This is a genomic window from Promicromonospora umidemergens (genome assembly GCF_024171995.1).
In the GTDB taxonomy this organism is placed as follows: Bacteria; Actinomycetota; Actinomycetes; order Actinomycetales; family Cellulomonadaceae; genus Promicromonospora; species Promicromonospora umidemergens.
Genome location: NZ_JAMTCT010000019.1, coordinates 1 through 115,343, shown reverse-complemented (window position 1 = coordinate 115,343; position 115,343 = coordinate 1). Strand labels below are relative to the sequence as shown.

94 protein-coding genes and 1 tRNA gene (1 of these 95 running past the window's edge) are annotated in these 115,343 nt (G+C 71.3%); 73 read left to right on the top strand and 22 right to left on the bottom strand.

From position 1 onward, the window contains the following. From APR04_RS23695 to APR04_RS31140, 15 genes are all read left to right on the top strand, one after another. Positions 1–738, top strand: partial view of a type IV toxin-antitoxin system AbiEi family antitoxin domain-containing protein gene (locus tag APR04_RS23695; RefSeq protein ID WP_253875085.1) — the 3' portion only. It extends 213 nt beyond the left edge of the window; the window shows 738 of its 951 coding nt (coding positions 214–951); its start codon lies off the left edge, out of view; the stop codon is at positions 736–738. A 338-nt stretch (positions 739–1,076) separates the two neighbouring features. Next, positions 1,077–1,463, top strand: a complete 387-nt coding sequence (hisI, locus tag APR04_RS23690; protein ID WP_253875083.1) for a phosphoribosyl-AMP cyclohydrolase — start codon at positions 1,077–1,079, stop codon at positions 1,461–1,463. Further along, positions 1,460–3,064, top strand: coding sequence for an anthranilate synthase component I (locus APR04_RS23685; protein WP_308292389.1), 1,605 nt, complete (start codon positions 1,460–1,462; stop codon positions 3,062–3,064). Before hisI ends, APR04_RS23685 begins: the two co-directional genes overlap by 4 nt. Further along, a complete protein-coding gene (locus APR04_RS23680) occupies positions 3,061–3,726 on the top strand; it encodes a Trp biosynthesis-associated membrane protein (protein ID WP_253875081.1) in 666 nt (221 codons plus the stop codon). The genes APR04_RS23685 and APR04_RS23680 overlap by 4 nt, the downstream gene beginning before the upstream one ends. Positions 3,727–3,786: 60 nt before the next feature. After that, positions 3,787–4,047, top strand: a complete 261-nt coding sequence (locus APR04_RS23675) for an HGxxPAAW family protein (RefSeq protein ID WP_253875079.1) — start codon at positions 3,787–3,789, stop codon at positions 4,045–4,047. A 4-nt stretch (positions 4,048–4,051) separates the two neighbouring features. Next, positions 4,052–4,345 (top strand): DUF4190 domain-containing protein, encoded by a 294-nt coding sequence (locus tag APR04_RS23670; protein WP_253875077.1) that lies wholly within the window; start codon positions 4,052–4,054, stop codon positions 4,343–4,345. Continuing rightward, positions 4,329–4,808 (top strand): DUF2752 domain-containing protein, encoded by a 480-nt coding sequence (locus tag APR04_RS23665; protein ID WP_253875075.1) that lies wholly within the window; start codon positions 4,329–4,331, stop codon positions 4,806–4,808. The genes APR04_RS23670 and APR04_RS23665 overlap by 17 nt, the downstream gene beginning before the upstream one ends. A 188-nt stretch (positions 4,809–4,996) precedes the next feature. Then, positions 4,997–5,812: an indole-3-glycerol phosphate synthase TrpC gene (gene trpC / locus APR04_RS23660; RefSeq protein ID WP_253875074.1), complete on the top strand. Its 816-nt coding sequence runs from the start codon at positions 4,997–4,999 to the stop codon at positions 5,810–5,812. 11 nt (positions 5,813–5,823) lie between these two features. Then, the gene (gene trpB, locus APR04_RS23655; RefSeq protein WP_253875072.1) at positions 5,824–7,119 is read left to right on the top strand and encodes a tryptophan synthase subunit beta; all 1,296 of its coding nucleotides are present in this window, start codon (positions 5,824–5,826) and stop codon (positions 7,117–7,119) included. Continuing rightward, positions 7,116–8,021: a tryptophan synthase subunit alpha gene (gene trpA / locus APR04_RS23650; protein ID WP_253875070.1), complete on the top strand. Its 906-nt coding sequence runs from the start codon at positions 7,116–7,118 to the stop codon at positions 8,019–8,021. The genes trpB and trpA overlap by 4 nt, the downstream gene beginning before the upstream one ends. Then, positions 8,018–9,094, top strand: a complete 1,077-nt coding sequence (gene lgt, locus APR04_RS23645) for a prolipoprotein diacylglyceryl transferase (RefSeq protein WP_372496166.1) — start codon at positions 8,018–8,020, stop codon at positions 9,092–9,094. The genes trpA and lgt (APR04_RS23645) overlap by 4 nt, the downstream gene beginning before the upstream one ends. 160 nt (positions 9,095–9,254) lie before the next feature. Further along, the gene (gene gltB, locus APR04_RS23640; RefSeq protein ID WP_253875068.1) at positions 9,255–13,793 is read left to right on the top strand and encodes a glutamate synthase large subunit; all 4,539 of its coding nucleotides are present in this window, start codon (positions 9,255–9,257) and stop codon (positions 13,791–13,793) included. After that, positions 13,786–15,276: a glutamate synthase subunit beta gene (locus tag APR04_RS23635; protein ID WP_253875066.1), complete on the top strand. Its 1,491-nt coding sequence runs from the start codon at positions 13,786–13,788 to the stop codon at positions 15,274–15,276. The genes gltB and APR04_RS23635 overlap by 8 nt, the downstream gene beginning before the upstream one ends. A 70-nt stretch (positions 15,277–15,346) precedes the next feature. Then, the gene (gene pyk, locus APR04_RS23630; protein ID WP_253875064.1) at positions 15,347–16,783 is read left to right on the top strand and encodes a pyruvate kinase; all 1,437 of its coding nucleotides are present in this window, start codon (positions 15,347–15,349) and stop codon (positions 16,781–16,783) included. A 130-nt stretch (positions 16,784–16,913) separates the two neighbouring features. After that, complete coding sequence (locus APR04_RS31140; RefSeq protein WP_253875062.1) at positions 16,914–18,593, top strand: RyR domain-containing protein; 1,680 nt, start codon at positions 16,914–16,916, stop codon at positions 18,591–18,593. Positions 18,594–18,602: 9 nt separating this feature from the next. Here the strand turns inward: APR04_RS31140 and APR04_RS23620 are convergent. Then, positions 18,603–18,686 (bottom strand) — tRNA-Leu (locus tag APR04_RS23620). An 82-nt stretch (positions 18,687–18,768) separates the two neighbouring features. On the opposite strand from APR04_RS23620, the gene APR04_RS23615 reads away from it, so the two are divergent. Beyond that, the gene (locus tag APR04_RS23615; protein ID WP_372496165.1) at positions 18,769–19,431 is read left to right on the top strand and encodes an ANTAR domain-containing response regulator; all 663 of its coding nucleotides are present in this window, start codon (positions 18,769–18,771) and stop codon (positions 19,429–19,431) included. A 125-nt stretch (positions 19,432–19,556) separates the two neighbouring features. After that, the gene (locus APR04_RS23610) at positions 19,557–20,207 is read left to right on the top strand and encodes a GNAT family N-acetyltransferase (protein ID WP_253875060.1); all 651 of its coding nucleotides are present in this window, start codon (positions 19,557–19,559) and stop codon (positions 20,205–20,207) included. 28 nt (positions 20,208–20,235) lie between these two features. Here APR04_RS23610 and APR04_RS23605 read toward each other — a convergent pair whose 3' ends face one another. After that, a complete protein-coding gene (locus tag APR04_RS23605) occupies positions 20,236–20,619 on the bottom strand; it encodes a PaaI family thioesterase (RefSeq protein WP_253875113.1) in 384 nt (127 codons plus the stop codon). A gap of 64 nt (positions 20,620–20,683) precedes the next feature. Between APR04_RS23605 and polA the strand changes: the two genes are divergently transcribed. The 3 genes from polA to APR04_RS23590 are packed head-to-tail and all read left to right on the top strand — an operon-like array spanning position 20,684 to position 24,053. Continuing rightward, positions 20,684–23,413 (top strand): DNA polymerase I, encoded by a 2,730-nt coding sequence (polA, locus tag APR04_RS23600; protein WP_301312904.1) that lies wholly within the window; start codon positions 20,684–20,686, stop codon positions 23,411–23,413. A gap of 47 nt (positions 23,414–23,460) precedes the next feature. Then, positions 23,461–23,688 (top strand): DUF433 domain-containing protein, encoded by a 228-nt coding sequence (locus APR04_RS23595; RefSeq protein ID WP_301312903.1) that lies wholly within the window; start codon positions 23,461–23,463, stop codon positions 23,686–23,688. Between the two features lie 5 nt (positions 23,689–23,693). Beyond that, entirely contained in the window at positions 23,694–24,053 is a 360-nt protein-coding gene (locus tag APR04_RS23590) for a DUF5615 family PIN-like protein (RefSeq protein WP_253875056.1), read from the top strand. Between the two features lies 1 nt (position 24,054). Here APR04_RS23590 and APR04_RS23585 read toward each other — a convergent pair whose 3' ends face one another. Then, positions 24,055–24,855: a class I SAM-dependent methyltransferase gene (locus APR04_RS23585; RefSeq protein WP_253875054.1), complete on the bottom strand. Its 801-nt coding sequence runs from the start codon at positions 24,853–24,855 to the stop codon at positions 24,055–24,057. A 226-nt stretch (positions 24,856–25,081) separates the two neighbouring features. Here APR04_RS23585 and APR04_RS23580 point away from each other — a divergent pair, with 226 nt between their 5' ends. The 6 genes from APR04_RS23580 (at position 25,082) to APR04_RS23555 (ending at position 35,242) form a co-directional block, all read left to right on the top strand. After that, positions 25,082–26,740, top strand: coding sequence for an ABC transporter substrate-binding protein (locus APR04_RS23580; RefSeq protein ID WP_253875052.1), 1,659 nt, complete (start codon positions 25,082–25,084; stop codon positions 26,738–26,740). A 162-nt stretch (positions 26,741–26,902) separates the two neighbouring features. Beyond that, positions 26,903–27,910 carry an ABC transporter permease gene (locus tag APR04_RS23575; protein WP_253875050.1) on the top strand — a complete coding sequence of 336 codons (1,008 nt, stop codon included), beginning with the start codon at positions 26,903–26,905 and terminating at the stop codon, positions 27,908–27,910. After that, positions 27,907–28,869 carry an ABC transporter permease gene (locus APR04_RS23570; protein WP_372496164.1) on the top strand — a complete coding sequence of 321 codons (963 nt, stop codon included), beginning with the start codon at positions 27,907–27,909 and terminating at the stop codon, positions 28,867–28,869. The genes APR04_RS23575 and APR04_RS23570 overlap by 4 nt, the downstream gene beginning before the upstream one ends. Continuing rightward, on the top strand, positions 28,866–30,611 hold the full coding sequence (locus tag APR04_RS23565) for a dipeptide ABC transporter ATP-binding protein (RefSeq protein WP_253875048.1): 1,746 nt from the start codon (positions 28,866–28,868) through the stop codon (positions 30,609–30,611). The genes APR04_RS23570 and APR04_RS23565 overlap by 4 nt, the downstream gene beginning before the upstream one ends. Before the next feature lie 217 nt (positions 30,612–30,828). Continuing rightward, the gene (gene rpsA / locus APR04_RS23560) at positions 30,829–32,316 is read left to right on the top strand and encodes a 30S ribosomal protein S1 (RefSeq protein WP_253875046.1); all 1,488 of its coding nucleotides are present in this window, start codon (positions 30,829–30,831) and stop codon (positions 32,314–32,316) included. Between the two features lie 190 nt (positions 32,317–32,506). Beyond that, complete coding sequence (locus tag APR04_RS23555; protein WP_253875044.1) at positions 32,507–35,242, top strand: tetratricopeptide repeat protein; 2,736 nt, start codon at positions 32,507–32,509, stop codon at positions 35,240–35,242. 130 nt (positions 35,243–35,372) lie between these two features. On the opposite strand, the gene APR04_RS23550 is transcribed toward APR04_RS23555, so the two are convergent. After that, positions 35,373–37,262, bottom strand: coding sequence for an ABC transporter ATP-binding protein (locus tag APR04_RS23550; protein ID WP_253875107.1), 1,890 nt, complete (start codon positions 37,260–37,262; stop codon positions 35,373–35,375). Positions 37,263–37,495: 233 nt separating this feature from the next. On the opposite strand from APR04_RS23550, the gene APR04_RS23545 reads away from it, so the two are divergent. After that, a complete protein-coding gene (locus APR04_RS23545; RefSeq protein ID WP_253875042.1) occupies positions 37,496–38,728 on the top strand; it encodes a cytochrome P450 family protein in 1,233 nt (410 codons plus the stop codon). Positions 38,729–38,749: 21 nt separating this feature from the next. On the opposite strand, the gene APR04_RS23540 is transcribed toward APR04_RS23545, so the two are convergent. Further along, positions 38,750–39,802, bottom strand: a complete 1,053-nt coding sequence (locus tag APR04_RS23540) for a helix-turn-helix domain-containing protein (RefSeq protein WP_253875040.1) — start codon at positions 39,800–39,802, stop codon at positions 38,750–38,752. Positions 39,803–39,957: 155 nt separating this feature from the next. Here APR04_RS23540 and coaE point away from each other — a divergent pair, with 155 nt between their 5' ends. The 5 genes from coaE (at position 39,958) to APR04_RS23515 (ending at position 46,219) form a co-directional block, all read left to right on the top strand. Further along, positions 39,958–40,587, top strand: a complete 630-nt coding sequence (coaE, locus tag APR04_RS23535; protein ID WP_253875038.1) for a dephospho-CoA kinase — start codon at positions 39,958–39,960, stop codon at positions 40,585–40,587. A gap of 44 nt (positions 40,588–40,631) precedes the next feature. Continuing rightward, positions 40,632–41,318, top strand: coding sequence for a pyroglutamyl-peptidase I (locus APR04_RS23530; protein WP_253875036.1), 687 nt, complete (start codon positions 40,632–40,634; stop codon positions 41,316–41,318). 122 nt (positions 41,319–41,440) lie between these two features. Then, positions 41,441–42,814 (top strand): FAD-dependent oxidoreductase, encoded by a 1,374-nt coding sequence (locus tag APR04_RS23525; protein WP_253875034.1) that lies wholly within the window; start codon positions 41,441–41,443, stop codon positions 42,812–42,814. Between the two features lie 49 nt (positions 42,815–42,863). Beyond that, positions 42,864–44,981 (top strand): excinuclease ABC subunit UvrB, encoded by a 2,118-nt coding sequence (uvrB, locus tag APR04_RS23520; RefSeq protein WP_253875032.1) that lies wholly within the window; start codon positions 42,864–42,866, stop codon positions 44,979–44,981. 236 nt (positions 44,982–45,217) lie between these two features. Then, on the top strand, positions 45,218–46,219 hold the full coding sequence (locus tag APR04_RS23515) for a TerC family protein (RefSeq protein ID WP_253875030.1): 1,002 nt from the start codon (positions 45,218–45,220) through the stop codon (positions 46,217–46,219). Positions 46,220–46,361: 142 nt separating this feature from the next. Here the strand turns inward: APR04_RS23515 and APR04_RS23510 are convergent, their stop codons facing one another. Together APR04_RS23510 and APR04_RS23505 are read right to left on the bottom strand one after the other, a co-directional pair. Next, a complete protein-coding gene (locus APR04_RS23510; protein ID WP_253875028.1) occupies positions 46,362–47,228 on the bottom strand; it encodes a hypothetical protein in 867 nt (288 codons plus the stop codon). A 139-nt stretch (positions 47,229–47,367) separates the two neighbouring features. Further along, the gene (locus APR04_RS23505; RefSeq protein ID WP_253875026.1) at positions 47,368–47,649 is read right to left on the bottom strand and encodes a YciI family protein; all 282 of its coding nucleotides are present in this window, start codon (positions 47,647–47,649) and stop codon (positions 47,368–47,370) included. A 78-nt stretch (positions 47,650–47,727) separates the two neighbouring features. On the opposite strand from APR04_RS23505, the gene sthA reads away from it, so the two are divergent. Further along, on the top strand, positions 47,728–49,146 hold the full coding sequence (gene sthA / locus APR04_RS23500) for a Si-specific NAD(P)(+) transhydrogenase (protein ID WP_253875024.1): 1,419 nt from the start codon (positions 47,728–47,730) through the stop codon (positions 49,144–49,146). 84 nt (positions 49,147–49,230) lie between these two features. Here the strand turns inward: sthA and APR04_RS23495 are convergent, their stop codons facing one another. Beyond that, positions 49,231–49,467, bottom strand: a complete 237-nt coding sequence (locus APR04_RS23495; protein ID WP_253875022.1) for a hypothetical protein — start codon at positions 49,465–49,467, stop codon at positions 49,231–49,233. Positions 49,468–49,752: 285 nt separating this feature from the next. Here APR04_RS23495 and APR04_RS23490 point away from each other — a divergent pair, with 285 nt between their 5' ends. From APR04_RS23490 to APR04_RS23420, 15 genes are all read left to right on the top strand, one after another. Next, on the top strand, positions 49,753–52,533 hold the full coding sequence (locus tag APR04_RS23490) for a tetratricopeptide repeat protein (protein WP_253875020.1): 2,781 nt from the start codon (positions 49,753–49,755) through the stop codon (positions 52,531–52,533). Between the two features lie 83 nt (positions 52,534–52,616). Then, positions 52,617–55,562 carry an excinuclease ABC subunit UvrA gene (gene uvrA, locus APR04_RS23485; RefSeq protein ID WP_253875018.1) on the top strand — a complete coding sequence of 982 codons (2,946 nt, stop codon included), beginning with the start codon at positions 52,617–52,619 and terminating at the stop codon, positions 55,560–55,562. 135 nt (positions 55,563–55,697) lie between these two features. Next, positions 55,698–56,804: an acyltransferase family protein gene (locus APR04_RS23480; protein ID WP_253875016.1), complete on the top strand. Its 1,107-nt coding sequence runs from the start codon at positions 55,698–55,700 to the stop codon at positions 56,802–56,804. Positions 56,805–56,851: 47 nt separating this feature from the next. Then, positions 56,852–58,207 carry a sensor histidine kinase gene (locus APR04_RS31135; RefSeq protein ID WP_253875014.1) on the top strand — a complete coding sequence of 452 codons (1,356 nt, stop codon included), beginning with the start codon at positions 56,852–56,854 and terminating at the stop codon, positions 58,205–58,207. Continuing rightward, positions 58,204–58,881, top strand: a complete 678-nt coding sequence (locus APR04_RS23470) for a response regulator (RefSeq protein ID WP_253875011.1) — start codon at positions 58,204–58,206, stop codon at positions 58,879–58,881. The genes APR04_RS31135 and APR04_RS23470 overlap by 4 nt, the downstream gene beginning before the upstream one ends. 43 nt (positions 58,882–58,924) lie before the next feature. After that, positions 58,925–59,410: an OsmC family protein gene (locus APR04_RS23465; protein WP_253875009.1), complete on the top strand. Its 486-nt coding sequence runs from the start codon at positions 58,925–58,927 to the stop codon at positions 59,408–59,410. A 58-nt stretch (positions 59,411–59,468) separates the two neighbouring features. Then, positions 59,469–61,415 carry an excinuclease ABC subunit UvrC gene (gene uvrC / locus APR04_RS23460; protein WP_253875007.1) on the top strand — a complete coding sequence of 649 codons (1,947 nt, stop codon included), beginning with the start codon at positions 59,469–59,471 and terminating at the stop codon, positions 61,413–61,415. Between the two features lie 19 nt (positions 61,416–61,434). After that, a complete protein-coding gene (gene rapZ, locus APR04_RS23455) occupies positions 61,435–62,373 on the top strand; it encodes an RNase adapter RapZ (RefSeq protein WP_253875005.1) in 939 nt (312 codons plus the stop codon). After that, positions 62,370–63,380: a gluconeogenesis factor YvcK family protein gene (locus tag APR04_RS23450; protein ID WP_253875003.1), complete on the top strand. Its 1,011-nt coding sequence runs from the start codon at positions 62,370–62,372 to the stop codon at positions 63,378–63,380. The genes rapZ and APR04_RS23450 overlap by 4 nt, the downstream gene beginning before the upstream one ends. Before the next feature lie 178 nt (positions 63,381–63,558). After that, positions 63,559–64,539, top strand: coding sequence for a DNA-binding protein WhiA (gene whiA, locus APR04_RS23445; protein ID WP_253875000.1), 981 nt, complete (start codon positions 63,559–63,561; stop codon positions 64,537–64,539). A gap of 314 nt (positions 64,540–64,853) precedes the next feature. Beyond that, complete coding sequence (gene gap, locus APR04_RS23440; RefSeq protein ID WP_253874998.1) at positions 64,854–65,858, top strand: type I glyceraldehyde-3-phosphate dehydrogenase; 1,005 nt, start codon at positions 64,854–64,856, stop codon at positions 65,856–65,858. A 129-nt stretch (positions 65,859–65,987) separates the two neighbouring features. Further along, complete coding sequence (locus APR04_RS23435) at positions 65,988–67,199, top strand: phosphoglycerate kinase (protein ID WP_253874996.1); 1,212 nt, start codon at positions 65,988–65,990, stop codon at positions 67,197–67,199. A 120-nt stretch (positions 67,200–67,319) separates the two neighbouring features. Continuing rightward, positions 67,320–68,090, top strand: coding sequence for a triose-phosphate isomerase (gene tpiA, locus APR04_RS23430; protein WP_253875099.1), 771 nt, complete (start codon positions 67,320–67,322; stop codon positions 68,088–68,090). 280 nt (positions 68,091–68,370) lie between these two features. After that, positions 68,371–68,613, top strand: coding sequence for a preprotein translocase subunit SecG (secG, locus tag APR04_RS23425; protein WP_253874994.1), 243 nt, complete (start codon positions 68,371–68,373; stop codon positions 68,611–68,613). Between the two features lie 54 nt (positions 68,614–68,667). Then, positions 68,668–69,030 (top strand): RNA polymerase-binding protein RbpA, encoded by a 363-nt coding sequence (locus APR04_RS23420; protein ID WP_253874992.1) that lies wholly within the window; start codon positions 68,668–68,670, stop codon positions 69,028–69,030. A gap of 88 nt (positions 69,031–69,118) precedes the next feature. Here the strand turns inward: APR04_RS23420 and pgl are convergent, their stop codons facing one another. The 5 genes from pgl to tkt all read right to left on the bottom strand — a co-directional run bounded on the left by pgl (position 69,119) and on the right by tkt (position 75,825). Continuing rightward, positions 69,119–69,916, bottom strand: coding sequence for a 6-phosphogluconolactonase (gene pgl, locus APR04_RS23415; protein ID WP_253874990.1), 798 nt, complete (start codon positions 69,914–69,916; stop codon positions 69,119–69,121). Beyond that, complete coding sequence (gene opcA, locus APR04_RS23410) at positions 69,916–70,845, bottom strand: glucose-6-phosphate dehydrogenase assembly protein OpcA (protein ID WP_253874980.1); 930 nt, start codon at positions 70,843–70,845, stop codon at positions 69,916–69,918. Before opcA ends, pgl begins: the two co-directional genes overlap by 1 nt. A 99-nt stretch (positions 70,846–70,944) precedes the next feature. Continuing rightward, a complete protein-coding gene (gene zwf / locus APR04_RS23405; protein ID WP_253874977.1) occupies positions 70,945–72,507 on the bottom strand; it encodes a glucose-6-phosphate dehydrogenase in 1,563 nt (520 codons plus the stop codon). After that, positions 72,504–73,679 (bottom strand): transaldolase, encoded by a 1,176-nt coding sequence (gene tal, locus APR04_RS23400; protein ID WP_253874975.1) that lies wholly within the window; start codon positions 73,677–73,679, stop codon positions 72,504–72,506. The genes zwf and tal overlap by 4 nt, the downstream gene beginning before the upstream one ends. 40 nt (positions 73,680–73,719) lie before the next feature. Further along, the gene (gene tkt / locus APR04_RS23395) at positions 73,720–75,825 is read right to left on the bottom strand and encodes a transketolase (RefSeq protein WP_253874967.1); all 2,106 of its coding nucleotides are present in this window, start codon (positions 75,823–75,825) and stop codon (positions 73,720–73,722) included. Between the two features lie 314 nt (positions 75,826–76,139). Between tkt and APR04_RS23390 the strand changes: the two genes are divergently transcribed. The 11 genes from APR04_RS23390 to APR04_RS23340 all read left to right on the top strand — a co-directional run bounded on the left by APR04_RS23390 (position 76,140) and on the right by APR04_RS23340 (position 88,146). Then, a complete protein-coding gene (locus tag APR04_RS23390; protein ID WP_372496163.1) occupies positions 76,140–77,120 on the top strand; it encodes a heme o synthase in 981 nt (326 codons plus the stop codon). A 188-nt stretch (positions 77,121–77,308) separates the two neighbouring features. Next, the gene (locus tag APR04_RS23385; protein WP_253875095.1) at positions 77,309–78,160 is read left to right on the top strand and encodes an HpcH/HpaI aldolase/citrate lyase family protein; all 852 of its coding nucleotides are present in this window, start codon (positions 77,309–77,311) and stop codon (positions 78,158–78,160) included. Positions 78,161–78,282: 122 nt separating this feature from the next. Beyond that, positions 78,283–79,260: a site-specific tyrosine recombinase XerD gene (gene xerD / locus APR04_RS23380; RefSeq protein ID WP_372496162.1), complete on the top strand. Its 978-nt coding sequence runs from the start codon at positions 78,283–78,285 to the stop codon at positions 79,258–79,260. Between the two features lie 174 nt (positions 79,261–79,434). Continuing rightward, positions 79,435–80,331, top strand: coding sequence for a ParA family protein (locus APR04_RS23375; protein ID WP_253875091.1), 897 nt, complete (start codon positions 79,435–79,437; stop codon positions 80,329–80,331). Next, on the top strand, positions 80,315–81,406 hold the full coding sequence (locus tag APR04_RS23370) for a segregation and condensation protein A (RefSeq protein WP_372496161.1): 1,092 nt from the start codon (positions 80,315–80,317) through the stop codon (positions 81,404–81,406). The genes APR04_RS23375 and APR04_RS23370 overlap by 17 nt, the downstream gene beginning before the upstream one ends. Beyond that, positions 81,403–82,062 carry an SMC-Scp complex subunit ScpB gene (gene scpB, locus APR04_RS23365; RefSeq protein WP_253874965.1) on the top strand — a complete coding sequence of 220 codons (660 nt, stop codon included), beginning with the start codon at positions 81,403–81,405 and terminating at the stop codon, positions 82,060–82,062. Before APR04_RS23370 ends, scpB begins: the two co-directional genes overlap by 4 nt. Before the next feature lie 86 nt (positions 82,063–82,148). Next, the gene (locus APR04_RS23360) at positions 82,149–83,066 is read left to right on the top strand and encodes a pseudouridine synthase (RefSeq protein WP_253874963.1); all 918 of its coding nucleotides are present in this window, start codon (positions 82,149–82,151) and stop codon (positions 83,064–83,066) included. A gap of 86 nt (positions 83,067–83,152) precedes the next feature. Beyond that, positions 83,153–83,878: a (d)CMP kinase gene (gene cmk / locus APR04_RS23355; protein ID WP_253874961.1), complete on the top strand. Its 726-nt coding sequence runs from the start codon at positions 83,153–83,155 to the stop codon at positions 83,876–83,878. A 119-nt stretch (positions 83,879–83,997) separates the two neighbouring features. Then, positions 83,998–85,539: a ribosome biogenesis GTPase Der gene (gene der / locus APR04_RS23350; protein WP_253874959.1), complete on the top strand. Its 1,542-nt coding sequence runs from the start codon at positions 83,998–84,000 to the stop codon at positions 85,537–85,539. A 131-nt stretch (positions 85,540–85,670) separates the two neighbouring features. After that, on the top strand, positions 85,671–86,774 hold the full coding sequence (lgt, locus tag APR04_RS23345) for a prolipoprotein diacylglyceryl transferase (RefSeq protein ID WP_253874957.1): 1,104 nt from the start codon (positions 85,671–85,673) through the stop codon (positions 86,772–86,774). 121 nt (positions 86,775–86,895) lie between these two features. Beyond that, on the top strand, positions 86,896–88,146 hold the full coding sequence (locus tag APR04_RS23340; protein WP_253874955.1) for an MFS transporter: 1,251 nt from the start codon (positions 86,896–86,898) through the stop codon (positions 88,144–88,146). A gap of 89 nt (positions 88,147–88,235) precedes the next feature. Here APR04_RS23340 and APR04_RS23335 read toward each other — a convergent pair whose 3' ends face one another. From APR04_RS23335 to APR04_RS23320, 4 genes are all read right to left on the bottom strand, one after another. Further along, on the bottom strand, positions 88,236–90,842 hold the full coding sequence (locus APR04_RS23335; RefSeq protein ID WP_253874953.1) for an FtsX-like permease family protein: 2,607 nt from the start codon (positions 90,840–90,842) through the stop codon (positions 88,236–88,238). Next, on the bottom strand, positions 90,842–91,636 hold the full coding sequence (locus APR04_RS23330) for an ABC transporter ATP-binding protein (protein WP_253874951.1): 795 nt from the start codon (positions 91,634–91,636) through the stop codon (positions 90,842–90,844). Before APR04_RS23330 ends, APR04_RS23335 begins: the two co-directional genes overlap by 1 nt. A gap of 118 nt (positions 91,637–91,754) precedes the next feature. Beyond that, positions 91,755–92,984 carry a TerC family protein gene (locus tag APR04_RS23325; protein WP_253874949.1) on the bottom strand — a complete coding sequence of 410 codons (1,230 nt, stop codon included), beginning with the start codon at positions 92,982–92,984 and terminating at the stop codon, positions 91,755–91,757. A gap of 40 nt (positions 92,985–93,024) precedes the next feature. Next, positions 93,025–94,212 carry an ROK family protein gene (locus APR04_RS23320; protein WP_253874947.1) on the bottom strand — a complete coding sequence of 396 codons (1,188 nt, stop codon included), beginning with the start codon at positions 94,210–94,212 and terminating at the stop codon, positions 93,025–93,027. 136 nt (positions 94,213–94,348) lie between these two features. Between APR04_RS23320 and APR04_RS23315 the strand changes: the two genes are divergently transcribed. The 7 genes from APR04_RS23315 (at position 94,349) to APR04_RS23285 (ending at position 105,546) form a co-directional block, all read left to right on the top strand. Further along, positions 94,349–95,869, top strand: coding sequence for a sugar ABC transporter ATP-binding protein (locus APR04_RS23315; RefSeq protein ID WP_253874946.1), 1,521 nt, complete (start codon positions 94,349–94,351; stop codon positions 95,867–95,869). Beyond that, complete coding sequence (locus APR04_RS23310) at positions 95,866–96,939, top strand: ABC transporter permease (RefSeq protein WP_253874944.1); 1,074 nt, start codon at positions 95,866–95,868, stop codon at positions 96,937–96,939. Before APR04_RS23315 ends, APR04_RS23310 begins: the two co-directional genes overlap by 4 nt. After that, complete coding sequence (locus tag APR04_RS23305) at positions 96,936–97,937, top strand: ABC transporter permease (RefSeq protein ID WP_253874942.1); 1,002 nt, start codon at positions 96,936–96,938, stop codon at positions 97,935–97,937. The genes APR04_RS23310 and APR04_RS23305 overlap by 4 nt, the downstream gene beginning before the upstream one ends. Before the next feature lie 55 nt (positions 97,938–97,992). Further along, positions 97,993–99,222: a substrate-binding domain-containing protein gene (locus tag APR04_RS23300; protein ID WP_372496160.1), complete on the top strand. Its 1,230-nt coding sequence runs from the start codon at positions 97,993–97,995 to the stop codon at positions 99,220–99,222. Positions 99,223–99,243: 21 nt separating this feature from the next. Further along, positions 99,244–100,128, top strand: a complete 885-nt coding sequence (locus APR04_RS23295) for a sugar phosphate isomerase/epimerase family protein (protein WP_253874938.1) — start codon at positions 99,244–99,246, stop codon at positions 100,126–100,128. A gap of 143 nt (positions 100,129–100,271) precedes the next feature. Further along, positions 100,272–104,618 carry a ThuA domain-containing protein gene (locus APR04_RS23290; protein ID WP_253874937.1) on the top strand — a complete coding sequence of 1,449 codons (4,347 nt, stop codon included), beginning with the start codon at positions 100,272–100,274 and terminating at the stop codon, positions 104,616–104,618. Positions 104,619–104,883: 265 nt separating this feature from the next. After that, the gene (locus APR04_RS23285; RefSeq protein WP_253874935.1) at positions 104,884–105,546 is read left to right on the top strand and encodes a hypothetical protein; all 663 of its coding nucleotides are present in this window, start codon (positions 104,884–104,886) and stop codon (positions 105,544–105,546) included. 11 nt (positions 105,547–105,557) lie between these two features. Here the strand turns inward: APR04_RS23285 and APR04_RS23280 are convergent, their stop codons facing one another. Next, on the bottom strand, positions 105,558–106,547 hold the full coding sequence (locus APR04_RS23280; protein WP_253874933.1) for an ArsR/SmtB family transcription factor: 990 nt from the start codon (positions 106,545–106,547) through the stop codon (positions 105,558–105,560). Positions 106,548–106,629: 82 nt separating this feature from the next. Between APR04_RS23280 and APR04_RS23275 the strand changes: the two genes are divergently transcribed. Next, positions 106,630–106,983, top strand: a complete 354-nt coding sequence (locus APR04_RS23275; RefSeq protein ID WP_253874931.1) for a cupin domain-containing protein — start codon at positions 106,630–106,632, stop codon at positions 106,981–106,983. Between the two features lie 68 nt (positions 106,984–107,051). Further along, positions 107,052–107,426 (top strand): YciI family protein, encoded by a 375-nt coding sequence (locus APR04_RS23270; protein ID WP_253874929.1) that lies wholly within the window; start codon positions 107,052–107,054, stop codon positions 107,424–107,426. A 13-nt stretch (positions 107,427–107,439) separates the two neighbouring features. Here the strand turns inward: APR04_RS23270 and APR04_RS23265 are convergent, their stop codons facing one another. The 4 genes from APR04_RS23265 to APR04_RS23250 all read right to left on the bottom strand — a co-directional run bounded on the left by APR04_RS23265 (position 107,440) and on the right by APR04_RS23250 (position 109,840). Continuing rightward, entirely contained in the window at positions 107,440–107,859 is a 420-nt protein-coding gene (locus APR04_RS23265; protein ID WP_253874927.1) for an LIC_13387 family protein, read from the bottom strand. Between the two features lie 7 nt (positions 107,860–107,866). Next, positions 107,867–108,502: a DUF2867 domain-containing protein gene (locus APR04_RS23260; protein ID WP_253874925.1), complete on the bottom strand. Its 636-nt coding sequence runs from the start codon at positions 108,500–108,502 to the stop codon at positions 107,867–107,869. A gap of 6 nt (positions 108,503–108,508) precedes the next feature. Further along, positions 108,509–109,150 carry a TetR/AcrR family transcriptional regulator gene (locus tag APR04_RS23255; RefSeq protein ID WP_253874923.1) on the bottom strand — a complete coding sequence of 214 codons (642 nt, stop codon included), beginning with the start codon at positions 109,148–109,150 and terminating at the stop codon, positions 108,509–108,511. A gap of 183 nt (positions 109,151–109,333) precedes the next feature. After that, positions 109,334–109,840 carry an Lrp/AsnC family transcriptional regulator gene (locus APR04_RS23250; protein WP_253874921.1) on the bottom strand — a complete coding sequence of 169 codons (507 nt, stop codon included), beginning with the start codon at positions 109,838–109,840 and terminating at the stop codon, positions 109,334–109,336. Positions 109,841–109,929: 89 nt separating this feature from the next. On the opposite strand from APR04_RS23250, the gene pdhA reads away from it, so the two are divergent. The 5 genes from pdhA to APR04_RS23225 form a co-directional block, all read left to right on the top strand. Then, positions 109,930–111,060, top strand: coding sequence for a pyruvate dehydrogenase (acetyl-transferring) E1 component subunit alpha (gene pdhA / locus APR04_RS23245; RefSeq protein WP_253874919.1), 1,131 nt, complete (start codon positions 109,930–109,932; stop codon positions 111,058–111,060). Continuing rightward, positions 111,060–112,064, top strand: coding sequence for an alpha-ketoacid dehydrogenase subunit beta (locus APR04_RS23240; protein WP_253874917.1), 1,005 nt, complete (start codon positions 111,060–111,062; stop codon positions 112,062–112,064). Before pdhA ends, APR04_RS23240 begins: the two co-directional genes overlap by 1 nt. Continuing rightward, a complete protein-coding gene (locus APR04_RS23235; RefSeq protein WP_253874915.1) occupies positions 112,061–113,443 on the top strand; it encodes a dihydrolipoamide acetyltransferase family protein in 1,383 nt (460 codons plus the stop codon). The genes APR04_RS23240 and APR04_RS23235 overlap by 4 nt, the downstream gene beginning before the upstream one ends. Before the next feature lie 180 nt (positions 113,444–113,623). Then, entirely contained in the window at positions 113,624–114,778 is a 1,155-nt protein-coding gene (locus APR04_RS23230; RefSeq protein WP_253874913.1) for an MFS transporter, read from the top strand. Positions 114,779–114,940: 162 nt separating this feature from the next. Next, the coding region (locus APR04_RS23225; protein WP_253874911.1) for a hypothetical protein at positions 114,941–115,343 on the top strand (403 nt) is incomplete at its 3' end.

The following is a 115,343-nucleotide window of genomic DNA, read 5'->3' as shown; positions in this document are numbered from 1 at the left end:
CGGGCCGCCTTTGCGGCGAAGCTCGCGCTCGGACCGGATTCGGTGGTGGTCGGTGCGTGCGCGCTGGCGATCCATGGTGTCTGGGGCCTCCCGATCGCGCTCGAGCCGCAGGCAGCCCTCCCCGGCGGGCGCCGCGCATACTCGCGTGACGGGATCCATGCACGGATGTTCGACGCCGGAATGACGGTCACCGAGGTCGACGGGATCATGGTGGCCACCGTGGACTGGGCGCTGGTCCAGGCAGTGCCCGAGATGGGTCGGTACCAGGCCGTAGCGGTGATGGACCATGTTCTGAACAGAGGGCTCATGACCCGCGACGAGCTGGACGAGGTGCATGACCGGGCTCGCGGGCGGCGAGGTATCGCCACGCGGCACGGCTTCTTCGGCGAGGTGGACGCGAGGGCGGAGTCCCCGCCAGAGTCCGAGGCCCGGCTCGACTGCTTCGACAACGGCGTACCGCCGGACGTGCTGCAGGTGCCGGTCCGCGATCTGTCCGGTGTCGTGCGCCGAGGCGATCTGGGATGGAAATTCAAGGACGGACGGCTCCTGATCGCGGAGATCGACAGCGACGAGCACCACACCATGGCGCAGCTCGCAGCTGATGCTGAACGGCACAACGACATCACTGCTGTCTCGGCGGTCGTCCTGCACTTCCGGAAACAGGCGGTCAGCACGCCCGGCACGGTATCCAGCAAGGTCCGCGCGACGCTCGACACGTACAACAGCGGGTTCCGCTGATCGACCCGCGACGACGAGCGCCGAACCGCAAGCTGGCCGTCTGCAACCGAATCTCCCGGTGCCGAACCGCAAGCTGCCCGTCGATCTTCGTGCCGAACCGAAGGCTGGACGTCCTGCGAGGCCTCGATCGACGTGCAGCTTTCGGTTCGACGCCGCATAGACGCGCAACTTGCGGTTCGGCGCCGGGCTGGACGCGCAACTTGCGGTTCGGCACCAGCCAGGTCGAGCAGACGCGGTAGCCGGGTTCGGGTTCGGGTGAGAGTCCGGATCCGGTAGCTGACACGCGCCGGCGGCGGACATCACACCGCCGTCGGCCCGCGACGTGGCAGGATTCTCAGGTGCCCGAAGTTCTTGACCCCACGATCTCTGCCCGACTCAAGCGGGACGACGCCGGCCTGGTGGCCGCCGTCGTGCAGCAGCACGACACGGGCGAGGTGCTCATGGTCGGCTGGATGGACGACGAGGCCCTGCGCCGCACGCTCACGGAAGGGCGCGTGACCTTCTGGTCCCGCAGCCGCGAGGAGTACTGGCGCAAGGGCGACACGTCCGGGCACGCCCAGTACGTCAAGGCCGTGAGCATCGACTGCGACGGCGACGCGCTGCTCGTCCAGGTGGACCAGGTGGGCGCAGCGTGCCACACCGGCACGCGCACGTGCTTCGACGCCGGGGGCGACCTGGGCGCCGTGGTCGGAGAACGTAACCAGCGATCCGAGGAGTACCGGTGACCCAGCTCGAAACCCAGCTCGACCCCCACGAGGCCCGCACGGCGACCGCACCCGCCGACCTGCCCTGGGGTCGCACCTGGCCGAGCCTCGAGGAGTTCCGGGAGATGGCGACGGACCGGCGTGTGGTCCCGGTGGTCCGTCCCCTCCTCGCCGACGACGCCACGCCCGTCGGCCTCTACCGGACCCTCGCCCGGAGCAAGCCCGGCAGCTTCATCCTGGAGTCGGCGGAGTCCGACGGCGTCTGGGCGCGCTGGTCGTTCGTCGGCGTCACGTCCCGCGCGACCCTGACCAGCGACAAGGGGAAGGCCGTCTGGACGGGTGACGTGCCGGTGGGCATCCCGACCGAGGGTGACGTCGTCGAGGTGCTGGAGGCGGCCCTGGTCGCGCTGCGCACACCCGGCGTGGCGAACCTGCCGCCGCTGACCGGCGGCCTGGCGGGGGTGCTGGGCTGGGACATCGTGCGGCACTGGGAGCCGACGCTCCCGTCGACCGCCCCCGACGAGGTGGGTGCGCCCGAGCTCGCGCTGTGCCTCGCCACCGACCTCGCCGTGGTGGACCACCGGGAGGGGACCGTGTGGCTGGTCGCCAACGCGATCAACGCCGACGCCACCGACGAGCGCGTCGACGAGGCCTACGCGGACGCCGTCGCCCGGCTCGACGCCATGGAGGCGCGGCTCGCCGCCGGCGGGGCGCGCGTCACGTCCGTGGTCGTCGACGGTCCGGAGCCGCAGCTCGAGTTCCGGTCCACCCAGGACGAGTTCGAGGACGCCGTGCTCGCGGGCAAGGAGGCCATCCGCGACGGCGAGGTGTTCCAGGTGGTGCTGTCCCAGCGCCTGGACCTCGACTGCCCGGCCGACCCGCTGGACGTCTACCGCGCGCTGCGCACGATCAACCCCAGCCCGTACATGTACTACTTCCACCTGGCCAAGCCCGACGGCGCCGAGTTCGCGGTCGTGGGCTCCAGCCCGGAGACCCTCGTGAAGGTGGACGACGGTCACGTCACCACCTACCCGATCGCCGGTTCCCGGCCGCGTGGTGCACAGCCGGAGGAGGACGCCGAGCTGGGCGAGGAGCTGCTGGCCGACCCCAAGGAGCGGGCCGAGCACATCATGCTCGTCGACCTGTCCCGCAACGACATGGTGAAGGTGTGCGAGCCCACCAGCGTCGAGGTGGTCGAGTTCATGAAGGTGCGCCGGTTCAGCCACATCATGCACATGTGCTCGACGGTGGTGGGCCGGCTCCGTGCCGGCCGCAGCGCCCTGGACGCGCTGCGCGCGACCTTCCCAGCCGGGACGCTCTCCGGCGCCCCGAAGCCGCGCGCTATCGCCCTGATCGACGAGCTCGAGCCGGCCTCCCGCGGCATCTACGGCGGGGTGTGCGGGTATTTCGACTTCGGCGGCAACATGGACATGGCCATCGCCATCCGCACCGCCTACATCGCCGACGGACGCGCCAGCGTGCAGGCGGGCGGGGGCATCGTCGCCGACTCGGTGCCCGCCCTGGAGTACGCGGAGTCGCGCAACAAGGCCGCGGCGGCGGTGCGGGCGATCCAGCTCGCGTCGCGCCTGACGCCGTTGCGGCCCGCCGGGAGCGGCAAGTGACCCGCGCCCGCACCGTCCTCGCGCTGCTCGTCCTCGGCGCGCTCACGTTCGGTACCGGTTCGCCCACCTGGGTGACCACCACGGTGGCCACGGCGCTGGAGTCCGAGGTGGCGGTCGCCGCAGCGGGCACCTCGGCCGCGCCGGGCGTCGGGGCCGGGGCGCTCGTGCTCCTGGCCGCCGGTATCGCGTGCGCGCTCACCGGACGCGTGGCCCGGTACGTCGCCCTCGTGGTCGCGGCGGCCGCCGGGGTGCTCGTGGTGGCGAGCACGCTCGTCGTCGTCGGCGACCCGACGCCCGCCGCCACCGCCGCCGCGTCCGAGGCGAGCGGCGTCACGGAGCTCACCTCGCCCGTGACCCTGACCCTGTGGCCGTGGGCCGCTCTCGCCACGGGCGTGCTCGCCGTGGTCGTGGCGGTCTGGGGCGCGACAGCGGCCAAGGGCTGGGCGGCGACGTCCGGCCGGCACGAGCGCGCGGCCGCGGCCGCCGGCGCTCCCACCGCCGGCTCGCCCGCCGGCGCCGCCCCCGGGACGCCCGCCGCCCCCGGCACGTCCGGCACGTCCGGCACGCCCGACGGCGGTCCCTCCGCCGACCCGGACGACGAGATCGACCCGCACGACGCCTGGGACGCGCTGTCCCGTGGCGACGACCCCACGGGCCGCTGACCTGACCCGGAGCGGTTAGGCTGAGCGCGTACCGCACGACACGAAAGGCACCCACCTGCGATGACCGACAACAAGCCCGAGATCGCCTACCTCCCGCCGGGCGTCCCGCCGACCAACCACGGCCACACGGTCGCCGCGTGGGTCACGATGGTCGGGATCACGCTGGGCGTGCTCGTCTGCGCGTGGGGCGTGCTGGTGGCCCAGTCCTGGTCCTCCTGGCTGGTCCTGTTCGTGCTCGGCTTCGTGGTGATCGGCGCCTCCCTGATCGTCGGCCTCGTGCTGCGCAACCTCGGCATGGGCCAGAAGAGCGTCGGACGATAAGGCGATGACCGCCCTCGCGATGGCCGCGCCGCCCGCAGCCGCGTACCCCAGGAACAACCTGGGGGCGTGGTCGCTCGTGCTGGGCATCGCGTCGGTGGTGCTGGCGCTGGGAGTCCTCACCGGGGTCCCCGCCATCATCGTCGGCAACAAGGGCCGTAGGGCCGTGCGGGCCGGCGAGGCCGACAACGAGCGCATGGCGCTGACCGGCGTCGTGCTCGGCTGGACCTCCCTCGTGATCTTCGCCCTGGTGATCGGGCTCATCGTCGCGCGGTTCCTGGCCGGTGGACCCGGTTCCTGAGGCGGCGGCCCGGCCGGCCGGCCCCCACGCGGGGGAACCGGCCGCCGAGGCCGTGCCGGACACCGGTAGGCCCGCTCTCCGCGCGCCGCTGCTGGCGGGCGCCGCGGTCGGGGCGGCCACGCTGCTGCTCGCGGTGCGCGACCCGCATGCACGCGGCTCCTACGGGTTCTGCCCGCTGCTGGAGCTGACCGGCCTGGCCTGCCCGCTGTGCGGGGGGCTGCGCGCCACGCACGACCTGGCGCATCTCGACCTGGCAGGTGCCTGGTCGGCGAACGCGCTGTGGACGGTGACCGCCCCCGTGGTGGTGGTCCTGTGGCTGGCGTGGCTCGTCTCCGCCGCTCGCGGCCGGCCCGTCAAGGGCCTGACCAGCACCGCCGGGTGGGTCACCCTCGGCGTCGCGCTGGCGTTCTTCGTCGCACGCAACCTGCCCGGGCTGCAGCCGTACCTGACTCCGTGGACCTGACCAGGTGATCTCCAGGGAGTCCTCGGACGACTCCCGGCCCGGGATCTGACGGAACGTCGTCTCACGCTCCGGGAGTGGTCAGGACCACACCGACGATCCGCCTACGATGGCCATGGGGCGATCGCCCCGCAGCAAACGTACGAGGCGTATGACGAGGGCAGAGCAAAGGCCACGGGGAGGCTCATTACATGTCGGTCCTGGAGGACATCGTCGCGGGAGTTCGTGAGGACCTCGTGGAGCGGGAGGCACGTGTGTCTCTCGACGCGCTCAAGGAGCGCGCCACCGCGGTGCCCGGGGCCCTCGAGTGCCTCGGTCGCCTCAAGCAGGCGGACGCCGTCTCGGTGATCGCCGAGGTGAAGCGCTCGAGCCCGAGCAAGGGCTCGCTCGCGCAGATCGACGACCCGGCGGCGCTCGCCGCCGAGTACGAGACCGGCGGCGCGTCCGCTATCTCCGTGCTCACCGAGCAGCGCCGGTTCAACGGCTCCCTCGCGGACCTGGACGCCGTGCGCGGCCGGGTGGACGTCCCGGTGCTCCGCAAGGACTTCATCGTGACGCCGTACCAGGTGTGGGAGGCCCGTGCGCACGGGGCCGACCTGGTGCTGATCATCGTCGCCGCCCTGGAGCAGACCGTGCTCGAGTCGCTCATCGAGCGCGTGCACTCGCTCGGCATGACCGCCCTGGTCGAGGCGCACAACCTCGAAGAGGTCCGCCGCGCCGTCGGTGCAGGCGCCCGCGTGATCGGCGTCAACCACCGCAACCTGAAGACCCTCGAGCTGGACCGCGGCCTGTTCCGCAGCCTCGCCGAGTACATCCCGGACGACGTGATCAAGATCGCGGAGTCCGGCATCCGTGGCCCGCACGACGTGATGGAGATGGCCCGCGCCGGCGCCGACGGCGTCCTGGTGGGCGAGGCTCTGGTGACCGACGGCGCACCGCGCTCGTCGGTGGCCGACCTCGTAGCGGCCGGCTCGCACCCGTCGCTGCGGTCCGTCCGTCCGGCTTGAAGGGATCCGAGGTGACTGACGTTAAGCTGTCCGACGTCTCCGGCCCGTACTTCGGCCAGTACGGCGGGCGTTTCGTCCCCGAGGCGCTCATCGCCGCGCTCGAGGAGCTCGAGGCCGAGTTCCGCAAGGCGGCCGACGACCCGGAGTTCGTGGCCGAGCTGCAGCGCCTGCACAGGGAGTACACGGGCCGCCCCAGCCCGCTGACCGAGGTGCAGCGGTTCGCAGAGCATGCCGGAGGCACGGCGGGCGCGGTCCGAGTCTTCCTCAAGCGCGAAGACCTGAACCACACCGGCTCGCACAAGATCAACAACGTGCTGGGGCAGGCCCTGCTGGTCAAGCGCATGGGCAAGAAGCGCCTCATCGCGGAGACCGGGGCCGGCCAGCACGGCGTCGCCACCGCCACCGCCGCCGCCCTGATGGATCTCGAGTGCGTGATCTACATGGGCGAGGAGGACACCCGGCGCCAGGCGCTCAACGTGGCCCGGATGCGCCTGCTCGGCGCCGAGGTCGTGCCGGTGAAGATCGGTTCGCGCACCCTCAAGGACGCGATCAACGAGGCGCTGCGCGACTGGGTCGCCAACGTCGAGTCCACGCACTACCTGCTGGGCACCGTCACGGGCCCGCACCCGTTCCCCGAGATGGTGCGTCAGTTCCACCGCATCATCGGTGAGGAGGCGCGGGAGCAGATCCTGGACCGGGCCGGCCGCCTGCCCGACGTCGTCGCGGCGTGCGTGGGTGGTGGGTCCAACGCGCTCGGAATCTTCAACGCGTTCCTCGACGACAAGGGCGTCGACCTGTGCGGCTTCGAGGCCGGCGGCGAGGGCATCGACTCGGGCAAGCACGCGGCCCGGTTCAGCGGCGGCGCGCTGGGCGTGCTGCACGGCGCACGCTCCTACCTGCTGCAGGACGACGACGGGCAGACCCTGCCCAGCCACTCGGTGTCGGCGGGCCTGGACTACCCGAGCGTCGGCCCCGCCCACGCCTGGCTGCACGACCTGGGGCGCGCCACCTACGAGCCGGTGACCGACGTCGAGGCCATGGAGGCGTTCCACCTGCTGTGCCGCACCGAGGGCATCATCCCGGCCATCGAGTCGGCGCACGCCCTCGCGGGCGCGCTGCGGATCGGCAAGACCGCGGCTGCGGAAGGCCGTACCGGGCCCGACGGCGAGCCGCTCCTGATCCTCGTGAACCTCTCCGGGCGCGGCGACAAGGACGTGGCGACGGCAGCCCGCTGGTTCGGGCTGCTCGACGGCGCCGCGGGCGGCGTCGCGGCAGAAGAGCTCGAGCGGCAGGAGGGCCGGGGATGAGCGCTGTGACAGAGCCGGCTACGGAGTCGCGCACGAGCGACCTCATCGACCGGCTGCGCGAGCAGGAGAGCCGGCCCGCCCTGGTGGGTTACCTGCCGGTGGGCTTCCCGACGGTGGACCGGTCGATCGAGGCGATCAAGACCCTGATCGACCACGGCGTGGACATCGTCGAGCTCGGCATCCCGTACACCGATCCCGTGCTCGACGGTCCGGTGGTCCAGCAGGCCGCGCAGGCGGCGCTGGACGCGGGCGTTCGCGTGCGGGACGTGTTTCGTGTGCTGCGCGAGGTGTCCGACTACGCCCCGCACGTTCCCGTGCTGGTCATGACCTACTGGAACCCGGTGCTCAAGTACGGTGCCGATGCGTTCGCACGGGACCTGGCCGCCGCAGGAGGCGCCGGGCTCATCACGCCCGACCTCATCCCGGACGAGGGCCCCGACTGGATCGCCGCGAGCACGGCGTACGGCCTGGACCGCGTCTTCCTCGTGGCCCCGAGCTCGACTCCGGAGCGGCTCCGGCGCACGGTAGACGCGACGCGCGGGTTCGTCTACGCGGCGTCGCTCATGGGCGTGACCGGGGTGCGGGCCGAGGTGGGCTCGCGCGCCGAGCAGCTCGTGGCCGACACGCGCGCCGCCGGCGCGGTCAACGTCTGCGTGGGCCTCGGCGTCTCCACCGGTGCGCAGGTCAAGGAGATCGGCCGCTTCGCTGACGGCGTCATCGTCGGGTCCGCGCTGGTCCGGCCGCTCCTGTCGGACGGTGCGCTCGGCGACGCCGAGTGGGCCGACCGTCTCACGAAGCTGGCCGAGGTGACGGAGGACCTCGCCGCCGGGGTACGGTCGGCGCGCACCACCGCGCCCGACGCACCTGCCGGCGCGACCGCCGTTCCCGGAGAGGCCCCGTGACGCTGCTGACCGTGCTGCCGGCAACTCTGCCCATCGAGTTGACCGCTGTGCTGCCGGCTGTTCTTGCCACCGAGATACCCAGTCCCTCCGAGCACACCTGGTATCTCGGGATCGTCCCGTTGCGGGCCTATGCCCTGGCGATCCTCGCCGGCATCGCGATCGCCGTCTGGATGACCGCCAGGCGGTGGAAGGCTCGCGGCGGCAAACCGGACGACGTCCTCGACATCGTGTTCTGGGCGGTGCCGTTCGGCCTCCTCGGCGGCCGGGTCTATCACGTGCTCTCCTCGCCCGACCGCTACTTCGGCGAGAACTTCTCGGGCGGGGGCGACCCGATCAAGGCGCTCTACATCTGGGAGGGCGGCCTCGGCATCTGGGGCGCTGTGGCGCTCGGCGCCGTCGGGGCGTGGATCGGCTGCCGGCAGAAGGGCGTCAGGCTCTCGTCCTTCGCCGACGCCGCCGCGCCCGGCCTCCTGGTCGCGCAGGCCGTAGGGCGCCTTGGCAACTGGTTCAACCAGGAGCTGTACGGACGACCCACCGAGCTGCCCTGGGGCCTGTACATCGACGCGGAGTACCTCGTGTCGAACCCCGCGACGGGCGTGGCGTACCCCGAGGGCACGCTGTTCCACCCGACGTTCCTGTACGAGCTCCTGTGGTGCCTGGCGATGGCCGGAGCCCTCCTCTTCCTCGACCGCCGGTTCAAGTTGGGTCATGGGCGGGTATTCTGGGCGTACGTTCTGCTCTACACTCTCGGACGGGTCTGGATCGAGATGCTTCGCATCGACGATGCAGAGCTGGTGCTGGGGCTCCGTCTCAACGTCTGGACCTCGGTCCTCCTGGGCCTCGCGGCCATGGTGATCTCGACAGTGCTGGCTCGGAGGTTCCCCACCAGGGAAGAGTCGGTACGGCTGCGGCCAGCGGGGGATGATCCGTCGGCCGGACCTGAGGCCGACCCGAAGCCTGACCCAGAGCCGGACCCAGCGGGTGAAGAGACCGGCGAGGCAGCGGCCGAGCCGGAGGAACAGAAGAACGCAGCAGTGGAGGAGTCCGACGCGGACACCTCCACGCGCACCTGAGGGGCACGACCGCCGGGACCACCGGACGACGAGCCCCCTGACCGACCGGGCCGCCGTCGTCCCGGACCATCGCAAGGAACTGCGCCCGGCCATGGCCGGGTGCCTGTGAGGACCCATGACCAAGCCGTTGCCGACACAAAGGGTTGGGTTGCCCGCGCCGATGACTGGTGCCGGCCTGTACGACCCGGCAGCCGAGCATGACGCGTGCGGCGTCGCCTTCGTGGCGACGCTCCGCGGCACGCCCGGACGCGACATCGTCGATGCCGGGCTGACCGCCCTGCTGAACCTCGACCACCGCGGTGCGGTGGGGGCGGAGGAGGACAGCGGCGACGGCGCCGGGATCCTCACCCAGATCCCCGACGCGTTCATCCGTGACGTGGTGGGCGTCGACCTGCCGCCCGCGGGGATGTACGCGATCGGTACGGCCTTCCTGCCGGCCGACGACGCCGAGCGCGAAGCCATGGTGCGCCGCGTCGAGGCGCTGGCCGCCGAGGAGAAGCTCGACGTGCTGGCGTGGCGCGACGTCCCGGTGGATGCCGGGATCGTTGGCCCGACGGCGCGCGCCTCCATGCCGGTGTTCCGGCAGATCGTCGTGGCCGACCCGTCGCGGGGGCTGTCCGGGATCGACCTGGACCGGCGGACCTACCGCCTGCGCAAGCGTGCCGAGATCGAGGTAGGCCTGTACTTCGCCTCGCTCAGCTCCCGGACCCTGACGTACAAGGGCATGCTGACCACCGCGCAGCTCGAGCCGTTCTTCCCGGACCTGTCCGACCCGCGGTACGCCACGGAGCTGGCCCTGGTCCACTCGCGGTTCTCCACCAACACGTTCCCGTCGTGGCCCCTGGCCCAGCCGTTCCGGCTGCTGGCCCACAACGGTGAGATCAACACGGTGCGCGGCAACCGCAACTGGGTGGCGGCGCGCGAGGGCACCATGGAGTCCGAGGTGCTCGGCGACCTGAAGGCCCTGCAGCCGGTGTGCTCGCCCGGCGCGAGCGACTCGGCGAGCTTCGACGAGGTGCTCGAGCTGCTGCACCTGAGCGGCCGGTCCCTCCCGCACTCCGTGCTGATGATGGTGCCGGAGGCCTGGGAGAACAACACGAGCATGGACTCGGCGCTGCGGTCGTTCTACGAGTACAACGCCAACCTCATCGAGCCGTGGGACGGCCCTGCCTCCCTCACGTTCACCGACGGCACCCTGATCGGGGCCGTGCTGGACCGCAACGGCCTGCGTCCCGGTCGCTGGTGGGTCACCGAGGAGGGGCTCGTGGTGCTGGCCTCCGAGGCCGGCGTGCTCGACATCGACCCCGCGACGGTGGTTCGCAAGGGCCGCCTCGAGCCCGGCAAGATGTTCCTCGTGGACACCGGCTCCGGCCGGATCGTCGACGACGAGGAGATCAAGTCCGGCCTCGCCGCGCAGCACCCGTACGGCGACTGGATCCGCGAGCACTCCGTCCACCTCGAGGAGCTGCCCGACCGCGAGCACGTCGCGCACAGCCCGGCGTCGGTCCGGCGGCGCCAGCGCGCCTTCGGGTACACCGAGGAAGAGCTCAAGATCATCCTGACGCCGATGGCGACCACCGGCGGCGAACCGCTCGGCGCCATGGGCTCCGACACGCCCGTCGCGGTCCTCTCGCAGCGTCCGCGGCTCCTGTTCGACTACTTCACGCAGATGTTCGCGCAGGTCACCAACCCGCCGCTGGACGCGATCCGCGAGGAGCTGGTCACCGCCATCGGCAGCGCGATCGGGCCGGAGCCCAACCTGCTCGCCGACCTGCCGGAGCACGCCCGCAAGCTCGTGCTCGGCTTCCCGGTGCTGGACAACGACCAGCTCGCCAAGATCGTGCACGTCGAGCGCGACCGGGAGCTGGAAGGCGTCTTCCACGCCGAGACGATCCAGGGCCTCTACGAGGTCTCGGGCGGCGGCGGTGCTCTGCTGGCGCGGCTCGAGGCGATCTTCGCCGACGTCGACCGGTACGTGGAGGAGGGTGCGAGCTTCCTCGTGCTGTCCGACCGCGACGCCAACTCCGAGCTGGCCCCGATCCCGTCGCTGCTCCTGACCAGCGCCGTGCACCACCACCTGGTGCGCAAGCACACCCGCAACCGGGTGTCGCTGGTGGTCGAAGCCGGCGACGTGCGCGAGGTGCACCATGTCGCGCTGCTCATCGGCTACGGCGCGGCCGCCGTGAACCCGTACCTCGCGATGGAGACGGTCGAGGACCTCGCCCGCCGCGGGTACCTGGAGGTCACTCCCGAGAAGGCCGTCGCCAACCTCATCAAGGGGCTCGGCAAGGGCGTGCTCAAGGTCATGTCCAAGATGGGCATCTCCACGATCATGTCGTACCGCGGCGCCCAGATCTTCGAGGCCGTCGGTCTGGCCCACGACCTGGTCGAGGACTACTTCACGGGCACCACCTCGCGACTCGGCGGCATCGGGCTGGACGTCATCGCGGCCGAGGTCGCGGCGCGGCACGCCGAGGCGTACCCGCCGTCCGGCAACATGAAGCCGGGCGAGCGGCTCACCACGGGCGGCGAGTACCAGTGGCGGCGCGACGGGGAGGACCACCTGTTCGACCCCGAGACGGTGTTCCGCCTGCAGCACGCCACCCGGTCCGGCCGGATGGACATCTTCCGGCAGTACACCCGGCGCGTGGACGAGCAGTCGAACCGCCTCATGACGCTGCGCGGCCTGCTGCGCTTCAACCCCGACCGCGAGCCGGTGCCGATCGACGAGGTCCAGTCGATCAGCGACATCGTCACGCTGTTCAACACGGGCGCCATGTCCTACGGGTCCATCTCGGCCGAGGCGCACGAGACCCTCGCGATCGCGATGAACCGTCTCGGCGGCCGGTCCAACACGGGCGAGGGCGGCGAGGACCCGGAGCGGCTCTACGACGACGAACGGCGCTCACGCGTCAAGCAGATCGCCTCGGGCCGGTTCGGCGTGACGTCGGAGTACCTGACGAACGCCACCGACATCCAGATCAAGCTCGCCCAGGGCGCCAAGCCCGGCGAGGGCGGGCAGCTGCCCGGGTCCAAGGTCTACCCGTGGGTGGCGCGCACCCGGCACTCGACGCCTGGCGTCGGGCTCATCTCGCCGCCGCCGCACCACGACATCTACTCGATCGAAGACCTGGCCCAGCTGATCCACGACGCGAAGAACGCCAACCCGGCCGCGCGTGTCCACGTGAAGCTGGTCAGCGAGTTCGGCGTCGGCACGGTGGCGACCGGTGTGTCCAAGGCGCACGCCGACGTCGTCCTGATCTCGGGGCACGACGGCGGGACCGGCGCCTCGCCCCTCACGTCGCTCAAGCACGCGGGCACGCCCTGGGAGATCGGCCTGGCCGAGACCCAGCAGACGCTCGTGCTCAACGACCTGCGCGACCGCATCGTCGTGCAGGTGGACGGCCAGATGAAGACCGGGCGCGACGTGATCGTCGCAGCGCTGCTCGGGGCCGAGGAGTTCGGCTTCGCGACGGCGCCCATGGTCGTGTCGGGCTGCATCATGATGCGGGTGTGTCACCTCGACACGTGCCCGGTCGGCGTCGCCACGCAGAACCCCGAGCTGCGCAGCCGGTTCACCGGCAAGCCGGAGTTCGTCGTGAACTTCTTCGAGTTCATCGCCCAGGAGGTGCGTGAGCACCTCGCGGCGCTCGGCTTCCGCAGCCTCGAGGAGGCGGTGGGCCAGGTGCAGGTGCTCGACACCCGCAAGGCCGTCGACCACTGGAAGGCGCAGGGCCTCGACCTGACCCCGGTGCTGGCCAAGCCGCAGCTCAAGGAGGGCTCCTCGCTGCGGCACACGACGCTGCAGGACCACGGCCTCGCCAGGGCGCTGGACAACCAGCTCATCACGGCGGCGGCCCCGGCCCTCGAACGCGGTGAGGCGGTGCGCATCGAGCTGCCGATCCGGAACGTGAACCGCACGGTCGGCACGATGCTCGGCCACGAGGTCACCAAGCGGTACCGCGGCGCCGGCCTGCCCGACGACACGATCGACGTGACCCTGACCGGGTCGGCGGGCCAGTCGCTCGGCGCGTTCCTGCCCCGTGGCATCACCCTGCGCCTGTTCGGCGACGCCAACGACTACGTCGGCAAGGGCCTGTCGGGCGGCCGCATCGTGGTCCGCCCGGACAAGGCATCGGTGCTCGACGGCGCGAACGTCATCGGCGGCAACGTCATCGGCTACGGCGCCACCTCCGGCGAGGTCTACCTGCGCGGTCGGGTGGGGGAGCGGTTCGGCGTGCGCAACTCCGGCGCCACCCTCGTCGCGGAGGGCGTCGGCGACCACGCCTGCGAGTACATGACGGGTGGCACGGTGCTGGTGCTCGGCCCCACCGGCCGCAACGTCGGTGCGGGCATGTCCGGCGGCACCGCGTACTTCCTGGACCTGCGGGTCTCGCGGGTCAACCAGGCGGCGCTCGAGGCGGGCGAGCTCAGCCTCGAGCCGCTGGACGACGCCGACTGGGAGACCGTGCGCGGGCTGCTGGAGCGGCACCGCGCCGAGACCGGATCGACGGTGGCGGCAGAGCTGCTCGACGACCCCGTGCTCGCGCGTGGCCGGTTCAGCCGCATGCTGCCGCCCGGCTGGGCGCGCGTGCGCCTGGCACTCAGCGAGGCGGAGGCCGCAGGCGCCGACGTCTCGGGCAAGACCCAGTGGGACCCGTCCGTCTGGGACCAGATCATGGAGGTGGCACGTGGCTGACCCCAGAGGGTTTCTCAAGATCCGGGAGCGGGAGCTCCCGCCGAACCGGCCCGTCGAGGTGCGGCTGCGTGACTGGAAGGACACCCACGCGCACCGCGCGGAGGGACAGGCCTTCCTCAAGGAGCAGGCCGGCCGCTGCATGGACTGCGGCGTGCCGTTCTGTCACCAGGGCTGCCCGCTGGGCAACCTGATCCCGGACTGGAACGACCTGGTCTGGCGTGGCCAGTGGGCCGACGCGATCGACCGCCTGCACGCGACCAACAACTTCCCGGAGTTCACGGGCCGCGTGTGCCCGGCGCCGTGCGAGTCGTCCTGCGTGCTGAGCATCAACCAGCCGGCGGTGACCATCAAGAACGTCGAGGTCTCGATCATCGACGAGGCGTTCGCCCGCGGGCTGGTCACGCCGCACGTGCCGGAGCGGCTCACGGGCTCGACTGTCGCCGTCGTCGGCTCCGGCCCCGCCGGGCTGGCCGCGGCGCAGCAGCTGACCCGCGCCGGGCACACCGTCGTCGTGTACGAGCGGGACGACGCCGTCGGCGGCCTCCTGCGCTACGGCATCCCGGACTTCAAGCTCGAGAAGCTGCACATCGACCGCCGTCTGGCGCAGATGGAGGCCGAGGGCACGCGCTTCCGTGCGGGCACCACGATCGGCAAGGACATGAGCTGGGACGCCCTGCGCCGCCGGTTCGACGCCGTCGTGGTCGCCACCGGTGCGACCGTGCCGCGCGACCTGCCCCTGCCCGGCCGGGACCTGCCCGGCATCCACTTCGCCATGGACTACCTGACGCCCGTCAACCACGCGGTGCGCGCCGGTACCCCGGACGTCCTCCCCGAGGGCGCGCCGACGGCTGCCGGCAAGCACGTCGTCATCATCGGCGGCGGCGACACCGGTTCCGACTGCCTCGGCACCGCGCTGCGCCAGGGTGCCGCGAGCGTCACCACGCTCGCGATCGGCAAGATGCCGCCGACCGAGCGCCCGGCGAACCAGCCGTGGCCGACCGACCCGATCCTGTTCGAGGTCTCGACCTCGCACGAGGAGGGCGGCGAGCGCACCTACCTGGCGTCCACGGTGGAGTTCCTGGCCAGCTCCGAGCCCGGGGCCGAGGGCAACGTCCGCGCCCTCAAGGTCGCGGAGACCCAGTACCTGCCCGACGGACGTCGCGCCGCCACGCCCGGGACGGAGCGCGAGATCCCCGCCGACCTCGTGCTCGTCGCCATGGGCTTCACCGGCCCGGAGACCGGTGTGCTCGAGGAGCAGACCGGTATCGAGATCACCGAGCGTGGCCTCGTCGCCCGCGGCGACGACTACGCTGCAAGCCTGCCCGGTGTTTTTGTGGCCGGCGACGCCGGCCGCGGGCAGTCCCTCATCGTGTGGGCCATCGCGGAGGGCCGTGCTGCGGCCGCCGCGGCTGATACCTACCTGCAGGGCAGCACCGAGCTGCCTGCCCCGGTGCGTCCGCGCACGCTCGCTCTGCGGTCGTGACCGGAGAACCCGCCCGGGAGTTGTTCACCCCCACAGGGCGCTGCGGCGCCCACCTGCCTAGGCTGGAGACATGCGCAGAGCCAAGATCGTGTGCACCATCGGACCCGCTACGGAGACGCCGGAGAAGCTCCGGGAACTCGTAGACGCCGGCATGAACGTGGCGCGGATCAACCGCAGCCACGGTGAGCAGGAGGCGCACGCGGCGGTCTACCGTCACGTGCGTGAGGCCGCGAAGGCGGCCGGGAAGTCGGTCGCCGTACTCGTCGACCTGCAGGGCCCCAAGATCCGGCTCGGCCGGTTTGCCGGGGACGAGAAGCATTTCCTCAACAAGGGCGACACGTTCACCATCACCACCGAGGACGTCCTCGGTAGCCGGGAGCTCGTGTCGACCACCCACAAGGGCCTGAACCAGGACGCCAAGGTGGGCGACCCGCTGCTGATCGACGACGGCAAGGTGCGCGTGCGCGTCACCGCCGTCGAGGGCCCGCGGGTCATCACCGAGGTCGAGGTCCCGGGCCCCGTCTCGAACAACAAGGGCATCAACCTGCCCGGCGTCGCGGTCTCCGTGCCGGCCTTGTCCGACAAGGACGAGTCCGACCTGCGCTGGGCGCTCAAGCTCGGTACCGACTTCATCGCGCTGTCGTTCGTGCGGTCCGCCAAGGACTACGAGGACGTCCGCCGCGTGATGGAGGAGGAGGGCCGTACGGTCCCCGTCATCGCCAAGATCGAGAAGCCGCAGGCCGTGGACAACCTCGCCGAGATCATCGCGGCGTTCGACGGTGTCATGGTGGCGCGCGGTGACCTCGCGGTCGAGATGCCGCTGGAGCAGGTGCCGCTCGTGCAGAAGCGCATCGTCGAGATGGCGCGGCGCAACGCCAAGCCGGTCATCGTCGCCACGCAGGTGCTCGAGTCCATGACGACGTCGCCGACGCCGACCCGCGCCGAGGCGTCGGACTGCGCCAACGCGGTGCTCGACGGCGCCGACGCCGTGATGCTGTCCGGTGAGACCTCGGTGGGCGACTACCCGATCGTCACGGTCGAGACCATGGCCCGGATCATCGAGGCCACGGAGCAGGCCGGCCGGGAGCGCATCGCGCCGCTCGGTTCCACGCCGCACACGCGTGGTGGCGCCATCACGCGCGCCGCCGCCGAGATCGGCGAGACGCTCGGGGTGAAGTACCTCGTGACGTTCACGCAGTCCGGTGACTCCGCGCGCCGGATGTCCCGCCTGCGCTCGTCCATCCCGCTGCTCGCCTTCACCCCGGAGCAGCACGTCGCCAACACCCTCGCGCTCACCTGGGGTACCTCCGAGTACCTGGTGCCGAAGGTGGAGAACGTCGACGCGATGGTCGACCAGGTCGACCGGACGCTGCAGGACCAGGGCCTCGCAGAGAAGGGCGACCTGGTCGTCGTGGTCTCGGGTGCTCCGGTCGGCGTGCCCGGCACGACGAACTCGATCCTGGTGCACCGCATCGGCTCGCACGTCGACGGCTACAGCACGGCCTGACGACGGTCGGCCGGTCGGTGCCGGTCGGACCGGACAGGCCCGGACACCCTTCACGGGGGTCCGGGCCTTTTCGTGTCCGTGGAAGTGCCAGCGTCCGCCAGCTGGGGGAGATGTCGCTATTGTTCCGGGCGTGACCCGCACCTCCTTCCCCTGGTCCCGGCTCGGCTTCTCCGCCCTCGTCGTGGTCTCGCTCGGCCTCGGCTGGTGGGGCCTCGCGCTCGACACCAGCCACTTGCCCGGTCGCACCTGGTACGACGTCGTCTACCACGACCTCCAGCTCTTCGTGATGGGCGCCGACCCGGCCAGCGGTGGCGGGCCGCTCTCCTGGCAGCTCCAGGTGGCCCGGTTCCTCGCGCCGGCCACTGCCGTCTACGCCCTGTTCGAGGCAGCGCGCGCCCTGTTCACGGGAGAGATCCGCCGGTTCAGGGACCGGCGTGCGCGCGGCCACGCGATAGTCGTGGGGCAGACCGACGCCGCGGACACCGTCACCGCCGCCCTGGAGGCCGCAGGTCACCGGGTGCTGCGCACCGCGGACGCAGCCGGCCTGGGTGCTGCGGGTCTCACCGGCGCGACCGTCCTGTACGCGTGCGGCGACGACACGGAGGAAGCCACCGCCAACGTGCTGACCGTGGCCGAGGCGGAGAACGCCGTCCGCCGCTCCGGCAGGGGACCCGAGCGGCTGTACGCCCACGTGAGCGACCCCGAGCTCGGCGTAGCGCTCCAGGCGCGCCACCTGAGCTGTGCAGAACCAGGCGTCGACTTCTTCACGCTCGATGTCATCGCCGCGCAGGCGCTCGCCGTGCGCGAGGTCCGGCGCATGGTCGACGGCCCGGGTGGCCCGGCCGCGCGGACCCGCGTGGCGGTGGTCGGTTCGGGCGAGTTCGCCAAGGCCCTCGTCGTGGGGCTGGCCCGCGAGTGGGAGCTCGCGGGCGACGGGGCCCGCCTGACGGTCGACCTGATCGCGGACGACGCCGAGGCGGTCACCGGGGCGCTGCGCGCCCGGTGGTCGCCCGTGGCGGAGAAGATCGAGCTGCGCGCGGCGGCGGCGCTCGGCGCCGGCGTCCCCGGCGTGCCAGACGTCGTCTACGTCTGCCATGCCTCCGACGGCACGTCCCTGCGCGTGGCCCTCACGGCCACGAAGCTGTGGCACGGCGGCCCGGGGTCGCTGGTGCTCCTGCTTGACGGCCTGGCGGGGCTCTCGAGCGCCTTCGGCACGGAGGCGTCCCGGGTGCTCGACAACCTGGACGGACGGCTGCGCACCGTGACCATGCGGGACCTGCTCGCTGACGTCGAGCGCGAGGAGGCCCGCGCGCACGCCGACATGTACGAGCGGATCGCGCGGTCCGTGCACCACGTCTACCTGCGCAACCAGCTCGAGCGCGGGGTCGCTTGGGGCGAGGTCCCCGCCATGGTGCGCTGGGAGGACCTCCCCGAGGACCTGCGAGCGTCCAACCGCGGGTGGGTCGTCGGCCTGCCCGAGCGCCTGGCGCGGATGGGCGCGACGATCGCGCCGCGCGACGGGGCCGCTGAGGTCGTGTTCGAGGGCGTCGAGCTGGACAGGCTCGCCGAGGCGGAGCACGAGCTGTGGGAGTCGGTGCGCGTGGCGCAGGGCTGGCGCAGCGGCCCGGTGCGGGACGACGCCGCCCGCGTGCACCCGATGATCGGCATGCCGTGGTCAGAGCTGCCCGAGGTGAACCGGGAGAAGGACCGGGACGTGGTGCGGCTCCTGCCCGAGATCCTCGCGGAGTTCGGGCTGGAGGTCGTGCGGTACGAGGAGGGACGGGTCCTGGAGGCCCTCGTCGACGCCTGAGCTGCTGTGTGCCGGGTGTGGGACTTGAACCCACACGCCCTCGCGGGCAGCGCTTTTTGAGAGCGCCGCGTCTGCCTGTTCCGCCAACCCGGCCTGCCGGGACCTGAAGTGTGTCCCGGCGGACATCGAACCATACCCTGGTCCAGGCCCCAAGCCCGGGTGTGCGCGACGTAGGATGTACTCCGTGACCGACGAGAACACCGAGAAGCTTTCCCTGGACCTGCCCCCGATGATCGACGCCGAGCCGGAGGCAGCTCCCGCCAACCCGTCCCGCCGTGCTGTCGTGGCCGAGGACGAGGCCCTCATCCGCATGGACGTCGTGGAGACCCTGCGCGAGGCAGGGTTCGACGTGGTGGGTGAGGCCGGCGACGGCGAGACTGCTGTGAACCTGGCGATCGAGCTGAAGCCCGACGTCGTCGTGATGGACGTCAAGATGCCCGAGCTGGACGGGATCTCCGCCGCCGAGCGCATCGGCAAGGCCCACGCGGCCCCTGTGGTGTTGCTCACGGCGTTCTCGCAGACGGAGCTCGTCGAGCGTGCCCGCGACGCGGGTGCCATGGCGTACGTGGTGAAGCCCTTCACCCCGGCCGACCTGCTGCCCGCCGTGGAGATCGCGATCTCGCGCTACTCGCAGATCGGCGCGCTGGAGGCCGAGGTCGCTGACCTCACCGAACGCTTCGAGACCCGCAAGCGCGTCGACCGTGCCAAGGGCCTCCTGATGACCAAGATGGGCCTGTCGGAGCCGGAGTCGTTCCGCTGGATCCAGAAGACGTCGATGGACCGTCGCCTCACCATGCGCGAGGTCGCGGACGCCGTCATCGAGCAGGTCGGCTCCTGACCCTGGCAGACGTCTGGAGCGGGTGAAATCTCGCTTCGCAGGTTCTCTGTCGGCAGGGTGAGGACTAGTCTCGGCGCTCAGTCGGGCTTGACGCCCGAAACTTCAGATCCCGGAAGGAGATGAGCGTGCTCGAGATACGCCCCGCCCGCGAGGACGACCTGCCGGCCGTCGCCGCACTGGCCGTCGAGGCCCGAGACGACTCGCCGACCGGGGCCCAGCTCGGGGCCCAGGACGCCGGCCGGCTGCTGGAGCACCTCAGCGTGCTGCTCGCGGCCGGAGGGCACGTGCTGGTCGCTGAGCACAACGGGCAGGTCGTCGGCGTCATCCTTGGCCGGGTCGTGGCGGCCTACCTCTTCGCGCACCGCGCGAGCCTGTATCTCGACATGCTGTTCGTCGCGCCCCGAGCGCGCCGCCACGGTGTCGGGCACGCGCTGCTCCGCGCGGCAGCCGATCTCGCGGCCGAGCACGAGTGCGACGACATCTACTCCGCGCCGGTCCCCGGCAACCGTGGAGTGCAGCGGTTCCTCGCCCGGCTCGGCTTCGCCCCGGCGGCAGGGCACCGTGTGGTGTCCGTCGCAGCGCTCCAGCGCCGCCTCGCGACAGATGCCGCAGCGCGTGACGGCGCGCACCACAGCCGTCGGTCTGCGCGCGGAGGCCTCGAGGATCTCATCGCCCGCCGCCGCCGGGCCCGGTCCGTCATGGAGTCCGGGCCCATCGACATGCGCCCGGTGGGCGGCGGCGCGCCGTCTCGCCGCCGCCCGGCGAAGGCCAGCTGAGCCCGCACCCTCGGTTCAGGCGAGCGGTTCAGGAGAGGATGAGGCAGGTCAGGCGTGCGGTGCACACCCGCTTGCCCGCGTCGTCGGTGATGACTATCTCGTACGACGCCGTCGTACGGCCCAGGTGGATCGCCGTCGCCGTACCTGTGACATAGCCCTCGCGGGCTCCGCGGTGGTGGGTGGCGCTCACCTCGATGCCGACGGTCTTCTTGTCCGGTCCCGCGTGCGCCTGCGCGGCGAGCGAGCCGAGCGTCTCGGCGAGCACCACCGACGCACCGCCGTGCAGCAGGCCCGCCGGCTGGGTGTTCCCCTTCACCGGGATGCGCCCGACCGCGCGGTCCGGCGCGAGCTCCAGCAGCTCCATCTCCATCCGCTCGAACAGCGTGCCCGTCGTGCCGGCGCCGCCGTACATCGTCTTCCAGTCGACGGCGGGCTCTGGGGGCGTCGCGGAAGCGCTCGTGTCAGTCATGCGGGCTATGTTGTCAGGCGTGACCTCCACCGTGCCAAGCCGTACTCCGGGCAAGCCTGCGTCAGGCCGCCCCCGTCTCCTGCTGATCGATGGCCACTCCATGGCCTATCGGGCGTTCTACGCGCTGCCCGACACCCTCGCGACCAGCTCAGGACAGATCACCAACGCCGTCTACGGCTTCACGTCGATGCTGACGAACCTGCTCCGGGACGAGCAGCCCACGCACCTGGGCGTGGCGTTCGACGCGGGCCGCGTCACCTTCCGCACCGAGCGGTTCCCCGAGTACAAGGGCACACGGGCCGCTACGCCGGACGCGTTCAAGGGGCAGGTTCCGCTCATCAAGGAGGTTCTGGACACCCTGCGCATCCCGTCGGTCGAGCTCGCGGGCATCGAGGCGGACGACATCCTCGCGACGCTGGCCACGCAGGCGACGGCGGCCGGCATGGAGGTGCTGGTCTGCTCGGGCGACCGTGACGCGCTGCAGCTGGTGAACGGTGACGTCACCGTGCTGTACCCGAAGAAGGGCGTGTCGGAGCTGGCCCGCATGGACCCCGCGGCGGTCGAGACCAAGTACGGCGTGCCGCCGGAGCGCTACCCCGACCTCGCCGCACTCGTGGGCGAGACCAGCGACAACCTGCCGGGCGTGCCCGGCGTCGGGCCCAAGACCGCCGCCAAGTGGATCACCGCGCACGGGGGCCTCGCCGCTCTGCTGGACGCCGCGGAGGACGTCAAGGGCAAGGCAGGCGAGAGCCTGCGCGCGCACATCGACCAGGTGCGGGTCAACCGGGAGCTGAACGCCCTGCTGACCGACGTCGAGCTGCCGCTCGGCGTGGCCGACCTCGCCCTGGAGGGCTTCGACCGCGAGGCCGTGCACCTGGTCTCGGACACCCTGCAGTTCGGCCAGCTGCGCGACCGTCTCCTCGCCGTGGACCCCTCGGGCGCCGCTGCGGAGGAGGTTCCCGTGGCCGCCGGGATCGAGCTCGACCTGGCCGACGTCGCGCCGGGCGCCCTCGGTGCCTGGCTCGCCGCCCGCTCGGAGCACGTGGGCGTCGAGGTGGCCGGCAAGGTCGTCGCGGGCGGCGGAGACGCCTGGGCCGTCGCCGTGGCGGAACCGGGTGGTGAGGCTGCATACCTCGACCTCACGCAGCTCGGCCCCGACGACGAGAAGGCGCTCGGGACCTGGCTCGCCGACACGAAGGCGCCCAAGATCCTGCACGGGGCGAAGGCCGCCGCCCACATGCTCGCCGCGCGCGGCATGGACCTCGAGGGCGTCACGTTCGACACGGAGCTCGCCGCGTACCTCTGCTACCCCGACCAGCGCGGCTACGACCTGGGCGACCTGGCGGTGCGACACCTCGGCCGGGAGCTCAAGGTCGCGCAGCCTGACGGCGCGCAGGGCGCTCTCGACCTCTCGCTCGAGGGCGAGGCCGAGGGGCAGGCGGAGGCGGTGCGCGCCCACGGCGTGGCCGAGCTCGCGACGGCCCTGGAGGGCGAGCTCGCCGACCGCGGCGCCACCCACCTCCTCGATGACGTCGAGCTGCCGCTGTCGGGCGTGCTGGCGCGCATGGAGCGCATCGGCATCGCCGCAGACACCGAGTACCTGACCGGACTGGAGCGGCAGTTCGCCGACGGCGTGGCGGACGCCGCCGCCGAGGCGTACGCCGTGATCGGCCGGGAGGTGAACCTCGGCAGCCCCAAGCAGCTGCAGGAGGTGCTGTTCGACCAGCTGGGCATGCCGAAGACCAAGAAGATCAAGACGGGGTACACGACCGACGCGGCGAGCCTGCAGGACCTGTTCGTCAAGACGGAGCACCCGTTCCTCGCGCACCTGCTGGCGCACCGTGACGTGTCCCGCCTGCGTACCACCGTCGAAGGGCTGCTCAGGTCCGTCGCGCCCGACGGCCGCATCCATACGACGTTCCAGCAGACCATCGCCGCGACGGGCCGCCTGAGCTCGACCGACCCGAACCTGCAGAACATCCCGATCCGCACCGAGGCGGGCCGGCAGATCCGGCGGGCGTTCCAGGTCGGCGCCGGGTACGAGTCGCTGCTGACCGCCGACTACAGCCAGATCGAGATGCGGATCATGGCGCACCTGTCGGGTGACATGGGCCTGATCGCGGCGTTCAACTCGGGGGAGGACCTGCACCGGTACGTGGGCTCACGCGTGTTCGAGGTGGCACCCGCCGACGTGACGCCCGAGATGCGGTCCAAGATCAAGGCGATGTCGTACGGCCTCGCCTACGGGCTGAGCGCGTTCGGCCTGTCGCAGCAGCTGGGCATCGCAACGGGCGAGGCGCAGACCCTGATGGACGACTACTTCGAGCGGTTCGGTGGCGTGCGCGACTACCTCTCGGGCGTGGTCGAGGAGGCGCGTGCCACCGGGTACACCGCCACGATCCTCGGCCGGCGGCGTTACCTGCCCGACCTGACGAGCGACAACCGGCAGCGCCGGCAGATGGCGGAGCGCATGGCGCTCAACGCGCCCATCCAGGGCAGCGCCGCCGACATCATCAAGCTCGCCATGCTCAAGGTGCAGCACGAGCTCGACACCCGCGGCCTCAGCTCGCGCCTGCTGCTGCAGGTGCACGACGAGCTCGTGATCGAGGTGGCGCCGGGGGAGCGGGCCGCGGCGGAGGACGTCCTGCGCAGCCAGATGGGTGCGGCGTTCGTGCTCAACGTGCCGCTGGACGTCTCGGTGGGCACGGGGTCGACCTGGCACGAGGCGGGCCACTGACAGCAATGGTCCTGGCGGTCAACAGGGCGGCATCGTAGGCTGTAGGAATGATATTCGACCGCATCTCGGCTGACCCTGGTCGGATGGGGGGCCTCCCCACCATCCGTGACACGCGTGTCACGGTCACCGCTGTGCTCGGGCAGCTCGCCGCAGGGCGTACCGCCGAACAAGTTGTGGCGGACTATCCGTACCTTGAGCCTGCTGACGTCTATGCCGCGCTTGCGTTCGCGGCGGAGGCACTCAGGGAGCGAGAGCTACCTTTCGCTGCCGCATGAGACTGTTGATCGACGCCAACCTGTCGCCAGTCGTGGTGAGCGGGCTGAAGGCAAAGGGCTTCGACGTGAGCCACGTGTCCGAGCACGGGTTGCTGACCGCCTCGGACCAAGAAATCTCCGACTACGCGATCGAGACCGAATCGGCGATTGTCTCGGCCGACAGTGATTTCGCCACCATGCTCGCCTTGAGCAAGGGCAAGGCCCCGTCTCTGGTCCTGCTTCGATCGGTCGACCAGTTGACGCCGACGGAGCAGGTCGAGCTGCTCGCCAACAACCTGGGCCAGGCGGCGGAGGAGATCGAGACCGGTGCAGTCGTCTCGGTCCGCCCGGGCCATCTGAGGGTCCGGCTGCTACCCCTCGGGTGAGTCAGATCTTGAGGGTCACGAAGACCGCCGTGCCCGGCAGGTAGCGGCCGCGTTCCGGGCCCCACCCGCCCCAGACCTGGTCGTTCCACTCCGGCCACTCGGGTTCGACCAGGTCCACCAGGCGCAGCCCCGCGGCCGCGACGTCGCGCACGTGGTCGCCGACGGTGCGGTGGTACTCCGCGTACCGGACGCGCCCGGCGGCGTCGGTCTCCACGTACGGGCGGCGGTCGAAGTACGAGCGGGACGCCGTCAGGCCCCGCCGGGTCGGGTCGTCGGGGAACGCCCACCGCAGCGGGTGGGTGACGGAGAAGACCCAGCGTCCGCCGGGGCGCAGCACCCGCACGGCCTCGCGGTGCACGGCGCCGGCGTCGGGCACGAAGGGCAGGGCGCCGAACGACGTGAACACGACGTCGAAGGAGCCGTCCGCGAACGGCAGGGCCCGCGCGTCCGCCTGGACGCGCGGCACGGCGACGCCCGTGGCGGCGTCGAGGCGCCCCGCCCCCGCCAGCATCCCCGCCGAGTAGTCGGTGGCGACCGCCCGCGCCCCGCGTGCGGCGAGCCAGCGCGAGCAGTGCGCGGCTCCGGCCCCGACCTCCAGCACGTCGCGTCCCGCGGTCTCGCCGAGCAGGTGGGCCTCCGCCTCGGTCAGGCCCTCGGGGCCCCAGCGGAACCCGGCGTCACCGAGGAAGTCACGGTGCTCGTCGAGATACTCGTCGGCGTTGGCGTCCCACCAGGTCCGGGCGGCGCGGCCGTCGTCGGCCACGTCGCGGTAGCCGAAGGACACCGGCTCGTCGTTGCTCACGGGGCAATCATCGCGCCTGCGTACTCGCTATGGCTTCGTATGACCGCGTCTATGAGTCGGCGCGAAATACCACAGCCGTGGCGATAACGAAAGGGTCACGATTGGATTCCGGTCAGGGAAGCGAAATACGCAGGCAACGAGAACGCTCCTAAGGTCAGGCCCAAACGTCTGCGTGTCGTCGTGTCCGAACCCGGGCCCGCCGGTGCGCTCGAGGAAGGAGAGTGCCATGCGTCGACGCGCTACGCGCCTTGCGGGCGGCGTCACCCTGGTGACTGCGTTCGCAGTGGCTCTGAGCGGTTGTGTCGCCAGCGAGCGGGACGCCGACGGCGGTGACGGCGGGAGCAACGGCGGAGACGGCACGTTCGTGTTCGCCGGATCGGCCGAGCCGAGCTCGCTCGACCCCGCGTTCGCCAGCGACGGCGAGACGTTCCGGGTCGCCCGCCAGATCTTCGAGGGGCTTGTCGGCGTCGAGCCGGGCACCGCGGACCCCGCTCCGTTGCTCGCGGAGAGCTGGGACGTCAGCGAGGACGGTCTGGAGTACACGTTCCACCTCAAGGAGGACGTGAAGTTCCACGACGACACGGACTTCAACGCCGAGGCCGTTTGCTTCAACTTCGACCGCTGGCACGACTGGACCGGTCTCGCCGCGCACGAGAACCTCTCGTACTACTACAAGGTCGTCTTCGGCGGCACGGGCAAGGACAGCCTGTACGCGTCCTGCGACGCGTCCGACGACGCGACCGCGGTCGTCACGCTGAAGGAGCCGATCCCTGAGCTGGTGCCGGCGCTCTCGCTGCCGTCGTTCGCCATGCAGTCGCCCACGGCGCTGGAGGAGTTCGGGGCGGACGAGGTGGAGGGCACGTCCGACGCTCCTCAGCTCACCGTGTACGGCAAGGAGCACCCGGTCGGCACCGGCCCGTACGAGTTCAAGGAGTGGAAGAGCGGCGAGAGCGTGACCCTCACCGCCAACGACACCTACTGGGGCGAGATCGCCGACGTCAAGACCATCGTGTTCACGGTGATCTCCGACGGCACCGCGCGTCGTCAGGCGCTCGAGGCCGGTGACATCGACGGCTACGACCTGGTCGCGCCCGCCGACGTCGACGCGCTCAAGGAGGGCGGCTACACGATCCTCGACCGCGACGCGTTCAACATCCTGTACCTGGGTATGAACCAGGCGCAGGAGCCGCTGGACGACATCAAGGTCCGTCAGGCGATCGCGCACGCGATCGACAAGGAGGGCCTGGTCCAGGCAGCGCTGCCGGAGGGCACGGAGCCCGCCACGCAGTTCGTGCCGGAGATCGTCACCGGGTTCAGCGAGGACGTCCAGAGCTACGAGTACGACCCTGAGAAGGCCAAGGCGCTCCTCAAGGAGGCCGGCCAGGAGAACCTCGAGATCGAGTTCAACTACCCGACCGAGGTCTCGCGCCCGTACATGCCGGACGCCGCCGCGATCTTCGAGGCGATCTCCGCGGACCTCGAAGAGGTGGGGATCACGAGCAAGGCGACGCCCGAGCCGTGGAGCCCGACCTACATCGACACCATCCAGGGTGGCGAGAAGCACGGCCTGCACCTCCTGGGCTGGACGGGTGACTACAACGACACCTACAACTTCATCGGCACCTTCTTCGGCGCGCAGTCCCTGGAGTGGGGCTTCGACGACCCGGAGGTGTTCCAGGCGGTCAAGGACGCCCGCAACGCTCCCCTCGAGGAGCAGGAGGCCGCGTTCATGAACGCCAACGAGGTGATCATGGAGGCCCTGCCCGGCGTGCCGCTGGCGAGCCCGGTGCCGTCGCTCGTCGTCGCGCCCGAGATCGAGGGCTACCCGATCTCTCCGGTGCAGGACGAGGTGTACAACGTCATCACCCTCGGCGGAGGCGAGTAAGGTTCCCTTCCGAACTACCTAGGGACCCCAAGCCTTAGGGTGAAATGCCTCAGGTCGGGGCGCGGCGGCTGCCGCGCCCCGACCGCTGTCCGGAGTCCTCGGCGTCGGGCCACGAGCCCAGCCGCCGGAGTGACCGATGAATCGCATGTCTGTCGAGGAACGATGCTCAGACTGATTGTGCAGCGGCTGCTGCTCTTGATACCCCTCCTGCTGGGCCTGTCGATCCTGCTGTTCGGCTGGGTGCGCGCCCTGCCCGGCGGGCCCGTGCAGGCCATGCTGGGTGAGCGGTACACCCCCGAGGCCGCGGCGGAGATCGAGGCCCAGATGGGTCTCGACCAACCGCTGCCCGTCCAGTACGGCAAGTACCTGCTCCAGCTCGTCCAGGGCGATTTCGGGGTGTCCCTGCAGAGCGGGCGCCCGGTGCTGGAAGAGTTCCTGAACCGCTTTCCCGCCACCATCGAGCTCACCCTGGTGGCCCTGATCTTCGCTATCGGCATCGGCATCCCGCTCGGGTACGTCGCGGCGCGCCGGTCCGGGTCGATCGTCGACCACTCCGCCGTCGTGGTCTCGCTGATCGGCGTCACCGTGCCGGTGTTCTTCCTGGCGTTCATCCTCAAGTACCTGTTCGCCGTCGAGCTGGGCTGGTTCCCGACGACGGGCCGGCAGGACGTCACGATGATCGCCACCCACCCCACCAACTTCTACGTCCTGGACGGCCTGCTCACCGGCGAGTGGGACGCGGCATGGGACGCCCTGATGCACCTGGTCCTGCCCGGCATCGCGCTGGGCACCATCCCGCTGGCGATCGTCGCCCGCATGACCCGGGCCGCCGTGTCCGAGGTGCAGAACGCGGACTACGTGCGCACGGCGCGCGCCAAGGGGATCAAGCCGGCCCGGCTGCGCAACGAGCACATCCTGAAGAACGCGATGCTGCCGGTGGTCACCACCATCGGTCTGCAGGTGGGTCTGCTGCTCAGCGGCGCGGTGCTCACCGAGACCGTGTTCGCGTTCAGCGGCATCGGCAGCTTCCTTGCTGACTCGGTGTTCGCCGCCGACTACCCCGTGATGCAGGGCTTCGTGCTGTTGATCGCCGTCGTGTATGCCCTCGTGAACCTGATCGTCGACGTGTCGTACGGGCTGATCGACCCGCGGCTGAGGAGGCAGCAGTGAGTGCCAACGAGCTTCCTGTGACCGGCGGCCCTGCCGCCGCACCGCTCCATACGAGCATCCATGGTGACGGGCCGGCCGGCCAGGACCATGGCGGTGAAGGCGTCTGGGCGCGCGCGTGGCGCACCCTGCGCAAGAACCCCGTCGCCATCATCGGGGGCGTGATCGTCGCGGTGTTCGTGCTCGTGGCGGTCTTCGCGCCGCTGCTGGCCCCGTACGGCGGGACAGAGCTGCCGGGCCGCGACGAGGTGCGGCCCACGATGATTCCCGGCCCGTCGGCCGAGTACCCGCTCGGGCTGGACCGCTACGGCGGCGACGTGCTGAGCAAGCTGATCTGGGGCGCACGCGCGTCGCTGCTCGTGGGCATCCTGTCCACGCTGTTCGGCCTGACGGGTGGCCTGCTGCTGGGCCTGCTGGCCGGCTGGTTCGGCAAGTGGGTCGACTTCGCGATCATGCGCCTGGTGGACCTCATGCTGTCCGTGCCGTCGCTGCTCCTCGCCGTGTCGATCGCGGCGATCGCCGGCCAGTCGTCGATGGCGGTGATCATCGCCATCGGGGTGGTGCAGGTGCCGATCTTCGCCCGGCTGCTGCGCGGCTCGATGCTGGCCCAGAAGGGTCAGGACTACGTGCTCGCGGCGTCGGCCCTCGGTCTGACGCGCAGATCGGTGACCATGAGCCACGTGCTGCCGAACAGCGTGGGCCCGGTCATCGTGCAGGCCACGCTGAGCCTGGCCACCGCAGTGATCGAGGCCGCGGCGCTCTCCTTCCTCGGCCTGGGTGGCGGCGAGCCGTCCACCGCCGAGTGGGGCCGCATGCTGACGGCCGCGCAGCAGGAGCTCGCGGTCGCGCCGCGGCTGGCGATCCTGCCCGGCATCTGCATCGCCGTGACGGCGCTCGGCTTCACCCTCGTTGGCGAGAGCCTGCGTGAGGCCCTCGACCCCCGGAACAGGACCCGACGATGAGCGAATCCCCTGACAAGAAGACAGCCGAGCCCACCAGCGGGGCGTCGGCCGACGACGTCGTGCTGCGCGTCGAGGACCTGAGCGTCGACTTCCGCACGGAGCACGGCGCCGCACGCGCCGTGGCGAACGCGAGCCTGACCGTCCGGCGCGGCCAGACCGTCGCGATCGTCGGCGAGTCCGGGTCGGGCAAGACGACCCTGGCCATGGCGGTGCTCGGCCTGCTGGCGAGCAACGGGTCGGTGGCCGACGGTCACATCTGGTTCAAGGACGAGGACCTGGGCAAGGTCAGTCCGCAGCGCATGGCGCAGCTGCGCGGCATGGAGCTCGGGCTCGTGCCGCAGGACCCGATGACCAACCTCGACCCCATCATGCAGATCGGCCGGCAGATCGACGCGGGCCTGATCGACAACGGCCTGCGTACCCGGCGGGACGCGCGGACCCGCACGGTCGAGCTGCTCGACGAGGTCGGCCTGCCCGAAGCTCGGCAGCGGGCCTCGCAGTTCCCGCACGAGTTCTCGGGCGGCATGCGCCAGCGCGCCCTCATCGCCATGGGCCTGTCGGGCCGTCCGGCGCTGCTGGTGGCGGACGAGCCGACGTCGGCCCTCGACGTGACCGTGCAGCGGGGCATCCTGGACCAGCTCACCGCGCTGACCCAGGACCTTGGCACCGCCGTGCTGCTGATCACGCACGACCTCGGCCTCGCGGCCGAGCGTGCCGACACCGTGGTGGTCATGTACCGCGGCGACATCGTCGAGCAGGGCCCGGCCCGGCAGGTGCTGACCGCGCCCCAGCACGAGTACACCAAGCGGCTCATGGCGGCGGCGCCGTCGCTCGCCTCGCGCCGCATCGAGATCGCGCGGGAGCGTGGCCTCGACGAGGTGCTGGACGGCTCCCTGCTGGCCCACGGCGAGGACGCGGTCGCCGACGGCGCCACGGAGCCCGACGTGCTGGTGTCCGTCAAGGAGGCGAGCAAGGTCTTCTCCATCCGGGGGCGCGGCCTGCTGTCCCGCAGCAAGGACTTCACCGCCGTGGACGGCGTGAGCCTCGACATCCCGCGCGGCTCCACCGTGGCCGTGGTGGGGGAGTCGGGCTCTGGCAAGTCGACGCTGGCGCGGATGATCCTCGACATCGAGAAGCCCACCTCTGGTTCGATCACGTTCGACGGCAACCTCGTCGGCGCGGGGAACCACCGGGACCAGATCGCCTACCGGCGCCGGGTCCAGCCCGTGTTCCAGGACCCCTACTCGTCGCTCGACCCGCTGTACTCGGTGTACCGGGCGATCGAGGAGCCGCTGCGTGCGCACGACTACGGGGACGCGGCGGCCCGCCGCACCCGCGTGGAGGAGCTCGCCGACCAGGTGGCGCTCAGCAAGGGTCAGCTGCAGCGGTTCCCGTCCGAGCTGTCCGGCGGCCAGCGGCAGCGGGTGGCGATCGCCCGCGCCCTCGCGCTGTCACCGGAGCTCGTGGTGTGCGACGAGGCGGTCTCCGCGCTCGACGTCGTGGTGCAGGCGCAGATCCTGCAGCTGCTCGCCGGCCTCCAGGAGGACCTGGGCCTCACCTACCTCTTCATCACGCACGACCTCGCCGTCGTGCGGCAGATCGCCGACCGCGTGCTGGTGATGCAGGAGGGCCGCGTGGTGGAGGAGGGGACCGTCGACTCGGTCTTCGACTCGCCCAGCACCGCGTACACGCGGGCGCTGCTCGACGCGATCCCTGGCAAGGACCTGGAGCTCGCACTCTGAACCCTCCGCACCGGCCGAGCGGCGCTCGGCACACGCTGGTCCTGCACCAGTATCCTGAGGTTCGCACCGCCCTGACTCACGTTGACCAGGACGCTGCGACGCCACTAGGATGACTGGCGGTGCCGTGCGCCCTCTGGCGGCCATCGGCACCATACAAGCAGAGCCCAATCAGTCCCTGTCCGTACTACGCCATGTCCGCATCGGAGCATCGAACTCAATGACCATCTCCACCCCTGCGAAGTCCGCACCCCAGGTTGCCATCAACGACATCGGCACCGAGGAGGACTTCCTTGCTGCCATCGACGCCACCATCAAGTACTTCAACGATGGTGACATCGTCGAAGGCACGATCGTCAAGGTGGACCGCGACGAGGTCCTTCTCGACATCGGCTACAAGACCGAGGGTGTCATCCCGTCCCGGGAGCTCTCGATCAAGCACGACGTCGACCCTGGCGAGGTTGTCGCCGTCGGTGACGCCGTCGAGGCCCTGGTCCTCCAGAAGGAGGACAAGGAAGGCCGGCTGATCCTGTCCAAGAAGCGCGCACAGTACGAGCGCGCCTGGGGCACGATCGAGAAGATCAAGGAAGAGGACGGCGTCGTCACCGGCACCGTCATCGAGGTCGTCAAGGGCGGCCTCATCCTCGACATCGGCCTGCGCGGCTTCCTCCCCGCCTCCCTCGTGGAGATGCGTCGCGTCCGCGACCTCCAGCCGTACGTCGGCAAGGAGATCGAGGCCAAGATCATCGAGCTCGACAAGAACCGGAACAACGTCGTGCTGTCGCGTCGTGCCTGGCTCGAGCAGACGCAGTCCGAGGTTCGCTCGACCTTCCTGCAGACGCTGCAGAAGGGCCAGGTGCGCCCGGGTGTCGTCTCCTCGATCGTCAACTTCGGTGCCTTCGTGGACCTCGGTGGCGTCGACGGCCTTGTGCACGTCTCCGAGCTGTCCTGGAAGCACATCGACCACCCGTCCGAGGTCGTCGAGGTCGGCCAGGAGGTCACCGTCGAGGTGCTCGACGTCGACTTCGACCGCGAGCGTGTCTCCCTGTCGCTGAAGGCGACGCAGGAGGACCCGTGGCAGACCTTCGCCCGTACGCACGCCATCGGTCAGGTCGTGCCGGGTAAGGTCACCAAGCTCGTCCCGTTCGGTGCGTTCGTGCGCGTCGAGGACGGCATCGAGGGCCTGGTCCACATCTCGGAGCTGGCCGTGCGCCACGTCGAGCTGCCCGAGCAGGTCGTCACCGTCGGTGCCGAGGTGTTCGTCAAGGTCATCGACATCGACCTGGAGCGTCGCCGCATCTCGCTGTCGCTCAAGCAGGCCAACGAGGGCGTGGACCCGGAGTCCGAGGACTTCGACCCCGCGCTGTACGGCATGGCCGCCGAGTACGACGACGCCGGGAACTACAAGTACCCGGACGGCTTCGACCCGGAGACCAACGAGTGGCTCGAGGGCTTCGAGACCCAGCGCGAGGCCTGGGAGGCGGAGTACGCCAAGGCGCACGAGCGCTGGACCGCGCACCGCAAGCAGGTCGCCGAGGCGATCACCGCGGACACCGAGGCTCCGGCCGACGCTCCGGCTGCTGCGCCGGCCGGCGGCGGGGGCGGCGGCAGCACCACCTACTCCTCGGCTCCGGTCGAGGAGGTCGGCGGCACGCTGGCTTCGGACGAGGCGCTCGCCGCGCTCCGCGAGAAGCTCACGGGCAACTGATCTGAGCTCATCGACGACCCGTCGCCCCTTCGGGGGCGGCGGGTCGTCGTCGTTTTCAGGATGCGGTGCGAGATGCGGGCCTGCGGCAACTTCTAGCTCTCTGACCTGCGGAAACACCCTGTCCTGATGCTTGTGCATGTTTCGCGGGCGCACTGGCCAGGACAGCCGTAGTGCTGTTGGATAACTGCCCATGAGCCGACTCGGACCCGACGAGACGCGGGGCACGGGCCCGGCTGCTCTGCTCGCGCCCGAACGAGGCGTCGTGCCCTTCATGGGCCGTGGGCGGGAGCTGGTGGAACTGCGGTCGTGGGTGCGGTCGCGGGACCCGGTGGCACTACGGCTGCTGTGCGGTCCCGGAGGTGTCGGCAAGACGCGCCTGGTGCTCGAGCTCGGCCGGAGGCTGCGCCGGACGGGTTGGACGGTGGTCCATGTCCCGCCCGCCGCGGAGATGGCAGCGCTGTCGGCTGTCGCAGAGGAGCGTCGCGTCCTGCTCGTCGTCGACGACGCCGCCTCCCGTCCGGACCTGCCCGCGATGCTCGACGCGATCGGGGCGACCAGCCCTCGCGGACGGTTGCGCGTCCTGTGCACGGCTCGCACCGGCGGGCAGTGGTGGCGCCGCGAGCGGTGGACCAGCAGGCTGTGGGCCGGGCGCACGCCGTCGGTCACCCAGATGGCGCTGGAGCCTGCGCTCGAACGTCGGCTGGACGTCGCGTTCGATCCCGCCCTCGGGCTGGAGATCGAGCGCTCGGAGGATCACCGCGCCCTCCTGGAGGTCGCGGCCACCCGCTTCGCCAGGGCGTTGGGGCGCCCGGTCCCGCAGCTGCGGTTCGAGCCGGCGCCGGACCAGCAACCGTGCGCCCTCGACCTCCAGGCGGCCGCGTTGGTCGCGGTGCTCGACGGCGGCGGTGTCGTCGACCCGGCGGGCGCGCTCGACGCGTTGCTCGACCATGAGCGCGCCGGGTGGACGGCCACGGCAGAGCGAGCGGGCCTGGGCGTCAGTGGTGCCGAGGCGGCGCTGGCCGTGGTGACGCTGCTGGGGGACACCACCGACGAGGGCATCCAGGCCGCGCTGCTCCGTGCCGGTGTCGAAGCCGCGGAAGGCACGGCTGCTGCGGCCGTGGACTGGGTCCGTGCGCACCTCCCCGTGGTCCCCCGCCTGGCGGAGCTGCTCGTCTCGCGGGTCCTGGCGGCGTCGGAGGAGACCACGGCCGCCTGCACCCGCGGCCTGGATCCGGCGCAGGCGTTTGCGGTGCTGGCGTTCGCGACGGAGATGGGACCGGACCGGCCCACGGGGGAACGAGACGTCTCCGGCAAGCTCATCGAGGCGGCGGTATCCGCTCTGCCTGCCGAACGGCCGGCAGACCTGCCCTGGCTGATCCGGGTGACGCGCCGGCTGCCGCGGTCGCCGGGACCGTTGGCAGCGCCGGTGCTCGACCGCCTCACGCACCGGGTGGCTGAGCTCGCCCGGGCCACTGGCGGCGACGCCGAGCGGGCCGAGGCGCTGACCGACCTCGGCATCGTGCTGATCGCCGAGGGTGAGACCGACGCGGCAGTTGGCCTGCTGCAGGAGGCGGTAGGGCTGTGGCGCGGCCTCGGCTGGGGCGACGAGAACCGGTACCGCCCTGCCCTGTGCACGGCACTGAACAACCTCGGGACGGGGTACTGGGCGGTCGGCCGGCACGGCGACGCCCTGGCCGTGCAGGAGGAGGTGGTAGCGCTGTGCCGCCGGTGTCCCGCAGGCGACGCGCTGTGGGCCGACGCCGAGCACGCGCGTGCCCTGCAGAACGCGGGCGTGTCCTACACGGAGCTGGGCCGGGTCGGCGACATCGAGGTGGCCCAGCGCGCGTCGCTCGACCTCTACCGCCGTCTCGCGGAGGGCGACCCTGTCCAGTACGAGCCGCTGGTCGCCGCGGTCCTGGGCAACTTCGAGGCCCTCACGGAGAGCGGGCGGCCCGAGGAGGCACTGCCCGCGAACGCCGAGGCGGTGGCGATCCGGCGCAGGCTCGCCGCCGCTCGTCCCGAGCACCTCGGGGAGCTGGCGTGGTCGCTCGGTCAGCTCGGTACCACGCTGGAGGCCCTCGGCCGGTACGAAGAGGCGGGCGTGGTGCTCGTCGAAGCCCTGGAGCTGCAGCGCGAGCTCGCGAAGGAGAACGAGCGGGGTACCCGTCCAGCCCTCGCCGGTGCGCTCTCCGCGCTCGGCGCGCTGTACTCGACGACCGGCCGCGCCGACGAGTCGCTCCGGCTGGAGCGGGAGGCGCTGGAGATCCGGCGCGAGCTCGCCCGCGAGCACCCCGACCGGTACCTGCACTACCTGGCGCACTCGCTCTCGAACCTCGGCGTCACCCTGGCCCGCCGCGGCAGGTACGACGAGGCGGTCCTGCTGGAGGAGGAGGCGGTAGCCGTCCGCAGGGGCCTCGCGAGCGGGAACGCCCGGTCCCTCAAGTACCTCGCGCAGTCCCTGTCCAACCTCGGCGTGCGGTATGCGGACCTCGGCAGGTTCGAGGAGGCGCTCGAACCCACGCAGGAGGCCGTCGACATGCTCCGGCGGCTGGTGCGCGAGCAGCCGGAGAAGTACCGCACCGGCCTCGCGGAGTCGCTCGCGAACCTTGGGGCCACCCTGCTCGACCTCGACCGGGCCTCCGACGCGCTGCCGCCGATGCTGGAGGCGGTCGCGATGCGGCGCCGGTTCGTCCTCGAGAACCCGGACAAGCACCGGCCCGACCTGGCGCTCGCGCTCTCCAACCTGGCCAGCGCCCTGAGCGCGGCCGGCGACAACGTGGCGGCGCTCGGGCACGCCAGGGAGGCGGTCGACATGCGTCGGCGGCTCGCGGCCGACCTTCCGGAACGGTTCCGGCCCGAGCTGGAGCGGTCCCGGGCGGTGCTCGCGCGAATCGATGCGGCGATCCGGAACCCGCCGGCGCGGTAGCCCGGGTCACGGTACCGGCGCCGCCGGTGCTCACCTCCGGCTCAGGCGCCGTCTTCTGCCGCCTGAGCCTGCGGTTCGCTTCGGGCGGTGCACCTCGTTCCTCGGTGCTCCGCCGGCGCTCACCTCCGGCTCAGGCGGTCTCCGCGAACTGGGTCCGGTACAGGTCGGCGTACAGGCCACCGGCGGCGATCAGCTCGGCATGCGTGCCGGACTGGGCCACCCGCCCGTCGTCGAGCACCACGATGCGGTCCGCCGCGCGGACCGTGGACAGCCGGTGCGCGATGACCAGGGACGTCCGCCCGACCAGTGCCTGGTCGAGCGCAGCCTGCACCGCGGCCTCGGACTCCGAGTCGAGGTGCGCGGTCGCCTCGTCGAGCACCACGACGTCGGGCGCCTTCAGCAGCAGGCGGGCTATCGCGAGCCGCTGCCGCTCGCCCCCGGAGAGCCGATAGCCCCGGTCACCCACCACGGTCTCCAGGCCCTCGGGCAGCCGGTCGACCAGGTCCCAGATGCGCGCCTGGCGCAGCACCCGCTCCAGGTCGGCGTCCGTCGCCTCCGGACGCACGAACCGCAGGTTCGCCGCCATCGTGTCGTGGAACAGGTGCGCGTCCTGCGAGACGACGCCGACGGTGGCCCGCAGCGACGCGAATGTCACGGAGCGCAGGTCGGTGCCTGCGATGCGCACCACGCCCGACGTCGGGTCGTACATGCGGCTGACCAGCTGTGACACCGTGGTCTTGCCCGCGCCGGACGGCCCCACGAGGGCCACCATCGAGCCGGCGGGGACCTCGAAGGAGACGTCGTGCAGCGTGTCGGCCGTCGGGTCCTTGCGCTGACCGGCCACCGACTCCAGGGAGGCGAGCGACACCTCCTCTGCCCGCGGGTACCGGAACGTCACCCCACCCAGCGAGAGGGACGCACCGCGCGCGGCGACAGCGGCCCGCAGGTCGACGGCGTCCGGCTTCTCGGCCACAGAGGGCTCCAGGTCCAGCACCTCGAGCACCCGCTCGAACGACACGAGCGCCGTCATGATGTCGACCTGGACGTTCGCCATCGCCGTCAGCGGCCCGTACAGACGCGTGAGGTACGTGGCGAGCGCAACGACCGTGCCGACCGTGAGCTCGCCCGCGATGGCCTGCAGCCCGCCCAGCCCGTACACGCCCGCGACGGCCAGGGACGCGATGGTGGCCAGCCCCACCCGGAACCACGTGCCGAGCAGGGCGGTCCGGACACCCAGGTCGCGGCGCTCGCGGGCGGGCTCGGCGAACCGCTCCGACTCTGTGGCCGGGTCGCCGAAGACCTTCACGAGGTGCGCGCCGGACACGTTGAACCGCTCGTTCATGACCTGGCCCAGGTCGGCGTCGACCTCCATGCCGCGCCGGGTCAGGGCGGCGAGCCTGCGGCCGAACCAGCGCGCGGGGAACACGAACAGGGGGACCAGCGCGAGCGCACCGAGCGTGAGCTCCCACGACATGGTGAGCATCGCCGCGAGCGTGAACGCGATGGTCAGGGTGTTGGAGACCACCGTCTGCAGGGTCGAGGTGAAGGCGCGCTGAGCGCCGAGCACGTCGCCGTTGAGGCGCTGCACCAGGGCGCCGGTACGCGCGCGGGAGAAGAAGGCGAGGGGCATGCGCTGCACGTGGTCGAACACGGCGACCCGCAGGTCGAGGATGAGCCCCTCACCGACCTGGGACGAGACGAGCCGGTCCGCGACGGACAGGCCGGCGGCCAGGACGGCGAGCAGTGCGGCGGCGCCGGCCAGCAGCACCACCAGTCGGGTGTCGCCGTCGACGATGCCGTGGTCGATGATCCGTTGGAACAGCAGCGGCGTGGCGGCGCCCGCAGCGGCCTCGAGGGCCAGGACCAGCACGAACACGACGAGCCGGCCCCGGTAGGGACGGGCGAAGCTCGCGATGCGTCGTAGCGTGGGCCACCCAAGGCGCTGGTGGGCGACCGAGCCGTCCTGCGTGAACGACCGCATCGCGCGGCCTCCGCCCATGCTGCCGCCACCACCGTGCATGCTCACGGTTGCATGGTCCCACGGGCCGCGGCTCCGGCCGCTACCGGCGCTGCTCGCCGCCGCCGTCGGGCGCACACAGACAGCCTGAACGTAGCGTGTGGACGAAGGTGACCTGGACCACACCGGTGTTACCCCTTCTCCACAGGCCGTGATAGAAACCCACGATCGGGCGTCTACGCAGGTCGCCCCATACTTCGGTGGATGATTCGATGAATATCGACGGGTGGAGGGCCATGTCCGACCTGGAACCGCGGCGGAGCGGCGGTCGTGTGGCTCTGGTGGATCTGACCGGCGCGGAAGACATGACCGCGGCGCTGCGGGAGCTGCAGGAGCGATGGGGCCCGGTGGCCCCCGTGGACCTGGAGCCGGGTGTGCCGGGCTGGCTGGTGCTGGGGCACGCCGAGGTCATGGAGGTGATGCGCACGGAGAGCGTGTTCGCGCGCGACCCGCGGCACTGGAAGGAGCGGCTGCCGCTGGAGTCGACGCTGCACGCCATCCTCTCTCCGGCCGGGCGGCGCGCGCTGTACTACGCGGACGGCGCGGACCACCGGCGGCTGCGGCTCCCGGTGGACGAGGCGTTCGCCGGCCTCGACGAGGCGCAGACGGCCGCCCTCGTGCGCGGGGTCTGCAGCGGGCTCATCGACTCGTTCGCTGCCCAGGGGCACGCGGAGCTGATCGGCGGGTACGCGGCAGCGGTGTCTTTCCTGGCGGTATCGGGCATGTTCGGGTTCGACGAGCGGCAGGGAATCGCGCTGCTGCGCTGCGCGAGCGGCGTCTTCGGGCACGGTGGCGACTCCGTGACGGCACTGGCCACCATGGACCAGATAGTCCTGGACCACGTGCTCGCGACCCGGGAGAACCCCGGGCCGAACCTGACCGCGCGCTTCGTGGAGCACCCGAGCTTCGAGGACGACACGGAGATCGTGCACTCCATGGTGGTAGCGATCTGCGCGGCCAACGAGATGCTCGTGACCTGGATAGCTGCCACGCTGCGCCGCATGCTCACCGACCCCCGGTACACCGGGCGCGTCACGGGCGTGCGTCGCGGCCTGGACGACGCGATGGACGAGACCCTGTGGAGCGAGCCGCCCGTCGCGAACCTGCCCGCCCGGTACGCCGTGGCGGACTGCACGCTCGGCAGGGTGCGGATCCGGGCCGGGGACGCGATCGTGATGGGTGTCGCCGCCGCGAACAACGACCCGCGGGTGCGCACCGCCGACGACCTGTTCGAGGCGGGCAACCGGTCGCACCTGTCGTTCGGCGTCGGGCCGCACGCCTGCCCTGCCCGGCGGCCGGGGCGGCTCGTGGTGAAGATCGCCGTGGAGAGCCTCATGGAGCGCCTCGACCTGCGGCTCACCGATCCCACCGTGACCTGGGCGCCGTCACCCTGGTCGCGGTACCCGGCAGTCCTGCCCGTTGCGTTCACGCCCGAGCGGCAGGCCGCCCGCACGCCCGCCAGGGTCTGAGTTGCACCGGGCCGGCGGGGATCACGAGCGGGCTCTGGACGCCCGCGCGGCGAGGATGGCGCTGGACAGCCACGGTCCGAGCGTCGACAGGACGCTCGCCCGCGTTCCTGTCGCGCCCGGTCCGGGGGCCGCTTCGAGCCCGGCGTCCGGCAGGTCCTCGCCGTTGATCGTGGCGACCAGGGAGAGGTACCTCCCGTAGGACGCCGCGTAGTCGGGGTCCTGGAGCGACTCCTGATAGATGCGATCGATCTGGGGAAAGCCGGAGGCGATGCGCTCCCACAGCTCGTCGTCCACGGGAGCCCCCATGGCGGCCGCGGTCTGGAGCACCAGCTGCGCGGCCAGCTCGCGGGCGTGCGGGTCGTCCGGCGCGAGCCCGCTGGCGTGCGCCGCCATCAGCTTCGGCATCACGTCCTCCCCGGCGGCCGCGATGAAGTCCTGGACCGGTGCCGTGCTGATCGTGGCGCCCGGTCCGGTGGTGTAGACCTCCTGGAGGTAGGACCGGGTGGCGTCGCGGAACCGCGGGTCCTGCAGGAGCTCAGCCAGCGTGATCCAGGCTTCCAGCTGCGCAGCGGTCGGGTCGGCCGCCAGCCGCGGCCGGGCCGCGAGGACACGGTCGGCGACGTCGGCCGGCACGTCCGCGCTCACCTCCTGCCAGAAGTCCGTGATCAGCCGTTCCCGCTCGGCGTCCGGCATCGTGACCAGCTTGCCCAGCAGGCCTGCGCGGCGTGCCGGGTCCTGCTGGCTCACGAGGGCTCGCAGGACGGCGCGCCTGGTCCGCAGGTTCCTCTCCTGCCGCTCGACGACGTCCAGGTGCTCGGCCAGGAGGTAGTGCAGCGTGGTCTCCCCGGTCAGGACCTGGCGGACCTGCTCCAGCCCGGTGCCCAGCTCGCGCATCGTGCGGATGAAGTCGAGCTTCGCGACGGCCTCTGCCCCGTAGAGCCGATGGCCGGCGGCGGTCACGTCGGTGGCGGGCACGATGCCCTCGTCGGAGTAGAACCGGACGGCGCTCACGCTCAGGCCGGTGCGGCGCGCGACGTCGCCGATGGGGAACAGGGGGTCAGGTGCTGTGGTCATGCACTCAGGGTGCGACCTCATGCCGCTCGAGGTGCAAGCCCGTGGCGGCGGCCGGTCGTACCGGCGTACCGGGCTGCGCCGCCCGCCGTCCGCGCATGTCGGGGGGTAGCCTTGACGTCCGCAGCATCTCGACGACCCCAGGCTCTGAGGACCCCATGTTCCGCATCGGACTGACCGGAGGGATCGCGGCCGGCAAGTCGGTCGCGACAGCGCACCTGGCCGAGCTCGGCGCAGTCGTCGTCGACCACGACCTGCTGGCTCGCGAGGCGGTGGCGCCCGGGTCGGTGGGCCTGGCCGAGATCGTCGAGGCGTTCGGCGACGTCGTCCTGGCTCCGGACGGCAGCCTCGACCGGCCAGGGCTCGGTGCCCTGGTCTTCGCCGACGCCGCCGCCCGTAGCCGCCTGAACGACATAGTGCACCCCGAGGTCCGCCGGCTGTCGGCGGAACGGGAGGCCAGGGCGGCGGCCGAGGACCCGGCCGCCGTCGTCGTGCACGACATCCCGCTGCTCGTCGAGACCGGCCAGGCAGGCCACTTCCACCTGGTGGTGGTGGTGCACACACCAGCGGAGCAGCGGGTGCGCCGCCTCGTGGAGGGCCGTGGGCTGAGCGAGGACGCCGCGCGCTCCCGGCTCGCGTCCCAGGCAGGCGACGACGAGCGGCTCGCCGCCGCCGACTTCACCCTGGACGGTTCGGGGAGCGAGGACGATCTCCGCGCCCAGGTGGATACCCTGTGGCAGCGCGTGGCCGCGGAGGTCGCGCAGGAGGCGGAGGCAGACTCCGCGTGATCCGGCCGGCGTGATCCGTGCGGTCCGGGTGAGGAGCGTACGAGATGAAGGTCTTGGTCACAGGGTTCGAGCCGTTCGGCGGCGACGCCGTCAATGCGTCCGCGGAGGCGGTCGAGGCGCTCGCCGCACGCTGGGCGGGGCCGGAGGAGCTCGTCACAGCGGTGCTCCCCGTGGTGTTCGACCAGGTCCGTGCGGCGGACGGCCCCCTGCTGCGGCTGCTGGACGACCACGCGCCCGACGTCGTCGTCGCCGTGGGCCTGGCCGCCGGCATCACCCAGGTGCGGGTCGAGCGGGTGGCGGTCAACCTCATGGACGCCGCGCTTCCCGACAACGGGGGAGCTCAGCCGGTCGACGCCCCCGTGGCCGAGGACGGCCCCGCCGCCCGATTCGCGACGCTCCCGGTCAAGGCAGCCGCCGCCGCCGTGCGCGCGGCGGGGATCCCCGCGGGCGTCACCTACAGCGCAGGGACCTACGTCTGCAACGCCAGCTTCTACGCCCTGCAGCACGCGCTGGCGGAGCGGCCGGGCGTGCTGTCGGGCTTCGTCCACGTGCCGCGCACCACGGAGGAGGTCGGGGGAGAGGCAGCGACCTCCGCGCTGTCCGACGGCGGCGAGCCGCACCTTCCGCTCGAAGCGCTCGCCGGTGCCCTGGAGATCGTGGTGCGCACCGCGCTCGCCGCAGCGCGTGGCGAGCTGGCAGAGCCGGTCGAGACCGCAGGCACGCTGCACTGACGTCGGAGTCTTGCCGCAGGGCCTGCGCTGGTCGAGAATCGGGCCGAACGGACATTGCGGCCGGACGTGACGGCCGACGCGGACCGGGTCGGCGCTCGCCGGTCGGGAAGAGATGGTGGCACGTGGGCAACGGGCAGCAGGGCATCGGCAACGGTAGCGGGCACGCGGTGGTGGTCGGGGGGAGCATCGCGGGCCTGCTCGCGGCGGTGGTGCTCGTCGGCCACGCCGGGCGGGTCACGCTCGTCGAGCGCGACCGGTACCCGGACCGGCCGGAGCCGCGCAAGGGTGTGCCGCAGAGCAAGCACACGCACCTCCTGCTGGAGAGCGGGCTGGTGGCGATGGAGCGGTTCCTGCCGGGTCTCGGGGCTGAGCTGGTCGCCTCCGGCGCGCGGCAGGTCAGGTCGCCCACCGACTACCTGCAGCACATGCGCGGCCGCTGGTTCAGCCGGGGACCCGCGACGTCCACGACGCTGTGCCTCACCCGGCCCCTGCTGGAGCACGGGATACGCGCGCGCGTCCTGGCGCACCCGAGGATCGATGCCGTGCAGGGGACCGACGTCGTCGGGCTGGCCGGGTCCGCCGAGCGCGTCACCGGTGTCCTGCTGCGCGAGCGCGGCGGCGGGCGGGCCGACAGCGCGCCCACGGAGCTCGCCGCCGACCTGGTGGTCGACGCCGCAGGGCGCTCATCGCGCACGCCCGAGTGGCTGCGACGGCTCGGCGCGGAGGCGCCGGCCGAGGACCGGGTCGAGTCCGGCATGGGCTACGTCACCCGGGTCTACCGCGACGGCTCGGACGGCGCGCTGACCGACGCCCGCCTCGTGTACCTGGTGGGCGAGACGATGGGCGCGGTGATCGTCCCGGTGGAGCCGGAGGGCACCCACATGATCACCTTCGCCACTCCTCGTGGCGAGGCGCTGCCGACCGAGCCCGCGGCGTTCGAGGCGCTGGCCGACCGCCAGCCGCACCCCCTGGTGCGGCAGTGGCTGGACAAGGCCGAGCCGGTCTCACCGGTGTTCGGGTACCTCCGGACGGAGAACGTGCGCAGGGCCTACGACCGGGTGGTCCCCGACGGCCTGCTCGTCACGGGCGACGCCCTGTGCGCGCTGAACCCGGTGTTCGGGCAGGGCATGTCGACGGCGGCCCTCGACGCCGTCGCGCTCGACGAGAGCCTCGCCGCCGGGCTCCCGAACCGGCGGGCGCAGGCCGCGCTGCTGGCGGCCTCGGCCCAGGCCTGGGCCATCTCCACGGGAGCGGACAAGGTGCGCCCGGGAGTCACGGGCAACGCGGCGCACCGCTCGGTCCGGGACCGGATCACGGGCTGGTACTTCGCGAGGGTGCAGGAACGGTGCGGGGCGAACCCGGAGGTCCAGGCCACGTTCCGGCGGGTGCTGGCACTGCTGGTGCCACCGACCGAGCTGTTCCGTCCGGTGATCGTCCGGTCGGTGCTCTTCGAGAAGGGCGCGTCGCCCGACGCCGCGGCACCGCTCCGGCTGTGAGGTGGCCCGCCCGCGCGGCACTGTCAGTGGTCGGTCGTACCGTAGTCACATGCGACCCGTGACCGATCTGCAGCGCACGGTGGCCCCTTTCGAGGTCATCTCCGAATACCAGCCGGCAGGCGACCAGCCGACGGCGATCGCCGACCTGACCGAACGCGTCCAGGCGGGCGAGAAGGACGTGGTGCTGCTCGGCGCCACGGGTACCGGCAAGTCGGCGACGACGGCCTGGCTCGTCGAGAAGCTGCAGCGACCGACCCTCGTCATGGCCCCGAACAAGACCCTGGCCGCGCAGCTCGCCACGGAGTTCCGGGAGCTGCTGCCGAACAACGCGGTCGAGTACTTCGTGTCGTACTACGACTACTACCAGCCCGAGGCGTACATCGCGCAGTCGGACACCTACATCGAGAAGGACTCCTCGATCAACGACGAGGTGGAGCGGCTGCGGCACTCCGCCACGTCGTCGCTGCTCACCCGGCGTGACGTCATCGTGGTGGCCTCGGTCTCGTGCATCTACGGCCTGGGCACGCCGCAGGAGTACGTGGACCGGATGGTCCGGCTCGACGTGGGCGACGTCGTGGAGCGTGACCAGCTGCTGCGCCAGTTCGTGACCATGCAGTACACGCGCAACGACATGTCGTTCACGCGGGGCACGTTCCGGGTGCGGGGGGACACCGTCGAGATCATCCCGGTGTACGAGGAGCTCGCGATCCGGATCGAGATGTTCGGCGACGAGATCGAGTCGATCCAGACGCTGCACCCGCTCACCGGCGACGTGGTGCGCACCGAGCAGTCGATCTACGTGTTCCCGGCCACGCACTACGTGGCGGGTCCCGAGCGCATGGAGCGCGCCATCGGCGGCATCGAGAAGGAGCTGGAGGAGCGCCTGGCCGAGCTGGAGAAGCAGGGCAAGCTCCTGGAGGCGCAGCGCCTGCGCATGCGCACCACCTACGACATCGAGATGATGCGCTCGATCGGCACGTGCAGCGGCATCGAGAACTACTCGATGCACATCGATGGCCGCGAACCCGGCACCGCGCCCAACACGCTGCTCGACTACTTCCCCGAGGACTTCGTGCTCGTCATCGACGAGTCCCACCAGACGGTGCCCCAGATCGGCGCCATGTACGAGGGCGACGCGTCCCGCAAGCGCGCGCTCGTCGACCACGGCTTCCGGCTGCCGAGCGCCATGGACAACCGCCCGCTGAAGTGGGAGGAGTTCACCGAGCGCATCGGGCAGACGGTGTACCTGTCGGCCACTCCGGGCGACTACGAGCGCTCGCTGTCCGACGGCGTCGTGGAGCAGGTGATCCGCCCCACCGGGCTGATCGACCCCGAGATCGTCGTGAAGCCGACGACCGGGCAGATCGACGACCTGCTCGGCGAGATCCGTGACCGGGTGGACCGGAACGAGCGCGTGCTGGTCACGACGCTGACCAAGAAGATGGCCGAGGACCTCACCGACTACTTCCTGGAACGCAACGTGCGGGTGCGCTACCTGCACTCCGACGTGGACACGCTGCGCCGCGTCGAGCTGCTGCGCGAGCTGCGGCTCGGCGAGTACGACGTGCTGGTGGGCATCAACCTGCTGCGCGAGGGCCTGGACCTGCCCGAGGTCTCCCTGGTGGCGATCCTCGACGCCGACAAGGAGGGCTTCCTGCGCTCGGGGCGGTCCCTCATCCAGACCATCGGCCGCGCGGCCCGTAACGTCTCCGGCCAGGTCCACATGTACGCGGACAAGATCACGCCGGCCATGCGCATGGCGATCGACGAGACCACCCGGCGCCGGGAGAAGCAGGTCGCCTACAACACCGAGCGCGGCCTGGACCCGCAGCCGCTGCGCAAGAAGATCGCGGACGTCACCGACATGCTCGCCCGTGAGGACCTGGACACCCAGGAGCTCCTGGCCGGCGGGTACCGGAACAACCGCAAGGCGAAGGGCGAGGGCCGGGCGGGCGCTCGGGTGCCGGGTTCGCCGAAGGAAGGCGCGACGTCGGGCAACCGGCTGGCCGGTGCCGCGGCCAGCGAGCTGGCCGAGCTCATCCAGGAGCTCACCGACCAGATGCATGCGGCGGCCGCGGAGCTGCAGTTCGAGGTGGCGGCCAGGCTGCGGGACGAGATCTCGGGGCTCAAGAAGGAGCTGCGGCAGATGCAGGCGGCGACGGCGTAGCTCCGTCCACGGCGAGATGGTGATCGCGGTCACCTGACGACTGTGGCTGTCGCGACACCGATCATCTACCGCCGTAACGTATGATTTCGCCTGGTCGGAGGGGAGTAGTCCTTCGTCATGGGGCCGTCATCACGGTCGGCGTCGGTGCCGGTCCGGTCACATGGGTCCAGCCTCGCGTGGAGCGGGGATGGGCGGGCGAGACTTCCGGTACCAATTGCTGCGTACCGGAGGTCTATATGGACGTGCCTGTCTGGGTCTGGGTTGCCACCGTCGGGGCGATCGTCGCGATGCTGGTGGTCGACTACCTCGGCCATGTGCGAACACCGCACGCACCGACGTTGCGTGAGTCGACGCGCTGGTCGGTGGGATATGTCGCCATCGCGTTGGCCTTCGGCGGCGTCGTGTGGGCTGTGTGGGGGCCGGTCTACGGCGGTGAGTACTTCGCGGGGTACATCACCGAGAAGAGCCTCTCGGTCGACAACCTGTTCGTGTTCGTGCTCATCATGGCGAGCTTTCGGGTGCCGAGGGCGTTCCAGCAGAAGGTCCTGCTGGTGGGCATCACCGTCGCGCTGGTGCTGCGCACCGTCTTCATCCTGGTCGGCGCTGCGCTCATCGAGAACTTCAGCTGGGTGTTCTACCTCTTCGGCCTGTTCCTGGTCTGGACGGCGATCAGCCAGATCCGGGCGGGTACCACGCAGGACGAGGAGTTCCACGAGAACGCGGTGCTGCGGCTGACCCGCCGCGTCCTGCCCACGTCGAACTCGTACGCGGGCGACCGGCTCACGACCCGTGTCGACGGCAAGCTGCTCATCACTCCGATGCTCATCGTGATGCTCGCCATCGGTAGCGCCGACATCCTCTTCGCGGTGGACTCGATCCCGGCGATCTTCGGCCTCACGCAGGAGACCTACCTGGTCTTCACCGCCAACGCGTTCTCGCTGCTGGGCCTGCGGCAGCTCTTCTTCTTGATCGACGGCCTCCTGGACCGCCTCGTGTACCTCAACTACGGGCTCGGGGTCATCCTGGCCTTCATCGGTGCGAAGCTCGTGATCCACGCGCTGCACACCAACGAGGTGCCGTTCATCAACGGTGGTGAGCACATCACCGCCATCCCGGAGATCAGCACGCCGGTGTCGCTCGGCGTCATCCTGGTCACTCTGACGGTCACCACCGTGGCGAGCCTCCTGCGCGACCGCGCCGTGAAGCGTGCCGAAGAGAAGGTGGACCAGCTCGGCTGATCCATCAGCCGGCGGTGTGGTTCCGGCCTGCCTCGCTCGCCATGGTCGTCATCGCACCTGCTCCCGGACCCGGTCGACGGACTGCCGACCAGGTCAGGGAGCAGGTGCGCGCAGGAGCCGGCCCCGGTCGGCGAGGTCCGCGTCAGACTTCGGTGTAGTCCAGCTGGATCGAGAAGATGTTCCGGTCTCCGGACCGGAGCGTCCCGGTGAACGCCCGGTCGTGCAGCTCCGGCTCGGAGGGTGCCGACGGTTCGACGTCCACGGTGCAGGTCTGACCCGCCGGGGCGAGGTGATCGGCCTGCAGCCGGTAGACGCCGGGCTGCCACCGGGCTCCGGGTCCTGCGGCCGCACCCAGGACGTGGTCGAAGAGCGCGAACGAGGCGTAGCCCGCGACGGACACGGGGAGCGCCGGGTAGCCGTCGAAGTGCCCCCGGCACATCGACGACTCCACGGCCAGCTTGGCCGTGCCGCTCCGGGCATCAGCGGCGACGTCGACGAGCGGGGCCGCCGCGCTGTACGGGTTGGCCGGCTCGGCCGCGTCGGGCTCCGCGGCGGTCCCCAGCAGACGGCGGAACACGGGCACCGACAGGACGAGGTACTCGAGGTCGAGCCGCGCCACGAGGTTCCCGCCGGCGTCGTGCAGCTCGGTCTCGGCGACCGCGCGGTTTCGGCCGTTCATGCGGGCGCTCGCGGTCCCGCGGAGCGTGCTCAGGGACCCGACGGGCGGGTACATCCGCCCGACGCCGCGGTGGGCGAGGTAGTAGTGCTGCCTGGTGCTCGGATTGGTCGTCGCGGCGGCGCAGAGGCCGAGGATGGCGAGGTGCCGCCCCGCCTCCGCCACGTTGATCAGGGTTGCCTGACGCCCGGTCGGCGTCTGGACCGGAACGGTGGCGCTGGCCAGCCCCGGAACGGGGCTGGCCAGCTCATCGAGCGCGTAGTACGGGGGCTTCACGCAGATGTGCGGGCCGATTTCCTCGTAGGCCACCGTGGTGCTGTCGACAGAGGTCATGCAGTGCCTCCCCGAACGTAGTCAGCCGTATTGGAACTGGCATCATGGGCGCCACGGAGCCCGCCACGCCATGCCCCGAACGTGACTTTTGCGTAAAACTATCTGCATGACCTGGTATGGGGTGAAGTTTCGCAGCCGCCTACTCGGCCAGCCCCCCGATGACCACGTCCCACTGGCGGACACCGCGCTCGGCGATGACGCCGCGCACGGTGAACGGGTCGGCATCAAGGATCGCCAGCGCGGCGTCCGCCGACCCGGCCTCGACGATGACGAGGGCTCCGGTCCCGCCGTCGACCGGGCCCGAGGCGCGGACGACGCCCTCTGCGTTGAGCCCGAGCAGGAATTCTCTGTGGCTGGGGCGGACCTCGTCACGGGTCGCCACGTCATCGGTATAGGTGTAGCTCACGGCATAGATGCTCATGGGCGTCAGCCTGCCATGACCGGTTAATTCTTGATGAAGTAGTTCGTCCCAGGGCGCTCGCACCGGCACACTCTGACCATGGATGCACGTGAGAACCACTACGACCTCGTCGTGATCGGCTCTGGCCCCGGTGGTCAGAAGGCCGCGATCGGCGCCGCCAAGCTAGGCAGGCGGGTGGCGGTCGTCGAGCGGCGCGACAACGTCGGCGGGGTGAGCCTCCACACCGGCACCATCCCGTCCAAGACCCTGCGCGAAGCAGCCCTCTACCTGACCGGGCTGCAGATGCGGGACGTGTACGGCTCCAGCTACCGGCTCAAGGAGCGCATCACCGTCCAGGACCTGCTCGCCCGCCTGCAGCACGTCATCGGGCGGGAGATCGAGGTCGTGCGCAACCAGCTTGCCCGCAACCAGGTCGAGACCGTGGTCGGCAGCGCCCGGTTCGCCGGGCCGCACGACATCGAGGTGACGGACGCCGAGGGCGACGTCGTCCGGCGCCTGAGCGCCGACAAGGTGGTCATCGGGGTAGGTACCCGGCCGGCGCGGCCCGCGAACATCGCGTTCGACGGCGTCCGCGTGGTCGACTCCGACGGCATCCTCGACATGAGCGAGGTGCCCCGGACCATGGTCGTGGTCGGTGCCGGCGTGATCGGCATCGAGTACGCGTCGGTCTTCGCCGCGCTCGGCACACGGGTCACCGTCGTCGAGGCGCGCGAGAAGATCCTCGACTTCTGCGACTCCGAGGTGGTCGAGGCGCTCAAGTTCCAGCTCCGCGACCTGTCGGTCACGTTCCGGCTGGGCGAGACCGTCGAGTCCGTGACGGCAGGCGCCGAGGGGACGATCACCGCGCTGGCCTCCGGAAAACGGATCCCGGCCGACTGCGTGCTCTACTCCGCCGGGCGCCAGGGCTCCACCGACGGCCTGGCGCTCGCCGCCGCAGGGCTCGAGGCGGACAAGCGCGGGCGGCTCCAGGTCGACAAGCAGTTCCGCACCACCGTCGAGCACATCTACGCCGTCGGCGACGTGATCGGGTTCCCGGCGCTCGCGGCGACCTCGCAGGAGCAGGGGCGGCTCGCGGCGTACCACGCGTTCGGCGAGCAGGTCTCGTCGGTGCTGGAGCTGCAGCCGATCGGGATCTACACGATCCCCGAGATCTCCTACTGCGGGGACACCGAGGGGCAGCTCACCACGGCTGGCGTGCCGTACGAGGTGGGGATCGCGCGCTACCGCGAGCTGGCGCGCGGGCAGATCGTCGGCGACTCCTACGGGATGCTCAAGCTGCTCGTCTCGACGGAGGACCGGAAGGTGCTGGGCGTCCACGTGTTCGGGACGGGCGCCACCGAGATCATCCACATCGGCCAGGCGATCATGACGACCGGCGGCACCGTCGACCACCTGGTGGACACGGTGTTCAACTACCCGACGCTCTCCGAGGCGTACAAGATCGCGGCGCTTGACGCGACCAACAAGATGCGTGACGTGCAGCGGTTCGGGATCTGACGGCTGCCGGTGCCGGTGCCGGCGTCCGCCCACCGCGAGGTGTGCGGACGCCGGCTCGCGTCTGTCGCGACGTGCCGACCGAACCTACTTGTCCCCGGCCACCGAGGACACCTCGGCGTCGGCGAGCGTCACGAGAGCCTGCGCGTGGAGCGCGTGCTGCCACTTGCCCAGGTCCTCGATCGTCTTGATCCTGAGCTCGGCGAGCATCTCGTCGTGCTTCGCCGTGAGGCCGAGCAGCGCCGAGGGCGGAGCCGCGAGGATCGCGGCGATGCTCTGGTCGTTGTAGGCCTTGTCGACGAGCTTGTTGAGGTTCAGGCTCACGTGCCTGCCTTTCGTTCGTGCGGTCGTGGAGCGGCCGGGCTTTTCACCTGGCCGAGGGAAGGATGTCGCTATCTAGAGCGATATGCAACATTTGCCCCGATTGCCGACTCGGCCGGGCGACCGGTGCGATGCAGGGCCGCATCCCGGCGTTCGCCAGGGCCCGGGCAACCGTGCGGCGCTGGTCGTGCACGCTCCGCATTGTTAACAGCGTGAGTCAGTTCACCCGTTCCCCTTGCAGCCTTGGACGTTCGTCCGGTTGACTTGCTCATCGTGGTGGTCTCGGAGATGTCGACCCGGCTGGCTGCCGCGGTCCGGGCCGCCCGCACAGCGGTACGCCGCGGCCCGCTCACCGATGCTCCGGACGGTCCGCCGCAGGACGCTGTCCGATGGCCGACCGCACTGCTCGACCCTGCACGGGCGGTCGTACCGTTCCTGGGTCGCGCGCAGGAGCTCGACGAGCTCGCTGCCTGGGCCCACGACGACGCCGCGATCCGGCTGCGGCTCGTCGTCGCGCCCGCCGGTTTCGGCAAGACCCGTCTGGCGCACGAGTTCGGCGGCAGGATGAGCAGGTCCGGCTGGACCGTCGTTCCCGTGCCGCGGGGCCGTGAGGCCGCGACCGTCCGTGCGCGACCGGAGGGCGACGTGCTCTTCGTCGTCGACAACGCGGCGACCCGGCTCGGCCTCGGTGCGATGCTCGACGCCGTGGGCCGCCCGGCCAAGGGCCGTACCCGTGTCCTGCTGCTCGCCCGGGTCGCTGGGGAGTGGCTGCGCCGCCTGCGCTGGGGTTCGACGCTATGGGCACGGATCGATCGCGACGACGCGACGCAGACCGCCCTGGACCTGCCGCTGGCGCCCGGACTGCCGGACGACGTCGTGCTGGATGCGGCGGTGGCGGCGTTCGCCGAGCGCTTCGGTGTCGAGAGTCCCGGAGTGGCCGCCGTGCGCGCGCCGGAGCCGGCCGGTGCCACCCGCGTGGTCGACCTGCACGCGGCCGCCGCGCTGGCCGCGCTCGACGCGGCGGGGACGCCCGTCCCGGCGACCGAGCCCAACCCGGTGCGCGCGCTGCTCGAGGTCGCGGCGAGCTCCTGGGCCTGGTCGGCGCGAGAGGCGGGGCTCGACCTGACCATCGACGAGGTCCAGGACGTGGTGGCGGCGGCGTGCCTGCTCGGCGCTGACGACGCCGTGAGCGCTCGGGACGTGCTGCGCCGGGTCGTCCCGGGGCTGCCCGGCCGCGCGGGGGCACGCTGGCTGCTCGGGCTGCAGGGTTCCGTGGTGGGGCTCGGCACGAGTGCGGCAGGGCACGACCGCATCGGCGACCTGCTCGTCGTCGACCGGCTCGGCCGCTCGGTCGCCCTGGTCGGCTCGTGCACGTGGGGCCTGTCCCGGAAGACGGCGCTGCGGGTGGTGCGCGTCGCCCGCCGCCTGGAGGTCGAGCTGGGGGAGGAGCCAGGGGCGGCCGCGCTGGCGAGCGAGCTGCTCCGCCGCGCCGCCGACTCCTGCGGCGACGACCCGCGCGCCCTGCGGACGATGATCCTGCTCAAGCAGCGCAGCCTTCTCGGTGGTACCGCTGACGACGTCCACAGGGGCCAGCAGGCCGTCACGGTCGCGCGGGACGCGGTGGGCCGGGCAGAGGCGCTGCTCGACCTCGGCGCCGCGCTGAAGGAGTCGGGCCGGCTGGCGGAGGCGCTCGACACCCTGGACGGCGCCGTCGCCGCGTGGCGTCGCCTCGCGGCAGGGGACCTCGACCGGTACCGCACGGGACTGATCGACGCGATCAACGCGCTGAGCTCCGCCCACTGGGGGGCTGGCCTGACCCAGGAGGCGCTGACCCTGCAGCTCGAGTCGCTCGAGCTGTGCCGGGCGGCTCCGGAGCGCGACGTGGGCTGGGTGGAGCCCGAGCTGGCCCGCACGCTGATCAGCCTGACCGTCAGCCTGGTCGAGACCGGCCACCCCCAGGAGCACGAGGCGCGGAACGCCGAGGTCGTCCCGATCCTGCGGACCCTCGTGGCCCGCGACCCGCGACAGTGGGGCGCCGCGCTGGCGCAGACGCTGTCCAACCGGGCGGTGACGCTGACCGAGATCCGCCCCGAGGAGGCCCTGCCCTGTGCGGAGGAGGCAGTGGAGCTCAGCCGCAGGCTCGTGCTGCAGGCCGCCCAGCGGCAACGGCCGCAGCTCGGGTTCGCGCTGACGAACCTCGGTAACGCCTACGCCGCGCTGGGCCGGGACAGGGAGGCGATCGGGCCGCTCGACGAGGCCGTCGCCCTTCGGCGCGAGCTCTCCCGCGAGAACCCTGTGGCACACACCTGGACGCTGGCCTACAGCCTCGCGTCGCTCGGTGCCGTGCGTTCCCGGCTCGGCGACCTGGGCGAGGCGATAGCCATCGAGCGGGAGGCGGTGCTCCTCCGCCGTCGGCTCGTCCGCGAGAACCCGACCCGCTATCGCCGGATGCTGGCGGCCTCCCTCTCGAACCTGGCGGTCACGCACTCCCGCTCCGGCGAGCCGGAGGAGGCGCTGCCCCTGGAGCAGGAGGCGGTGGCGATCCGGCGCGGCCTCGTGGAGGAGGGCCGGCCCGGCGAGGAGTACCTGGCGCGCTCGCTGTCCAACCTGGGGGTGCTCTTCTCGGAGCTGGGCCGGGCCGCCGACGCCGTCGCGCCCACCCAGGAGGCCGTCGCCCAGCTACGGCTGCTGGCCACGAGAGACCCGGACCGCTTCGAGCCAGGCCTGGCCGACGCGCTGCTGAACCTCGGGGCAGCCCTCATCGACGCGGGGCGTTCGGAGGAGGGCATCGAGCCGACGGCCGAGGCCGTGCGCGTGCGCAGGGACCTGGCGCGCCGGAGCCCTGATCTCCACCTGCCGGGTCTGGCGGCCGCGCTGTCGAACATGGTCTCCGTCCACCTCGACCTGGAGACGTTCGACACGGCCGCGGAGTACGCGCAGGAGGTCGTGGACGTGCGGCGCCGGCTCGTCGACGGGTCGTACGCCCACGAGCAGGACCTCCTGCGCGCCCTCGACCTGCAGACCCGCGTGCGGCGGGCCGGAGTGGCCGGTGGCCGCGCCGTGCGCTGACTCCAGCGGGGGTGTGACGAGTCTGCCAGGATCGTTCATAGAACAGGCGTGCGAATGTCGGTCAGGCGCCCTAGGATGCCTGTGTGAGCAATCGTCTCGTCGTCTCGGGAGCCCGAGAGCACAACCTCAAGAACGTCTCTCTGGACCTGCCCAGGGACCGGCTCATCGTTTTCACGGGGCTGTCGGGCTCCGGTAAGTCGTCGCTCGCGTTCGACACGATCTTCGCCGAGGGCCAGCGCCGGTACGTCGAGTCCCTGTCCGCGTACGCGCGCCAGTTCCTGGGTCAGATGGACAAGCCGGACGTCGACTTCATCGAGGGTCTGTCGCCCGCTGTGTCGATCGACCAGAAGTCGACAAACCGCAACCCTCGTTCCACGGTCGGCACCATCACCGAGGTCTACGACTACCTGCGCCTGCTCTTCGCGCGCGCGGGCACCCAGTACTGCCCGGTGTGCGGCGAGAAGGTGCAGTCGCAGACGCCGCAGCAGATCGTGGACCAGATCCTCGAGCTGCCCGAGAACACGCGGTACCAGGTGCTGGCACCCGTGGTGCGCGGCCGCAAGGGCGAGTACGCGGACCTGTTCAAGGAGCTGCAGGCCAAGGGCTTCTCGCGTGCCCGGGTCGACGGCGAGGTCGTGCAGCTGACCGACCCGCCCACGCTGGAGAAGAAGCTGAAGCACGACATCGAGGTGGTCGTGGACCGGCTCGTGGCGCGCGACGGCGTGCAGCGCCGGCTGACGGACTCCGTCGAGACCGCGCTGACCCTGGCGAACGGCCTCGTGATGATCGAGCTCGTGGACGCAGACGTCGACGACCTGACGCGCACCCGCAAGTTCTCCGAGAAGCGGGCCTGCCCGAACGAGCACACCCTCGCGCTCGACGAGATCGAGCCGCGGACGTTCTCGTTCAACGCGCCCTACGGCGCGTGCCCTGAGTGCACGGGCATCGGCTTCCGGCTGGAGGTCGACCCCGAGCTCATCGTGCCGGACGACGAGCAGACGCTGCGCGGCGGCGCCGTCGCCCCGTGGTCGCAGACGTCGTCGGAGTACTTCGAGCGTGTGCTCACCGCGCTCGCGGAGGAGATGAAGTTCTCCATGGACGTGCCGTGGCGGGCCCTGCCCGAGCGCGCCCGTGAGGCGATCCTGCACGGGCGCGACCACAAGGTGCACGTCAAGTACAAGAACCGGTGGGGCCGCGAACGGCAGTACTCGACCGGGTTCGAGGGTGCCGTGACGTTCCTGGAGCGTCGCCACCGCGAGACCGACTCCGACCTGTCCAAGGACAAGTACGAGGCCTACATGCGTGAGGTGCCGTGCCCCACGTGCGGCGGTGCGCGGCTCAAGCCGGAGGTGCTCGCGGTCAAGGTGGACGGGCTGTCCATCGCCGACGTCAGCCGCCTGCCGGTGGGCGAGGCCGCCGAGTTCCTCAAGGGCATCGTGCTCGGGGTACGCGAGGCGCAGATCGCCACCGAGGTCCTCAAGGAGATCCACGCGAGGCTCGGCTTCCTGCTCGACGTCGGTCTGCACTACCTCACGCTGGAGCGCCCCGCCGGCACCCTGTCCGGCGGCGAGGCCCAGCGCATCCGGCTCGCCACCCAGATCGGTTCCGGGCTGGTCGGCGTGCTGTACGTGCTGGACGAGCCGTCCATCGGGCTGCACCAGCGGGACAACCGCCGCCTGATCGACACGCTCACCCGCCTGCGGGACCTCGGCAACACGCTGATCGTCGTCGAGCACGACGAGGACACGATCCGCGCGGCCGACTGGATCGTCGACATCGGCCCGGGCGCTGGCGAGCACGGCGGAGACGTCATCCACTCCGGTGACTACGCGGGCCTGCTGGAGAAGAAGGACTCGCTCACGGGCGCGTACCTCGCCGGGCGGCGCTCGATCCCGGTCCCGGCCGAGCGGCGGGCGATCGACCACGACCGGCAGGTCACGGTGATCGGCGCGCACGAGAACAACCTGCGCGACGTCGACGTGTCGTTCCCGCTCGGGGTGCTGACCGTCGTGTCGGGGGTCTCCGGCTCGGGCAAGTCCACGCTCGTGAACTCGATCCTCTACACGGTCATGGCGAACCAGCTCAACGGCGCCCGCCGGGTGGCCGGGCGGCACCGCCGCGTGACGGGTCTGGACGAGCTCGACAAGGTGGTCCACGTCGACCAGGGGCCGATCGGCCGCACACCGCGCTCTAATCCCGCCACGTACACCGGCGTCTGGGACCGCATCCGCAAGATCTTCGCGGAGACCGAGGAGGCCAAGGTCCGCGGCTACGGGCCGGGCCGGTTCTCGTTCAACGTCAAGGGCGGGCGCTGCGAGGCGTGCGCGGGTGACGGCACCATCAAGATCGAGATGAACTTCCTGCCGGACGTCTACGTGCCGTGCGAGGTCTGCCACGGGGCGCGGTACAACCGCGAGACGCTCGAGGTGCACTTCAAGGGCAAGACGGTCGCCGACGTGCTCGACATGCCGATCGAGGAGGCCGCGGAGTTCTTCAAGGCGTTCCCCGCGATCTCGCGTCACCTGTCCACGCTGGTCGACGTCGGCCTCGGCTACGTGCGGCTCGGGCAGCCCGCGCCCACGCTCTCCGGAGGCGAGGCGCAGCGCGTCAAGCTGGCGGCGGAGCTGCAGAAGCGTTCGTCGGGCCGTTCGGCCTACGTGCTGGACGAGCCGACCACCGGCCTGCACTTCGAGGACGTCAGGCGCCTGCTGGGCGTCCTGCAGTCGCTGGCGGACAAGGGCAACACCGTCATCGTGATCGAGCACAACCTCGACGTCATCAAGAACGCCGACTGGGTCATCGACATGGGTCCGGAGGGCGGCAGCGGCGGCGGTAACGTCGTGGCGGAGGGCACGCCGGAGGCGGTGGCGGCCGTTCCGGAGAGCCACACCGGCACGTACCTCGCGGAGATCCTCGACGGGCACGCGCGAGCGGGGGAGGTTCCGGTGCTCTCGCCGGCGAAAGGGTCGGCGAAGCGCAAGCCGGTGGCCAAGCGGACCGCGAAGGCCAAGGCGGGCGCAACGGCCTGAGACACCTCGCGCGCGACCGGCTGCCGCCCCGGCCGATCGGTAGGCCGATGTCCACCGATCGGCTGACCGGATCTCCACCGATCGGTGGGCCCGGCGGCCGATCCGCGGCGGCCCGCCCGGCGCGACGCTGGGTGCATGAGCACACTGGCCGCGCCCCGCCTGGCGTACGTGGACAACCTCCGTCTCTGGCTGACCGTTCTCGTGGTGCTGCACCACGCGGCCGTCGTCTACAGCCCGCTTCCCGTATGGCCGTATCACGAACCGGGCCGCGGCCCGACCTCGGTCCTGCTCCTCCTGTTCCTCGTCCTGAACCAGATGTGGTTCATGAGCGCTTTCTTCGCGATCTCGGGCCTGTTCGCCCCCGGGTCGATCGACCGCAAGGGTGCGCGCGCGTTCTCCCTGGACCGGCTGCGTCGTCTGGGGATCCCGCTGCTGGTGTTCCTGGTCCTGCTGAACCCGCTGATGAACCTGCACGACTACCCCTCGGCCGGCGCCGGGACGTCACCGCTGCACTGGTGGGCGGACATCGCGACCCCGCAGTACATGTGGTTCGTCCAGACGCTCCTGGTCATGTCCCTGGTCTACGCCGGGTGGCGGCACCTGCGTCGCGGCCGGCCCGCTGCTCCCGTCGTTGGGCAGGGCCTGCCCCGGCCGAGGACGTTCCTTGCCTTCGCGGCGGGCCTGACCGCGGCGGTCTGGCTCTGGCGCATCATGGTGCCGACCGAGACCACCTGGCCCGTGGTGGGCCTGCCGACACCCGACCACCTGCCGCTGTACGTGACGTTCTTCTGGCTCGGCACGCTGGCGCTGCGCCGGGGGTGGCTGGAGGCGCTCACGATGCGGGCCGCCTGGACGGGTGCGGCCGCCGCCGTGGCCGGCGTCGCGGTGTACCTGGCGGTGGTGATCACCTCGCCGGACACCTTCGCCGGCGGAGGGTCGTGGCAGTCGCTGGTGGCCGTCGCGGCGACGGTCGCCATGGCGCTCGGGCTCACCGCCGCTGCGCTCGTCCTGTTCCGCACCTGGTTCGCTGCGCAGGTCCCACCGCTGCGCTTCCTTGCCGACAACGCCTACGCCGTGTACTTCGTCCACGGGCCGGTGCTCGTGCTGCTCGCCCTGGTCCTCGCCCCGATGGACGCGCCGGCCGTCGCGAAGTTCGCCCTCCTGGCGGTCACGGCGCTCCCCGTGTGCTGGGCCGTCGCACGGGCGGTGCGCGCCATCCCGGGCGCACGGCGGGTGCTCTGAACCCGCCGCCTGTCACGATGTACCACGACGGGAAGGAGAGGGATCCGGTGGACGACGACGAGACACCCCGACGCTGGTCCGCGCGCCAGTGGCGCGCCGACCTGCACGGGCAGGACGTCTGGCTGCGGTTCGAGGCGTTCCTGGTGGCCCTGCCCTGGATCCTGCTGCTCGTCCCCCTGCTCCTCAGCCTCGTCGCACCGGGCCCAGGGACCTACGGCCCGGCCGCCCGGATGGTGCAGCTCGCGCTCGTCGCGCTCGCCGGCGGGTGGATCTTCGCCGGCCACACCCGGCACGACCCGCTCGCCCGCGGCAGGGTGGTGACCGTCGTCTACCTGGCCGGCCTGCTGGCGCTCGCCGCGGTGCTCGCGACGCTCGACGACTACTTCGTGATCTTCGTGATCGCCGGCTTCTTCCACGCCTACTACCTGGCCCACCACCCGCGCTCGTGGGCGGCGGTCACCGCAGGGGTGCTCGCCACGTCGCTCGTCATCAACCTCGTGACGATCAGCCCGGAAGCGACGCTCCGGTCGATCGGCATGCTCGTGCTGATCGTCATCGTGCAGACCGTCGCGATCTCGGGCGGCTACGTCCTCTCGGTCAGGGGCATGGAGCAGCAGCGCGAGCAGCAGCGCTCGGTCACCCGACTGGAGCTGGCGCTCGCCGAGAACGAGAGGCTGCACACCCGGCTCGTGGAGCGGGCGCGCGAGGCGGGCGTGGCGGACGAGCGCCGTCGTCTGGCCGGCGAGATCCACGACACGCTGGCGCAGGGCCTGACCGGGATCGTCACCCAGGTGCAGGCCGCACAGCGCGTGTGGCACGACCCGGACCGGGCGCGTCCGCACGTCGACCGGGCGCTCGACCTGGCACGGGACTCGCTGGCCGAGGCGCGCCGTTCCGTGCGGTCCATGCACCCGGGTGAGCTGGTGAGCTCCCGGCTCCCGGAGGCCCTGGCCGACCTGACCCGGCGCTGGGCGACGGACCACGACGTGGTCTGCTCCTGCGACGTCACCGGCGACGCCGTTCCGCTGCCGCCCGCAGCGGAGGTCGCGCTGTTCCGTGCGGCCCAGGAGTCCCTGACCAACGTCGCCCGGCACGCGGCCGCGAGCCGGGTGGGGGTGACTCTCAGCTACCTGGACGACACCGTCCTGCTCGACGTCCGGGACGACGGCTCGGGCTTCTCGCCGGACGCGACCACACCGAGCTTCGGCCTGACGGCCATGCGGGAGCGGCTCGCGGGCGTCGGCGGGACCCTCGTCGTGGAGAGCCTCCCCGGCGAGGGGGCCGCCGTCAGCGCGAGCGTCCCGACCGGCGAGGCCGCCCCTGCGGGCACCGTGGTCCCGGCCGATGGGCCGGGCTCCGAGGCCACCGCGGGGGCGGCCGGGGCCGGGCAGGGGCGCGCATGAGCGCACAGGACGGCTCCGCCGTGGAGCGCCCGATCCGGCTCCTGATCGCCGACGACCACCCGGTGGTGCGCAACGGGTTGCGCGGCGCGTTCGCCGACGACCCGGGCATCACCGTGGTCGGCGAGGTGCCCGACGGGCGGCAGGCCGTCGCCCGGGCGGTGCGGGGCGATGTCGACGTGGTGCTCATGGACCTCCGGATGCCTGTGCTGGGCGGGGTGGAGGCGACGGCGGAGCTGCGCGAGCGCGCACCGGACGTCCGGGTCCTGGTCCTGACCACGTTCGACGGCGAGGCGGACGTGCTGCCCGCTGTCGCGGCGGGTGCCACGGGCTACCTCCTCAAGGACGCGGGCACGGACGAGCTGGCCGCCGCCGTCCGGGCGGCGCAGCGCGGCGAGGCGATCCTCGCCCCTGCGGCGGCCGGCCATCTCATGGGCCAGGTGCGCCGTCCGCCGCCCGCGCTCCTGACCGCGCGCGAGCTCGAGGTGCTCGCGCTGGTAGCCGACGGCGCGTCCAACCGCGAGGCGGCCCGCCGCCTGTTCATCAGCGAGGCGAGCATCAAGACGCACCTCCTGCACGTCTACGGGAAGCTCGCGGTGCGCGACCGTGCGGCCGCCGTCGGAGAGGCGTACCGGCGGGGACTCCTCCCCGCCACGCCACCGGGAGCGGCGCTGTGATCCCGACCACGTGGTCCCGACCACCAGCCGCTACGCTGACCCCATGAGCGGAGCCACGCATGACTACGCCGTGACGGTGCGGTGGACGGGCGCGGGGGACACGGGTACGTCGTCGTACGCCGCGTTCTCACGGGACCACGAGATCGACCTGCCGCACAAGCCGCCCCTGCTCGGGTCGTCCGACCCGGCCTTCCGGGGGGACCCGGCACGCAACAGCCCGGAAGAGCTGTTCGTCGCGAGCCTGAGCCAGTGCCACATGTTGTGGTTCCTGCACCTCGCGGCGGAGTCGGGCCTGGTCGTGCGCGAGTACCGCGACTCGGCGACCGGCACCATGCGGGTCGAGGCCCGCGGCGAGGGCGCGTTCACCGACGTGACGCTGCACCCGAAGGTCGTGGCGGACGCGGGTGAGCTCGCCACCGACGAGCATGTCGCGGCCCTGCACCACAAGGCGCACGCGATGTGCTTCATCGCGCGGTCGGTGAACTTCCCTGTGCACGTCTCGCCCACGCCGCTCTCCGTCTCGGGCTGACCCGGAGCCGGTCGCTGGGCCGCTCCCACGTGTCAGTGGCAGCGCATAGGTTGGGGGCATGGCGGATCCAGCTACCTATCGACCCAAGGCGGGAGAGATCCCGACCGCGCCCGGTGTCTACCGGTTCCGCGACGAGCACGGCCGCGTGATCTACGTGGGCAAGGCGAAGAACCTGCGCCAGCGTCTGGCGAGCTACTTCCAGGACGTCGCGAACCTGCACGAGCGCACCCGCCGGATGGTGACCACGGCGGCGTCCGTCGAGTGGACGGTCGTGGGCACGGAGGTCGAGGCGCTCGCGCTGGAGTTCACCTGGATCCAGCAGTACGACCCGCGGTTCAACGTGAAGTACCGGGACGACAAGTCGTACCCGTACCTCGCGGTGACCCTGGGGGAGGAGGTGCCGCGTGCCCAGGTGATGCGGGGGGCGAAGCGCAAGGGCACCCGCTACTTCGGCCCGTACGGGCACGCCTGGGCCATCCGGGAGACGCTCGACCTCCTGCTGCGCGTCTTCCCGATCCGGACGTGCTCGGCCGGCGTCTACAAGCGGGCGGGCCAGTCGGGCCGGCCCTGCCTGCTCGGGTACATCGACAAGTGCTCGGCGCCGTGCGTCGGCCGCATCAGCGTCGACGACCACCGTGAGCTCGTCCTGGACTTCTGTGACTTCATGGCGGGCGACACGGCCAAGTTCGAGCGTCGGCTCACCCAGCGCATGCGGGAGGCGGCCGCGGAGATGGAGTACGAGCAGGCGGCCCGCCTGCGCGACGACATCGAGGCCCTGCGACGTGCCACGGAGAAGAACGCGGTGGTCCTCGGCGACGCCACGGACGCCGACGTGTTCGCCCTCGTGGGTGACGAGCTCGAGGCCGCCGTCCAGGTGTTCCACGTCCGCGGGGGCCGCATCCGCGGCCAGCGCGGCTGGATCGTCGAGAAGGTCGAGGACATCACTGACGGCGAGCTCGTGGAGCACCTGCTGCAGCAGGTCTACGGGGCCGCCGACGAGGTGGACGGGGCCGAGGCCCGCGACGCGGTGCCTCGCGAGGTCCTCGTGCCGGTACTGCCGCCCGACCTGGAGCAGGTCGGCACCTGGCTCAGCGGGCTGCGCGGTGCACGCGTCGACGTGCGCGTGCCGCAGCGCGGCGACAAGAAGGAGCTCGCTGCCACCGTCCGCAAGAACGCCGAGCACGCGCTCATGGTGCACCGCTCGCGCCGCGCGGGTGACCTGACGACCCGCAGCCAGGCCCTGGCGGAGATCCAGGAGGCGCTCGACCTGGAGTCGGCGCCCCTGCGCATCGAGTGCTACGACATCTCGCACACGCAGGGCACCTACCAGTCGGCCTCCATGGTGGTCTTCGAGGACGGGCTGCCCCGCAAGAGCGAGTACCGCTCGTTCGGCATCCGCGGTTCGGACGGCGACGGCGCCCGCGACGACACGCAGGCCATGCACGAGGTCATCACGCGCCGCTTCAAGCGCTACCTCGCCGACCGGCTCAGGTCCAACGACGTCGAGATGGCCGCGGAGCTGTCCGGCGGCGAGGTGGCCGCTGACGCCTCCGAGGAGAAGGCGCGGTTCGCCTACCCGCCGAGCCTCGTGGTGGTCGACGGCGGCCCGCCCCAGGTCGCCGCCGCGAAGAAGGCGCTGGACGAGCTGGGCATCACCGACGTCGCGCTCTGCGGCCTGGCCAAGCGCCTGGAGGAGGTCTGGGTGCCCGGCGACGACTACCCGGTGATCCTGCAGCGCTCCAGCGAGGGCCTGTACCTGCTGCAGCGCGTCCGCGACGAGGCGCACCGGTTCGCGATCACGCAGCACCGCAGACGGCGCAGCAAGGGCATGACCGCCTCCGTGCTCGACGACGTCCCAGGGCTCGGGCCGGCGCGCCGCAAGGTGCTGCTGACCCACTTCGGCTCGGTCAAACGGCTCAAGGCCGCCAGCGTCGAGGAGATCGCCAGCGTGCGCGGCATGGGGGACAAGACGGCGGAGGCGGTGGTTGCCGCCCTCAAGGGCTGACGCTGGCATGCTTGGGTCCATGAGCAACACCGAGCCGTCACCCATCACCGCACCCGACGGTATCGCCGAGGTCGAGGCAGCCACGCACGGCCCCGACCGGAGCGAGCCGCAGGTCCTGGTGATCACCGGAATGTCGGGCGCCGGCCGGTCGCGAGCGGCGGCCGTGCTGGAGGACCTCGACTGGTACGTGGTCGACAACCTGCCCCCGATGATGCTGGTGCCCCTGGTCGACCTCATGGCCAAGGGGTCGAGCATCGAGCGCGTCGCGGTCGTCGTGGACGTGCGCGGCCGGGAGTTCTTCGCGGAGCTGGACAAGGTGCTCGTGCACATGACGGAGGCCGGCGTGGCCTACCGGATCCTGTTCCTCGACGCGAGCGACGAGGTCCTGGTGCGCCGCTTCGAGCAGGTGCGCCGCCCGCACCCGCTGCAGGGCGACGGCCGGATCCTCGACGGCATCGCCGAGGAGCGGTCGGTGGTCGCCACGCTGGCTGCTCGGGCCGACCTGCGTGTCGACACCTCCGACCTGTCCGTGCACGACCTCGCCCGGGAGATCCGGGCGTGGCTGGCGCACGACATCAACGAGGTGCTGCGGGTCAACGTCATCTCGTTCGGGTTCAAGTACGGCATACCCCTGGACGCGGACCACGTGGTGGACGTACGGTTCCTGGCCAACCCGTACTGGATCACCGAGCTCCGGCACCTGACGGGTCGGGACCAGCCGGTGCGCGACTACGTGCTCGCGCGCCCCGGAGCCGTCGAGTTCATCGACCGCTACGTCGACGCCCTGGCACCGGTGCTCGCCGGCTACCTCAACGAGGAGAAGCGTTACGTGACCATCGCTGTGGGATGCACGGGCGGAAAGCACCGGTCCGTCGCCATCTCGGAAGCCATCGCCGAACGACTCCGCGCCCGCGGGCAGCTCGTCTCCGTCTCGGCACGGGACCTGGGCCGCGAATGATCCCGCACGCCCCCGGGGTACCTGACGTCCCCGCGCCGGAGTGGAGCAAGAACCCGTCCGTGGTCGCGCTGGGCGGAGGCCACGGGCTGTCCGCCAGCCTGTCCGCGCTGCGTCTCATGTCGGACCGCCTGACGGCAGTCGTGACGGTGGCCGACGACGGCGGCTCGTCCGGCCGCCTGCGCGACGAGCTCGGCGTGCTGCCCCCCGGCGACCTCCGGATGGCGCTCGCGGCCCTGTGCGACGACTCCGAGTGGGGCCGCACCTGGAGCGCGATGCTGCAGCACCGCTTCTCGTCGTCGGGCGAGCTGGACAACCACGCGATGGGCAACCTGCTGATCGTGGCGCTCTGGGAGCTGCTCGGTGACGAGGTGGAGGGCCTGGACTGGGTCGGCCGCCTGCTCGGCGCCCGGGGCCGGGTGCTGCCCATGGCGTCGGTCCCGCTGGTGGTCGAGGCGGACGTCCGGCACCCCGCCTCGCCGGCGGAGCCCGAGCCGGCCCTTGAGACCGTTGTCGGCCAGAGCCGCGTGGCCGTCACCGAGGGCCGGATCGAGCAGCTTCGCCTGCTCCCGGCCGACCCGCCCGCCTCGCCGGAGGCGGTGCAGGCAGTGCTCGACGCCGACTGGGTGGTCCTTGGCCCAGGGTCCTGGTACTCCTCGGTGCTCGTCCACCTGCTGGTGCCCGCGCTCGCCGACGCCCTGCACGCCACCAAGGCCCGCCGCTGCGTGACGCTGAACCTGTCGGCGGAGAACGGCGAGACGGCGGGCCTCACCGCCGTCGACCACCTGGAGGCGCTGCACAAGCACGCGCCCGGCCTGCGGATCGACGCAGTGCTGGCCGACCCGTCCGCCGTGGAGGATGTCGCGGCGCTGGAGGCCGCCGCCGCGTCCATGGGCGCGCGCGTGATCATGCGCCAGGTCCGGCGCGGCGACGACACCGCCAAGCACGACGGGCTGCGGCTGGCCGCCGCCTACCGCGACGTGTTCGAGGGCGTCTACGGCGACGTCTGACCCTGTCGCTCGCCGGGACGGCCGGGGAGAGGGCGTCGCGACGAGGTGCTTTTCCGTGATTCGTCGGCGCGTGTGACGCAACTGTCAGCCCCTGTCAGGCGACACGCCGGGACAATTCGCCCGAGCGTCCGCGATTCCACCCGGATGGTCGGCGCGTGACCATGGCAGTATGACGCCCATGGCGCTCACGGGACAGGTCAAGGAGGAGCTCGCGCGGGTGCGGGTGGCGAAGACGTCCTGCCGTAAGGCAGAGGTCTCCGCGACGCTGCGGTTCTCGGGCGGGCTCCACATCATCTCCGGTCGGGTAGTGATCGAGGCGGAGCTCGACACCGAGGCGGCGGCGACCCGGCTGCGACATGCCATCCACGATCTGTACGGGCACACGAGCGAGCTCATCGTCGTCCAGGCCGGCGGCCTGCGGAAGAGCTCGCGGTTCGTGGTGCGGGTGGTGCGGGAGGGCGAGTCGCTCGCCCGCCAGACCGGCCTCCTCGACCCACGCGGCCGTCCCGTGCGCGGCCTGGCCCCTGAGGTCGTGTCGGCGGGCGTGCAGGAGGCCGAGGCCGTGTGGCGTGGCGCGTTCCTCGCGCACGGCTCCCTGACGGAACCGGGCCGGTCCATGGCGCTCGAGGTGACCAGCCCCGGGCCAGAGGCCGCGCTCGCGCTGGTCGGCGCCGCACGCCGCCTGGGTGTGCCGGCCAAGTCCCGCGAGGTGCGCGGCATCGACCGTGTGGTGATCCGCGACGGCGACTCCATCGGGCGCATGCTGGAACGGATCGGCGCACCGGAGACGCTCAAGGTGTGGGAGGAACGTCGGGAACGTCGCGAGGTGCGCGGCACGGCCAACCGCCTCGCGAACTTCGACGACGCGAACCTGCGCCGTTCCGCGCGGGCCGCCGTGGCGGCGGGGGCCAGGGTCCAGCGGGCCTTCGAGATCCTGGGCGACGAGCTGCCCGAGCACCTGCGCCAGGCGGGCGAGCTCCGCCTCGCGCACAAGCAGGCCTCGCTCGAGGAGCTGGGTCGCCTGGCCGAGCCGCAGCTCTCCAAGGACGCCGTGGCGGGCCGGATCCGCCGGCTGCTGTCGACGGCGGACAAGCGCGCCCTCGAGCTCGGCATCCCCGACACCGAGGCAGGACTGCCGGCGGACCTGCTCGACCTCTGAGCCGTGACCGCCGAGCCGTGACCGCCGAACCCTGACCGCAGAGCCTTGACCGCCCGATCCGTCCTGTGAGAACGAACAGAACCCTGAGTCCCACGCTGTCTCGGCTCGGGTCACGGTTCGGCCGGGTTCGGGTATAGGCTCGAAATCGTCAGGTGACGACGCCGTGACCATCGCGTTTCCCGTACGGGTCGTCGCGAGGTCGCGGCGCGCGGACTACCCGGCAACGCACTGTGCCGTCGACCATCGACGCCAGTGGCGACAGATACAAGGAAACGTGTGCGCCGGGACGGCCGGCGCCCCCTGAGGAGGGCATTGTGACCATCCGCGTCGGCATCAACGGCTTCGGCCGTATCGGCAGGAACTTCTACCGGGCTCTCGTCGAGTCAGGTGCAGACATCGAGGTCGTGGGCGTCAACGACCTGACCGACAACAAGACTCTCGCGCACCTGCTCAAGTACGACACGACGCTGGGCCGCCTCGGCAAGACCGTCGACTTCGACGACGACAACATCATCGTGGACGGCAAGAAGATCCGCGCGCTCGCCGAGCGCGACCCCGCGAACCTCCCCTGGGGCGAGCTGGGCGCGGACATCGTCATCGAGTCGACGGGCTTCTTCACGGACGCCACCAAGGCGAAGGCGCACATCGACGCCGGCGCCAAGAAGGTCATCATCTCGGCCCCGGCCAAGAACGAGGACGCCACCTTCGTGATGGGCGTCAACAACGAGCTGTACGACCCGGCGGCGCACCACATCATCTCGAACGCGTCGTGCACCACCAACTGCCTCGCCCCGCTGGCCAAGGCACTGAACGACTCGATCGGCATCGAGCGTGGCCTGATGACCACGATCCACGCCTACACGGGTGACCAGAACCTGCAGGACGGCCCGCACAAGGACCTGCGCCGCGCCCGCGCGGCCGCGCAGAACATCGTCCCCACCACGACGGGTGCCGCCAAGGCCGTCGCGCTGGTGCTCCCGGAGCTCAAGGGCAAGCTCGACGGCTACGCGCTGCGCGTGCCCATCCTGACCGGCTCGGCCACCGACCTCACGTTCGAGACGTCGAAGGACGTGACGGCCGAGGAGGTCAACGCCGCGGTCAAGGCCGCTGCCGAGGGCCCGCTCAAGGGTGTGCTGGAGTACGTGGAGGACGAGATCGTCTCCTCGGACATCGTGACGAACCCGCACCAGAGCATCTTCGACTCGAAGCTCACCAAGGTGATCGGCAACCAGGTCAAGGTCGTCTCCTGGTACGACAACGAGTGGGGCTACTCGAACAGCCTCGTCAACCTCACCGTGTTCGTCGGCGAGAAGCTCTGACGGCTTTTCTCCCAGCGTGATCCTCGACGTCCGCGTGCGCATCGGCCAGCCGGCGCACGCGGACGTCGTCATGTCACGGAACCCGACTGGCGAAAATCCTGACTGCCGGAACCTCAACCTGGAGAGCTCATGAAGACCATCGACTCCCTCGGCGACCTGCGCGGCAAGCGCGTCCTGGTCCGCTCAGACTTCAACGTCCCCCTCTCTGCGGAGGGCGGCACGACCGTCATCACCGACGACGGCCGCATCCGCGCCGCCCTGCCGACACTGAAGCGGCTGGCCGACGCCGGTGCGCGCGTCGTCGTGCTGGCGCACCTCGGCCGCCCCAAGGGCACGCCGGACCCCCAGTACTCCCTCGCGCCCGTCGCCGCCCGTCTGGGTGAGCTGCTGGGCCAGGAGGTGCCGCTCGCCGAGGACCTCGTGGGTCCGTCGGCGAAGGCAACGGTCGACGCCCTGGCCGACGGTCAGGTCGCACTCCTGGAGAACGTCCGCTTCGACGCGCGCGAGACCTCGAAGGTCGACGCGGAGCGCGCCGAGCTCGCCGGTGAGCTGGCCCAGCTCGCGGACGCGTTCGTCTCCGACGGCTTCGGCGTGGTGCACCGCAAGCAGGCGTCGGTGTACGACGTCGCGCAGGTGCTGCCCGCGGCGGCCGGCGACCTGGTCCGATCCGAGGTCGAGTCGCTGTCGAAGGCGACCGGTGACCCGGAGCGCCCCTACGCCGTCGTGCTCGGCGGCTCCAAGGTGTCCGACAAGCTGGGCGTCATCGCGAACCTGCTGACCAAGGCGGACCGGCTGCTCATCGGCGGCGGCATGGTCTTCACGTTCCTCGCGGCCAAGGGCCTGTCGGTGGGCAACAGCCTGCTGGAGGACGACCAGATCGAGGCCGTCAAGGGGTACATCGACACCGCGGAGAAGAACGGCGTCGAGATCGTGCTGCCCGTCGACATCGTCGCGGCCGACTCGTTCGCTGCCGACGCGCCCCACCAGGTCGTCGCAGCGGACGCCATCCCGGACGGCACCATGGGCCTCGACATCGGCCCGGAGTCCGGCAAGCTGTTCGCCGAGAAGCTGGCCGACGCGAAGACCATCGCGTGGAACGGCCCCATGGGCGTCTTCGAGTTCGAGGCGTTCGCGGCAGGCACCACGGCGGTCGCGCAGGGCATCATCGACGCGACGTCGGACGGTGCGTTCTCCATCGTGGGCGGCGGCGACTCGGCAGCGGCCGTGCGCGCGCTCGGCTTCGACGAGGCCGGGTTCAGCCACATCTCGACCGGCGGCGGCGCGAGCCTCGAGCTGCTGGAGGGCAAGGAGCTCCCTGGCCTCACCGTCCTCGCCGGCTGAGCCGGCAGGCAAGCGCCGGCTGAGCCGGCAGACAAGCGCCGGCTGAGCCGACCCAGCCGACCGATCAGTCGTACCTCTGAGAGAAGGAAGAAACACGTGGCAACCACTCGCACGCCGCTGATGGCGGGCAACTGGAAGATGAACCTGGATCACCAGCAGGCGATCAGCACGGTCCAGAAGCTGTCCTGGTCCCTGAAGGACGCCAAGCACGACTACACCGCTGTCGAGGTGGCGGTGCTGCCGCCGTTCACCGACCTGCGGTCGGTGCAGACGCTCGTGGACGGGGACAAGCTGGAGCTCGTCTACGGCGCCCAGGACATCTCGAAGCACGAGTCCGGCGCGTACACCGGTGAGGTCTCCGGGGCGATGCTCGCGAAGCTGGGCTGCACCTACGTGGCGATCGGGCACTCCGAGCGCCGTGAGCACCACGACGAGTCCGACGCGCTCGTCAACGAGAAGGTGCGGGTGGCCTTCGCGCACGGCCTGACGCCGATCCTGTGCGTCGGCGAGGGCCTGGAGGTCCGCAAGGCTGGCGACCAGGTCTCGCACACGCTCGCGCAGGTCGAGGCGGCGCTGGCGGACGTGTCGGCCGAGCAGGTGGCGAACGTCGTCATCGCCTACGAGCCCGTGTGGGCCATCGGCACCGGCGAGGTTGCCACCCCCGAGGACGCGCAGGAGGTCTGTGGTGCGATCCGCGGGGTCCTCGGCAAGCTGTACGACCAGACCGTCGCCGACGGCGTGCGCGTCCTGTACGGCGGCTCGGTGAAGTCGGGCAACGTCGCGCAGATCATGGCGCAGCCCGACGTCGACGGGGCGCTCGTCGGCGGGGCCAGCCTGGACCCCGAGGAGTTCGCGAAGATCGCGCGCTACCAGTCGCACGTCACCGCCTGACCCTCGCTCGTGCTGTGAGCGTGATCGTCGCGCCCGGAACGGGCGGGTAGCAGCAACGATCGCGCTCACAGCCAAGGCGGCGGACATTTCGGTGTCCGAGACCGTCCCGCAATCTCCCTGATGTACTCTCGCTCGGGCGTGATGTTCCTGGTGCGGCTCCTGTTCACGGCCCTGCAAGCCCGTGAACAGGAGGTTCGCACTGTGAGGTACGTCTCGCTTACTCTTGACCGATCCGCCGCCGGGACACGCCCGGCACACCTACAACCGAGGACGTGAACCCGTGGACGCGCTCCGCATCATCCTGGAAGTCCTGCTGGTCCTGACCAGCGGCTTCCTCACCATGCTCATCCTGCTCCACAAGGGCAAGGGTGGCGGGCTGTCCGACATGTTCGGTGGCGGTATCTCGATGGGCGCCGGTTCCTCCGGCGTGGCCGAGCGGAACCTCAATCGCATCACCATCGCCTTCGCCCTCGTGTGGGTAGTGGTGATCGTCCTGCTCGGGCTCATCCAGAAGGTCAGCTGACCCGGTCGCCAAGCGCCTAGCAGCTGACGGCCGCACACAGAGGGGACGACAGACGTGGCATCAGGTGGTCATGCGATTCGGGGGAGCCGGGTAGGCGCCGGCCCTCTCGGGGAGACGGAGCGCGGCGACACAGCCCCGCGCATCCGAGTTTCTTACTGGTGTGCCAACGGGCACGAGACGGCACCGACCTTCTCGGTGGGCGAGGACGTGGAGGCCCCCACGCAGTGGGACTGCCCGCGTTGTGGCTTCCCTGCGGGGATGGACCCGGTCAATCCGCCGGCTCCCGTGCGGAACGAGCCGTACAAGACGCACCTCGCCTACGTGAAGGAGCGCCGCTCCGAGGAGGACGGCGCCGCCCTCCTGGAGGAGGCGCTGGAAGCACTGCGTACCCGCCGCGGCGGACGCGTAGCACGCTAAGGTTTTTTGCAGCGGCGAAGCAGAGCGCCTGCCCTGGTCTGTCGACCGGGACAGGCGCTCTGCTTCGCCGCTGGTGTTCGACGAGCTGCTACGCGTGCGCGCCCGCCGCTTCCACGTCCAGCAGCCACAGCGTGCGCGCCTGCCCGACGGCGCCCGCCGCTGGTACCTCCGTCACCGGGCCGTCGGCCAGCGCCGCCGCCACCTGCTCCGCCTTCTCTGCCCCCGCCGCGACGATCCACACCTCGCGGGCCGACCGGATCGCGTCGAACGTGAGCGAGACACGCTCCGGCGGCGGCTTGGGCGAGCCGTGCACACCCGTCGTCGTGCCCTGCGCGGCCAGACCTTCGTGGCCGGGGAACAGGGAGGCGACGTGCCCGTCAGGACCCATGCCGAGCAGCAGGACGTCGAACGCGGGAACCGTCACGCCCTCCGGGTCCTCGTCCTGCTCGCCCGCGTGCCCACGGAGGAGCGTCGCGTAGTCCGTGGCGCCCTCCTCGGAGGTCGCTACGGACGTCGGCCCCGCCATCGGGTGGACGTTGGCCTCGGGGAGCCCGTGCTCGGCGACGAGGCCGTCGAGCAGGGCCTCCCGCGCCTGGGTCTCGTTCCGGTCCGGGTCACCGTCCGGCAGGAACCGCTCGTCGCCCCACCACAGGTGGACGCTCGACCAGTCGACGGCAGGCACCAGCGGGCTCGCGGCCACCGCGGCGAGCGTCGCGATGCCGACCGAACCACCCGTGAGCACCACGTGGACGGGGGAGCGGACGGACTGCACGTCCAGCACGCGCGTGAGCAGCCGCGCGGCCGTCGCCTGCGCGAGCACCTCCTTGTCGGGGTGGACGACGACGAGCCGCACCCCCGGCGTCGGGCCTGCCGCCGACTGCGACATCAGGCAGCCGTCCGAGCGGTGACCAGCTTGAGCCCGCGGATGAGCGCCTCCTCGAAGATCTCGTCCGGGTCGAGCCGGCGCAGCTCCTCGATCAGCGCCTCGTTGAGCGCACGGATCGGCAGGGCGATCCGGCGCGCAGGCTTGCCCGGCTGGGTGATCGTGACGGTGCGGCCGTCGGGCCGGTCGAGCACGATCGGGCCGCTCTTGCGCTCCAGCGTCACACGGGTGATCGCGTCGTCGCTGGTGGTGCGCACCACCTCGGCCGGGCACCGCAGCCGCGCAGCGAGCCACCCGGCGAGCAGGTCGAGCGACGTGTGCCGCGTCTGTCCCTCGACCGTCACGGAGAGCACCGGCTCGAACGGCGGCTGCTCGATGGCGGCCGCGATGATCGCCCGCCACAGGGTCACGCGCGCCCAGGCGAGGTCGGTGTCGCCGGGGGCGTAGGTCCCGGCGAGGTTGGCGAGCATGTCGACCGGGTTCTTCGCGACGGTGCTGTCGATGATCCGGCGGGCCGCCATGGCGCCCACCGGGTCCTGCGACGGCACCGCCGGCGCCTCACGCGGCCACCAGGCCACGATCGGTGCGTCCGGCAGCAGGAGCGGCATCACGAGGGTGTCGGTCCGCTCGAGGAGCGGTCCGAAGGCGCGCAGCACCACCACCTCGGAGGCGCCGGCGTCACCGCCCACCCGGATCTGAGCGTCGAGGCGGCCGTCGGAACTGCCCGCGGCGGGCGCGACGACGATGACCCGGCACGGGTGCTCACGGCTCGCGTCGTTGGCGGCCTCGACCGACTCCTCGACGTCACGCTCGTCGGCCAGCACCACGAGCGTGAGCACGCGGCCGAGGGCCACCGCACCACCCTCGTCGCGCAGCCGGACGAGGCGCTTGTTGACGTGGTTGCTCGTGGTATCGGGCATGTCAATAATCACTGGACGTGCTCACCTTCTCGATGTGGCCTCAGTGTCGGCAACCGCGTCATGGGGCCGTGCTCACCTTCTCGATGGGGCGTCCTGTCACCAACCGGGTCATCAGGGCCGCCTCCAGGTCCTGCCGTCGCGCTCCATCATGGCGTCGGCCGACGGCGGACCCCAGGTGCCCGACGCGTACGGCTCAGGCTTGCCCTTGCGGGCCCAGAAGGAGGTGATCGGGTCGAGGATCTTCCAGGAGAGCTCGACCTCCTCACGCGTCGGGAACAGCGGCGGGTCGCCGAGCAGCACGTCGAGGATGAGGCGCTCGTAGGCCTCGGGGGACGACTCGGTGAACGAGTGCCCGTACCCGAAGTCCATGGTCACGTCGCGCACCTGCATGGCTGTGCCAGGCACCTTGGCGCCGAACCGCATGGTGACGCCCTCGTCGGGCTGCACCCGGATGACCAGGGCGTTGCTGCCGAGCTCTGACGTCAGGGACGACTCGAACGGCAGGTGCGGTGCCTTCTTGAACACCACGGCCACCTCGGTCACCCGGCGGCCCAGGCGCTTGCCGTGGCGCAGGTAGAACGGCACGCCCGCCCAGCGGCGGTTGTCGACGTCGACCCGGACCGCTGCGAACGTCTCCGTCGCCGAGTCCTTCGCGATGCCGTCCTCGTCGAGGAAGCCGGGCACCTCCGCACCACCCTGCCAGCCGGCCTCGTACTGCCCGCGGGCCGTGTGCTTGCCGAGGTCGTCCGGCAGGCGGACCGACGAGAGCACCTTGATCTTCTCCGCCCGCAGCTCGGCGGCGTCGAAGTTGACGGGCTCCTCCATGGCGACCAGCGCCAGGAGCTGGATCAGGTGGTTCTGGATGACGTCGCGCGCGGCGCCGATCCCGTCGTAGTACCCGGCACGGCCGCCGATGCCGATGTCCTCGGCCATCGTGATCTGCACGTGGTCCACGTAGTTCGAGTTCCAGATGGGCTCGAACATCGTGTTCGCGAAGCGCAGCGCCAGCAGGTTCTGGACGGTCTCCTTGCCCAGGTAGTGGTCGATCCGGAAGACCGACTCCGGCTCGAAGACCTCCGACACCACGGCGTCGAGCTCCTTGGCGCTGGCGAGGTCGTGCCCGAACGGCTTCTCGATGACCACCCGGCGCCACGCGTCCACGCCGTCGCCGTCCGCGTCGTCGTCCGGGCGCGACAGCCCGTGCTCGGCGAGCTGCCGGCACACCACGGGGAACGCCGACGGCGGGACCGACAGGTAGAACGCGTGGTTGCCGCCCGTGCCGCGCTCCTTGTCGAGCGTCTCGACGGTCTCGCGGAGACGCTCGAACGCGTCGTCGTCGTCGAACGAGCCCTGCACGAACCGGATGCCCTCGGCGAGCTGGCGCCACGTCGCCTCCCGGAAGGGAGTACGGGCGTACTCCTTCACGGCGTCGTGCACCACCTGCGCGAAGTCCTGGTCGGCCCACTCGCGCCGGGCGAAGCCCGTCAGGGCGAAGCCCGGCGGGAGCAGACCGCGGTTGGCGAGGTCGTAGACCGCCGGCATGAGCTTCTTGCGCGACAGGTCACCCGTCACGCCGAAGATCACCAGGCCGCTCGGCCCCGCGATGCGCGGCAGGCGCAGGTCCAGAGGGTCGCGCAGGGGGTTGACCCCCTGCGCGATCTTGGCCGGCCTCACCGGGCGCCGGCCCCTGCTGCTCCGGCGCCGTCGAGCCCTGTCTTGGTGGTCGTCAGGAGCTCGTCCCAGCTGACCTCGAACTTCGTCACGCCCTCGTCCTCCAGCTGTGCCGTGACCTCGTCCATGGAGATGCCCTGCGCCTCGACGGCCGCGATGACAGCCGCGGCCTGCTCACCGGAACCGGTCACGGTGTCGGCGAGCACGATGCCGTGGTCGGCGAACGCCTCGAGCGTCTTCTCGGGCATCGTGTTGACCACGCCGGCCACCACGAGCTCGTCCACGTACATCGTGTCGCGGTAGCTCGGGTCCTTCACACCGGTCGATGCCCACAGCGGGCGCTGCGGCTGGGCACCGGCGGCCTGGAGCGCCGCCCACCGCTCTGTGCTGTCAGCCGAGAAGACGTCTTCATAGGCCGCGTAGGCCAGCCGGGCGTTCGCGATGGCGGCCTGGCCACGCAGCGCGAGCGCCTCGTCCGTCCCGACCGCCTTGAGGCGCTTGTCGACCTCCGCGTCCACGCGGGACACGAAGAACGACGCCACCGAGCCGATCACGGACAGGTCGTGGCCGACCTCCTTTGCCTGCTCCAGACCGGTCAGGAAGGCATCCATCACCTCCCGGTAGCGCGAGAGCGAGAAGATCAGCGTCACGTTCACGCTGATGCCCTTCGCGAGCGTGGACGTGATCGCGGGCAGACCCTCGACGGTGGCGGGGATCTTGATCATCACGTTCGGCCGGTCGACCGTCTCCCAGAGACGGACCGTCGTGGCCTTCGTGGCCGCCGTGTCGCGGGCCAGTCGCGGGTCCACCTCGATGGACACGCGGCCGTCCACGGCGGCGGTGGAGTCGTAGACGGGCCGCAGCAGGTCTGCGGCGTCGCGGACGTCGTCCGTGGTGATGCGCTCCACCGCTGCCTCGACGTCCCCGCGGTTCGGCGGCCCGGCCAGCTCGGCCAGCGTGCCGTCGTACGCGTCACCCTGGGCGAGCGCGGCGGCGAAGATCGTCGGGTTGGTCGTGACCCCGACGACGTTCCTGGTGCTGATGAGCTCGGCGAGGTTGCCGGTGCGCAGGCGCTCGCGGGACAGGTCGTCCAGCCAGATGGCGACACCCGCCTCGGACAGCCGCTGGGTGGGACTGACGTTCTCGCCTGTGCTGACGTTCGTGCTGTCGGTCATCATGCCCTTCCTCTCGTGTCCGTGTGCTTCTTCAGCGGCTTCAGGACGCCGCTTCGATCGACTCCTTGGCGGCCTGGGCGACCGCCTCGGCCGTGATGCCGTACTCGGCGTAGAGCGTCTTGTAGTCGGCCGACGCGCCGTAGTGCTCGAGCGAGACGATGCGGCCGGCGTCGCCGACCACCTCGCGCCAGCCCTGCGCCACGCCCGCCTCGACCGAGACGCGTGCCTTCACACCGGACGGGATGACCGACTCGCGGTAGGCGCCGTCCTGCTTGTTGAACCACTCGAGCGAGGGCATGGAGACCACGCGGGCCCGCACGCCGTCGGCGGCGAGAAGCTCACGCGCCTCGACGGCGAGCTGCACCTCTGAGCCGGTGCCCACGAGGACGACGTCGGGCGTGCCCTCGGTGTCCAGGAGGGTGTAGCCACCCTTGAGCGTGCCCTCGGCGGCGGCGAAGCCGTCGGTGCCGCGCGGGTAGGTGGGCACGTTCTGGCGGGTCAGCACGAGGCCGGCCGGGTTGTCGCGGTTCTCGAGGATGCCGCGCCACGCCCAGGCGGTCTCGTTCGCGTCCGCCGGGCGCACGACGTCAAGGTTCGGGATGGCGCGCAGCGACGCGAGGTGCTCCACCGGCTGGTGGGTCGGGCCGTCCTCGCCGAGCCCGATCGAGTCGTGCGTCCAGACGAACGTCGTCGGGATGCCCATCAGCGACGCCAGGCGGACCGAGGCACGCATGTAGTCGGCGAACTGCAGGAACGTCCCACCGTAGGGACGGGTCAGGCCGTGCAGCACGATGCCGTTGAGGATCGAGCCCATGCCGTGCTCACGGATGCCGAAGTGCAGCGTGCGGCCGTACGGGTCGCCAGGGAACTTCTTGGTCGCGTGCTCGGTCGGCACGAACGACGGCACGCCGTCCATCGTGGTGTTGTTGGAGCCGGCCAGGTCGGCCGAACCGCCCCACAGCTCGGGCAGCACGTCCGCGAGGGCGTTCAGCACCTTGCCCGACGCCGCACGGGTCGCCACGCCCTTCTCGCTCGCCTCGAACTCCGGCAGGGAGCCGGTCCAGCCCTCGGGCAGCTCGTGGGCGCGCAGCCGCGCGAGCAGCGCCGCGTTCTGCGGGTTCTTCTCGGACCAGGCCGCGAAGGCGGACTCCCAGGCCTGGCGCTGGGTGGCCTGGCGCTGCGCGACGGAACGCGTGTAGGACAGCACCTCGGGGTCGATCGCGAACGTCGCCTCGGGGTCGAGGCCGAGGGCGGACTTCATGCCCTTGACCTCGTCGGCGCCCATGGCCGAACCGTGGATGCCACCCGTGTTCTGCTTGGTGGGTGCCGGCCAGCCGATGATCGTGCGCAGCGCGATGATCGACGGCTTGCCGGTCTCCGCCTTCGCGGCGTCGAGCGCCGCGGCCAGCAGTTCCTTGTCCTCCGCGTAGCCGTCGCCGCCCGAGGTCCAGTCCACGCGCTGGGTGTGCCAGCCGTAGGCCTCGTAGCGCTTCAGCACGTCCTCGGTGAACGCGATGTTGGTGTCGTCCTCGATCGAGATCTTGTTGTCGTCCCAGATCAGGATCAGGTTGCCGAGCTGCTGGTGGCCTGCGAGCGACGAGGCCTCAGAGGTCACGCCCTCCTGCAGGTCGCCGTCGGACGCGATGACGTACACGTGGTGGTCGAACGGCGACTCGCCAGGGGCGGCGGCGGGGTCGAGCAGACCGCGCTCGCGGCGGGAGGCCATCGCCATGCCGACGGCGGAGGCCAGACCCTGGCCCAGCGGGCCGGTCGTGATCTCGACGCCGGTGGTGTGGCGGTACTCCGGGTGGCCGGGGGTCTTGGAGCCCCAGGTCCGCAGAGCCGCGATGTCGTCCATCTCGAGGCCGTAGCCGGCGAGGAAGAGCTGCAGGTAGATGGTCAGCGACGAGTGGCCGGCGCTCAGCACGAACCGGTCGCGGCCCAGCCACTCAGGGTCGGACGGGTCGTGGCGCATGGCCTTCTGGAAGAGGAGGTACGCGGCCGGCGCGAGCGAGATCGCGGTTCCGGGATGTCCGTTGCCCACCTTCTCGACGGCGTCCGCAGCCAGTGCCTTGATGGCCTTGACAGCTCGCTCGTCGAGCTCCGACCACTCCAGGGGCTTCAGCACGGGGTCGAAAGCGTTCACGAGTCCTCTTTCTCTCCGCCGTCGGCCCCCGGACGGGCCGGAGAGCCGCGCAGCGTGCGTGCGGCGACGGCGGGATGCCGGCCGCTCTTCGTTCGATGGCGTGAACAACCCTATACGCGCGCATCATCCGCCGCGCAGGGCTGTCCACGCTGTGTCCGGCCGACCGGCTCAGGACAAATCTCACATGCGGTGGTGGGAATGCGGTGTGCACCCGAGTCATGCCGCGACGTACGATGAGCACGCGCCTGACCGGTATGAGGACCTACCAGGTGCTTCGCTGACCTCAGAGACTCCCGAACGGAACTGCGACGCGCGTGAGAACGAGCCACTCGACGACCGGCCAGACCGCGCGTCCCCAGAACTCCAGCCCCCAGGATGCCGTCGCCGACGACGGACAGCGCCCCGGTGGCTGGTTCCTGCGCCGGGCCGGCGCCTACGTCGCACTGACCAAGCCCCGCATCATCGAGCTGCTGCTCATCACGACCGTGCCCACCATGATCCTCGCGGCCGACGGTCTGCCGAGCTTCTGGCTGATCCTCGCCACCCTGATCGGCGGGGCGGGTGCCGCCGGCAGCGCCAACGCGTTCAACATGTGGTGGGACCGCGACATCGACAAGGTCATGAACCGGACCAAGAAGCGTCCGATGGCGACGGGGGAGATCACCCCGGCCGCCGGCCTGGTGTTCGCCTCGATCCTCGGCCTGCTGTCGCTGGCGTGGTTCGCGCTGGTCGTGAACTGGGCGACGATGTGGCTCGCGCTCGCGGCTATCGCCATCTACGTCGTCGGCTACACGATGATCCTCAAGCGCCGCACCCCGCAGAACATCGTGTGGGGCGGTATCGCGGGCTGCTTCCCGGTGTTCATCGGCTGGGCCGCCGTGACGGGCGGGCTGAGCTGGGCAGCGCTCGCGCTGTTCGGTGTCATCTTCTTCTGGACGCCGCCGCACTACTGGCCGTTGTCGATCAAGTTCAAGCAGGACTACGCCAACGCCAAGGTCCCGATGCTGCCGGTGGTCAGCGACGACAAGCGCGTGGCCGCCGAGATGGTCGGCTACACGCTCGCGATGATCGCCTGCTCGCTGCTCCTGACGCCGCTGGCCGGGATGTCGTGGGTGTACACGGCGGTGGCCGCCGCGCTGGGCGCGTGGTTCCTCTGGTCCACGGTCGCCATGCTGCGCCGGGCGCAGGGCAGCGCCAAGGGCAAGCTGGGCGCCATGAAGGTGTTCCACGCGTCGATCACGTACCTGTCGCTGCTCTTCGTGGCGGTAGCCGTTGACGTCTTCCTCCCGTTCTGACCCTAGTAGCTCTGACCTAGCTCTGACCCGGGTATCCGTGCGGTCATGATTCGGCCGGTCCGGAGGTCTCGGCCTAGGCTGAGAGCGTGACCGAGACCCCAGCCGACCGAACCACCGAACCCGCCGACCAGTCCGGACGCTACGCAGCGGGCCTGCCGACGGCGTCCGCCGTCGTCCCGGAGGGTGACCTGGCTCCACGTCGGGCGGCCCGCGAGAAGTCCCGCGTGGCTCCCGACTACGCGCGTGCCTGGCTCCTGCTGTCCGCGATGCGGACCGAGCTCTTCGACAAGGCTCAGCTCTCCCGGGCGGACCAGGTGATCCTCGACTGCGAGGACGCCATCGACGAGTCGTTGAAGGACGAGGCGCGCGAGAACGTCATCCGGTGGATCAAGAACGGTGGCAGCGCCTGGGTCCGGATCAACGACCGCCAGGCTTCCTCCTGGGCCGACGACGTCGCGCACCTGCGGGGCGTCAAGGGGCTCAACGGCGTCATGCTCGCCAAGACGGAGAGCGCCGACGACGTCATCGACACCGCGCAGCGCCTCGGCGGCGACGTGCCGGTGATCCCGCTCGTCGAGTCGGCCCTCGGCATCGAGGAGGCGGTGAACATCGCCAGGGCCCGCGGCGCGTTCCGCCTCGCGTTCGGGTCCGGCGACTACCGTCGTGACACCGGCACCGCGAACGAGCCCATGGCGATGGCGTACCCGCGCACGCGGCTCGTCGTCGCGAGCCGCATCGGTGGCCTGCCCGGTCCCGTCGACGGCCCGACGGTGGGCTCGTCGCACGCCCTGCTGCGCGAGCAGTCCGCCGACGCCGTCAACCTCGGCATGACCGGCAAGCTCTGCCTCGACTTCGAGCAGTCGGCGGTCATCAACGAGTCCTTCGCGCCGACCTCGTCCGACGTGGCCTGGGCCGTCGACTTCTTCGCCGAGTTCGAGGCGGCGGGCTCCGTCGTCCGCGACGGCAGCGACAAGCCGCGCCTCGCCCGCGCGCAGGTGATCCGCTCGCGCGCGGAGCTGTTCGGTATCAACCCCGCCTGAACCTGCGGTTCCGCTCCGGCTCAGCCGGTATCAACCCGTCCTGACCAGGTGATCTACCGCGCGTAGCGGTCGCCCGGCGTGGCCCGCCCGTCCAGGCGGGCCACGCTCGGCATGATGGGGCGGTGTCCACCGCCCCCGCGCACCCGCAGTCCTTCCGTGAGCCCGCGTCCGGCCCTGTCGTCAGCCCGCGGCTCGACCGTGCCCTGCGGGACTATCTCGCGCACCTGAGCGTGGAGCGCGGCCTGTCGGCCAACACCGTCGCCGCGTACCGCCGCGACCTCGTGCGGTACGCGGGGTACCTCGCGGCGGCCGGCCGGCCCTGCCTGTCCGGGGTCACGGAGTCCGACGTCACGGGTTTCGTCGAGGGAGTGCGCCAGGGGTCCGACGGCGGGCGCCCGCTGTCGCCGTCGTCCACCGCACGTGCCCTGGCCGCCGTGCGGGGCTGGCACCGGTTCGCGCAGGCCGAGGGGCTCGCCGTGGACGACCCGTCGGCGGAGGTGCGGGCACCCACCCAGCTGCGGCGCCTGCCGCACGCGCTGTCCGTCGACGACGTCTGCGCCCTGCTGGACGCCGCCGGTGCCGGCGAGGGTCCGCTGCCGCTGCGCGACCGGGCGCTGCTCGAGCTGCTGTACGCCACCGGTGCGCGGATCTCCGAGATCGTCGGGCTGGACGTCGACGGGGTGAGCGACAGCACCGCCGTGCGGCTGTTCGGCAAGGGTTCGAGGGAGCGGGCGGTACCAGTGGGCTCGTTCGCGCGCGACGCCCTCGAGGCCTACCTGGTCAGGGCACGTCCGGCGCTGGTCGCCTCGGGGCGCGGCACGCCCGCGCTGTTCCTCAACACCCGCGGCGCGCGCATGTCCCGGCAGACCGCCTGGGCCGCCCTGCAGGCCGCCGCGGCACGCGCGGGCCTCAAGGAGCACGTCTCGCCGCACACCCTGCGGCACTCCTTCGCGACCCACCTCCTGTCCGGCGGGGCGGACGTGCGCGTCGTCCAGGAGCTGCTGGGGCACGCGTCGGTCACGACCACGCAGATCTACACGATGGTCACGCCGGACGCGCTGCGCGAGGTCTACGCCGCGGCCCACCCGCGAGCGCGGTAGCCGGGGTCGCTGCGCGCGGACGGGCTGCGGACGGGCCGTGGACGAGCCGCGGACGGGTCCGCCGGCCGGACGGCCGAAGGACGCCACGCCGAGGCCGCGACCCCGGCGGTGCCCACACCCTGGTATAGCGTGGCGGTCGTGAGCGAGGCACCCAGCCAGGAGGGAGCGAGCACGATGACCGACATTCTTCTCGGCAAGGCGGTCGTCGGCGCACCCACGGACTCGGAGGTCGTGCGCGACGTCGTCGGGCGCGCCATGCCGGAGCTGCCGGAGCCTGCGCCGCTGACGAGCCACGGCCCGGCCCGCATCATCGCGATGTGCAACCAGAAGGGCGGGGTCGGCAAGACCACCACCACGATCAACCTCGGCGCCTGCCTGGCGGAGTACGGCCGCAAGGTGCTCCTGGTGGACTTCGACCCGCAGGGTGCGGCGTCGGTCGGCATCGGGGTGAACCCGCACGAGCTCGACCTCACCGTCTACAACCTGCTCATGGAGCGGGGCGTGGACATCCACGACGTGATCATCTCGTCGGGGATCGAGAACCTCGACGTGCTCCCCGCGAACATCGATTTGTCCGCCGCGGAGGTGCAGCTCGTTGGCGAGGTCGCCCGCGAGTCCGTGCTGGCCCGTGCGCTGCGCCCGGTGCTCGACGACTACGACGTGATCCTCATCGACTGCCAGCCGAGCCTCGGCCTGCTCACGGTGAACGCCCTGACCGCTGCGCACGGGGTGCTGATCCCGCTGGAGTGCGAGTTCTTCGCGCTGCGCGGCGTCGCGCTGCTGGTGGAGACCATCGAGAAGGTGCGGGACCGGCTCAACCCGGCCCTGGAGATCGACGGTATCCTCCCCACCATGTACGACTCGCGCACCCTCCACTCCCGCGAGGTCGTGGCGCGCGTCTACGAGGCCTTCGGCGACACGCTGCTCCACTCGATCATCGGGCGCACGGTGAAGTTCCCCGACGCCACGGTCGCCGCCGAGCCGATCACCGACTACGCGCCGGCACACCCGGGCGCGGCCGCGTACCGTCAGCTCGCCCGCGAGCTCGTGGCCCGTGGCGACGCTGCCTGAGGCGGAGGTGGCGCGGAGTGTGGGAGTCGAGGAACGAGGCTCCCGGACGGAGCAGAGCCGCAGCCTCAGGCAGCAGACGACAGAGCCTGACGCGTCGGAGCCCGGCCCGCAGCCGACGGCGGACGAGCCGCCCGCCGACGAGCGCCGCGCCTCCCGGACCTTCCAGGTCCACCTGCACAACTTCGAGGGACCGTTCGACCTGCTGCTGTCGCTGATCGCGAAGCACAAGATGGACGTCACCGAGGTGGCGCTGGCGGTGGTGACCGACGAGTTCGTCGCGCACATCCGTGAGGCGGAGCGGGCCTCTCGCGCGGCCGCCGCACGCGGCGAGGAGCACGCGTCCTGGGACCTCGGTGTGGCCAGCGAGTTCCTCGTGATCGCCGCGACTCTGCTCGACCTCAAGGCCGCCCGGCTGCTGCCTGGCGTCGTCGTCGAGGACGGCGAGGACCTCGAGCTGCTCGAGGCCCGCGACCTGCTGTTCGCCCGGCTCCTGCAGTACCGGGCGTACAAGGAGGTCTCGAAGGTCATCGCGGAGGAGCTGGCGTCGGCCGGACGCCGCGTGCCGCGCCTGGCGCCGCTCGAGCCGCACCTCGCGGCGATCCTGCCGGAGCTGGTCTGGGACACGACGGGGGAGCGGCTCGCAGAGCTGGCCGCCCGGGTGCTCGCCCCCAAGCTGCCGCCCGTGGTGGGCCTGGCCCACCTGCACGGCTCCGCGGTGAGCGTGCGCGAGGAGGCGGGCGTCATCGTGCGGCGTCTGCGCGTGGAGCAGTCGGTGACGTTCCGGTCGCTGACGGCAGGGTCCGAACGGCTCGTCGCCGTCGCCAGGTTCCTGGCGCTCCTGGAGCTGTTCCGTGACTCCCTGGTCAGCTTCGAGCAGGTCAGCCCGCTGGGCGAGCTGACCGTGCGGTGGACCGCAGGGCCGGACGACGGTGAGAAGTATCTCGATCCCGGGGCCGGGCCCAGCGAGTTCGACGAGGGCGACCTCGCGGTGCCGCCCGAGCCGGGCGGCCCGCAGGAGCGAGCCCCGCAGGAGCGAGCAGAGACCACGGAGCCCGGAACGGAGGCGACAGCATGACCGTCGAAGAACAGGCCCCCGAGGCCCTGCGGGTGGCCGCCCCGGCCGGGGGGTCGAGGCAGGACGAGCCGGCCTTCGTCGACGTGCACACGCTTCCTGGTGGTGCGCACGCTGCGGTCGAGGCGGTGCTCATGGTGGCCGACGCCCCGATCGGCGCGGACCGCATCGCCGCCTCCCTGAACCTCACCCAGGACGAGACCGACGACATCCTGCACGAGCTGTCCGACGAGTACGCCGGCCATCTCGGGTCCCGGCCGCGCGGCTTCGAGCTGCGCCGGACCATGGACGGGTGGCGCATCTACTCGTCGGCGGCGCACGCGGACCCGGTGGGGCGCTTCGTGCTGGACGGGCAGTCGTCGAAGCTGAGCCAGGCCGCGCTGGAGACGCTCGCGGTGGTCGCCTACCGTCAGCCGGTGACGCGTGGCCAGGTCAGCGCGGTGCGCGGGGTGAACGTCGACGGCGTCGTGCGGACGTTGCTGACCCGCGGGCTGATCGCCGAGATCGGCCAGGACCCGAGCTCGGGTGCGGTCCTGTTCGGAACCACGGGATACTTCTTGGAGCGGATGGACTTCTCGTCGCTCGACGAGCTGCCTCCGCTGGCGCCGCACCTGCCGGACCTCGACATGATCGAGGGCCTCGACGGGCTGGACTCGTAGTCCTGTCCCGGGCCCGAGCAGCGGGTCCGAACCCGGACCAGCAGGCAGGTCCGCAGCGCCTTACCCGACTCACCGAGAGATGAATCATGAGCAACGAACGCCGCGGCGGGAGCCGCCGCGAATCCAGTGGTGGCCAGCAGCCGCGCCGACCCGACCATTCCGGCAAGCAGGGCGCCAAGAACTTCCGGGGCGGTAGCTCGGCCAAGAGCCGCGCCCAGGCCAACGCGCCACGCCGCAAGCCGGCGCAGCCCGCCGAGCAGGGCCGCGACGTCCACGTCGAGGGCGGCGTGCGGCTGCAGAAGGTGCTCGCTCAGGCAGGGCTGGGATCCCGCCGGGCGAGCGAGGAGCTGATCGCCAAGGGGCACGTCGAGGTCGACGGCCAGGTCGTCACGGAGCTCGGGGTGCGGATCGACCCGGACACCGCCGTCGTGCACGTGGACGGGCTGCGGATCCAGCTGGACCAGGCGAAGGTGACCATCGCGCTGAACAAGCCGCTGGGCGTCGTCTCGACCATGGACGACCCCAAGGGGCGCCCGACCGTCGCGGACCTCATCAAGAACCGTGAGGAGCGCCTCTTCCACGTGGGCAGGCTCGACGCCGACAGCGAGGGTCTGCTGCTCCTGACGAACGACGGCGAGCTCGCCAACCGCCTGTCCCACCCCAAGTACGAGATCGCCAAGACGTACCTGGTGACCGTCGAGGGCGAGATCTTCCCGCGCGTCGGCAAGCAGCTCCTGAAGGGCGTCGAGCTCGACGACGGCATCGTGAAGATGGACGCGGTGCACGTGGTCCAGCAGATCGACGGCTTCGCGATGCTGGAGGTCGTGCTGCACGAGGGCCGCAACAGGATCGTGCGCCGGATGTTCGAAGCGGTCGGGCACCCGGTGACGCGCCTCGTGCGTACCCGGATCGGACCGATCCCGCTGGGCGACCTGAAGTCGGGTCGTACCCGCGTGCTGGGTCGCACGGAGCTGGGCACCCTCATGGGTGCGGTAGACCTGTAACCTCGATCGCTGAGTGCTGGGTATCCGCCCCTGGTAGGCACTCTGACCGGCAGATATCCAGCACTCAACGAGAAGCGAGCAAATCTGTGACCAGTCCTGTTGTAGTCGCCATCGACGGGCCGTCCGGGTCCGGCAAGTCGAGCGTGTCGAAGGCGGTCGCCGCGCGGCTCGGCCTGGCCTACCTCGACACGGGCGCCATGTACCGGGCAGCCACCGTGTGGAGCATGCAGACGGCGGACCTGGACGACGCCGTGTCGGTCGCGACAGCCGTCCGGGCGATGCCGCTGGTCATGGGCCTCGACCCGGCCGCGCCGGGCGTCGAGCTGGACGGCAGGGACATCGCCGTGACGATCCGCTCGACCGAGGTCACCGCCGCGGTGTCGAAGGTGGCGTCCAACCTCGAGGTCCGGTCCGAGCTCAAGCGGCTCCAGCGCGAGATCATCGAGCAGGAGTCCAGCCCGGTGCAGGCAGTGCACTCGGGCGGCCGGGGGATCGTGGCCGAGGGCCGCGACATCACCACTGTCGTGGCGCCCGACGCCGACGCCCGGGTGCTGCTCACCGCGTCCGAGGAGGCACGCCTGCGCCGTCGGTCGCTGGAGGTGCACGGCGCCGCCGACACGGAAGCCGTGGACGCCACGCGGGACCAGGTGCTGCGCCGCGACCGGGACGACGCGAAGGTGACGCAGTTCCAGGTCGCTGCCGACGGCGTGGCGACCGTCGACTCCAGCGACCTCGACTTCGAGCAGACGATCGACGCCGTCCTCGCCGTCGTCACGCAGGTGACGGGGCGCGAGGTGGCGCCGTCCGCCTGAGCCGCAGGCTCGGGCGGTAACCGGCAGAGCCTGAGCCGGAGGCGCCGCCGAGGCAGGAGCGACACAGGTCATACGGCCACGAGGCGACCTCAGCGTGCCAGGCCTGCGACAATGGGGGTATGACCCACGACTCCTCTGCATCGGAGGCTGCTGCGCTGGACGCCGCGGCCCGAGATGATGCTGCCCTGGACGCTGCCGCCCCGGTAGCACCCGACCTCGCCGAGACCGAGGACGACGTCGCGCGCGAGCGTGCCCTGCGCGTCGGCCTCAGGGAGTTCGAGCTCGACGAGTCGGACCAGGTGCTGCTCGACTCCGAGTGGAGCGACGAGCAGGCGGAGGCCGAGGCGGCGCTGCCCGTGCTGGCCGTCGTCGGACGGCCGAACGTCGGCAAGTCGACCCTGGTCAACCGGATCCTCGGCCGTCGAGAGGCCGTCGTGGCCGACAAGCCGGGCGTGACGCGTGACCGTGTGTCCTACCCGGCCGAGTGGACCGGCCACCGGTTCATGCTCGTCGACACGGGCGGCTGGGAGGTCGACGTCGCCGGCATCGAGTCCAAGGTGGCCGAGCAGGCAGAGGTCGCGATCTCCCTCGCCGACGCCGTGGTGTTCGTGGTCGACGCCGCAGTGGGTGCCACCTCCACCGACGAGCGGGTCGTCGAGCTGCTGCGCCGCTCCGGCAAGCCGGTGGTGCTGTGCGCCAACAAGGTGGACGGCGCCTCGGGCGAGGCGGACGCCACCTACCTGTGGGCGCTGGGCCTTGGGGAGCCGCACCCGGTCTCCGCCCTGCACGGTCGTGGTACGGGCGACCTGCTCGACGCCGCGGTCAAGGCCCTGCCCACCACGTCGGCGCACGGTGCGCTGCGGCCCGCCGGCCCCCGCAGGGTGGCGCTCGTCGGTCGGCCGAACGTCGGCAAGTCCTCGCTGCTGAACAAGATCGCGGGCTCGGAGCGCGTCGTCGTCGACGAGGTCGCCGGCACCACGCGCGACCCGGTCGACGAGCTCATCGAGCTGCGCGGCATCCCGTACTGGTTCGTGGACACCGCCGGCATCCGCCGCCGGGTGCACCAGACCAAGGGCGCCGACTTCTACGCGTCGCTGCGCACCGCCGCCGCCATCGACAAGGCGGAGATCGGCGTGGTCCTCGTGGACGCGTCGAACCCGCTGACCGAGCAGGACATCCGGGTGATCCAGCAGGTCGTGGACGCCGGCCGGGCGCTCGTCATCGCGTACAACAAGTGGGACCTCATGGACGAGGACCGTCGCCCCTTCCTCGAGCGCGAGATCGAGAAGGAGCTGGTCCAGATCGCCTGGGCGCCGCGGGTCAACCTGTCGGCGCGCACCGGCTGGCACAGCGAGCGTCTGGTCCCCGCGATCGAGCGGTCGCTCGCCTCCTGGGACCGGCGTGTCCCGACGGGCAAGCTCAACGCGTTCCTCGGTGAGCTCGTGGCCGCGCACCCGCACCCGCTGCGCGGCGGCAAGCAGTCGCGGATCCTGTTCGCGACGCAGGCCTCGACCCGGCCGCCGCGGTTCGTCATCTTCGCCACCGGTTTCATCGAGGCCGGCTACCGCCGGTTCATCGAGCGCCGTCTGCGCGAGACGTTCGGCTTCGAGGGCACCCCCATCGAGATCTCGGTGCGCGTCCGGGAGAAGCGCAAGCGCTAGAGCCGGCCCAGGGTACGTGCGGTCGGTAGAACGTCAGGTGATCGGCAGCCCGGGCTGCCGATCACCTGACTTTTTACCGACCACGTGGTCCGGATGCCCCTCGAGCGGGCAAATCGCGGTACCTTCGGGTCGTGCTTTCGGCCAGTATCCCCAGCCCTGACCCGGTGTGGTCCCAGTTCAGCGTGGGCCCACTCACCATCCACACCTACGCCCTGTGTCTGCTGGCCGGCATCGCCGCCGCCGCATACATCACAGATCGCCGCCTCCGCGCGCGGGGGGCCGAGCCAGGGCTCGCCCTCGACATCGCGATGTGGGCGGTGCCGATCGGCATCGTCGGCGCCCGGATCTACCACGTGCTCACCCACCTCGGTGACTTCACCGGCCCCGGCGTCGACCCGTGGGCCTGGGTGCGGATCTGGGAGGGCGGCAACGCGCTGTTCGGCTCCCTGCTCGGCGGGGCGGTCGGTGTCTGGATCGGCTGCCGGCTGACCGGCCTGCGGTTCGGCTCGTTCGCCGACGCGCTCGCTCCCGGCCTGCTCGCCGCCCAAGCGATCGGGCGGCTGGGGAACTACGTGAACCAGGAGCTGTTCGGCCTGCCGACCACGTTGCCCTGGGGCCTGGAGATCCGGGCCGACGCGCCGATGTTCCCCAGCTGGGCGGACCCCGGCACGCTGTTCCACCCGCTGTTCCTGTACGAGATGATCTGGAACCTGATCGGGATCGCCCTGCTGCTCGCCATCGAGCGGCGCGTGGTCCGCCGGAACGCAGCCATCCTGGCCGACGGCGGTACGCCTGGAGCAGGGCTGCGCTGGGGCCGCATGTTCGGCCTCTACCTGATCTGGTACGGGCTCGGCCGCAGCTGGCTCGAGGCCATCCGCATCGACCCGACGAGCGATGCGCCGCTGGGCGTCCCCGCGAACATCTGGACGTCGGGGGCCGCGATCGTGCTCGGCATCGTGATCGTCGTGGTGCAGGGTCGACGGCACCCGGAGCCCGAGCCGTCGGTGTACCAGCCGGGGCGCGAGCCGGTGGACGAGGACGCCGAGGCGACCGACGGCAAGCCTGCCGACGCCAAGCCCACCGACGGCACGGACCGCAAGCCTGCCGGGACGGCGACCGAAGCAGACGCGGGCACCGACGCCGACGTGCCGACCGAAGCCGAAACGGGTACCGAAGCCGAAACGGGTACCGACGCCGAGAGCGCAGCCTCGACCGGTTCGGCCGACAGCAAGTAGACCCGAGTCGTCAGCCGGCTCGTCAGCCGAGTCGTCGTGCGGGGGGCTGTGGAGGTGCGTGTGCGCACCCTCACAGCCCCTCGGCTTGTTCACCCGGGCAACCGCCACGCAGGATGTGGTCATGCCACACCAGCCGCCGGGGGACACCCCTGCCCCCGACCGGACCGCACGGCGTGCCTGGTGGCCGGTCGCCGCCGTCCTGCTGGCCGTGGCCTGGGGCGGCAACGAGTTCACACCGCTGCTCGTGATGTACCGCGAGCAGGGGAACATGAGCGACGTGACGGTCGATGCCCTCCTGGCCGCCTACGTCTTCGGCATCGTCCCGGCGCTGCTGCTGGGTGGTCCGCTCTCCGACCGGTACGGCCGCCGTCCGCTGCTGCTGCCCGCGGCGCCGATCGGGGCGCTCGGTTCGCTGGTGCTCGCCGTCGACCCGATGAGCCCGCTGCTGCTCGCCGTCGGCCGCGTGCTGTGCGGGGTCGCGCTCGGGCTGGCGATGGCCGTCGGCAGCACCTGGGTCACGGAGCTCAGCGCCCGGGCGGGCGAGCGGGGCGCCGGGCCGCGGCGCGGCTCGCTCTCGCTGACCGTCGGGTTCCTGGTCGGCGCGGGTTTCGCGGCGATGCTCGCGCAGTTCGGCCCGTGGCCCACGCACCTGTCGTACGTCCTGCACGCCGCCGGAGCCCTGGCCGCGGGCGCGTGGTTGCTGCGCGTGCCGGAGACCAACCCGGTGCTGCGCCGGGGCGACCGTGCGCGGCTGCGCGACGACCTGCGGATCACCGCCGTCCGGCACCCGCGGTTCCTGCGGGTGGTCCTGCCGCTCGCGCCCTGGGTGTTCGGCTGTGGCGGCAGCGCCTACGCGGTGCTGCCCGCGCTGCTCTCCGACCACGCGGGTGACCTCCCGATCGCCTTCGCCGGCATCCTGACCGTGCTCTCGCTCGGGTGCGGCATCGGCATCCAGGTGCTGGCCCGGCGCATCGACACCCCGGCATCGGCCCGCGCGTCGGTCGTGGCGCTGAGCATCGTCGCGCTCGGGATGGGGCTGGCGGCCTGGGCCTCGGTCACGCCGTCCCTGCCGCTCGGTGTGGTCGCCGGCGTGGTGCTGGGTATCGGGTACGGGCTCGGCCTCGTGGCCGGGCTCAGCGAGGTCGCGCGCATCGCGGGACCTGGACAGCTCGCCGGTCTGACCGCCGTCTTCTACTCGCTGACCTATCTTGGCTTCTTCGCGCCGATGGTGCTGGCGTGGCTGCACAGCACCTGGTCCTACGGCGCGATGTTCGGCTTCGGGGCGGTGGCGGCCGTGCTGTCGATGACGCTCGTGGCGCTGTCGTCGCGGACGGCGCTGCCACGGCCTGGCGGTGGCCCGGACACGGCTTAGCCCGACCAGCGCGGGCCGAGCCCTGCACGACAGCGGCGCCCGTGCACCGGCCAGCAGTGCACGGGCGCCGCGTCAGCGACGGATGGTCGTCACTCCACCCCGAGCGCCGCCACGGGTGAGGTGCGGGCAGCGGCCCGCGCCGGGAGCACCGAGGCGAGGAGCCCGGCGACGAGCGCGATGACCACGACCACTGCGATGTCGGTCCACGGGACGGCGTACCGGACGTCGCCCATGAGGGACAGTGCGGTGGCGGCGCCGGCCCAGCCGAAGATCAGTCCGAGCACGATGCCGAGGATCGCGCCGACGCCGGCGATGAGGACGCCCTCGACGGCAAGCATGCCGCGCAGCTGCTTCTTGCTCAGGCCGATGGCCCGCAGGGTCGCCGACTCCCGGGTCCGCTCGATCACCGACAGGGACAGCGTGTTGGTCACGCCGATCAGGGCGATCACGACGGCGACGGCGAGCAGGCCCACCACGATGCCGAGGATGACGTCCACGACCTGGCCGAACTGCGCGGCCTCGGCCGCCGGCCCCATGACGAAGGCCTCGCCGTCGACCTGCGCGACGGCGTCCTGGACGTCGCCCAGCACGGCCGTGACGTCGGCGCCCGAGATCTTGGCCCAGATATCGGTCCACGTCTCCTCGTCGGTCACGCGGTCCAGGTCCGTGGTGGTGACGACCCGGTTGAGCGGGCCGGCACCCGTGATGACGACGTCCAGGTCGACCGAGCCGTTCCCACCGGAGAGAGCGACCTCGTCGCCCGCACCGACGGACATGGTGTCGGCCGTCTCCTGGGTCAGGAGGATCGAGCCCTCGGTGAGACGTTTCGCCTCCTCGGGCACGTTCACCACGGCGGCGAGGTCCTGGGGGTCGGTGCCCACGACGCTCGTGTCCTTCGCGCCGTCGAGCGTGACCGAGCCGTTGGTCACCAGGACGGTGGCCCCGACACCGTCGGTCCCGGCGAGGGCGTCGCGGAGGTCCTCGACATACTCGGGCGAGGACGACGACACGCTCACGTCGTAGGGATAGGTCTCGTCGAGGAGGTTGTCCGCGGACATGCGGGCGCTGGCGGCGCCGGTGGACATCATGGTGACGAGGGTGACGCCGATGAGCAGCGCGGTGGAGGTCGCGGCGGTGCGGCGCGGGTTGCGCAGCGTGTTGGCGACCGCAAGTCGGGAGGCCGGACCGGTGCGGCCGACGAGGGCGCCCAGGCCGGCCGCGACGCGGGGCAGCCAGAGCACCGCGCTCAGCACGACACCGAAGAACGCGACGGCACCGCCGCCGACGGCAGCGAGGAGGCCGAACTGAGGCGTGTCGTTCATCCCGAGGAAGACGCCGAGGCCGAGCAGCGCGAACCCGCCGACGAGGGCGAGGAGCGAGACGACGAGGCGGGTCCGCCCGGACCGGGCGCGCAGCGTCGGGGCGTCGGACGGCCGCAGCGCGGCCAGCGGCGCGACGCGGGTCGCCGAACGAGCCGGGGCGAGCGCGGCCAGGACGGTCACGACCGTGCCGACGACGAGCGGTAGCACTATCGACTGCCAGGTCAGCGCGATCGTCGCCGGGATCGGCACACCGAGGTCGAAGCTCGGTGCCACCAGCAGCGCGGCCTGGGCGAGCAGCGCACCCGTGAGGATGCCCACCGCGGAGGCGACGGCGCCGAGGATCGCGGCCTCCAGCAGGACGCTGCGGTAGAGCTGCCCGGTCCCTGCGCCGATGCAGCGCAGCAGGGCGAGGGCGCGGGTCCGCTGGGCGATGATCACCTGGAACGTGTTCGTGATGACCATGGCCGCGATGAGCAGCGCGATGGCGGCGAACGTCATGACGAACACGAGGAAGACGAGGTCCTGGCCCCCGGTCTTCTCAGCGGCCTTCGCGGCCGCGACCGCCTCGGTGGTCTGGACGGATACGCCCTCGACCCCGCTGGTGGCAGCCTGTACCGCCTGATCGAGGGCGGCCGGGACGGTGGTGCCGCTCAGCGGTTCGTCGAGCGCGACGAGGAGCTCGGTGACCTGTTCCTGGGAGTCCTCGGCCGCGCTCCAGGTCTGGAGCGCGGCAGCAGGGACCGCGGCGGCTCCACCGAAGGTGGTGTAGGCGCCGTAGGGGTCGTCGGCGAGGCCGGTCACGGTCAGGCTCTCGGTGATCTCCTCCGGTTCGCCGAGCTCTGCTTCCCGGTCCTCGGCCTGGCTGGTCGTCCAGCCCTCGGGGTAGATGGTCCGCTTGACGGACACCTCGTCACCCAGGCCTACCTCGAGGCGCTCGGCGAGCTCGGGCGTCAGCGCCACCTCGTCGGCGGCGGGCCAGGTGCCGTCGGTCAGCTCGAGCGGCGAGAGCCGCGGGTCCTCGGGGACGGGGGTGAACAGCTGGTAGCCGCCCTTGCCGCCGTTGCGCAGGTCGCCGTACCAGGCGGTGAGCGGCTGCACCGCCTCGACACCGTCGACGGCGGCGACGGCCTCGATGTCGGCATCCGCGAAGGTGCTCTCCCCGTCGTCCCCCGGGATGGACACGACGGCGTCGGCCTGTGCGTACTGGGCCGCGATCATGTCATGGGTGGTGCCCTGGATGACGCTGCCGGCGAGCAGCGTCACGGTGACGAACGCCGTGCTGATCAGGATGGCGACGCCGGCGGCGGTGAGCCGCCCGACGCTGCGGCGCATCTGCGCCAGGGTGAGGCGTGCGGTGGGGAAGGAACTGGCCATCACACACCCGTCCCGGGCGCGGTGGCGACGGACGGCTCGAGGGTGCGCAGGGCGTCGAGGCCGGCCATGGCGGACTCGGGGGTGGGGTCGCTGATGTCGCCGGCGATGCGGCCGTCGGCGATCAGGACGGCACGGTCGGCGTACGCCGCGGCCGACGGATCATGCGTGACCATGATGATCGTGCGGCCCAGCTCACGCACCGAGCGGCGCAGGAAGGACAGGACCTCGGCCCCGGAGCGGGAGTCGAGGTTGCCCGTGGGTTCGTCGGCGAACACGACGTCGGGCTGCGCGATCAGGGCGCGGGCGATCGCGACACGCTGCTGCTGCCCACCGGAGAGCTCTCCGGGGCGGTGCGTCAGCCGGCCCGCGAGCCCGAGGGTGTCGACCAGGGTGTCGAACCAGGCCTTGTCGGCGGTGCCGCCGGCGAGCTCGACGGGCAGGGTGATGTTCTGCTCGGCTGTGAACATCGGCAACAGGTTGAACTGCTGGAACACGAACCCGACCCGGTCGCGACGCAACCGGGTCAGGGCCTTGTCGTTCAGGCCGGTGATCTCGGTGGAACCGAGGAAGGCCTGTCCGCTGGTCGCGGAGTCCAGGCCCGCGAGGAGGTGCATCAGGGTCGACTTGCCGGACCCGGACGGGCCCATGATCGCCGTGAACCGGCCCTGCTCGAAGTCGACGTCCACACCGTCCAGCGCTCGTACGGTGGCCTCACCCTTGCCATACGTCTTCGTCAGGGAACGAGCGCGCACAGCGGGTGACGACGACCCCGGCGCGTAAACGGTGGTATCCATACCGCAGACGTTACGGACGACCGGTGCCGCACCGCGTCCTGCCCCGGGCTGGTCCTGCACCGCCGCCGTCATACCCAGGTCGTAGGGGCTGTTACGGACACCGGCCGTTACCGGCACCTCACCGGCGTCGCACGATCTTCGGCTCACCGATGGGTTCGGCCTCGCCTCGTGCCACGGCTTGGTCGTGGCTGGCCAGGGCGTCTTCGAGCAGCGTCACCAGCTGCGCTTCGTCGCGGACCAGCTGCGGGTACTTGGGGCCCAGCGCGATGATCTGGTCGCGCTCGCGGAGCAGAGCACCGAAGATGCGTTCGCGTTCGGCCGCGTCGGCGGTGTACTCGGTGTCCAGGTAGCTGGTCGCGTGCCGGCGTGCGTTCGAGATCGCGTTCTGCGCCCGCCCGCGCTTGCTGAACAGGGAGGCGAGCGTGGTGAGCACCAGGACCCCGAGAATCACCGTCAGGGACAGCCCCGTGCTGATCTCGACGACGGGCACCGGTTCTCCGTCGTTGATGAACGGGACGTTGTTCTCGTGCAGCGCGTGGAGGACGAGCTTCACGCCGATGAAGCCGAGGATCGCCGCGAGGCCGTAGGAGAGGTAGATCAACCGGTCCAGGAGGCCGTCGATGAGGAAGTAGAGCTGCCGCAGGCCCAGCAGCGAGAAGGCGGTCGCGGTGAAGACCAGGAAGACGTTCTGGGTGAGCCCGAAGATCGCTGGGATCGAGTCGAGGGCGAACAGGAGGTCGGTGCCGCCGATCGCGACCATCACCAGGAGCATCGGCGTCATCGTGCGCTTGCCGTCGATCACCGTGAACAGCTTGTCGCCGTCGTAGCTGTCGCTGGTGTGGAACACCTTGCGCGCCAGCCGCACGACGATGTTGTCGCCGGTGTGCGACTCCTCGCCCTCCGGCCGGAGCATGTTGCCGGCCGTGAGCAGCAGGATCAGCCCGAACAGGTAGAAGACCCAGGCGAAGGAGTTGATCAGCGCGGCGCCGAGGAAGATGAACCCGGTCCGGGCGATCAGCGCGAACACGATGCCGAACAGCAGCACCTTCTGCTGGTCCTCCCGCGGCACGCGGAAGGACGACATGATGATCAGGAACACGAACAGGTTGTCCACTGAGAGCGCCTTCTCGGTGACGTAACCGGCGAAGTACTCCGAACCCATCGTCGGGCCGCCGAAGACGAGAACGCCGAGACCGAACACGATCGCTATACCGACGTAGAGGCTCGACCAGAGCGCTGCCTCCCGCAGCGTGGGGACGTGTGCCTTGCGGACGTGAAATACGAAGTCGAAGACCAGCAGCGCCGCGATTCCGGCTATGGTCAGGGCCCAGATCCAGGTCGATATCATGCAGCCACCTTTCCGTCGGTCCAGTATCGCGGAAGGGTCGTCAGGCGGCCAGTGCGTCGATCTCCGCGGGGGACAGCACGTGGTCGATGGCCATGGCGCTCGCGCCCAGCACGCCCGCCCCGGCGCGCGCCCGCGAGGCGACGATGCGCAGGTGCTGCGTGGCCAGCGGCAGGGACCTGCGGTAGACGGCCTCGCGGATGCCGGCGATGAGGTGCTCCCCGGCATCGGCGACGACCCCGCCGATGACGATGACCGACGGGTTGAGCATGCTCACGCACGAGGCGAGGACGCCGCCGATGTCGCGGCCGGCCTGCCGGACGGCCTGGCTCGCCGCGACGCCCCTCGACCGGACCAGCGCGACGACACCGGCGCTGTCCAGGGCGTCGAGGCCCTGGGCGGAGAGCGCCGCCGCGACGGCCTGGCCGCTAGCCACCGCCTCGAGGCAGCCGGTGTTGCCGCACCGGCAGGGGACGTGGTCCGCGCCGGGGACCGCCATGTGCCCGACGTCGCCGGCAGCGCCCTGAGCGCCGCGGCGCAGCGCGCCGTCGGCGATGATGCCGGCGCCGATGCCGGTGGAGACCTTGACGAGCAGCAGGTCGGAGACCTGTGACCAGGCGGCCCGGTACTCACCGAGCGCCATGATGTTGACGTCGTTGTCGACCAGCACGGCCACCCCGAGCTCTGCGCCAAGGATGCCGGGGACGTCGACGTCGTCCCACCCCGGCATGATCGGCGGGTTGATGGGCCGGCCGGTCGAGTGCTCGACCGGTCCGGGCAGCCCGATGCCGATGCCCGCCAGGTCGCGGACGTCGCGGCCGGCGGCAGCGAGCAGGTCGCGTCCGGCGCGGGCCACCCAGGGCAGGACGACGTCGGGTCCAGCGGCGATCGACAGGGGCTCCTCGTGTGCCGCGAGCACGGTCGATGCGAGGTCGGTGACGGCGAGCCGGGCATGGTTGGCGCCGAGGTCGACGGCGAGGACCACCCGCGCGCCCGGGCGGAAGGCGAAGGTCGCCGGCCGCCGGCCGCCGGTGGAGCCGGCCGTCCCCGCCGGGGCGATCAGACCCGTGCTCAGGAGCGCGTCGATCCGGGTGGCGATCGTCGACCGGGACTGCCCGGTGATGGCGATCAGGTCCGCGCGCGTGCGCGGCTTGCCGTCGCGCAGCAGCTGGAAGAAGTCGCCGGTGCCCAGGGACAGGGGCGGCGTCCTCGAGGGGCCGTCGGTGAGCATGGGCAGCAGCCTCCGGGTGAATTTGCGATCGCGTATCGGCAAAAGATAGCCCATCTGCTTCGGGATCCACAGAAGCCGCGTAAGCGACATGCAACTTTTGGTTGACATCGGCCAAAAGGTCCCTACATTGGTGGTTATGCGAGCCGATGACGACGCGCACACTTCCTCACCCGACCCCGTCCTGCGCCTTCGTGGCGTCGGCAAGGAGTTCTTCGGCACCTCGGTGCTGCGAGAGATCGACCTGACCCTGTACCCCGGGCAGGTCCACGCCCTGGTGGGCGAGAACGGTGCGGGCAAGTCGACGCTGATGAAGATCATCGCCGGGGTGCACCGGCCGGACACGGGCACCATCGAGCTCGACGGCCCCGCCGTCACGTTCCCGACACCGCTCGACGCGCAGCGGGCGGGCGTCGCCACGGTCTTCCAGGAGTTCAACCTGCTGCCCGACCGGTCCGTCGCCGAGAACGTGTACCTCGGCCGCGAACCGCGCAGGCGCGGCCTGGTCGACCGCCGCCGCCTGCACGCCGACACCACCCGCCTCCTCGACGACCTTGGCCTCGCGGGCATCGCGTCCTGGACACGCGTCGGATCACTGTCCGTGGCGCAGCAGCAGGTCGTCGAGATCGTCAAGGCGGTCTCGTACGACGCCCGGATCATCTCGATGGACGAGCCGACGGCGGCGCTCGCCGACCAGGAGGTCGCACTCCTCTACGAGCTGGTCCGGCGGCTGCGGGACCGCGGCGTCGCGATCCTGTACGTCTCCCACCGCCTCCAGGAGATCTACGACCTGGCCGACACCATCACCGTGCTCAAGGACGGCAACCACGTGCTGACGGCACCGGCCGCCGAGGTCGGCCCGGACCGGCTGGTGCGCACCATGGTGGGGCGCGACTTCGCCGGCTTCTTCCCGGACAAGCCGGCCGATGCCGTGCCCGGCGAGGTGCGGCTGGCCCTGGCGGGAGCCGGCAACACGATGGTGGACGACATCGACCTCGAGGTGCGGGCCGGCGAGATCGTCGCCCTGGCCGGGCTGCAGGGGTCGGGCCGCACCGAGATCGCCCACGGCGTGTTCGGCATCGCCCCGTTCACCCGCGGCCGCATGACGGTCGACGGGCAGCCGGCCCAGGTGCGCACGCCGCGCCAGGGCGTCCGCCACCACCTGGCGCTGGTCACCGAGGACCGCAAGTCCGAGGGCCTGGCCCTCGGGCAGTCGGTCCTCGCGAACGCGCGGCTCGTGCTCGACGCCGTGCTGCCCCGGGCCTCGGACCGCCGGTCGCGACGGATCGCCGGCGTCCTGTCGTCGCTCGAGGTGGCCCCGAGCACGGTCGCGGCCGCCCAGGACACCGAGGTGCAGTACCTGTCCGGCGGCAACCAGCAGAAGGTGGTCCTCGCGAAGTGGCTCGTGACCGAGCCGCGGGTCATCGTGCTCGACGAGCCGACACGCGGCATCGACGTCGGTGCCAAGCGTGCCGTCTACGACCTCATGCGCACCCTGACCGCTGACGGGACCGCCGTGCTGCTCATCTCCTCAGAGCTGCCGGAGGTCGTCGCGATGGCCGACCGCATCCTCGTGGTGCGCGACGGACGGATCGCCGGCGAGCTGCCGGGCGGCAGCGACGAAGCGGCCATCATGGCCCTGGCGACGGGGGCGGCATGACCATTAGCACCGGGAGCACCGGCAGCAGCAGCACCGCCGGGACGAGCAGCACGGCAGGCACCCGACGCCGCTACCACCTCGGGTCCACCGAGATCGTCTACCTGGCCCTGATCGGCATCCTGCTGGTCGCCGGCGTCCTCGTGGCCGTCCAGGGCGGCAACCTCTTCGCCCAGCAGAACATCAGCTACATGCTCACGCAGACGAGCCTGCTGGGGTTCGTCGCCGTCGGGCAGACGCTGGTGGTCCTGTGCCGCTCGCTCGACCTGTCCGTCGGGTACGTCGTCGCGCTGTGCTCGCTGATCGGCGCCACGACGATGGCCGGCGACCCGTCCCGCGTCTGGCTCGGCGTCGTCGCGGCGCTCGCGGTGGCGGCCGCCGTCGGGCTCGTGAACGGTCTGCTCATCTCGGCGCTGCGGGTCAACGCGTTCATCGCGACGCTCGGCACGGGGCTGATCGTCAAGGGCTTCCTCGACACGCGGTTCAAGGGGCCGGAGGGCGAGGTGCCGCTCGCCTTCCAGACGTTCGGGTACACGCGCATCGGCCCGGTGCCCGTCTCGACGATCGTCATGCTGCTCGTCGCCGCTGCGGCCTTCGTGCTGCTCACCAGGACCCGGGCGGGGTACCACATGTTCGCCGTCGGGGGGAACCTCGACGTCGCTCGGCTCTCGGGCGTACGGACCGGCCGGGCCCTGGTGCTGGCCCATGTGCTGTGCTCCCTGTGCGCGGGCGTGGCGGGCCTGCTCATCGCTGCCCGGTTCGGCACGGGGAACGCGCTCGTCTACTCCTACGGCCTCGACCTCGACTCGATCGCCGCCGTGGTGCTGGGTGGCACGCTCCTGTTCGGCGGCCGTGGCTCGGTGGTCGGCACCGTCGGGGGCGTGGTGATCCTCGCGGTGCTCGACACCGCGTTCAACGTGCTCGACGTGAACCCGTTCTTCAAGGACGTGCTGCGCGGCGTGATCATCATCGCCGCCGTCGCCCTGTACGCACGACGTCAGATCGACCCGGCGAGCCGCCGCGTCCGGTTCGGCGCCAGAGGTTCCGTCCCACGAGGAAGCGACGCCGCATGACCCTGACCGCAGACACCTCGCCAGGGACCGCACGAGGGACCGCACGGCGGTGGCGCGAGCGCCTGCTGTCCGGCGGCAGCTGGACGGTGCTCGCGCTGCTCGTCGTGGTCCTCGCTGTCATCGTCGTCATCAACCCGTCGTTCGCGGAGCCGGTGTCCCTCATGGCGTTCGCCAAGAAGGCGGCTCCGCTGGTGGTCCTCGCCGTGGGGCAGTACTTCGTGATCGTCTCGGGCGAGTTCGACCTGTCGGTCGGCTCGCTCGTCGGCGCCCAGGTGGTCATCGCGGCGCGGCTCATCGACGGCGAGGAGGCGCTGACCTGGCCCGTGCTGGGACTGATGCTCGCCTTCGGGCTCCTGGTCGGGCTCGTCAACGGCCTGGTGACGACGCTGTTGCGGGTGCCGTCGTTCATCGCGACGCTCGGCATGATGCTGGTGCTGTTCGGCGCGATCCGGCTGTGGACCGGCGGCGCACCTACCGGCGCGCTGAGCGAGGGCTTCCGGGTGCTGGGCCGCAAGGGGTTCCCGGACGTCCCCGGGCAGTTCCAGGTGCCGTACGCGCTGCTGGTGGCGCTCGTCGTCGTCGGCCTCGCGGTGCTGGTGATGCGCCGTCCGTTCGGCCGGTCGCTGGTCGCCGCCGGCGACAACGACGTGGCCGCCACGTACAGCGGCGCCTCCGTGTGGTGGCTCCGCACGCGGGCGTTCCTGCTCTCCTCGTTCCTCGCCACGGTGGCGGCGGTGCTCATCGGCGGGTACGCCGGCGTGACCGCCCAGGTGGGCCAGGGGCTCGAGTTCATGGCGATCACCGCCGTCGTGCTGGGCGGCGTCGCCCTCGGTGGCGGCCGCGGGACCGTCGTCGCCGCCATGGTCGGCGCGCTCGCGCTCGAAGCCCTCTTCACGCTGTTCAACCAGCTCGCCCTGCCGTCGACCATCCGGCCCGCCGTGCAGGGCGTGATCATCATCGTCGCCGTCGCCTACGCGGCACGCCGACGACGCACCTGAGCTCGAAACCCAACGAACGACCCGCACTCATCAAGACCCGCACTCATCAAAGGGGATGGACATGCGACCGATCCGAGCACTGCTGGCGGGCACGGCAGCGGCAGGACTGCTCCTGCTGACGGCCTGCACGACCGACGCCCCGACCGAGGAGCTGCCGGCCGCCGAGACGAGCGCGGCCGAGGAGGCGCCGGCTGAGTCGGGGGCCGAGAGCGAGTGGTTCGTCCAGGCGGACTACGACAAGGAGCTCGCCCAGCGGGACATCGAGCCGGAGGGTCCGGCCGACGAGCCATGGCTCCAGGCCATCGAGCCCGAGTGGGTGGACACCGCTGACCTCGCGAGCGATGGCGGCGACAAGACCCTGTGCTTCTCCAACGCGTCGGTCTCCAACCCGTGGCGCGTGACCGGCTGGATCACCATGCAGCAGCAGGTCGAGGTGCTCCAGGAGGAGGGCGTGATCGGCGAGTTCCGGGTCTCCGACGCCGCCGACGACGACAACAAGCAGATCTCCGACATCCAGGCGTTCGTCGAGGCCGGCGACTGCGACGCGATCATCATCTCGCCGTCGACGACCGCGACGCTCACCCCGGCGGTCGAGGCCGCGTGTGAGAGCGGCACCCCGGTCATCGTGTTCGACCGCGGCGTGAACTCCGACTGCATGGCCACCTTCATCCACCCGATCGGCGGCTACGCCTACGGCGCGGTGGGCGCCGAGTTCCTCGTCGACAACCTGGAACCGGGCTCGACGGTCCTGGCGCTGCGCATCCTGCCCGGCGTCGACGTGCTGGAGCACCGGTGGGCCGCGGCGGACAAGGTCTTCTCGGAGTCCGACATCGACGTCGTCGGGGTGGAGTTCACCGGCGGCGACGGCGCCAAGATCAAGGACCTCGTGACCCAGTACCTGCAGCGCGGCGAGGTCGACGGCATCTGGATGGACGCGGGCGACGGAGCGGTCGCGGCCGTCGAGGCGTTCGAGGACGCCGGCCAGCCGTACCCGGTCTTCGTGGGCGAGGACGAGATGAGCTTCCTGCGCAAGTGGGACGAGACGGGGATGACGGCCATCGGCAACGTCTACTCGAACTTCCAGTGGCGCACGCCGGTCCTGGCCGCGCAGAAGATCTGGGCCGGCGAGGAGGTGCCCTCCGAGTGGGTGCTGCCCCAGGAGCCCGTCGACGACACGGACCTCGCGGAGTACCTCGACGCCAACGCGGACATGCCGTCCCTGCACTACGCGAAGTTCGGCGGCGAGGACCTGCCCGGGTACCCCGAAGCCTGGACGGACCGCTGAATGGTCGCCACGCCAAGGACCGTGCCCACGAGCACCGTGACCACCTGGCCCGTCGGCGTCAACACCTGGGTGTGGACGTCGCCGCTCACCGACCGTTCGCTCGCCGAGATCGCGCCACGGGTCGCTGGCTGGGGGTTCGACGTCCTGGAGCTTCCCGTGGAGCGCCTCGGCGACTGGGACCCGCGCCGCGCGGCCCAGGTCCTCGCCGACAACGGGCTCGCGGCGAGCGTGTCCCTCGTCATGGGCGAGGGCCGGGAGCTGGTCGCCGCCGACGCGCGCACCGTCGGCGCTACCCAGGACTACCTGCGGGCGGTGGTCGACGCCGCGCACACCGTGGGTGCCCGGGTGATCGGCGGCCCGGCGTACGCGTCGGTCGGGCGCACGTGGCGGACGACGCCGCAGGAGCGGGCCGACGCCGTCGCAGAGCTCGTCGAGAACCTGGCCCCCGTCGTCGAGCACGCGATCGACGCAGGCGTCGTCGTCGGGCTGGAACCGCTCAACCGCTACGAGACGAGCCTGATCAACACGGTGGACCAGGCGCTCGACGTCGTCGGCAGGCTGCCCGCCGAGGGGATCGGGCTGATGCTCGACGTCTACCACATGAACATCGAGGAGCGGGATCTGCCCGCCGCGGTGGTGCGCGCTGGGGCGCGCATCGCCGCGGTGCAGGTCTGCGGGAACGACCGCGGCGCGCCGGGCGGCGACAGCATCGACTGGCCGGCGCTGCTCGCCGCGCTCGAGCGGGCCGGCTACGCGGGTCCGCTGGTCATCGAGTCGTTCACCGGTCAGAACGCCACGATCGCCACCGCCGCCTCGATCTGGCGGCCGCTGGCCGCGAGCCAGGACGTCCTCGCGACCGAGGGCCTCGCCCACCTGAGAGGACTGATGCCAGCGACACAGGTCTGAGACCGCGCGCGTCCGAGGTCGGATGCGGCTGAGATCGGAAGCGCCCATCGCGCTCGGTGCCGGCACGCCGGGCTGGTCAACGAAACACGCTCCGCCGGGTGCCCCGGCGGGTCCGCACGTCGATCTGCCCAGGAGGCAACACGATGACCGCACCACGACGTCCCCGCTGGGGGAGATCCATAGCGGCGCTCGCCGCCGGAGCGCTGGCGCTCACGCTCGCGTCCGTACCGGCGGCCACGGCCGCCGACGAGCCGCAGGCGGCCGAGGGAGGGCAGGCCGAGGCCCTGGCAGAGGGCCGGGTCCTCATCTTCACGGCCACCACCCAGTACCGGCACGCCGAGGCGATCACGCAGGGCACGCCCGTGCTCGAGGCGGCTTTCGCGGAGGCAGGCATCGAGTCGGACCACACGGAGGACCCGGCGGTCTTCAACGATGCGGACCTCGCGCAGTATGACGCGCTGGTCATGTTCCAGGCGTCGGGCGACCCGTGGAACGCCGAGCAGAAGGCCGCGATGGAGCGGTACCAGCAGGCGGGCGGCGGCATCGTCGCCGTCCACAACGCGACGGACATGCGCGGGAACTACGCCTGGTGGGACGAGATGATCGGGTCGCTGATGCCCGGGCACGCCGCCACCGGGTCGAGCCCTGGCCTGCCGGGCACGGTCCGCGTCGAGGACCGGAAGCACCCGTCGACGGAGCACCTGCCGCAGCGCTGGGACCGCGCGGACGAGTGGTACAACTTCTCGACCAACGTGCGGGGTGACGCGCACGTGCTGGCCACGATGGACGAGTCGACCTACGACCCGGGCAGCAACGCCATGGGCTACGACCACCCGATCTCGTGGTGCAAGTACTACGACGGTGGCCGCGCGTGGATGACCGGCATGGGCCACTTCGGCGCGCACTACACGGACGAGCCGGAGCTGGTGCAGCACATCGTCGGCGGCGTGGAGTGGGCCGCGGGGCTGGCCGAGGGGGACTGCGGCGGCACCGACTGGGGCCAGTTCGAGAAGGTCTCGCTGGACACCAACACGAGCGCGCCGTTCGGGATCGACGTCGCGCCGGACGGCCGTGTCTTCTTCACCGAGCTGGTGCGCGGGCAGATCCGGGTCTTCGACCCGGAGACGCAGACCACGTCCACCGCGGTGACGCTGCCGGTCTACTCCGGCGGCGAGGACGGCCTGCTGGGCGTCGCGCTCGACGAGGACTTCGCCGAGAACGGGTACCTGTACCAGTACTGGTCGCCCGCTAGCGAGGACGACACCGACCCCGCGAGCTTCGTCAACCGGCTCTCGCGGTTCACGGTGACGCAGGACGGCCCGGGGACGACGACGATCGACCCGGAGTCCGAGGTGGTCCTGCTGGAGGTCCCCGCCAGGCGCCTGCCCGACGAGCCGGGGCACACGGGCGGTGGCGTGATCGTCGACCATGCGACCGGTGACCTGTACCTCGGGGTCGGCGACGACGTGAACCCGCACTCTGAGCCGTCGGGCGGGTACGCGCCGATCTCCGAGCGGGACGGCACCTTCCACGACGCGCGGGCGACGTCGGCCAACACCAACGACCTGCGCGGCAAGGTCCTGCGGATCCACCCGGAGGACGACGGTACGTACGCGATCCCGGACGGCAACCTGTTCCCGGAGGCCGAGGACAGCGCGGACAAGACGCTGCCCGAGATCTACGCGATGGGCTTCCGGAACCCGTTCCGGTTCGCCATCGACCCGGCGACGGGCAACCTCGGCGTCGCCGACTACTCGCCCGACAACGGCAGCGACAACCTGGCCCAGCGCGGCCCGGCGGGCATCGCGGAGTGGAACCTGATCAAGGAGCCGGGCTTCTTCGGCTGGCCTCTGTGCATGGGGGACAACGAGCCGTTCCGTGACGTCGACTACCGCACGAGCCCGGTGACCGTGGGCGAGTTCTTCGACTGCGCCGCACCGGTCAACGACTCGGTGCGGAACACCGGCCTGACCGAGCTGCCCCCGGCCCAGCCGGCGGACCTGTGGTACGGCTACCAGCGGTCCTCCGTGCCCGGCGCCATCAACCAGGGTGGTGGGCTCGCGCCGATGGGCGGCCCGTTCTACGACTTCGACCCCGAGCTCGACTCGGACACCAAGTTCCCCGAGTACTACGAGGGCAAGGCGTTCTTCTACGAGTGGTCGCGGAACCAGGTGTTCACGATCGAGCCGACGGATCCCGAGGCGGCCCCGGGCGAGACGGACGTCGAGAAGGTCAACCGGTTCCTGCCGGACGAGGACTTCCTCGCACCGATCGACGCGAAGTTCGGGCCCGACGGCGCGATGTACGTGCTCGACTGGGGCGGCGGCTTCGGCCGGGACAACCCCGACTCGGGCCTGCACCGGGTCGACTACGTGACGGGCTCCCGCTCGCCGGAGTCGGTGCCGACGGCGTCGCCGAACTCCGGGACCGCGCCGCTGGAGGTGGAGTTCGACGGGACGCGCAGCACCGACCCCGAGGGCGAGAACCTCGAGTACGCGTGGGACTTCGACGGCGACGGGACCACCGACGCGACCGAGCTGACGGCGTCGTACACCTACACGGAGGACGGCGTCTACGACGCCCGGCTCACCGTCACCGACCCAGCGGGCAAGGACGGGACCGCCACGGTGCCGATCACCGTGGGCAACACCCGGCCGGAGGTCGACTTCGGGCTGCCGCCGACGGGATCGTTCTTCGAGTTCGGCGACACGATCTCGTGGGACGTCTCCGTGACGGACGCGGAGGACTCGCCGGACGGTTCCGCCATCGACGACGAACGGGTCGTCATCCAGCCGGCCCTCGGGCACGACGCGCACGCGCACCCGTCCGAGCCGCTCCACGGCCGTACGGGCTCCGTCGCGACCGAGCTCGGTGGCGGGCACGGCGAGGGCACCAACGTCTTCTACGTCCTCGACGCCAGGTACAAGGACGACGGCGGCGCCGGCGACATCCCGTCGCTCACCGGATCGGACACGACCCTCGTGTTTCCCAAGGAGCGGCAGGCCGAGTTCCACACGGAGCAGGAGGGGACCAGGACGGCGCCGAGCCGGGACGCCGAGGGTGGCGGTGAGGTAGTAGTCGGCTCCGACGGCGCGTGGGCGTCCTACGATCCCGTGAACCTCCACGGGATCGACGCCCTGACGCTGCGCGTGGCCTCGGCTTCCGCGGGCACCATCGAGCTGCGGAAGGGAGCGCCGGACGGCGACCTGCTCGGGACGGCCGAGATCGCGGGCGCCGGTGTCAGCGACTTCCGCGACGTGCGGGTCGACGTCGACGACCCGGGGGAGAGCTTCGCGCTCTACGTCGTCTTCCCCGGGCCGGGCGAGCGCCTGCTCAACTTCGTGGAGGCGAACGGCAAGGGCGTCAGCGACACCACGCGGCCCGAGGTGGCGATCACCTCGCCCGAGGCAGGGGTCGAGCTCGAGCACGGCCAGATCGAGGTCACCGCCGACGCCACCGACGCGGAGAACACCGTCAGCCAGGTGGAGCTCTTCGTCGACGGGACGTCGATCGGCGTCGACGACACCGCGCCGTACACGGCGTCCTGGGACGTCACCGCCGACGGCTACTACGAGCTGACGGCGGTCGCGACCAACGACCGCGGTCTGCCGACGACCTCACGGGTGGTGGTCGCGCAGGTCGGCGACATGTTCGGCGGGATGCGGACGTTCAGCAACGCGGACGGCGAGTTCGAGCAGCTGTCCTCCGGGGCGTACGTCATCGAGTCGGGCGGTGCCAACATGTGGCAGGGCACCGACGAGTACTCGACGATCTTCCGCGAGGGCTCCGACCGGCACTGGTCGGCCACGGTGAAGATCAACAGCCAGGGGAACTCCCACGGGTCCGCCAAGGCGGGGATCATCGTCCGCAACGACGTGACGCTGCCAGGTTCGTCGCCGGGATACGCGGCGCTCGGCCTCCGGCCGAGCGGCGGGTTCGAGTGGCTGCGAGGCAACGACGCTGGGCAGCTCGTGACGTCGTCGGGCGGAGGCTCGACGGCGTACCCGGCCTGGGTGCGGCTCGTGCGCGACGGCGACCTGTACTCGGCGTACTGGAGCACCGACGGCGAGACGTTCACGCAGATCGGGGAACCGGAGGAGCTGGCAGGCGCCGCCGACCTGCAGGACGTCGGGCTGTTCGTCACCGCGCACAGCACGGCGAACAGGAGCGCCGTGGAGTTCCAGGACCTCACGTTCGCCGACGAGCCGGACCCGCCGCAGGTCGAGGTGGCGGCAGGCAGCCGGTGCACCGGTCCGCACGCGCGCGTGACGGTGAGCGCGACCAACGTGGGTGCCGACCCGGCCCGGCTCGAGCTCAGCACCGCGCACGGAAGCAAGACCTTCAAGAAGGTGCTGCCAGGGGAGACCGTCTCCCAGCAGTTCAAGTCGAGGGCCGGAGCGTTCGACGCAGGGGCCGCCACGGTGACCGCGACCAACGGTCCGCACGAGGTGGTCGTCGAGGACGCCTACGACGCGGTGAGCTGCCGCTAGCCAGCTCGGCTGACGGGATGACCTGACCGGATGGCCTGACCGGATGATCTGACCGGCCGGCCCGCGTGACGGGCCGGCCGGTCTGACCGAGAGGAGCAAGGACGTGCCGAAGACGAGGAACAGGCCGCGGAACCCACCGCGGAGCGGACCGAACGCCGCGGCACGTCCATCGAGCCGGGGTGGTGCCGGCCACCCCGGACCCCGGCCGCCGGCGCCCGCGCGGCGCCGGTGGCCGAGGTGGGGCGCCGCAGCGGCAGTCGCGCTGGTGGCCGCCGCCACGGCCCTGGTGCTGGTGCTGGTGCAGCCGTGGGAATCGTCGGCGCCGGCGGCGGCACCCGGCGGGATCGAGGTCGATCCCGCCCGGGTGGCGGAGCTGGAGGCAGCGGAGGAGGAGCGGAACGTCGCGAACCTGACCGCCGCGGGGGAGCTGGCCGTGTCGGCGCAGGAACAGCTGCTGCCGGTGATGGACGGGTTGCACGAGGCGCTGCCGTCGGACGAGGCGCTCGCGGACGGGGCGCGCCCGGCGCGGCCGACCGCGGCCGAGGTGGGGCAGTGGCGCGACGTCGTGCAAGAGGTGACCGCCGAGGTCGAGGCGCTGCCGTCCGGGTCGTCCGAGCACAACATCATGCGCAACGGGTTCTTGCTCTCCACCCGGCTGCTGGGGGACACGCTCGACGTCCTGGAGCTGGCCGATGGTGGGGACGCCGCGTCGGGGGACTCGTCGGGGGACTCGTCAGGGGATTCGGAGCAGCTCCACGCCGTTGCTGGAGACCTCCGCTCGCGCGCCGTCGATGCCTGGGCCGTTGCGGCGGTCCAGCTCGACCTGCAGTACGTGGGGGCGGACCGTGGTCACCTGCACGCGTTCCTGCCGCTGCACTCGGGCATGTCGACGGAGGGTGAGGCAGAGCTGGGGCACGGGGACCACTGACGCGAGACCCGCTACCGGACGCCCGCCAGCGCCTCGCCCAGCGGCGTGCGGGTGTGGAGGACGCGCACACCGTTGCGGCGGCTGTCGACCAGGCCTGCGTCGCGCAGGACGGTGAGATGGTGGGACGCGGTGGACACCGCGAGGTCGGTCAGCCTGGCGCACTCGGAGGTCGACAGCGGCTGCTGGAGCTCGAGGACGAGGCGGGCGCGGGCCGCTCCGAGCAGGGCAGTGAGCGCGGCGAGCGCGTCCGCGCCGTCGCGGTGCCAGGTCTCGGACACGCCGTGCGCCGGGTAGAAGATCGTGGGCTGCGCGGGGTGCTCGGTGAGTACCGCGCAGCCTCGGGCGGCCATCATGACGGAGGGGACGAGCACCAGGCCGGTTCCGCCGCAGTCGACCACCTCCTCGTGCTTGCGCATCTGCACCCGGACGATCTCGTCGGCCCAGGTCACCGTCGAGTGCAGGGTGCCGGCCATCTCGGCGAGACCGGCGTCGCTGCTGCGCCGCGCGCGGACGGCTACATCGGCCCGCAGCAGGCGCAGCATCTGCGGCCAGACGGGCGCGAGCAGCGCGTCCCACACCTCCTGCCACGCCCCGACGATCATCGTCCGGGCACGGTCCGGCGCCGCGATCAGGTCGCGGATCTCCTGCTGCCGGGCGCCGGTCGAGCGGAGCACCATCTTCTGCAGGTCGAACTGGAGCCGCTCGGCGGGGACCTGGCGCAGCCGCTCGGCCTCCTCCCCGGGAGTCATGTCGCCCGACGGCGTGGCGGTGAGGAAGTCGGGCAGGTAGCCGTCCACGCCGCAGATGACGGACATCAGCCGGAAGGGTTCACCGACTGGTTTGCTCTGCAGGTTGCGGAACCACCCCCAGTGCAACGGCGCGCTCTGCGGGCGCAGGATGGTCCGCACCGCGTGCACCAGCTCGTGCCCGGGGGAGATGCCGAACCGCACCGCCGAGATATCGCTGGAACCGAGCCGGAACTCCACGAACTTTCGATCCACGTCGAAAGCGTAGTCACTGCTGCCTCGACCGGCGGAGAGTGGGTCCCATCAGAAAGCAGTCCCCGCTGAGAGGAACCCCGTCATGACCAGCCCCGCAGTGATCCCCGCCGACAGCATCCGCATCGGCGAGAGCCGCACCCTCCGGTTCGAGGGCGCCTCGTACGGATCGAACGTCTCGTTCTTCCTCGTCACCTCCGAGCCCGGTCAGGGCCCCAGCCTCCACCGGCACCCCTACGACGAGACCTGGTCGGTGCTGGAGGGCGAGGCGACCATCGTGGTCGGCGGCGCGACCTTCGTCGTCCGGGCCGGCGACACCGCCGTCGCACCCGCCGACACCTGGCACCGCTTCACCAACACCGGCACCGGGACGCTCCGGATCGTCTGCATCCACGCCTCGCCGGTGATGATCCAGGAGTTCGCCTCCGAGACCCGATGAGTTCTCTTGCCTCGTCTCGTCCACACCACCAACAGTCAGTCCCGACGAACAGCTCGGAGAGCAGTCTCATGACCCAGTACTTCCTGACCATGCCGCACGACAGCGCCGAGGAACCGACGATGGAGTCGATGCAGGAGATGGACCCGGCCGAGCTGGAGGCGGTGTTCGCCGCCGTCGGCGCCTTCAACACCGCCCTGGCCGAGTCCGGTGCGCTGGTCACCGCTGGTGGCCTCCACCCGCCGTCGACGGCGATCACCGTCGACGCGACGGGCGACGAGCCGAAGCGCGTTCCGGGGCCGTTCGTCGAGGCCGCCGAGTACGTCGGCGGGTTCTGGATCATCGACGTCGCCGACGAGGAGACCGCCCTCGGCTGGGCCGAGCGGTGCTCCGCGGCCTTGCAGTCCCGCATCGAGGTGCGCGCGCTGCAGGAGAAGCCCGAGTAGGGGACAGGCCTCGTCACCCGGGGCTGGTGCGGCCCGAAGGCTTTGCCGCCAGTGCGACGACGAACGCGACCGCCGCCACGGTGAAGGTCACCAGGGGCGGACCGGGCACCCACACGACGGCCACACCGAGCGCGAGAACGGTCCCGACCAGGGCCGCGATCCCGAACGGACGGGCCCGGCCCGGCTCGGTCCGGAAAGCGCCGGCGATCATCCACAGCAGCACGCCGACGACGACCATCGCCAGCCCCATGGACAGGCTCACACCTCGGTTGAGCAGGTCCGCGTCGAGCGAGAACGGCCCGACCTCCAGGGTCGAGGCGCGGAGCGCCGCGGTGAGCTCTGGGTCGCCGGGTAGGACGAGCTCCAGGATGTCGTGCACGACGCCGGTGAACATCCACGCCGCCGCACCCACCCGAAATGCTGTCAGCTGCATCAGGTCCTCATCTCCGCTTGGTGTTGATGGCTTGGTCCTGGTCACGGCGAGCGATGCCGTGTTCTCTCCACGCCGACTCCCACTGCCGGACCAGGGCAGGGAAGACCACCAGATGGCGTGCGGGCCTGATCGCTGTCATGTAGAGCCGCCCGAGCCTGCCGCTCGGGCGGACGAGCACCGCGACCTGAAGCTGAGGTTCACCGGCAGGCGGCACCGCCCAGCCCAGGTGCAGCACCAGGTGCACGAGGCTGCTCGCCGCCTCCACGGCGCACTCCTGGCCGGTGGTGTAGACGACGGTGAACGGCGCCAGACCTGCCCCCGAGTCCTCTGTGCCTGCCGCGACAGCCGCGCGGCCGGTCAGAGGGCTCGGCCCGGAACCGCGGCCCGGGGCACCTTCGTCCCACTCGAAGAGCCGGCCGACGGCCCGGCGTAGCGCGAAGAACATCCGCACGATCCAGGGATCACGGGTGGACACCGCGGCATCGTCGATGGCCCGCAGGACGTCGGGAAGGCCTGCGGGGCCGGCCCCCGGTGTGCGCACCACCCACAGGTCCTCGAGCCGGTACCCGTCGGTCAGCTCGTGCACGATCCAGGGCCCGTCCCGGAACTCACGGTCGGGAAGTCTCAGGTCGGCCAGGGCCACGGGCGCTCAGCTCCCGTCGATCGTGTCGGCGCTGAGGCCGAGCACACCGGCGACTGCCCGCGCAGCGAGCAGCTCGTCGTGCTCCGGGTGGCCCGCGAGCGCGATGACGGTGCCCTCCAGCGCGCCGATGAGCGCGAGCCCGACGACCTGGTCGGGCGGTCCGTGCGGGACCGGGCCCGCATCGCGTGCCGCACGGACGAGAGCGGTGGCGTGGCGGGTGATCGTGTCATATGCCTGTTCGATGTGCCGCCCGACGGGGTGGTCCTGGCCGGCGAACTCGAGCCGTAGCGCCACCGCCATGCGGGCGACGTCACGTCGACAAAATCGTGCGTGGCCCCGGGCGAGCGTGAGGAGCGCCGCGACGGGGTCGGTCTCGGCGTCGACGAGCACCCCGACCTCGTCCTGCCAGGCCGCCATCACCCAGTCGATGACCGCGAGGCTCAGCTCCTGCTTGTTCCGGAACTGGTGGTAGAGGGCGCCGCGCGTGTATCCGGCGTCGTGAGCCACCTGCTCCAGCGCGAGGTTTCCGTAGCCGTAGCGCGACAGCCCCTGGGCCGCCGCCTCGAGCAGGGCTGTGCGGGAACGCGCGCGCCGGTCCGCCTGGGAGGCCCGAGCCGTGCCCTTCCGTCCTGCAGGGTCACTCGTCACGGTTGATGCCCTGACCTCTGCCCTGACCTGCGTTGCGCGCGCACATCGTGGTCGCCACAGCCTCTCCTCGGTTGCCGTGCCCGCAACCTACATACATTCGTGAATGTATGTCAACGAAGTGGTCCTGGACCCAGGTGCCGCACGACAGGCGGGCGGACTTCGGCGCCGTCGTGGACCGAACGCTTACTCGGAGGCGGTCGACGTCGGACCGGCGGGGATCGGCTCCTCGAACACCAGCAGCGTGTGCGTGTTCAGGATGCCCTTCATGCCCTGGATCTGGTCCAGGATCAGGTGCCGCAGATCGGCGTTGTCCCGGGCGCGGACGAGCAGGACGAGGTCGAACTCACCGCCGACCAGCCCGATGTGGTCGACGCCGCGCAGGGTGCGGAGCTCCTCGCGGACCGAACGCCACTCCGCCTGCTCCAGGTTGACCGTGACGTAGGCCGACGTGCCCAGGCCGGCCAGCACGGGATCGATGTCCGCGCGGTAGCCGCGGATGACGCCGGTGGACTCGAGCCGCCGGACTCGCGCATAGGCGTTGGCGCGCGAGATGTGCAGCTTCTCGGACAGTGCTCGCATGGACATGCGGCCGTCCTGACGTAGCTCGTCGACGATGCGCTGGTCGACGTCGTCGAGGCTCGATACCACTTGTCTTGCCGCCACGCCCTCAGCCCCTTCGCTGTTGGACATTTGGATCGCATGACCAGGGAATTGCTGGACGGTCTCTCGGATCCTCGCCGTTGATGGATTCCGAATAGAACCTTGACCATCATATTCACATGACAAGCATGACGAGTGACGCGGACCGCATGCTCCCGTCGCGGGAGCCGGTCATGCTCCTTGACCCGGACGGCCGTCCGACGGTCGCCGCCAGGGCCGGTCTGCCCGCGAGCGAGGAGCTGCTCCGGGGTCTTGCCGGCATGGTCGTCGCCCGCCGCTTCAACGAGCAGGCCTCAGCGCTCGTCCGGCAGGGGCGGCTGGCGGTCTACCCCTCGTCCTACGGGCAGGAAGCGTGCCAGGTCGCCGCGGCGCAGGTGCTCACCGGCGAGGACTGGCTGTTCCCGACCTACCGCGACACCGCCGCCGCCGTCGCGCGCGGTGTCGACCCCGTCGAGGTGCTCGGGCTGCTCAAGGGGGACTGGCACTCGGGGTACGACCCGTACGAGCGGCACGTAGCACCCCTGACGACGCCGCTGGCCACGCAGCTCCCGCACGCCGTGGGCGTGGCGCACGCGGCGCGGCTGCGCGGGGAGCGCACAGTAGTGCTGGCGATGTGCGGCGACGGCGGCACGAGCGAGGGCGACTTCCACGAGGCCCTGAACTTCGCGGCGGTCTTCCGGGCGCCGGTCGTCTTCTTCGTCCAGAACAACCAGTACGCGATCTCGGTGCCGCTGGCCCGGCAGTCGGCCGCCCCGTCGCTGGCGCACAAGGGCGTCGGCTACGGCATCCCCGGCGAGCACGTGGACGGCAACGACCTCGCGGCGCTCCTGGACGTCCTGTCCGGAGCGGTCGGGCGGGCGCGTGCCGGCGAGGGGCCGCAGCTCGTCGAGGGCCGGACCTACCGGATGCAGGCCCACACCAACGCCGACGACGCCACCCGCTACCGCGCCGACGACGAGGTCGCCGCCTGGGCCGCCAAGGATCCGCTGGTGCGGCTGGAGGCCTACCTGCGGACCGAGGGCGTCCTGGACGACGCGCGCGCCGCCGACCTCACCGAGGCCGCCGAGCAGGTCGCCCGCCGCACGCGGGACGGCCTCAACCAGGACGTCGAGCCCGACCCTGACGATCTGTTCCGGTTCGTCTACTCCCAGCCCACCCCCCAGCTCGTGGAGCAGCTCGCCGTGGTCCGTGACGAGATCAGCAGGGACGAGCAGAGCAGGGACGAGCAGAGCAGAGAGGAGACCCGCTGATGACCACTACCGCGGTGGAGCACGCGACGCTCAGCACGGCCCAGGCGATCAACCGGGCCCTGCACGACGCGATGGCCGAGGATCCGACCGTGCTCGTGCTCGGGGAGGACGTCGGCCCGCTCGGCGGCGTCTTCCGGGTCACCGACGGCCTCACCGCCGAGTTCGGCGAGGACCGCTGCTTCGACACGCCGCTCGCCGAGGCCGGGATCGCGGGCTTCGCCGTCGGCCTCGCCATGAACGGCATGCGGCCGGTGATCGAGATGCAGTTCGACGCCTTCGCCTACCCGGCCTTCGAGCAGGTCGTCAGCCACATCGCCAAGATGCGGAACCGGACCCGCGGCCGCGTCGCGCTGCCCCTCGTCGTCCGCATCCCCTACGCCGGCGGCATCGGCGGGGTCGAGCACCACTGCGACTCGTCGGAGTCCTACTACGCCCACACCCCCGGCCTGCACGTCGTCGCGCCGTCGAACCCCGCGGACGCGTACACGCTGCTGCGGGAGGCGATCGCCTCGCCCGACCCGGTGATCTTCCTCGAACCGAAGAAGCTCTACTGGGCGAAGGGCGAGGTCGTCCTGGGCCGCGGTGGCGAGCCGGGGATCGGCACCGCCGTCGTGCGTCGCCAGGGCACCGATGCCACTCTCATCGCCTACGGACCGACCGTGCCGGTCGCGATCGAGGCGGCCGAGGTGGCCGCGCGCGACGGCCGCAGCCTGCAGGTCGTCGACCTGCGCTCGATCGTGCCGTTCGACGACGCAGGCGTGTGCGCGGCCGTGGAGTCGACGGGGCGTGCGGTCGTCGTCGCGGAGGCGGCGGGCTTCGCGAGCGTCTCCTCCGAGATCGCGGCGCGGGTGAGCGAGCGCTGCTTCCACTCGCTGTCCGCGCCGGTGCGGCGGGTGACCGGGTTCGACATCCCGTACCCGCCGCCGAAGCTCGAGCACTTCCAGCTCCCGTCGGTCGACCGGATCCTCGACGCCGTCGACGAGCTCCAGTGGGAGGAAGCGTGACCAGCACCGCGACCGCACAGACCTTCCTGCTGCCCGACCTCGGCGAGGGCCTGACCGAGGCAGAGGTGGTGCACTGGCTGGTCGCAGAGGGCGACGTCGTCACCGTCGACCAGCCGGTGGTGGAGGTCGAGACGGCCAAGTCGGTCGTGGAGGTGCCCAGCCCGTACGCCGGCCGGGTGGGCACCCTGCATGCCGCCGAGGGAGAGCTCGTCGAGGTCGGCAGGCCGCTGATCACGATCGCCGCCGAGAGGGTCGGCGCGGTCGAGCCTCAGGTAAAGCTTGAGGGTGAGGGTTCGTCCGACGGCCGGAAGGCGGCAGCGGCCTACCGCGAGGAGGAGCAGGCCGGCTCCGGCAACGTGCTCATCGGGTACGGCACCTCGGCGGGAGCGGCCGCGGGCCGCCGTCGTCGGCCGCGGGGTGCCGGGCCGACGGCGCCTGCCGCCGCCGTGCCGGAGAAGCGGCCGGTCAAGGTGATCTCGCCGATCGTCCGGCGGCTGGCCCGTGAGGCAGGACTGGATCTGCGCACCATCCGGCCCACCGGGGCCGGCGGGGTCGTCACCCGGTCCGACGTGTGGGCGGCCGTCGAGAGCGCGCGGTCGGCCCCGGCTCCCGCCTCCGTCTCCGCCGTTCCCTCAGTGTCCGCCGCTCCTGTGGCCGACGTCGCCGTCGCCGTCGCACCGAGCACTCCCGGCGAGCGGCGCATCCCGCTCACGGGCTTCCAGCGCGCGGCCTCCAGGGTGCTGTCGCGGAGCCGCTCGGAGATCCCAGAGGCGACCGTCTGGGTCGACGTCGACGCCACGGCGCTCTGGGACCTGCGCGAGGCCGCCCGCACGCCCACCGACCCCGGGCCTGGTCTGCTCGCCTACCTCGCGCGGTTCGTCGTCGCAGGTCTCAAGGACTACCCGGTGCTGAACGCGCGGCTCGACGTCGAGCGCGACGAGATCGTCGTGCCCGACGCGATCAACCTCGGCATCGCCGTCCAGAGCGAGCTCGGGCTGGTCGCACCGGCGGTGCTCGGGGCCGGGTCGATGACCACGGCTGAGCTCGACACGGCGCTGCGCGACCTCACGGCCCGTGCCCGGGCCGGCAGAGCGACGGCCGAGGAGCTCTCCGCGGGGACGTTCACCCTGAACAACTACGGCGGCTTCCGGGTCGACGGCAGCGCGGCGATCATCAACCACCCGCAGGTCGCGATCCTGGGCCTCGGCCGGATCATCGACCGGCCGTGGGTGGTCGACGGCCAGATCGTGCCGCGCAAGATCGCCCAGATGTCGTTCGTCTTCGACCACCGGGTCTGCGACGGCGCCGTGGCGGCGGGCTTCATGCGTTCCGTCGCCGACGCCGTCGAGAACCCCGCCTCGGCGATCGTGCGGCTCTGACGAGGCGTCGCTGAGCTGTGGCGCTCAGTGGCACCGCCCTGTGGCACCGCCCTGTGGCACCGCTCTGCGGGCTTGATGCCTCGATCGATACCGTGAGAGTGTTCCAGGGTCGTGGACCGCCTCTCCTGACCGTCCGGGGGAAAGGCGAGATGTTGTCGGCAGGGCGGCCTGAGGGTCGCCTTGTACTCGACACGCATCCGTTCCTTCGCGGCTCGCCTCTGGGCCGTCTTCTTCGTCAACGGGGCCGTTCTCTCCAGCTGGGCCCCGCGTATTCCAGAGGTCAAGCGCCTCCTTGATCTCAGCGACAGCGAGCTGGGTATTGCCTTGTTCGGTGTCGCCGCAGGTGCGGTCCCCGCACTGCTGCTCACCGCTCGGATCCTCGACCGTGCGAGATCAGGACCGGTCTGCGTGGTCACCGCGCTGCTCTTCAGCGCGGCGCTGCCCCTGATCGGCGTCGCCGACCACGTGTGGCAGCTGACCGGAGCGCTCATGCTGCTCGGGGCGGCCAGCGGCGTCCTCGACATCGCCATGAACACCGCCGGCATCGCCTACCAGCAGCACACCGGTCACCGGGTCCTGTCCCGGCTGCACGGTGGGTACAGCCTGGGCGTGCTCGCCGGCGCCCTGGGCGGGGTGGTCGCCACGCAGGTCGGCGCGACGGCGACCGAGCACTTCCTTGCCGTCGCCGTCCTCCTGGTGGCCCTGACCCTGGTGTGCGCTCCGATGCTGTGGTCCCAACCCCGGCGCCCCGCCGAACGAGGAGCCGAGGACGCCCCGGTCCTGGTGCGGGACGGGCGCTTCGGCCTGCCCGTGACGATCTCCGTGCTCGCCGTCTCCGGCCTGCTCATCGAGGGGCTGGTCACGGACTGGTCGGCTCTGCTGATCACCCGCGACCTCGGAGCATCAGCCTCCTTGGGGGCCACCACCCTGGCGTTGTTCAGCTTGGCGATGTTCATCTCCCGCTCGGCCGGCGACACCGTCCTGGACCGCTTCGCGGAACGCACGGTCCTGACGACCGTTGCCGTGACTGTGGTCTGCCTCGTGGTGCTCGGCTCCGTGGTCGCGCATCCGCTGGTCATGGCCGTGGCCGTCGGTCTGGTCGGGCTGGTCCTTGGCCCGGTCTTCCCCGTGGCGGTCTCCCGTGCCAGTCGATCCGCACCCGGACGAGCCGCAGCGATGACCGCGCGGGTCAGCGCTGTCGGGTACATCGCATATCTCGGCGGGCCGCCCGCGATCGGCTTCATCGCTGACGGCATCGGTCTACCCGTCACGTTCGCCGCCGCGGTGGCTCTCAGCTGCCTGGGCATCGCCCTCGCCTGTCGTGGCCCCGGCTGATGCACCTGTGTGCCGGCTTGTGGTGCGGGGCGTCCGGACCCTCGGGGCGATCCTGATGCCTGTCGGGAAAAGTTATCCACAGATTCCAGATAGCGCGTGCGCCTCATACGTATGTTCGAGATAATGGGGTCAACGGACGACGGAGATGGGGGGTGGGTACTGGTGGAGCAGTCGACGAACGACACGACTGGTGGTCTGCCTCCCGCGGTGTCGATCGAGGAGGCGTTGGCGCGGATCGAGGACGCGGTGGGTGAGCTGGCGGGTCTGACCGGTCCGGAGGTGTTGGACGGGTGGGATGCGCCGTCCGTCGCCCGCTTGGTCGAGGCGCACACCCGGGCCCGTCGGTTGACGGGCCGGTTGGACGGGGTGCGGTACGTCTTGTTGCCGCGGATCGAGGCTGAGGGTTCGTGGCGGTCGGGTGGTACGGCGCGCACGTTCACGTCGTGGTTGCGGGTGCGTGAGGGCATCTCGGCGGCGGCGGCGGGCAAGGACATGACGATGGCGCGTCGCCTGGCCACGGCGTTGCCGGTGACGCGGGAGCGCCTGGTCGCGGGGACCCTGGGTG

Bases quoted from the DNA above. Each gene is read 5' to 3' on its own strand.
- APR04_RS23450 (WP_253875003.1), top strand. From the start codon at position 62,370: ATGATCCCGCACGCCCCCGGGGTACCTGACGTCCCCGCGCCGGAGTGG.
- APR04_RS23605 (WP_253875113.1), bottom strand. From the start codon at position 20,619: ATGTACGGCGGCGCCGGCACGACGGGCACGCTGTTCGAGCGGATGGAG.
- APR04_RS23315 (WP_253874946.1), top strand. From the start codon at position 94,349: ATGCGAGCCGATGACGACGCGCACACTTCCTCACCCGACCCCGTCCTG.
- APR04_RS23310 (WP_253874944.1), top strand. From the start codon at position 95,866: ATGACCATTAGCACCGGGAGCACCGGCAGCAGCAGCACCGCCGGGACG.
- rapZ (WP_253875005.1), top strand. From the start codon at position 61,435: ATGAGCAACACCGAGCCGTCACCCATCACCGCACCCGACGGTATCGCC.
- tal (WP_253874975.1), bottom strand. From the start codon at position 73,679: ATGACCGACAGCACGAACGTCAGCACAGGCGAGAACGTCAGTCCCACC.
- uvrC (WP_253875007.1), top strand. From the start codon at position 59,469: ATGGCGGATCCAGCTACCTATCGACCCAAGGCGGGAGAGATCCCGACC.
- APR04_RS23300 (WP_372496160.1), top strand. From the start codon at position 97,993: ATGGACATGCGACCGATCCGAGCACTGCTGGCGGGCACGGCAGCGGCA.
- APR04_RS23555 (WP_253875044.1), top strand. From the start codon at position 32,507: ATGAGCCGACTCGGACCCGACGAGACGCGGGGCACGGGCCCGGCTGCT.
- APR04_RS23545 (WP_253875042.1), top strand. From the start codon at position 37,496: ATGTCCGACCTGGAACCGCGGCGGAGCGGCGGTCGTGTGGCTCTGGTG.
- APR04_RS23340 (WP_253874955.1), top strand. From the start codon at position 86,896: ATGCCACACCAGCCGCCGGGGGACACCCCTGCCCCCGACCGGACCGCA.
- APR04_RS23675 (WP_253875079.1), top strand. From the start codon at position 3,787: ATGACCGACAACAAGCCCGAGATCGCCTACCTCCCGCCGGGCGTCCCG.
- APR04_RS23505 (WP_253875026.1), bottom strand. From the start codon at position 47,649: ATGAGCATCTATGCCGTGAGCTACACCTATACCGATGACGTGGCGACC.
- pyk (WP_253875064.1), top strand. From the start codon at position 15,347: ATGCGCAGAGCCAAGATCGTGTGCACCATCGGACCCGCTACGGAGACG.
- trpA (WP_253875070.1), top strand. From the start codon at position 7,116: ATGAGCGCTGTGACAGAGCCGGCTACGGAGTCGCGCACGAGCGACCTC.
- scpB (WP_253874965.1), top strand. From the start codon at position 81,403: ATGACCGTCGAAGAACAGGCCCCCGAGGCCCTGCGGGTGGCCGCCCCG.
- APR04_RS23270 (WP_253874929.1), top strand. From the start codon at position 107,052: ATGACCCAGTACTTCCTGACCATGCCGCACGACAGCGCCGAGGAACCG.
- APR04_RS23465 (WP_253875009.1), top strand. From the start codon at position 58,925: ATGAGCGGAGCCACGCATGACTACGCCGTGACGGTGCGGTGGACGGGC.
- rpsA (WP_253875046.1), top strand. From the start codon at position 30,829: ATGACCATCTCCACCCCTGCGAAGTCCGCACCCCAGGTTGCCATCAAC.
- APR04_RS23320 (WP_253874947.1), bottom strand. From the start codon at position 94,212: ATGCTCACCGACGGCCCCTCGAGGACGCCGCCCCTGTCCCTGGGCACC.
- APR04_RS23325 (WP_253874949.1), bottom strand. From the start codon at position 92,984: ATGATATCGACCTGGATCTGGGCCCTGACCATAGCCGGAATCGCGGCG.
- APR04_RS23250 (WP_253874921.1), bottom strand. From the start codon at position 109,840: ATGTCCAACAGCGAAGGGGCTGAGGGCGTGGCGGCAAGACAAGTGGTA.
- APR04_RS23575 (WP_253875050.1), top strand. From the start codon at position 26,903: ATGCTCAGACTGATTGTGCAGCGGCTGCTGCTCTTGATACCCCTCCTG.
- APR04_RS23240 (WP_253874917.1), top strand. From the start codon at position 111,060: ATGACCACTACCGCGGTGGAGCACGCGACGCTCAGCACGGCCCAGGCG.
- APR04_RS23530 (WP_253875036.1), top strand. From the start codon at position 40,632: ATGAAGGTCTTGGTCACAGGGTTCGAGCCGTTCGGCGGCGACGCCGTC.
- APR04_RS23670 (WP_253875077.1), top strand. From the start codon at position 4,052: ATGACCGCCCTCGCGATGGCCGCGCCGCCCGCAGCCGCGTACCCCAGG.
- APR04_RS23595 (WP_301312903.1), top strand. From the start codon at position 23,461: ATGATATTCGACCGCATCTCGGCTGACCCTGGTCGGATGGGGGGCCTC.
- uvrB (WP_253875032.1), top strand. From the start codon at position 42,864: ATGCGACCCGTGACCGATCTGCAGCGCACGGTGGCCCCTTTCGAGGTC.
- APR04_RS23330 (WP_253874951.1), bottom strand. From the start codon at position 91,636: ATGGATACCACCGTTTACGCGCCGGGGTCGTCGTCACCCGCTGTGCGC.
- coaE (WP_253875038.1), top strand. From the start codon at position 39,958: ATGTTCCGCATCGGACTGACCGGAGGGATCGCGGCCGGCAAGTCGGTC.
- APR04_RS23335 (WP_253874953.1), bottom strand. From the start codon at position 90,842: ATGGCCAGTTCCTTCCCCACCGCACGCCTCACCCTGGCGCAGATGCGC.
- APR04_RS23540 (WP_253875040.1), bottom strand. From the start codon at position 39,802: ATGACCACAGCACCTGACCCCCTGTTCCCCATCGGCGACGTCGCGCGC.
- APR04_RS23490 (WP_253875020.1), top strand. From the start codon at position 49,753: ATGTCGACCCGGCTGGCTGCCGCGGTCCGGGCCGCCCGCACAGCGGTA.
- APR04_RS23435 (WP_253874996.1), top strand. From the start codon at position 65,988: ATGAAGACCATCGACTCCCTCGGCGACCTGCGCGGCAAGCGCGTCCTG.
- APR04_RS23565 (WP_253875048.1), top strand. From the start codon at position 28,866: ATGAGCGAATCCCCTGACAAGAAGACAGCCGAGCCCACCAGCGGGGCG.
- sthA (WP_253875024.1), top strand. From the start codon at position 47,728: ATGGATGCACGTGAGAACCACTACGACCTCGTCGTGATCGGCTCTGGC.
- der (WP_253874959.1), top strand. From the start codon at position 83,998: ATGACCCACGACTCCTCTGCATCGGAGGCTGCTGCGCTGGACGCCGCG.
- APR04_RS23510 (WP_253875028.1), bottom strand. From the start codon at position 47,228: ATGACCTCTGTCGACAGCACCACGGTGGCCTACGAGGAAATCGGCCCG.
- APR04_RS23615 (WP_372496165.1), top strand. From the start codon at position 18,769: ATGTACTCCGTGACCGACGAGAACACCGAGAAGCTTTCCCTGGACCTG.
- trpC (WP_253875074.1), top strand. From the start codon at position 4,997: ATGTCGGTCCTGGAGGACATCGTCGCGGGAGTTCGTGAGGACCTCGTG.
- APR04_RS23305 (WP_253874942.1), top strand. From the start codon at position 96,936: ATGACCCTGACCGCAGACACCTCGCCAGGGACCGCACGAGGGACCGCA.
- APR04_RS23275 (WP_253874931.1), top strand. From the start codon at position 106,630: ATGACCAGCCCCGCAGTGATCCCCGCCGACAGCATCCGCATCGGCGAG.
- APR04_RS23360 (WP_253874963.1), top strand. From the start codon at position 82,149: ATGAGCAACGAACGCCGCGGCGGGAGCCGCCGCGAATCCAGTGGTGGC.
- tpiA (WP_253875099.1), top strand. From the start codon at position 67,320: ATGGCGGGCAACTGGAAGATGAACCTGGATCACCAGCAGGCGATCAGC.
- APR04_RS23290 (WP_253874937.1), top strand. From the start codon at position 100,272: ATGACCGCACCACGACGTCCCCGCTGGGGGAGATCCATAGCGGCGCTC.
- APR04_RS23470 (WP_253875011.1), top strand. From the start codon at position 58,204: ATGAGCGCACAGGACGGCTCCGCCGTGGAGCGCCCGATCCGGCTCCTG.
- pgl (WP_253874990.1), bottom strand. From the start codon at position 69,916: ATGTCGCAGTCGGCGGCAGGCCCGACGCCGGGGGTGCGGCTCGTCGTC.
- APR04_RS23550 (WP_253875107.1), bottom strand. From the start codon at position 37,262: ATGCACGGTGGTGGCGGCAGCATGGGCGGAGGCCGCGCGATGCGGTCG.
- gltB (WP_253875068.1), top strand. From the start codon at position 9,255: ATGACTGGTGCCGGCCTGTACGACCCGGCAGCCGAGCATGACGCGTGC.
- APR04_RS23375 (WP_253875091.1), top strand. From the start codon at position 79,435: ATGACCGACATTCTTCTCGGCAAGGCGGTCGTCGGCGCACCCACGGAC.
- APR04_RS23480 (WP_253875016.1), top strand. From the start codon at position 55,698: ATGAGCACACTGGCCGCGCCCCGCCTGGCGTACGTGGACAACCTCCGT.
- whiA (WP_253875000.1), top strand. From the start codon at position 63,559: ATGGCGCTCACGGGACAGGTCAAGGAGGAGCTCGCGCGGGTGCGGGTG.
- polA (WP_301312904.1), top strand. From the start codon at position 20,684: ATGTTGTCAGGCGTGACCTCCACCGTGCCAAGCCGTACTCCGGGCAAG.
- APR04_RS23265 (WP_253874927.1), bottom strand. From the start codon at position 107,859: ATGCAGCTGACAGCATTTCGGGTGGGTGCGGCGGCGTGGATGTTCACC.
- APR04_RS23515 (WP_253875030.1), top strand. From the start codon at position 45,218: ATGGACGTGCCTGTCTGGGTCTGGGTTGCCACCGTCGGGGCGATCGTC.
- pdhA (WP_253874919.1), top strand. From the start codon at position 109,930: ATGACAAGCATGACGAGTGACGCGGACCGCATGCTCCCGTCGCGGGAG.
- APR04_RS23580 (WP_253875052.1), top strand. From the start codon at position 25,082: ATGCGTCGACGCGCTACGCGCCTTGCGGGCGGCGTCACCCTGGTGACT.